At 55.1% G+C, this 115,343-nt stretch carries 94 protein-coding genes (1 of these 94 running past the window's edge); 43 read left to right on the top strand and 51 right to left on the bottom strand.

Going from position 1 to position 115,343, the window contains the following annotated elements; translation table 11 throughout:
• Nucleotides 1–265, top strand: the 3' portion of a protein-coding gene (locus EKH79_RS03670) for a response regulator (RefSeq protein ID WP_126672451.1). 368 nt of this gene lie to the left of the window's left edge; the window shows 265 of its 633 coding nt (coding positions 369–633); its start codon lies beyond the left edge, outside the window; the stop codon is at nt 263–265.
• An 81-nt stretch (nt 266–346) separates the two neighbouring features.
• On the opposite strand, the gene EKH79_RS03665 is transcribed toward EKH79_RS03670, so the two are convergent.
• Nucleotides 347–1,210, bottom strand: a complete 864-nt coding sequence (locus EKH79_RS03665; RefSeq protein WP_126672450.1) for a CPBP family intramembrane glutamic endopeptidase — start codon at nt 1,208–1,210, stop codon at nt 347–349.
• Between the two features lie 553 nt (nt 1,211–1,763).
• On the opposite strand from EKH79_RS03665, the gene EKH79_RS03660 reads away from it, so the two are divergent.
• From EKH79_RS03660 to EKH79_RS03640, 5 genes are all read left to right on the top strand, one after another.
• Nucleotides 1,764–2,759: an OprO/OprP family phosphate-selective porin gene (locus EKH79_RS03660; protein ID WP_158621188.1), complete on the top strand. Its 996-nt coding sequence runs from the start codon at nt 1,764–1,766 to the stop codon at nt 2,757–2,759.
• A gap of 130 nt (nt 2,760–2,889) precedes the next feature.
• Entirely contained in the window at nt 2,890–4,503 is a 1,614-nt protein-coding gene (locus EKH79_RS03655) for a serine hydrolase (protein ID WP_126672448.1), read from the top strand.
• Nucleotides 4,504–4,523: 20 nt separating this feature from the next.
• A complete protein-coding gene (tetH, locus tag EKH79_RS03650; protein ID WP_126672447.1) occupies nt 4,524–5,324 on the top strand; it encodes a thiosulfate dehydrogenase in 801 nt (266 codons plus the stop codon).
• Between the two features lie 49 nt (nt 5,325–5,373).
• Nucleotides 5,374–6,021 (top strand): ester cyclase, encoded by a 648-nt coding sequence (locus tag EKH79_RS03645; protein WP_199754123.1) that lies wholly within the window; start codon nt 5,374–5,376, stop codon nt 6,019–6,021.
• Between the two features lie 69 nt (nt 6,022–6,090).
• Nucleotides 6,091–6,675 (top strand): NADPH-dependent FMN reductase, encoded by a 585-nt coding sequence (locus EKH79_RS03640; RefSeq protein ID WP_126672446.1) that lies wholly within the window; start codon nt 6,091–6,093, stop codon nt 6,673–6,675.
• 191 nt (nt 6,676–6,866) lie between these two features.
• Here the strand turns inward: EKH79_RS03640 and EKH79_RS03635 are convergent, their stop codons facing one another.
• The 4 genes from EKH79_RS03635 to EKH79_RS03620 form a co-directional block, all read right to left on the bottom strand.
• Nucleotides 6,867–7,076: a hypothetical protein gene (locus EKH79_RS03635; protein ID WP_126672445.1), complete on the bottom strand. Its 210-nt coding sequence runs from the start codon at nt 7,074–7,076 to the stop codon at nt 6,867–6,869.
• 125 nt (nt 7,077–7,201) lie between these two features.
• Nucleotides 7,202–7,504 (bottom strand): hypothetical protein, encoded by a 303-nt coding sequence (locus tag EKH79_RS03630; protein WP_126672444.1) that lies wholly within the window; start codon nt 7,502–7,504, stop codon nt 7,202–7,204.
• Nucleotides 7,505–7,714: 210 nt separating this feature from the next.
• Entirely contained in the window at nt 7,715–10,624 is a 2,910-nt protein-coding gene (locus EKH79_RS03625) for a sensor histidine kinase (protein ID WP_158621187.1), read from the bottom strand.
• A gap of 628 nt (nt 10,625–11,252) precedes the next feature.
• A complete protein-coding gene (locus EKH79_RS03620; protein WP_126672442.1) occupies nt 11,253–12,104 on the bottom strand; it encodes a helix-turn-helix transcriptional regulator in 852 nt (283 codons plus the stop codon).
• A gap of 116 nt (nt 12,105–12,220) precedes the next feature.
• Between EKH79_RS03620 and EKH79_RS03615 the strand changes: the two genes are divergently transcribed.
• From EKH79_RS03615 to EKH79_RS03605, 3 genes are read left to right on the top strand one after another with little or no spacing between them, the layout of a single operon-like run.
• On the top strand, nt 12,221–13,411 hold the full coding sequence (locus EKH79_RS03615) for an efflux RND transporter periplasmic adaptor subunit (protein WP_126673037.1): 1,191 nt from the start codon (nt 12,221–12,223) through the stop codon (nt 13,409–13,411).
• Between the two features lie 14 nt (nt 13,412–13,425).
• Nucleotides 13,426–16,617 carry an efflux RND transporter permease subunit gene (locus EKH79_RS03610; RefSeq protein WP_126672441.1) on the top strand — a complete coding sequence of 1,064 codons (3,192 nt, stop codon included), beginning with the start codon at nt 13,426–13,428 and terminating at the stop codon, nt 16,615–16,617.
• Nucleotides 16,610–18,061 carry an efflux transporter outer membrane subunit gene (locus tag EKH79_RS03605; protein WP_126672440.1) on the top strand — a complete coding sequence of 484 codons (1,452 nt, stop codon included), beginning with the start codon at nt 16,610–16,612 and terminating at the stop codon, nt 18,059–18,061. The genes EKH79_RS03610 and EKH79_RS03605 overlap by 8 nt, the downstream gene beginning before the upstream one ends.
• Nucleotides 18,062–18,108: 47 nt before the next feature.
• Here EKH79_RS03605 and EKH79_RS03600 read toward each other — a convergent pair whose 3' ends face one another.
• From EKH79_RS03600 to EKH79_RS03590, 3 genes are all read right to left on the bottom strand, one after another.
• Nucleotides 18,109–18,402, bottom strand: coding sequence for a hypothetical protein (locus EKH79_RS03600; protein WP_126672439.1), 294 nt, complete (start codon nt 18,400–18,402; stop codon nt 18,109–18,111).
• A 272-nt stretch (nt 18,403–18,674) separates the two neighbouring features.
• Nucleotides 18,675–19,001: a hypothetical protein gene (locus EKH79_RS03595; RefSeq protein ID WP_126672438.1), complete on the bottom strand. Its 327-nt coding sequence runs from the start codon at nt 18,999–19,001 to the stop codon at nt 18,675–18,677.
• A 44-nt stretch (nt 19,002–19,045) separates the two neighbouring features.
• Entirely contained in the window at nt 19,046–19,579 is a 534-nt protein-coding gene (locus EKH79_RS03590; protein ID WP_126672437.1) for a DUF2726 domain-containing protein, read from the bottom strand.
• 118 nt (nt 19,580–19,697) lie between these two features.
• Between EKH79_RS03590 and EKH79_RS03585 the strand changes: the two genes are divergently transcribed.
• From EKH79_RS03585 to EKH79_RS03570, 4 genes are all read left to right on the top strand, one after another.
• The gene (locus EKH79_RS03585) at nt 19,698–19,925 is read left to right on the top strand and encodes a hypothetical protein (RefSeq protein ID WP_126672436.1); all 228 of its coding nucleotides are present in this window, start codon (nt 19,698–19,700) and stop codon (nt 19,923–19,925) included.
• A 434-nt stretch (nt 19,926–20,359) separates the two neighbouring features.
• Nucleotides 20,360–21,298 (top strand): tyrosine-type recombinase/integrase, encoded by a 939-nt coding sequence (locus EKH79_RS03580; protein ID WP_233590168.1) that lies wholly within the window; start codon nt 20,360–20,362, stop codon nt 21,296–21,298.
• A gap of 190 nt (nt 21,299–21,488) precedes the next feature.
• Nucleotides 21,489–21,920 (top strand): hypothetical protein, encoded by a 432-nt coding sequence (locus EKH79_RS03575; RefSeq protein ID WP_126672434.1) that lies wholly within the window; start codon nt 21,489–21,491, stop codon nt 21,918–21,920.
• A complete protein-coding gene (locus EKH79_RS03570; protein WP_126672433.1) occupies nt 21,917–22,519 on the top strand; it encodes a Cap15 family cyclic dinucleotide receptor domain-containing protein in 603 nt (200 codons plus the stop codon). The genes EKH79_RS03575 and EKH79_RS03570 overlap by 4 nt, the downstream gene beginning before the upstream one ends.
• Here EKH79_RS03570 and EKH79_RS03565 read toward each other — a convergent pair.
• From EKH79_RS03565 to EKH79_RS03540, 6 genes are all read right to left on the bottom strand, one after another.
• The gene (locus EKH79_RS03565; RefSeq protein WP_126672432.1) at nt 22,516–23,919 is read right to left on the bottom strand and encodes a CBASS cGAMP synthase; all 1,404 of its coding nucleotides are present in this window, start codon (nt 23,917–23,919) and stop codon (nt 22,516–22,518) included. The two genes, EKH79_RS03570 and EKH79_RS03565, sit on opposite strands and share 4 nt — an antisense overlap.
• A gap of 1 nt (nt 23,920) precedes the next feature.
• On the bottom strand, nt 23,921–24,913 hold the full coding sequence (locus EKH79_RS03560; RefSeq protein ID WP_126672431.1) for a CBASS cGAMP-activated phospholipase: 993 nt from the start codon (nt 24,911–24,913) through the stop codon (nt 23,921–23,923).
• Between the two features lie 190 nt (nt 24,914–25,103).
• Nucleotides 25,104–25,568, bottom strand: a complete 465-nt coding sequence (locus EKH79_RS03555; protein WP_267900442.1) for a Mov34/MPN/PAD-1 family protein — start codon at nt 25,566–25,568, stop codon at nt 25,104–25,106.
• Between the two features lie 39 nt (nt 25,569–25,607).
• Nucleotides 25,608–27,326 (bottom strand): HesA/MoeB/ThiF family protein, encoded by a 1,719-nt coding sequence (locus EKH79_RS03550; RefSeq protein ID WP_126672429.1) that lies wholly within the window; start codon nt 27,324–27,326, stop codon nt 25,608–25,610.
• Nucleotides 27,327–27,329: 3 nt separating this feature from the next.
• Nucleotides 27,330–28,490, bottom strand: a complete 1,161-nt coding sequence (locus EKH79_RS03545; RefSeq protein WP_126672428.1) for a CBASS cGAMP synthase — start codon at nt 28,488–28,490, stop codon at nt 27,330–27,332.
• A complete protein-coding gene (locus EKH79_RS03540; RefSeq protein WP_199754121.1) occupies nt 28,483–29,520 on the bottom strand; it encodes a CBASS cGAMP-activated phospholipase in 1,038 nt (345 codons plus the stop codon). The genes EKH79_RS03545 and EKH79_RS03540 overlap by 8 nt, the downstream gene beginning before the upstream one ends.
• Nucleotides 29,521–29,776: 256 nt before the next feature.
• Between EKH79_RS03540 and EKH79_RS03535 the strand changes: the two genes are divergently transcribed.
• From EKH79_RS03535 to EKH79_RS03505, 7 genes are all read left to right on the top strand, one after another.
• A complete protein-coding gene (locus tag EKH79_RS03535; protein ID WP_126672427.1) occupies nt 29,777–30,352 on the top strand; it encodes a hypothetical protein in 576 nt (191 codons plus the stop codon).
• A gap of 501 nt (nt 30,353–30,853) precedes the next feature.
• Nucleotides 30,854–32,161, top strand: a complete 1,308-nt coding sequence (gene drt2, locus EKH79_RS03530; protein WP_126672426.1) for an antiviral reverse transcriptase Drt2 — start codon at nt 30,854–30,856, stop codon at nt 32,159–32,161.
• A 531-nt stretch (nt 32,162–32,692) separates the two neighbouring features.
• The gene (locus EKH79_RS03525; RefSeq protein ID WP_126672425.1) at nt 32,693–33,907 is read left to right on the top strand and encodes a hypothetical protein; all 1,215 of its coding nucleotides are present in this window, start codon (nt 32,693–32,695) and stop codon (nt 33,905–33,907) included.
• The gene (locus EKH79_RS03520) at nt 33,898–35,010 is read left to right on the top strand and encodes a hypothetical protein (protein ID WP_233590167.1); all 1,113 of its coding nucleotides are present in this window, start codon (nt 33,898–33,900) and stop codon (nt 35,008–35,010) included. Before EKH79_RS03525 ends, EKH79_RS03520 begins: the two co-directional genes overlap by 10 nt.
• A gap of 47 nt (nt 35,011–35,057) precedes the next feature.
• On the top strand, nt 35,058–35,726 hold the full coding sequence (locus EKH79_RS03515; protein ID WP_126672423.1) for a hypothetical protein: 669 nt from the start codon (nt 35,058–35,060) through the stop codon (nt 35,724–35,726).
• A 10-nt stretch (nt 35,727–35,736) separates the two neighbouring features.
• Nucleotides 35,737–37,362 carry a CsgG/HfaB family protein gene (locus EKH79_RS03510; protein ID WP_158621185.1) on the top strand — a complete coding sequence of 542 codons (1,626 nt, stop codon included), beginning with the start codon at nt 35,737–35,739 and terminating at the stop codon, nt 37,360–37,362.
• A gap of 147 nt (nt 37,363–37,509) precedes the next feature.
• The gene (locus EKH79_RS03505) at nt 37,510–38,562 is read left to right on the top strand and encodes a hypothetical protein (protein WP_126672421.1); all 1,053 of its coding nucleotides are present in this window, start codon (nt 37,510–37,512) and stop codon (nt 38,560–38,562) included.
• 553 nt (nt 38,563–39,115) lie between these two features.
• Here the strand turns inward: EKH79_RS03505 and EKH79_RS03500 are convergent.
• From EKH79_RS03500 to EKH79_RS03475, 7 genes are all read right to left on the bottom strand, one after another.
• Nucleotides 39,116–40,105 carry an HNH endonuclease gene (locus EKH79_RS03500; protein WP_126672420.1) on the bottom strand — a complete coding sequence of 330 codons (990 nt, stop codon included), beginning with the start codon at nt 40,103–40,105 and terminating at the stop codon, nt 39,116–39,118.
• Between the two features lie 50 nt (nt 40,106–40,155).
• Nucleotides 40,156–40,977: a hypothetical protein gene (locus EKH79_RS03495; protein ID WP_126672419.1), complete on the bottom strand. Its 822-nt coding sequence runs from the start codon at nt 40,975–40,977 to the stop codon at nt 40,156–40,158.
• 1,083 nt (nt 40,978–42,060) lie between these two features.
• Complete coding sequence (locus EKH79_RS03490; RefSeq protein WP_126672418.1) at nt 42,061–43,575, bottom strand: hypothetical protein; 1,515 nt, start codon at nt 43,573–43,575, stop codon at nt 42,061–42,063.
• Nucleotides 43,565–43,735 carry a hypothetical protein gene (locus tag EKH79_RS18840; protein WP_158621184.1) on the bottom strand — a complete coding sequence of 57 codons (171 nt, stop codon included), beginning with the start codon at nt 43,733–43,735 and terminating at the stop codon, nt 43,565–43,567. Before EKH79_RS18840 ends, EKH79_RS03490 begins: the two co-directional genes overlap by 11 nt.
• A gap of 876 nt (nt 43,736–44,611) precedes the next feature.
• Entirely contained in the window at nt 44,612–45,088 is a 477-nt protein-coding gene (locus EKH79_RS03485) for a hypothetical protein (RefSeq protein WP_126672417.1), read from the bottom strand.
• Nucleotides 45,089–45,118: 30 nt separating this feature from the next.
• Nucleotides 45,119–45,547: a hypothetical protein gene (locus tag EKH79_RS18835; protein ID WP_126672416.1), complete on the bottom strand. Its 429-nt coding sequence runs from the start codon at nt 45,545–45,547 to the stop codon at nt 45,119–45,121.
• Nucleotides 45,544–50,085: an RHS repeat-associated core domain-containing protein gene (locus tag EKH79_RS03475; protein ID WP_126672415.1), complete on the bottom strand. Its 4,542-nt coding sequence runs from the start codon at nt 50,083–50,085 to the stop codon at nt 45,544–45,546. Before EKH79_RS03475 ends, EKH79_RS18835 begins: the two co-directional genes overlap by 4 nt.
• Nucleotides 50,086–51,034: 949 nt before the next feature.
• Here EKH79_RS03475 and EKH79_RS03470 point away from each other — a divergent pair.
• On the top strand, nt 51,035–52,594 hold the full coding sequence (locus EKH79_RS03470) for a multicopper oxidase family protein (protein ID WP_199754119.1): 1,560 nt from the start codon (nt 51,035–51,037) through the stop codon (nt 52,592–52,594).
• A 225-nt stretch (nt 52,595–52,819) separates the two neighbouring features.
• Here the strand turns inward: EKH79_RS03470 and EKH79_RS03465 are convergent, their stop codons facing one another.
• The 3 genes from EKH79_RS03465 to EKH79_RS03455 form a co-directional block, all read right to left on the bottom strand.
• Nucleotides 52,820–54,052, bottom strand: coding sequence for a hypothetical protein (locus EKH79_RS03465; RefSeq protein WP_126672413.1), 1,233 nt, complete (start codon nt 54,050–54,052; stop codon nt 52,820–52,822).
• A gap of 2 nt (nt 54,053–54,054) precedes the next feature.
• A complete protein-coding gene (locus EKH79_RS03460) occupies nt 54,055–55,161 on the bottom strand; it encodes a nucleoid-associated protein (RefSeq protein WP_126672412.1) in 1,107 nt (368 codons plus the stop codon).
• Between the two features lie 121 nt (nt 55,162–55,282).
• Nucleotides 55,283–56,161, bottom strand: coding sequence for a DNA-binding protein (locus tag EKH79_RS03455; RefSeq protein ID WP_126672411.1), 879 nt, complete (start codon nt 56,159–56,161; stop codon nt 55,283–55,285).
• 108 nt (nt 56,162–56,269) lie between these two features.
• Between EKH79_RS03455 and EKH79_RS03450 the strand changes: the two genes are divergently transcribed.
• Nucleotides 56,270–57,358, top strand: a complete 1,089-nt coding sequence (locus EKH79_RS03450; RefSeq protein WP_126672410.1) for a site-specific integrase — start codon at nt 56,270–56,272, stop codon at nt 57,356–57,358.
• Between the two features lie 251 nt (nt 57,359–57,609).
• On the opposite strand, the gene EKH79_RS03445 is transcribed toward EKH79_RS03450, so the two are convergent.
• Both EKH79_RS03445 and EKH79_RS03440 read right to left on the bottom strand, forming a co-directional pair.
• Nucleotides 57,610–57,960 carry a hypothetical protein gene (locus tag EKH79_RS03445; protein ID WP_126672409.1) on the bottom strand — a complete coding sequence of 117 codons (351 nt, stop codon included), beginning with the start codon at nt 57,958–57,960 and terminating at the stop codon, nt 57,610–57,612.
• 42 nt (nt 57,961–58,002) lie between these two features.
• Nucleotides 58,003–58,791 (bottom strand): hypothetical protein, encoded by a 789-nt coding sequence (locus EKH79_RS03440; protein ID WP_126672408.1) that lies wholly within the window; start codon nt 58,789–58,791, stop codon nt 58,003–58,005.
• A gap of 109 nt (nt 58,792–58,900) precedes the next feature.
• Here EKH79_RS03440 and EKH79_RS03435 point away from each other — a divergent pair, with 109 nt between their 5' ends.
• Entirely contained in the window at nt 58,901–59,641 is a 741-nt protein-coding gene (locus EKH79_RS03435; RefSeq protein WP_126672407.1) for a hypothetical protein, read from the top strand.
• Nucleotides 59,642–59,904: 263 nt separating this feature from the next.
• On the opposite strand, the gene scpC is transcribed toward EKH79_RS03435, so the two are convergent.
• The 3 genes from scpC to EKH79_RS03420 form a co-directional block, all read right to left on the bottom strand.
• Nucleotides 59,905–61,416, bottom strand: a complete 1,512-nt coding sequence (gene scpC / locus EKH79_RS03430) for a succinyl-CoA:acetate CoA-transferase ScpC (protein WP_126672406.1) — start codon at nt 61,414–61,416, stop codon at nt 59,905–59,907.
• Nucleotides 61,417–62,019: 603 nt separating this feature from the next.
• A complete protein-coding gene (locus EKH79_RS03425; RefSeq protein WP_126672405.1) occupies nt 62,020–62,964 on the bottom strand; it encodes a 3-hydroxyacyl-CoA dehydrogenase NAD-binding domain-containing protein in 945 nt (314 codons plus the stop codon).
• Between the two features lie 327 nt (nt 62,965–63,291).
• The gene (locus EKH79_RS03420) at nt 63,292–64,722 is read right to left on the bottom strand and encodes a GGDEF domain-containing protein (RefSeq protein WP_158621183.1); all 1,431 of its coding nucleotides are present in this window, start codon (nt 64,720–64,722) and stop codon (nt 63,292–63,294) included.
• Between the two features lie 564 nt (nt 64,723–65,286).
• Here EKH79_RS03420 and EKH79_RS03415 point away from each other — a divergent pair.
• The 5 genes from EKH79_RS03415 to EKH79_RS19180 all read left to right on the top strand — a co-directional run bounded on the left by EKH79_RS03415 (nt 65,287) and on the right by EKH79_RS19180 (nt 70,815).
• Complete coding sequence (locus tag EKH79_RS03415; RefSeq protein ID WP_158621182.1) at nt 65,287–67,344, top strand: ankyrin repeat domain-containing protein; 2,058 nt, start codon at nt 65,287–65,289, stop codon at nt 67,342–67,344.
• 210 nt (nt 67,345–67,554) lie between these two features.
• Nucleotides 67,555–68,448 carry a S1 family peptidase gene (locus tag EKH79_RS03410; protein ID WP_126672402.1) on the top strand — a complete coding sequence of 298 codons (894 nt, stop codon included), beginning with the start codon at nt 67,555–67,557 and terminating at the stop codon, nt 68,446–68,448.
• Between the two features lie 188 nt (nt 68,449–68,636).
• The gene (locus tag EKH79_RS03405; protein ID WP_126672401.1) at nt 68,637–69,197 is read left to right on the top strand and encodes a hypothetical protein; all 561 of its coding nucleotides are present in this window, start codon (nt 68,637–68,639) and stop codon (nt 69,195–69,197) included.
• Between the two features lie 591 nt (nt 69,198–69,788).
• Nucleotides 69,789–70,328 carry a signal peptide-containing protein gene (locus tag EKH79_RS03395; protein ID WP_126672399.1) on the top strand — a complete coding sequence of 180 codons (540 nt, stop codon included), beginning with the start codon at nt 69,789–69,791 and terminating at the stop codon, nt 70,326–70,328.
• A 262-nt stretch (nt 70,329–70,590) separates the two neighbouring features.
• The gene (locus tag EKH79_RS19180; protein ID WP_126672398.1) at nt 70,591–70,815 is read left to right on the top strand and encodes a hypothetical protein; all 225 of its coding nucleotides are present in this window, start codon (nt 70,591–70,593) and stop codon (nt 70,813–70,815) included.
• A 132-nt stretch (nt 70,816–70,947) separates the two neighbouring features.
• On the opposite strand, the gene EKH79_RS03385 is transcribed toward EKH79_RS19180, so the two are convergent.
• Nucleotides 70,948–71,868, bottom strand: coding sequence for a LysR family transcriptional regulator (locus EKH79_RS03385; RefSeq protein WP_126672397.1), 921 nt, complete (start codon nt 71,866–71,868; stop codon nt 70,948–70,950).
• 168 nt (nt 71,869–72,036) lie between these two features.
• Between EKH79_RS03385 and EKH79_RS03380 the strand changes: the two genes are divergently transcribed.
• The 4 genes from EKH79_RS03380 to EKH79_RS03365 all read left to right on the top strand — a co-directional run bounded on the left by EKH79_RS03380 (nt 72,037) and on the right by EKH79_RS03365 (nt 75,654).
• Complete coding sequence (locus EKH79_RS03380) at nt 72,037–72,996, top strand: aldo/keto reductase (protein ID WP_199754117.1); 960 nt, start codon at nt 72,037–72,039, stop codon at nt 72,994–72,996.
• 56 nt (nt 72,997–73,052) lie between these two features.
• On the top strand, nt 73,053–73,703 hold the full coding sequence (locus EKH79_RS03375; protein WP_126672395.1) for an SRPBCC family protein: 651 nt from the start codon (nt 73,053–73,055) through the stop codon (nt 73,701–73,703).
• A gap of 151 nt (nt 73,704–73,854) precedes the next feature.
• Nucleotides 73,855–74,736 carry an NmrA family NAD(P)-binding protein gene (locus EKH79_RS03370; protein ID WP_325050571.1) on the top strand — a complete coding sequence of 294 codons (882 nt, stop codon included), beginning with the start codon at nt 73,855–73,857 and terminating at the stop codon, nt 74,734–74,736.
• A 198-nt stretch (nt 74,737–74,934) separates the two neighbouring features.
• Nucleotides 74,935–75,654 carry an SDR family oxidoreductase gene (locus EKH79_RS03365; protein WP_126672393.1) on the top strand — a complete coding sequence of 240 codons (720 nt, stop codon included), beginning with the start codon at nt 74,935–74,937 and terminating at the stop codon, nt 75,652–75,654.
• 596 nt (nt 75,655–76,250) lie between these two features.
• Here EKH79_RS03365 and EKH79_RS03360 read toward each other — a convergent pair.
• The 12 genes from EKH79_RS03360 to EKH79_RS03305 all read right to left on the bottom strand — a co-directional run bounded on the left by EKH79_RS03360 (nt 76,251) and on the right by EKH79_RS03305 (nt 88,314).
• On the bottom strand, nt 76,251–77,297 hold the full coding sequence (locus EKH79_RS03360) for a glycosyltransferase family 2 protein (RefSeq protein WP_126672392.1): 1,047 nt from the start codon (nt 77,295–77,297) through the stop codon (nt 76,251–76,253).
• Nucleotides 77,294–77,707 (bottom strand): GtrA family protein, encoded by a 414-nt coding sequence (locus EKH79_RS03355; protein ID WP_126672391.1) that lies wholly within the window; start codon nt 77,705–77,707, stop codon nt 77,294–77,296. Before EKH79_RS03355 ends, EKH79_RS03360 begins: the two co-directional genes overlap by 4 nt.
• The gene (locus EKH79_RS03350; protein ID WP_126672390.1) at nt 77,704–80,028 is read right to left on the bottom strand and encodes a hypothetical protein; all 2,325 of its coding nucleotides are present in this window, start codon (nt 80,026–80,028) and stop codon (nt 77,704–77,706) included. The genes EKH79_RS03355 and EKH79_RS03350 overlap by 4 nt, the downstream gene beginning before the upstream one ends.
• A gap of 106 nt (nt 80,029–80,134) precedes the next feature.
• The gene (locus EKH79_RS03345; RefSeq protein ID WP_126672389.1) at nt 80,135–80,314 is read right to left on the bottom strand and encodes a hypothetical protein; all 180 of its coding nucleotides are present in this window, start codon (nt 80,312–80,314) and stop codon (nt 80,135–80,137) included.
• Nucleotides 80,315–80,730: 416 nt separating this feature from the next.
• Nucleotides 80,731–81,141, bottom strand: coding sequence for an ArsR/SmtB family transcription factor (locus EKH79_RS19175; protein WP_126672388.1), 411 nt, complete (start codon nt 81,139–81,141; stop codon nt 80,731–80,733).
• A gap of 9 nt (nt 81,142–81,150) precedes the next feature.
• Nucleotides 81,151–81,525: an antitoxin Xre/MbcA/ParS toxin-binding domain-containing protein gene (locus tag EKH79_RS03335; protein ID WP_126672387.1), complete on the bottom strand. Its 375-nt coding sequence runs from the start codon at nt 81,523–81,525 to the stop codon at nt 81,151–81,153.
• A 508-nt stretch (nt 81,526–82,033) separates the two neighbouring features.
• Nucleotides 82,034–82,807, bottom strand: coding sequence for a cyclase family protein (locus EKH79_RS03330; protein WP_126672386.1), 774 nt, complete (start codon nt 82,805–82,807; stop codon nt 82,034–82,036).
• A 30-nt stretch (nt 82,808–82,837) separates the two neighbouring features.
• Nucleotides 82,838–84,157, bottom strand: a complete 1,320-nt coding sequence (fahA, locus tag EKH79_RS03325) for a fumarylacetoacetase (protein ID WP_126672385.1) — start codon at nt 84,155–84,157, stop codon at nt 82,838–82,840.
• A gap of 43 nt (nt 84,158–84,200) precedes the next feature.
• Nucleotides 84,201–85,424, bottom strand: coding sequence for an MFS transporter (locus tag EKH79_RS03320; RefSeq protein WP_158621181.1), 1,224 nt, complete (start codon nt 85,422–85,424; stop codon nt 84,201–84,203).
• A gap of 14 nt (nt 85,425–85,438) precedes the next feature.
• Complete coding sequence (locus EKH79_RS03315; protein ID WP_126672383.1) at nt 85,439–86,359, bottom strand: SphA family protein; 921 nt, start codon at nt 86,357–86,359, stop codon at nt 85,439–85,441.
• 186 nt (nt 86,360–86,545) lie between these two features.
• Complete coding sequence (locus EKH79_RS03310) at nt 86,546–87,178, bottom strand: NADPH-dependent FMN reductase (RefSeq protein WP_126672382.1); 633 nt, start codon at nt 87,176–87,178, stop codon at nt 86,546–86,548.
• Nucleotides 87,179–87,417: 239 nt separating this feature from the next.
• Complete coding sequence (locus EKH79_RS03305; RefSeq protein ID WP_126672381.1) at nt 87,418–88,314, bottom strand: LysR family transcriptional regulator; 897 nt, start codon at nt 88,312–88,314, stop codon at nt 87,418–87,420.
• Between the two features lie 132 nt (nt 88,315–88,446).
• Here EKH79_RS03305 and EKH79_RS03300 point away from each other — a divergent pair, with 132 nt between their 5' ends.
• Nucleotides 88,447–89,067 carry an efflux MFS transporter permease gene (locus EKH79_RS03300; RefSeq protein ID WP_126672380.1) on the top strand — a complete coding sequence of 207 codons (621 nt, stop codon included), beginning with the start codon at nt 88,447–88,449 and terminating at the stop codon, nt 89,065–89,067.
• A 198-nt stretch (nt 89,068–89,265) separates the two neighbouring features.
• On the opposite strand, the gene EKH79_RS03295 is transcribed toward EKH79_RS03300, so the two are convergent.
• On the bottom strand, nt 89,266–90,114 hold the full coding sequence (locus EKH79_RS03295; protein ID WP_126672379.1) for a LysR family transcriptional regulator: 849 nt from the start codon (nt 90,112–90,114) through the stop codon (nt 89,266–89,268).
• 206 nt (nt 90,115–90,320) lie between these two features.
• Between EKH79_RS03295 and EKH79_RS03290 the strand changes: the two genes are divergently transcribed.
• The 9 genes from EKH79_RS03290 (at nt 90,321) to mdcH (ending at nt 98,194) form a co-directional block, all read left to right on the top strand.
• Nucleotides 90,321–91,025, top strand: a complete 705-nt coding sequence (locus EKH79_RS03290; RefSeq protein WP_233590166.1) for an alpha/beta hydrolase — start codon at nt 90,321–90,323, stop codon at nt 91,023–91,025.
• A 129-nt stretch (nt 91,026–91,154) separates the two neighbouring features.
• A complete protein-coding gene (gene mdcA / locus EKH79_RS03285) occupies nt 91,155–92,801 on the top strand; it encodes a malonate decarboxylase subunit alpha (protein WP_126672377.1) in 1,647 nt (548 codons plus the stop codon).
• An 11-nt stretch (nt 92,802–92,812) separates the two neighbouring features.
• Complete coding sequence (gene mdcC / locus EKH79_RS03280; protein ID WP_126672376.1) at nt 92,813–93,130, top strand: malonate decarboxylase acyl carrier protein; 318 nt, start codon at nt 92,813–92,815, stop codon at nt 93,128–93,130.
• The gene (locus tag EKH79_RS03275) at nt 93,127–94,074 is read left to right on the top strand and encodes a biotin-independent malonate decarboxylase subunit beta (RefSeq protein ID WP_126672375.1); all 948 of its coding nucleotides are present in this window, start codon (nt 93,127–93,129) and stop codon (nt 94,072–94,074) included. The genes mdcC and EKH79_RS03275 overlap by 4 nt, the downstream gene beginning before the upstream one ends.
• Nucleotides 94,061–94,786 (top strand): biotin-independent malonate decarboxylase subunit gamma, encoded by a 726-nt coding sequence (gene mdcE / locus EKH79_RS03270; protein ID WP_126672374.1) that lies wholly within the window; start codon nt 94,061–94,063, stop codon nt 94,784–94,786. Before EKH79_RS03275 ends, mdcE begins: the two co-directional genes overlap by 14 nt.
• Nucleotides 94,761–95,435 carry a malonate decarboxylase holo-[acyl-carrier-protein] synthase gene (mdcG, locus tag EKH79_RS03265; RefSeq protein WP_126672373.1) on the top strand — a complete coding sequence of 225 codons (675 nt, stop codon included), beginning with the start codon at nt 94,761–94,763 and terminating at the stop codon, nt 95,433–95,435. The genes mdcE and mdcG overlap by 26 nt, the downstream gene beginning before the upstream one ends.
• The gene (gene mdcB / locus EKH79_RS03260; protein WP_126672372.1) at nt 95,432–96,316 is read left to right on the top strand and encodes a triphosphoribosyl-dephospho-CoA synthase MdcB; all 885 of its coding nucleotides are present in this window, start codon (nt 95,432–95,434) and stop codon (nt 96,314–96,316) included. The genes mdcG and mdcB overlap by 4 nt, the downstream gene beginning before the upstream one ends.
• On the top strand, nt 96,313–97,251 hold the full coding sequence (locus EKH79_RS03255) for an AEC family transporter (RefSeq protein WP_199754115.1): 939 nt from the start codon (nt 96,313–96,315) through the stop codon (nt 97,249–97,251). Before mdcB ends, EKH79_RS03255 begins: the two co-directional genes overlap by 4 nt.
• 13 nt (nt 97,252–97,264) lie before the next feature.
• Nucleotides 97,265–98,194: a malonate decarboxylase subunit epsilon gene (mdcH, locus tag EKH79_RS03250; protein WP_126672371.1), complete on the top strand. Its 930-nt coding sequence runs from the start codon at nt 97,265–97,267 to the stop codon at nt 98,192–98,194.
• A 133-nt stretch (nt 98,195–98,327) separates the two neighbouring features.
• On the opposite strand, the gene EKH79_RS03245 is transcribed toward mdcH, so the two are convergent.
• Entirely contained in the window at nt 98,328–99,230 is a 903-nt protein-coding gene (locus EKH79_RS03245; protein WP_126672370.1) for a LysR family transcriptional regulator, read from the bottom strand.
• A gap of 99 nt (nt 99,231–99,329) precedes the next feature.
• Between EKH79_RS03245 and EKH79_RS03240 the strand changes: the two genes are divergently transcribed.
• On the top strand, nt 99,330–100,754 hold the full coding sequence (locus EKH79_RS03240) for an aldehyde dehydrogenase family protein (RefSeq protein ID WP_126672369.1): 1,425 nt from the start codon (nt 99,330–99,332) through the stop codon (nt 100,752–100,754).
• A 452-nt stretch (nt 100,755–101,206) separates the two neighbouring features.
• Here the strand turns inward: EKH79_RS03240 and EKH79_RS03235 are convergent, their stop codons facing one another.
• The 7 genes from EKH79_RS03235 to EKH79_RS03205 all read right to left on the bottom strand — a co-directional run.
• Nucleotides 101,207–103,639: a S53 family peptidase gene (locus EKH79_RS03235; protein WP_126672368.1), complete on the bottom strand. Its 2,433-nt coding sequence runs from the start codon at nt 103,637–103,639 to the stop codon at nt 101,207–101,209.
• Nucleotides 103,640–103,687: 48 nt separating this feature from the next.
• Nucleotides 103,688–106,045 (bottom strand): S53 family peptidase, encoded by a 2,358-nt coding sequence (locus EKH79_RS03230; protein WP_233590165.1) that lies wholly within the window; start codon nt 106,043–106,045, stop codon nt 103,688–103,690.
• 1,652 nt (nt 106,046–107,697) lie between these two features.
• On the bottom strand, nt 107,698–109,308 hold the full coding sequence (locus EKH79_RS03225) for a tetratricopeptide repeat-containing sulfotransferase family protein (protein WP_126672366.1): 1,611 nt from the start codon (nt 109,306–109,308) through the stop codon (nt 107,698–107,700).
• Nucleotides 109,301–110,890 (bottom strand): tetratricopeptide repeat-containing sulfotransferase family protein, encoded by a 1,590-nt coding sequence (locus tag EKH79_RS03220; RefSeq protein ID WP_233590164.1) that lies wholly within the window; start codon nt 110,888–110,890, stop codon nt 109,301–109,303. Before EKH79_RS03220 ends, EKH79_RS03225 begins: the two co-directional genes overlap by 8 nt.
• A 55-nt stretch (nt 110,891–110,945) precedes the next feature.
• A complete protein-coding gene (locus tag EKH79_RS03215) occupies nt 110,946–112,307 on the bottom strand; it encodes an ABC transporter ATP-binding protein (RefSeq protein ID WP_126672365.1) in 1,362 nt (453 codons plus the stop codon).
• Complete coding sequence (wecB, locus tag EKH79_RS03210; RefSeq protein WP_233590163.1) at nt 112,304–113,536, bottom strand: non-hydrolyzing UDP-N-acetylglucosamine 2-epimerase; 1,233 nt, start codon at nt 113,534–113,536, stop codon at nt 112,304–112,306. The genes EKH79_RS03215 and wecB overlap by 4 nt, the downstream gene beginning before the upstream one ends.
• The coding region (locus EKH79_RS03205) for a glycosyltransferase (protein WP_126672364.1) at nt 113,529–115,343 on the bottom strand (1,815 nt) is incomplete at its 5' end. The genes EKH79_RS03205 and wecB, both read right to left, overlap by 8 nt.

Here is a 115,343-nt window from a genome sequence, read left to right as displayed (position 1 = left end):
TCTGCATGAGGGCAAGAAGGTGATCCCTCATGAAATCGCTGCTGAAATCGCCGGTCACGCGATCGACGAACGACTTACTTCGCGCGAAGTAATCGTGCTCAAGTATGTGGCAAATGGACATTCAAACCGGATCGTGGCCGACATGCTGTGCATCTCGGAGGCCACCGTCAAAGTGCACGTGAAGAACATCCTTGGAAAATTAGGCGCGGCGTCACGAACACAGGCCGTGCAGATTGCGCACAAGCGCGGAATTATCGAACGCTGAGCTTTTTGCGACGTTGGTAATCAAAAGCCCGAGCCTGTGAAGGCGAATAGTCGTCGCGCAAACGGCGTTTTAGGGCCCGAACTACGCGTGTGGACGCAGCCAACCCTTCTTACCGGCATAAAGCATGGCAACGATGGCGAGCGCAGCGATGAGGGACGCCAACAACGATCCATCTGGACCGTAAGCGCCACCTGTGAGATAGACCGGTTTGCTTAGATCCGGAACGCTGATTAAGACACCGTTGGTGGTGTTCACACCCAGCAGAGATTCTTCCCAAAAATCCCAAGCAATGTGCAAGCCGACGGACATCCAAAGACGTCCGGTCAACATGTATGGCAGCCCCAGGGTTAGACCCGCATTGAAGGCAACCTCGACCGCCTGGAAAGGTGTGGCATGGGTGAGATGCGCAATGCCAAATAGCGCGGAAGAAATAAGAAGGCCTGCGAGAGGGTTGAACATGCGCGCAAAGAGGCGCAATAACACCGCTCGAAATGCCAATTCCTCCAGCATGCCGGAGATATAGCTGTCGAAAACGAAGCTATCAAGAAAACCTTTTCCCTGCCCGAGACGCACGCTGTACAAGCCCAGCGACGTAAGCAATAAAAGCATCAACGAGAGGATGACAATGCCGATCACCGCACCCACGACGAGGTCGATCAAGGACGACGCTTGAAAGAATATTTCACTCGGTGCACGCCGCTCGCCTAGGCGCACGATCAGCGCATAGAGAAGAAAACCAAGAATAGGCATCACGATCGCCGTGACGTAACCTGCCGCTGAAGAAAGATGCAGCCATTGACCGGCGAATACGGAAGCAAACAGCAAACCGAACATAATCGCGTAAAGAATCGCCGCCCATATAAAACACCGAATGGCCAGCGTCTTTCCAGGTGATAGCAAGCCGGCATTTCCCAATTCAAAATTCCACAACGCACGGCTCGCCACGGCAAATCCTCACTCAACGCTTTTCATTACGCAGATTAAAGCCTTTCCATGGGCAGGTGAAATCATTTCGCCAGAGCGATCCTCGCAATTTCGGCTGAATCTTAGGGCATGGCGAGTGATGAAGATTCATCCCAAAGGAGTAGGCATGGATGGATAGCGAAAATGAGGCGCCGTTTCGCCGGGAAATCAAGTGTGCTAGGTAACTGCTGGGGCGCTTGGTTTGTCGAGTCATCGTTATATCTGCAGATGACAATCTTCTTGCTTTTCAACAAGAGCTGCGGCAATAGCTTGCGGACACTCTTATGGCGTTCCGATTCTCGGGATGATCTGCGCCGCCACGATGAGTGCCTTCAGGAAAAGCCGTCGTCCATTCGAGATATTCGGAGGCTTGGTAACACTCCTCGTTTTTTTCGCATCCATGAATTCCAGCGCGGATGAACCCAACGTTCTAAGCGAGCCGACACCGCAGTGGACCTTCGGTGATGGAGCAACGCTAGCGCCCATCTTGAGTTATGACCTCATTAGGACGAATTTCTCGGGTGAACACGGAAGGTTGGCCAACGCCGAGAAGGGGACGTTCAATCATGTGGGCTTGTACGTATCCAAGCCTGGCACCTATGAGATATCGATCTACTATTCGCTATTGAACAGGCAATGGCGCGATGCGTTTGTCAAAATGCAGACGTCGGCATATACGTCTTACGACTTTGGTTCGCTGCGTTTGGGTGAAGGGAAGATTCCCCTGGATTTCGAAAAGAACACCAGCTCGACGCAGACGTCGTTCATCGAGTACTCCACGGCGTCGCAAGCGGTCTTCGAAAGCTATCGCATCGGTGTTCAATGGTCGTGGCACCGCGAACATGCTCTGATCGATGCGGGCTACTACGGCGACAACCTGGAGGGCAGCAATCCAGGGCACACGTGGGCACTGCATGGAGCATGGGTTCCGATCAATTTGCCTGGCGATGTTCTGCATCTAGGGTTGGCGCGCTCGGTGGAATACCCGGAAGGTCGCACGGATGAATCAGGTGTTGCAGGGCCGGCAACTGCCTCTTTCAAGGCAGCGCCATCCGTCATGCTCGAGGACGTCAGCCTTGAGAGTTCCGGCACGCTCGAAAACGTCAAGAGTATCCAGCGAACAAGTCTGGAGGGTCTTTGGATCGATGGTCCCGTTTCCTGCCAGGCCGAATATCTTGGTGCACGAACAGCATTCAGCACGAGCAACCCGAATTACGACATTCATGGCCGCTACGCTTTTGCAAGCTGGGTACTCACCGGCGAATCACGCCGCTACGACGACGGCGTGGTGCAGAACGTCATTCCCGAGCACGCCTCAGGCGCAGTCGAACTGGTACTTCGTTACAGCTCCGTCAACCTCAACGACTGGCCGGTGCCGGGTGGATGGGAGCGCGATTGGACAGCGGGCGTGAACTGGTACTACGGCAGACATCTGCGGCTGCAGGCCAACTACACGCGTACCCAAGCGGACCGTCGACACCTGTTCCTTGATCCGGCGACATTCGAAATGCGCCTGGAACTTTTCATGTAGGTGCCATGACGGCGCGTGTCTTGGCACGCAAGAAGTCAAGAATGACCGTTCTCTCCAATACGTCTGCGTGGCCGTTCTCTAGGCTGGCATCCAAAAGTTTTTCGATGTCACGCCTTAAGGAGATGGGTCCATGCACACTCTTCGTATCAAGACGTTAGCGTTTGTCGGGTCATTGGTGCTGTTCACGTCATCGGCCATGTCACAGCAGGCCTACGTGCCGAAGCTTCCCATTGTGCGTGGTGATCCTGCCTTGCAGACGCACGGGGAGTTTATCGATGAGCTAGTGGCCGATTTCATGGCAGAACATCATTTGCCGGGTTTGACAATGGCGATCGTTCAAGCGCCCTATGTTCCGCGCTCTGCGGGTTATGGAAAGACGAATATCGATCTCGACGAACTGGCTTCCACCAAGACATTGTGGAACGTAGGCCCGATTACCCAGGCCTTTACGGCGGTGGCGATCATGCAGTTGAAAGAGCAGGGCAAGCTAAGCACGGCCGATCCGATCGGCAAATATGTCGACGGTCTGCCGTCGGCTTGGCAACGCGTCACGATCAAGCAGTTGATGCAGCACAGCTCCGGCATCCCGGACTATCGCGGCGCGATCGACAACAGCAAGCGTTACACGCCGCATGAGTTACTGGCGCTTGTTCAGAACAAGCCTCTTGAATTTCGCAGCGGAACCGATGTACGCCTGAGCGCGACGGACGCAACGTTGCTCGCACTCGCGATCGAGCGCGCAAGCGGGATGAGTTATCACGACTTCATCTGGAAGTACCAGATCGATGCCGAACAGCTGCCGAGCACCATGTTCGCCAGCGACATGCCGCAGCTGGCAAAGATCGATCGGCCGGCCTCGCACCCGAACGACAATCAGCATTCGAAGTTCAAGTCGGAAGTGCCGTTCATCAACCCAGTCGAACCCGCGACGGGTTATGTCGCTATGGGTGACAGGCTGACCGCGGTGGCTCCCGAGGCATCGGAAAACCTTTTCGGCTTTGGTGACGTGTGGTCATCGGCCGAAGACATCAGCAAGTGGGACATTGGTCTGGCAGGAACGACGCTGATCAAGAGCATGGAAGATCACGAGTTCGTCTATGCGCCGACCAAACTGGACAACGGAAAAGTTGTGCCGGCGATGATTGGATGGGAGTTCACGCATCATCCCGGTTTCATGGAGGTCAAGGGGAATTCGCCGGGCTTCAGCTCTTATCTGAGCCGTTTTACATCCGCTGATGAGCTTGTCTGCGTGACATTGCTGACGAACAAGGAAGGTGTCGATCTGACTGTCCTCGCGCGCGAAATCGCTGCCGCGTACAAGTCAGAGCTGGGTCCGGACATCGATCAGCATCACATCGTCGCGCAGGAAAGCAAGTTTGATACGGCGGAGACAGTCGCGCGAATCAAGGCGCTGTTGGTGCAAGAAAAGGTACCGCTGTTCTCCGTGGTCGACCATAGCGATAACGCAACGCGCGCCGGGCTACACCTTCGTCCTACCACCGTGCTTTCCTTCGGCAATCCAAAGGTCGGCACAAAACTAATGCTGCAGAACCAGGCTATTGGGCTAGATCTCCCTCTGCACCTGCTGGTTTGGCAGGACGAGCGTGGGCGCATCTGGATTGGCTATCCGCGACTGGACGAACTCGCTGATCGCTACGACATCAAGGATCCCGCCACTGTCGCCGCCATGACTGGCTTTATGGATCACTTGGTCACACAAGCCGCCAACGTCTACGCGTACTGAGATAAAAAGGAACCGATGCCATGTCAGAGACTTCCAATACCCTAAGCCGTCGCAGCGCACTCCGCTTTCTGGGTGTAGCAGCCGGTGCGATGGTGGCCCTGAAAGTTGCACCGGCCAGCGCGAGCAGCCTACTTGGCGATTCGCCAGACAGCGCGCTACCGAGTGGCGCTCAGACACTTGCTTCTTTGACGCAAAGGCTCGCTGCCGCGCCGCGACGTCGTGAATTCAAAAGCGTACCGTTTATGGTCAGCGAACCAGAGTATTGGGACCATGAAGCGGCCGCGGAAATTCTCAGCTATCGCGGGCGGCCGAGCCAAGCCTGGGAGAACAGCGATATCGCTGCCGCATGGCCAGGCTTGATGCGTGAATCGTTGAATGGGCAGGTTTTCGCTCACCACAATCCCGACTTCCTCTCGGTATCGGCGACTCATGGTTCTGCTCACCTCGCACTTTTTAATCAGGATATGTGGGACAAATATGACCTTGCCGGGAAAACTGGTGGCGTTGCAACGCGCAACATCTTCATCATCGAAAAGCGTGGCGTGTCTCCCAGCGATGATCATGAAAATGTCGCCGGCTTCTACGGTGCGATGAATAACAACATCATTTCGCTCCAACGACGCGGTGCGGTTTTTGTGGCCTGCCACGATTCGATTCATGCGATCGCACGAGGTCTGCAGGCGAAAGCCATGAAAGATCCAGACGTGATCGCGGCGGATCTGACGAATAACTTGATCCCTGGTGCTGTATTGGTGCCGAGCGTGGTCGCGTTTTTGGCCCAGCTACAACGCGCCGGGTTCACCTACGCAAAAGGTGCTTGACGTAGTTCCATTTTCAGCGACTTCAACGATCACGCCAAAGGAAATCATTATGTCGTCTGTCAACGTAACGCGCGTAGATAGCGCCTTTTTGAGCGAAGAAAAGCACGCGATGGCGAAGCGCATTTCTGTCAGGATCATGCGCGTCATGGCGATCGGTGTTTGCGTGGCGAGCGCAAGTGGCCTCGCCTTGGCTCAGCAGAACTCATGGCCTTCCACCAAGCTCAACGAACCCACACCGAATGTGCCCGGAATGCCGGCGATTCTCGCCAAGAATCTGGCGAACTTCGACGACCTGGATTTCCACGTCTACAGCGGACAGCAGTGGGAGAACCTGCATAAGAGCCATGGCAAGGACGTCATCGTGCATTATCCGGACGGTCATACCACCAAGGGCATTCCAGCTCACATCAAGGAGCTGAATTTCATGTGGACGTTCGCGCCGGATAACCGCATCACCGAGCATCCGATACGTTTCGGCACCGCCGACGGGCAATGGACGGCCATCATGGGTTTCCTGGATGGCACTTTTACCAAGCCCATGGTGCTGGGTAACGGCAAAGTCATCCAGCCGACAGGGAAGGCCTACCATCTCGCGATGGCCACGCTCGGCCACTGGAACAAGGAGGGCGTGATGGACGAGGAATATCTGTTCTGGGACAACGCCACGCTCATGCAGCAGATTGGCGCAAACCCTTAGGCGCCTTTTCAATCTCAGCGATGTCAATGTCGCCGTGGGCCCGTCAACCTAATTGAGATGGAGAAAGCAATGAGCCAGCCGTTCACTGTGGGTGTTTTAGTCGGAAGCCTGCGAAAGGATTCGGTGAACTTGAAACTGGCGAATGTGCTGGCCAGTTTGGGTCACGGGATGATGTTTGATTTCATCCCGATTGCCGATCTTCCTCTCTATAACCCCGATCTGGATGGCCCGGATGCACCGGTTGCGTGGGGCCAGTTTCGCGCGCGCATTCGTGCCGTGGATGCGGTGTTGTTCGTGACGCCCGAGTACAACCGTTCGATACCTGGTGGTTTGAAGAACGCGCTGGATGTTGGCTCACGGCCGATGGGCCGTAGTGTCTGGAACGGAAAACCTGCTGCGATCGCGACAGCATCCCCGGGTGGCATCGGCGGCTTCGGTGCAAATCACGTCCTGCGTCAATCGCTCGTATTTCTCAATATGCCCGCTATGCAACAGCCCGAAGCGTATATCGGCGGCGCCTTTGATTTGCTCGATGCGGAAGGGCGCCTCGTTAAGCGGGAAACGAAAAGTTTCCTGGAAAGCTTTATGCGTCACTTCGAAATTTGGATTGTACGCAACGTCAGCGACGATCTAAGGGTGCGTGCATTGTCATGATTCATGCGGTACAAACCGTATCGTCGACACCCTTTGATGGCATCGCACGCATTTTTCGGTTACGCCGGGCAGGGACTTCACGCTTATATTTTTTCTCGAGATTGGGACCAGTCGAAGGGCATGACAACGGATATTCCGACGGAATTGCTAGCAAGACAGCAATTTCCCAAACCCTTTTCCTCTGCGTGTGGTCACGACGACACAACTTCATCCCAAATAGTGTCTATATCGCCATCGGCGATAACGTCGTAAGCGGTCAGGCCGCGAAACGATCCCTGATGCTTGCACATCCATCGGGCGGCGTTGATACGGCTGCCCGTACGATATACAAGCATATCTGCAAGTAGCGGATGACATTTTTCCAGAGCACAGAATGCATCCAGCATCAGCTTGTCGCGCATGGCTATAAGCTTCGCGATATCTGGCGAAACGCTAGAGAAATCCATATCGGATTTTTCGTGCCTGCGCCGATCCAGTGTGCGCGAACGACTTGAATCCGTAGCGATTGCCGATTCAACGGGAGTTCTCATTGCTCGTGCCTCACACCGGATTGGATCGCGCGCAAAAACCGGACGACATCCGTGGCGCGCCCTTCGAGAACCAGTTGTTCCGCTGTCATGGAATCGAGCTCACGGATTTTTACGTGCTGGTACCAAAAAATCACCGCATTCGGATTCGGCTCGATTTCCTGCGCGGTGCGTAAAACGGACAACACCTCCGCGACAGCAATATTGATGGCAGCGCCTTGGCCCCCGTGAAAATGCAATGCTTGATTGCTGGTAGTCACCGATGATGCGGTCTTTCTGAGGAGCTGAATACGAAAGGCCATGACAAGTCACCTCTAGGGAAGCGAGGACGGCCTTTAAAAAATAGAGGTTTCACTTATTATTTTGCTTGTGTTTTTTCAGCAGATTTGACGTGTCTGACCACGCAGCGGCATTCATTCGCAGAGGCAGGTGACTTTCAGAGTCGCAAGCCATCAGCAACTGCAAGGCCTCAGCACTTCACGTGAAACGGCTGCCTCAGTGACCGAGAGTCGCTAGCGAAGCCACTGCCTGCCTGCATAGACAAAACGTGCAGAAATCCTGAGGGCGGCGCGTGTTCCTTTTCCGGACGGCGCCGTACCGATGGTGAATCGGCCACCGATTCGGCGCGCCCTTTCACGTATGCCCTGCAAACCCCAGTGCCCCGATTTCCCGCGGACCAACGCAGAAGGGTCCATACCCCGGCCATTGTCGACGACCGTGATGTTCAACTCGCGTCGGCCATAGTGCAGTTCGACATGCAAGTCGCTCGCTCCTGAGTGACGGAATGCGTTGGTGACCAGTTCGCCAACAATGGCATGGACGTCGCCGGCAGCCGTTGCGTTCAGAGATCGGGGCTTACCCTCCACATGCATTGAAAATGCTGTGGGGTAGACTTCGCTAAGACGATTTGCCAAGTGGGCGATATCGGTCGGTAGATCTTCCAGTGGCTCAGCCAGCGAACGCAGTTCACCGATCTTGTCACGACCTTCGTTCAACGCGTTCTCGGTAACGGAAAGCGCCTTGTCGAGTTTCTGCCTGGCGGTGTCCTCGGTCACGCTGCGCGCGGCGACCTCCACATGCATTAGCAGGCTTTGAAAGTTCTGCAGAATGGTGTCGTGGAAGTCCCGCGCCATGTTCTCTCGTTCGCGTGCGCGCGCGTCGAGTTGCGCATAGATGTGCCTTAGATGCATCAGATACAACAACGATAGTCCTGCGATAGCAAGTGCGAAGCACAGGACCTTGAACCACCAGGTCTGGTAGAACTCAGGCAGTATCTGAAAAGCAAGGACGGTGGGCTGCTGCGCCCAAACCCCGTCGGCATTGGATGCCTCGACCTGAAACAGGTAATGGCCATACCCCAGATTTGCGTAGTGGGCTTCGCGCCGATCGCTGGCCACCTGCCAGTCATCGTCGATACCTTTGAGGAGGTAGCGAAAATGCGACTCGGAAGGCGTCGAGAGCGTGGGAGCCGCGTACCCAATCGTAACGCTTCGGGTACCTTTTTCCAGCGCAGGAATCGATGCGCCCGAAAAACGCACGTCGTGATCATTGATTGATTCGATCGATACGTGCGGCGCTGCAGGGATGGGTGGCATGTGCAGTGCGTCGATCGAGGCCACACCTTGCCGCAATGAAACCCACAGACGACCATTGTCGGAAGCGACGAGATTTCTGGGGCTTTCCACGCCATCAGCTTGATCGAACAAGGTGTACGCGACGGCGTGATCCGCCACCGCCAAGGCCGACAGGACTTCCGCGCCAGTTACGCGGTACAGGCCACGGGGAGATGCTATCCAGACGTCGCCGTTAGTCAGCTGAATGACGTCGGTTGCGTTTTCAAAGCGCTCGCCATGCGTACCAACAAGTCGATGAAAATGCGCGCCGGTTTTGACCACGATACCGCCATCACCCGCGATCCAGAGGCCGGAGATACCTTGACGCAGTTTCGTGAGCGCACCTAGATCGAGTCCGCTTTGCGCTGTGTAGACGGTTGTTTTTCCCTGATCGATCGATTTCAACTTGCCTGAGGTGTAGGCAAGCCATGTCCGCGTGCCTTCGAACTGGATGCTCGTGGCCGCGTGTGGGTCGATGGTGGTCCAGATGTGACCGTCCCATCGGGTGATGCCGCTGAATCGCATCGAGACCCACAGCGAACCGTCGCTGGCCAACTGCATGTCCAGCCAGTATGGCCTCGGGTTTGCGGACGACGCTTTTTGTCCCGGTACGGGAGGAATAGGGACCTCGCTAACCCGGCCATTGATGTAGTGCTCGATACCTTTGTCGCCACTGAACCAGACGCTGCCATCCGGGCCGCTTGTAATGCAAGGTGCGAAACCGTCAATCTCTGGATGCACCGTGACTGTCTCGCCAATGTGGAGCGGTGGCGTGGCTGAAGAACTGACAACCCATAGCGCATGATCGCTGTCTTCAATTAGCGCTGGCCAATAGACAGGCAAGGGAAGCACCAGCGGTATAAAACGCGTGGCACGAAACTGCTCCAGCCCTTCGGGTGTGGCAATCCACACGTTGCCTTGGCTGTCGCTAAAGTCAGCCGTCACCTGAATATCAGAGTGACTGTCGGAAGCCTCGATGTTTTCCGTGACAAGTTGTTGCTGGCCAGATTGATTGTCTGTGTGCAGCCTCGCCAACTTGCCGTTGGTGGGTATCCAGAGTGCGCCAGTCCGATCGACGATCAGATCGGCGCTTACGCCACCACTCGGGTAGACAGCGGCGGTTGGCAGGTTGGCCATAGCCGCAATGCCGTTGTCCACGGTGTCGTGCTCAAAGCGCTGCGCGCCGGGGCGGAGTCGATACGCACCGCTTGCGGTGAATATCCAATAAGAACCATCCACCCCCGTGCCTGTCACCCATACGAATTTCGCATCGATGCCATCGGATGGGCCGACAGGACGCCAGGCGCCGTCGACGAGCCGATAGACTTTGGTTGCTGTCACAAGCCAAAGCGAACCATCGGCCATCTGCTTGAACGACATGACGGTACTTCCGCTCAAGCCGCGGTCCATTTGTTCCGCGATGCCGTTATGGACGCGCGTTACCGTCCCGTGCAAGCCGCCGATCCACAGATTTCCATCCTTGTCGCCGTACAGCGCTGTAATCACCTCGGGTGGAAGCTGGCCTTTCAGCATAGGCACAACGTTTAGACCGTCGAAACGAAACAGTCCGGTGGGGGCGCCGAGCCATAAATAGCCATCCTTGTCCTCGGTGATAGCGTAGATCGTTGACGGCAGACCATCCTTGACCGTGAACAAGGTGCGTTGCAGCTGTGGCAGCTGCAGAAATGCCGGTTTGGCAGGCACAGCACCCGCGTGCACCGCGGCAGCGGCAACCAGGCAGATCAGCAAGCACCAGCGTGCAAGATGACGGACGACAACACAGGCACGAATTGGAAGAAGACTTTTCATGCGGCCAAGTAGTCCTCGACGCGTCATTGCTGAAACTCAGAGAACAGAAGCATCGCGCAATGCAACGCAGCTGCCGCTCTTGAGCAAGGTGCCCCAGGTCGGACCAGGATTGTGATCGCCGGGGCAGAGTGATTAGCCCGTGTTACCGGGGGTATAGTGAAGATCGGCTTTGGAGACAAGAGCCAAGACTCGACTGGAAAAAACGGCGATCATCGATGCCATCCGATATGTGCATTGGACAGCGAGCTTCGACATGACTCGGATCGTCGAGCAGGACTGCCACATAGCGAGGAGAGTCTTGAGCTTCATTAGTTGTAATTGAGGCCAATTTACGTGGCTTGTCTGAAGTTCAAGATGCAGCGCTGCTGGAGTGGCACCACATCGCAAATTGCGCATAATGTATATTATGTCAAATATTGGAAAGAGCCTGAAAAAGGCTGGCTCTGGATGTGGGCCAGTTTTTCGTAATACCTGCCAGTTAACCGCAATCTTCCGGCCAGTTAATCGCAATAACTAGGCCAATTAAACGTAACTTTTCCGGGCCTTGTACGCTTGCCTCTCGCATACATTCCACGAGGTAATTCCGAAGGACTGAACCACTCGTGTTGCTGCGCGCCCCTCGACCGGTTCAATCAACCTTTTCGTAGGATGCCGGGACTTGCGATTCGATCAGCTGACGTACCTTGTCCGCATCTTCAGGTGTCACCGGGTTGTGGACCACCATACTGAGATCGGATCGTCCGTCCACCACAAAGGATGAAAATTCCATTGCGATCATTCCAACTTCAGGGTGCCTAAGCTGCTTGATGCCCTCTCCATAATGGCAAACATCGTGGTCACTCCACATCTTCGCGAATTCAGGGCTGTTGCGACTCATTTCATCGATGAGTGCCTCAACTTCTTTTGAGGCTCCCGCTCGCGCCGCATCGGCCCGGAACGCGGCCACGACAAATCGCGCGATGCTTTCCCAATGAAGTTGCCGCTCTCGAATATGGGGATTGCCAAACAGGAGGCGAAGTACATTTCGCTGCTCAACCGGAAGCGCAGCATAGTCGGCGAGCACCACCGTGGCAGCACGATTCCACGCAACGATGTCCCAGGTGCTCGTCTTTATGATCGCCGGGCTGAGTTCTAATGCGTCAAGTATGCGTTGTAGTCGAGGCGTAACACCTTCAGGTGCCTGGTAGCGAACTTTGGGTGGACGGCCAAGCGCGAGAAGAAAGACGTGTTCGCGCTCGACATCGGTCAGCATTAAAGCGTGTGCAATGCGATCGACTACATCGGCTGACGGCGCCCCGCCCCGCCCTTGCTCAAGCCACGTGTACCACGTGGCGCTTACGTTCGCGCGTTGAGCCACTTCTTCGCGTCGCAGACCGGGCGTTCGCCGGCGAGTCCCGACAAGACCAAAGGCTGCGGGATCGAGTTTGGTGCGACGGTCCTTGAGATAGGTGCCAAGCGAATTGTCAGTCGTGGTGGACATCATATAGAACCTATTAGTCATTATACCTGTGTAACGTCACTACTTTACCCGGATAACGTCGAGGCGGAGAGTAGCCTACTCCAATACAAACCTCGCAGGTAGTGCTCATGTTCACCATGCAGATATCTGGGACACGTAGGCGTCTCAGTAAGATTTCCTACGTGCTGGGCACCACGAGTGCTCTTGCCCTGTTACTCAGTGGATGCCGCGGCGGTGGCGCATCTACTACGGCAGCCGCGACGGCAGCGCCGGACGTCAGTGTGGCCACGGTGAAATCCACCCAAGTACACGAATGGGATGAATTTAATGGCAGGGTCTCCGCGATCGGCACAGTGGAAATTCGCCCTCGTGTGAGCGGTTACGTTCAACGCGTGGCCTATACGGAGGGCGATGAGGTCAAACAGGGCGATATCTTGTTCGTGATCGATCCACGTCCTTATCAAGACGCATTGGACAGCGCTACGGCGCAGCTCGCGCACGCCAAAGCGACTGCACAGCTTGCGCAGTTGCAGTACAAGCGTGCGCAAATTCTCATGCAGTCTGCGGCTATTTCCCATGAGGAGTTCGAGGCTCGCCGTGCCGACTACGATCAGGGCAGCGCCGACGTGCAAACAGCACTGGCTGCGGTGGCTACGGCCAAGCTCAATCTGAGCTTCACCGAAATACGCGCGCCCATCAGCGGCCGCACCAGCCGCGCCATGCTCACTGCAGGCAACCTCGCCCAAGCCGATCAGACGTTGCTCACCATGTTGGTGTCGCAGGATCCGGTATATGTGTATTTCGACTGCGATGAACAAAGTTTTTTGCGCTACAGCTCCCTGATGCGTCAACAAGGGCGAACAGCGCAAGGCAGCCCGGTGCGGGTGGGCTTGGCCAATGAAGCGGAGTATCCGCACCTGGGCACGGTCGACTTCCTGGACAATCAGGTCGATCCGACTACGGGCACGTTGCGCGCACGCGCCATTCTCCCCAATCCCACACATCAATTTACGCCGGGTCTGTTCGCGCGCGTAGAGCTGGATGACCGCGGACAGTACAAGGCGCTTTTGATCAGCGACCGGGCTGTGCTTACCGACCAGGATCGCAAATACGTCTACGTGCTCGGCCCGAATAACACGGCGATGCGCAAAGACGTGCAACTTGGCCGCATCGTAAACGGTTTACGCGTGGTGGAGTCGGGATTGGCCGAGGGTGACAAGGTCGTTGTCGACGGCACACAAAAAATCTTCTTCCCCGGTGCGTCGGTCCAACCACATGACGTCACTATGGATGCCGCCCTGTCGGATACACAGACGGCGATGAACTGACGAGGGCCTCACCCATGGACTTTTCAAAATTTTTCATTGAACGGCCGATCTTTGCGATCGTGCTGTCCATCATCATCTTTGCGGTCGGATTGATTGCCATTCCCATACTACCGGTCAGCGAATATCCGGAAGTGGTGCCCCCAAGCGTCATTGTGCACGCGACGTATCCTGGCGCTAACCCCAAAGAAATCGCCGACTCCGTAGCGGAACCGTTGGAAGAGGCAATTAACGGCGTCGAAGGCATCATGTATATGAAGTCGGTCGCTGGCTCCGATGGTAGCTTGCAGGTCGTCGTCACGTTCCTGCCCGGCGTGGATCCAGACACGGCTGCCGTACGCGTCCAGAACCGCGTCAGTCAGGCACTCTCGCGCTTACCGGATGCGGTGCGCCAGTATGGTGTGACCACTCAGAAACAGTCGCCCACGCCGCTGATGTACATGGGACTGTATTCGCCGGATAGTCGTTATGACACCCTGTATCTGCGCAATTACCTTACGCTGCACGTCAAGGATGAGCTGTCTCGCATCCCAGGCATCGGCGACGTAGAGCTATATGGTGCAGGCGATTACGCCATGCGTGTCTGGCTCGATCCGGACAAGCTTGCTTCGCGCGGACTGACCGCCGGTGACGCGATCAGTGCGATACGCGAACAGAACGTGGAAGTCTCGGCCGGTCAGCTCGGCGCCGAACCCTCGCCAAAAAACACGGATTATCTGATCTCCATCAATGTGCGCGGGCGCCTGCGTACGGAGCAGGAGTTTGCCAATATCGTGGTAAAAAATGGCGCGAACGGCCAGATTACGCGTCTGTCGGACGTCGCCCGTGTGGAACTCGGCGCAAGCGACTACACCTTACACGCCATGATCGACACCAAAAACACTGCGACAGTCGGCATCTTCCTCTCGCCAGGTGCTAACGCGATTGGCGTCGCCAACGCGGTGTACGCGAAAATGGACGAGCTGTCACGCAGTTTTCCGCCAGGCGTGGCTTATCGTGCCCAATGGGATCCAACCGTATTTGTGCGTGAGTCGATTCGCGCCGTCCAGCACACGCTGTTCGAGGCGGTGATTCTGGTCGTGGTGGTCGTGATCCTGTTTCTTCAGACGTGGCGCGCGTCAATCATCCCACTGGTTGCGGTACCAGTTTCCATCGTGGGTACCTTCGCCTGGTTGTGCTTGCTGGGTTACTCGATTAACACGTTGACCCTGTTCGGCCTGGTACTAGCGATCGGTATCGTGGTCGACGATGCCATCGTGGTGGTGGAGAACGTCGAGCGCAATATCGAACAGGGGCTAGATCCTCGTGCGGCAGCGCACCAGGCGATGAAAGAGGTGTCTGGACCGATCGTGGCGATCGCGCTGGTGCTGTGCGCGGTATTCGTGCCGATGGCCTTTCTCTCCGGCGTGACCGGACAGTTCTACAAGCAGTTCGCAGTGACCATTGCGATCTCCACCGTCATCTCGGCGGTCAACTCGTTGACATTGTCGCCTGCGTTGGCAGCGAAATTGCTGACGAGTCATCATGCGCCGAAAGACAGACTGGCGCTTTGGATCGAGCGCGCATTCGGCTGGTTGTTCGGTCCGTTTAACCGCTTCTTCCAGCGCAGCTCGGATCGCTACCACGGCACAGTCGCACATACGCTGAGTCGGCGCGGCGGAATCTTTGCCGTCTATGTGGGCTTATTGATCGCAACGGGCTTCTTGTTCCACATTGTACCGAGCGGATTCGTCCCCACCCAGGACAAGCTCTTTCTGTTCGCAGGTGCGAAATTGCCGCCGGGCGCATCGCTCGCCCGCACCGATGCGATCACGCATCAGATGGTCCAGATCGCGCATACGGTGGATGGTGTAGATACAGTAGTCGCCTATTCCGGCTTTAACGCACTGCAGTACGTCAACACACCCAATCTCACGGCGTCGTACATCATCCTCAAGCCGTTCGACGAGCGCCATCTCACGGCCGCGCAGATCAATACGGAAATTAACGCGAAGTTCGCGAGCATCAAGGGCGGCTTTGCCTACGCACTATTACCGCCGCCGATCCAAGGACTCGGCAGCGGCTCCGGCTATTCGCTGTACCTGGAAGATCGTGGAGGCCTGGGTTATGGCGCGCTGCAGGATGCCCTGAACAAGTTCCAAGCCGCGATCGCGAAAACGCCGGGTATGAGCTATCCGGTCAGCTCCTATCAAGCGAACATCCCACAGTTGGAGGTGAAGGTGGATCGCGTGCAGGCTAAGGCGCAAGGTGTAGCTCTCAGCGATCTTTTCGACACACTGCAAACCTACCTCGGTTCGGTCTACGTTAACGACTTCAACGTGTTTGGACGCGTCTACCGCGTCATGGCACAGGCCGACACCACCCATCGCCAGCGTGCTGAGGACATCACGCGATTGTATACACGTAATAATCGCAACGAGATGGTGCCGATCGGTTCGATGGTCACTGTCGTGCCCAGCTACGGCCCCGACCCGGTAATGCGCTACAACGGCTATCCGGCTGCGGACCTGATCGGTGACGCTGACCCGAAAGTCATGTCCTCCGGCCAGACGATTGCCAAACTGCAGGAGCTTGCCAACAAGGTACTCCCGCCCGGCATCACGCTTGAATGGACGGATCTGAGCTATCAGCAGGTTACGCAAAGCAACGCGGCAGTGATCGTGTTTCCACTCTCTGTCATGCTGGCGTTTCTAGTGTTGTCCGCGTTGTACGAAAGCTGGACGTTGCCGCTGGCGGTGATTCTGATCGTGCCAGTATGCATGTGTGCAGCGTTGCTCGGCGTGCGGCTCTCCGGCGGCGACAACAACGTTTTCGTGCAAGTTGGCCTGGTGGTATTAATGGGCCTAGCGTGCAAGAACGCGATCTTGATCGTCGAGTTCGCGCGTGAATTGGAAATGCAAGGCATGGGCACGGTGGAGGCAGCGCTGGAAGCATGCCGTCTGCGTCTGCGTCCCATCGTGATGACATCCGTGGCTTTCATTGCAGGCTCCGTGCCGCTGTTGTTAGGACATGGCGCAGGCAGCGAAGTGCGCGCGGCGACCGGAGTGACGGTGTTCTCCGGCATGCTCGGCGTCACGCTGTTTGGTCTGTTCCTCACCCCAGTGTTCTACGTCACCCTGCGCAAACTCGCGCCGGGCAATCCATCGTGGAAAGGCGAGCACAGCTCGTTCGAAGGCGATCTCGCCGTCCTGGAGAACGCTCATGACTAAACTGATCCGTCCCCTCGCTGCGGCCATCACACTGGCTTTGGCCGCGTGCGCCGTCGGTCCGAATTTTCATCAACCGAAGATGGCACTCCCCGCGCAGTATGCGCATCAGGCTGAGCCTGATTCATCCACCAGCGCGATGTTGCCGGATCCCGCCGATGCCGAGTTCTGGCAAAGCTTCGGGGATCCACAGTTGAGTGCGCTGGTAAGCCAAGCGCTAGACGCCAACAAGGATCTACGTGTATCGCTGGCGCACTATGACAGTGCCAATGCCTTACTGCGTGAGGCGAAGTTCGATTATGTCCCCACCATCACCGCGAGCGCGCTGGGTGGCCACGAGGAAGTAAGTCAGGCGCTCTCTTACGGTTATCCGCGTAGCTATCACGATTACAGTGTGGGTGCGAATGCGAGCTGGGAGCTCGATCTGTTCGGTCGCGTGCGCCGCAGTGTCGAAGCACAACGTGCGCAAACGGCAGCGAGCGCCGAAGATCTTGCAGCCTTGCAGGTGGCCATCGCGGGAGAAACCGCACGCACCTATATCCAGTTGCGTGGCTTGCAGGAGCGCTTGCGCATTACCCGTGAAAATCTGGCCAACCAAACGGAAACATTGCAATTGGTCGAGGCGAGTCTGGACGCAGGCCGCGGCACAACGTTCGACACGGCGAGAGCTCGTGCACAGTGCGAGACCACGGCATCACAGATCCCCTCTTTGGAGGCGCAGATTGCCGTGGCGGAACATCGTCTCGCCGTCTTGACCGGACGTCCGCCGGAGGCATTGATCGCGGAACTCGACCCAGCCAAGCCGTTGCCCGCCGTACCTATGCAAGTCGATCCCGGCACACCGGCCGATCTGCTGCGCAGACGACCCGATATCGCTGCAGCCGAAGCGCGCCTGCATGCCGCGACAGCACAAGTAGGCGTCGCGACCGCGGATCTGTTCCCGCGCGTTACCTTACTTGGAGCACTTGGCACGCAGGCGATTACGACCGGTGGTTTGTTTCAGAGTGGAAGCCAGACCAGTTTGGCGGCATTCGGTATCGATTGGTCCTTCCTTGATGTCGGCCGCGTGCGCGCTCGACTCGCCGCCAGCCGTGCCGATGCGGCGGGGATGCTTGCGCAATACCAACAGACCGTGTTGCTCGCGCTGGAAGATACGGAGAACGCGCTGGTACGGTACGCCAAGACACGTAATGAGGATGAGCAGCTCGAGCGCGCCGCACGCGATAGCGAGCAAGCGGCCGCGTTGGCGCGTACCCGTTACCGCGCGGGAGCAATCGATCTATACGAAGTGTTGGATGCCGAGCGTAACGTGCTCATTGCACAGGACGCGTTCGCCGATAGCCGTACGCGCAGTGCAACGGCTGCGGTGGCGTTGTATCAGTCATTGGCAGGTGGCTGGCCGCAGCATGACGTGGCGCAACACGTGGCAAGTACAACCAAAGAGTAAAGCCCGTCACGTCCTCTCCTTAAGGAGAGGACGCTGTATCGCGTGCATCAGACAAATTGAGAGAGGTTTGAGGTATGAATGAATTCTGGCAGCACCCACTTTTCAAAACGGGAACTAGAGATCCGGCTGATATGGTTGATCTGTGCGCCGGCGATGCGCAGGGCGCACAGTTTATTTTCAGAGTACGGCGAGAGACGCTGACCACTGACAAACTGAGTGGTTATCTGGTGTTTCCACGCCAGAGTCAGGTCAGTACTTTCAATGGTGGCGTCGTCGAGCTGAAAACCCTTTGTCTCGCGTTGACGTATGAACAAGTGATCCGCGACTCCAGGTTCGATCATCGGGTTTAAGTGCTGTCGCGCGACATACGTCAACAATGCAGTTCGATGTCATCGTGGATTTGGTAGGTTTGCGAATGCCAAAACATCGGCTTGAGGATCAACTTAGGGGCTGCCATCGCTTGACAAGCGGCTAAGTAATCCTCAAATGCTTCCGGACAATGGCGCAACAGTTGAACTGCGTCCGCAGGCCACTACCATTTTTCTTGAAGTAGCGACTAACCGCATCCGTTTTATTGGACTTCACTTCTGCAACGAGGGGCGCCTCGTAGTTCTTAGGAAAGGCTGTAGTAGTACTCCGAAAAGTAATATCCGCCGTATTCCCCCGTTTTTACCAGGCTCTCTCGTACATTATTCGGTACCCATGCTGCAAACGTCTCGCGTTCGCCCTGAAGGCTTTCGCGAGGCGGCAGCACAAACGTTTCAATGCTCGCATGCAAATAATCAGGAAGCTTCTCCTTGAGAATATCTTGCGCATAGGCGGCGTCTACTGCCACGGCCAACGCCAGACGATAACCTTTACTGGTCGCCGCATACACCACTTGTGCGATGTGTAACTCGACTTGGGTGACGCTATCGGCATCTTCTTGATCGTCGTCCATCACGTCGCTCCGTTTCGGTGACCTAAGGAACATGGGGGAGTCCGTCAGCTGATGGCGCCGCCATCTGCATCTGCGGGCAGGCATGGCGTGATGATGAGTGCATCAAATTGGTTGCGCAACGTTGAAATGTCGTACGACATCGCGGCAGAGACGGTCCACAGCGGTATATCGATGGTGCGACAGACCTGCGCGATAAATGCATCACGTTGTTGTGCACGTTTTGTCTGATGCGAGCGGTCGTTAAGTTCCACCACGCATATCACCGTTAAGTCGGTCGCACGGCAAATGACGTAGTCAAAATGTTTCGCCGCAATGCGGTTGAGCGCGGCCTGATGCAAGGGACGACGCAGCCCCGGTTTGACGTGGGCGATGTCGGCCACGCGGACTTTTCCAAACACGCGGTAGTTCGAACCCACGGCCGTGGTCAACCCGGCAAGAAAGCTTCGTTCCGCGGGCGAGAACAGCGCCTTCGCACGCACGTAGGGAAAATTAATCGTTCCCTTGCGCTGAAAGCGCGTGGTGAGGAGTAGCACCACCCCAAACAAGGCGATGGAAAAAACGATGAGGTAGCTGTGCATGGGAACGTGATACCCCGAGAAGTTGTTGTGTGATCGTCGTGCAACACGCGATGCGGAGGCGTGACCCGAATCGGGTCATACGATAATAATTAGTGAAGTCGTGAGGCAGGAGAAACGGGTGGAAGACCAACGACCCTACGAACTGGTCCCGTTGCAACGGCTATTACGCACGTTGGACGAGGAAACGCGCCTTGACCTAGAGGCCATGCCTCGATTTATTCGTTGGTTTGACCATGAGCGCCTGTCGAGCTTTGGCGGTTTGACCGCACGACAGTTGGTGCAGGACGGGCGCGAAAACGATGTGGCGCGTTATCTGGCCACCGTGCTCAAGGGGTTCATCGGATAACGCCTTCCCGTGATCCGTGACGTGCTGACCCGGGCCGGGCCACACTCGAGGGAGTGACCCGAATTGGGTCACTGGGTGACCCGGGGAGGGGAAGTCTCTATAGCCAGTTAATTGCCCTACTCTATCGGCCTATAATTTATCTATTACACTGAAAATAAAACATATTATTGTCATTTTAAGATAGCGAATAATGGCACTTATTTGCTATCTTAGGTTAACGGCGTCATCTTGGCGCCGCCGAGACGGCAGCGATGACCAATCCAATCACCCTCCCCCTACGCGTGGTCGACGCCTTGCAAGAGCTCGCGTCCGTGCCGGCGGTGTCGCCCGACATTCACGCGCCGCGCCCTGCGTTAGCCGCGTCGGTCGAAGCGGTACTCGAACGACTCGGCACCTGGTCCGCGGACTTTGCCGAAGGCAGCGCGCCAGCAACGGTGAAAGCCGTGCGCTCCGACTGGACGCAGTACTTGGCGTGGTGCGAAGCGAATAGGGCAACTCCCCTTCCCGCTTCCGTAGGACAACTGGAAGCGTTTCTTTCCTCGACGATCGACAAGGGACGCAAGCGTGCGACGGTTGACCGTTATCTCTACACGGTCGGTTTGGTGCACATAGCGGCGGGCTTACCGAGCCCGTCGAAGGATCCGGATTGGCCCGTGAAATGGAAGAAATTGATTCGCCGACTGAAGACCATGGGCGGCCATACGCGCAAACAAGCTGGCGAATTGGATATGGCCGGCATCGAAACCATCTTGGCCTCGCTCGGCGATACACCGCGTGATTTACGCGATGCTGCATTGCTATCGATCGCGTCCGACACCCTATGTCGCGAATCGGAATTGGTGGCCATTCGCGTGGAAGATCTGCATCACAACCGGAGGCGCAATACTTGGTCATTGCATGTGCCCTTCTCCAAGACAAACCAAGATGGCACTACACCTGACTATCGTTTTGTGAGCGCCCAAACGATTGAGCGCGTCCGTGCTTGGCAAGCAATTGCCAGTATCAAAGAAGGCGTGCTCTTTCGACCTCTTGGCGGTCGGCCTAAAGCGAATGAGGCGGGAGAAAACCATGCGTTATTGCCCCAGGAAGTGGCGCGGATTTTTCGGCGACGGGCGAAAGCTGCAGGTTTAGAACACGCAATGAAGATAAGTGGGCATTCGACACGCATTGGTTCGGCGAATGATTTAGCCGAACATGGTGCAACGGGAACGCAGATTCAGCTTGCTGGCGGATGGAAGACCGATCGCATGGTCATCTATTACACCCGACGATCTCAAGCAGGAACCAACGCAATGGCACAATTGCGTGAAGCGCGGTCAACACCCGATACCGAAGCGAATATTTCTGCGGTTGCAGATGGTGAGAGGGCCTAGCATAGATGGCTGTGTTGTCGCGATCATACAAAAAAGCTGGGATGATCATGCTTGTAGTTATGTCGATGATCGTACCTTGACGGGCTCGTTTTCTTCCCGCATGCGAAAGTTATACGCTTGGCAGAAAAACGATAAAACCGAACCTACCAGATGCCATTCTGATCTGAAGGAGCCTTCAAGAGGAGGAAGAATGCAGGGCTTGCGAGAGTTACTTTATAGTGTGCAGTCTAAAGCAGGCCCAGACTTTTCCGGTGTCGGAGTCTTGGTTTGCGATGAGCCCGAGAATATTCCGATCTATCCCCTTCGACCATTATCGGTACCTAGGGCGCATACAGCACTGGATGATTATCTCGCCGAGATCAGCACGCTCAGTAGCGAGTTTCACGATGGCTTTCATGTGATATCCACGCAAGGACAATTGCTGAAGGTCGCGCAATACTTTTCGCCGCCAATCGTTTCAAGCGCCACTATTGACTACAGAAGAAGGTTTGGAGGGCGTTACCTTGCCGCGTTATTTGGATCGGCACTCTCGCCGGTTAGTATGGCTGGCATTGCGAGTCATGGTTTTGGAATTGCCCTCTTTCGAGACGGTATTGAAGTCCATTTTGAGGACACCGCATGATCAGCCTCTTACCTATCACGCGTGTGATTAGTTGGATTGCGATGGCGTATGCCGTTGTCATCATCGTCGTGGGCATCGCTTCGTCGACACAAACACCGCTCGGTTGGCATACGGTGCATCAAGCCATCACATACGGCACGGTGCTATCGGCGCTTCTGGGGGCCTTAGCGTCATTCGGCTGGAAGCTTCTATGGAGATTCTTTCCCAGTCTCAATCAACGGCTCTTTCCGCTCCTAGATGGCGAGTGGAGTATGACGATTCACTGGCAACGGAACAATGAGAGTGGTGAGGTGAGCGCGAAAGCAATTATCAAGCAGACGCTCCTCGCTATTAGCATGGAGGTTTTAGCTGATGACTCGAATTCAGAGACGTTAATTGCCCAGCCTAAGCGAGATGCCGAGTCGGGTACACCCATTCTTTACTACGTCTATCGCGTCACACCGAAGCTAAGAAGAGGCGAAACTCAGTCACCATATTTGGGATCGGCTATCCTGAAGTTTTATCCCTTCGTGGATCACATCGAATTGAGTGGAAATTACTTCACAAGTGCCTCTACGGCAGGTCACTTTGAGCTGTCCCGGATATCGACGAGCACTTAGCGCCGACGTCGACCTGCCAATAGCCGATAGGCCGGTCGCGGCGGATGGCGATTTGGCATTTGCATACCAATGATGTTGACGGGCACGCGTGTGACCGAATGGATTGTATCCCCCTGGTAGACTTCGCAATCCATGAAATGTCGACCTAGATACGCGGCACGCTCGTTCCGTGATAAACCGCCCGTGTCGTATGCGCTATGTCCGAGATCGTTCTTGCGAAAGGCCTCATCGCCGACATTGCGCACTACCCACCTGACGCGCGCAAGTGGCGGCAAAACGCCGGGATTGGTAATGTGAAAATCCAGCGTTTCACCGAGACGAACGAATTCGACTTCACCTGTATAGCGTCGGGCAAAGTGCCCGTCCTTGCCGTGAATGTCGATGGCGATGACGGGTGTCGACACCATCAATCCCGTACCCGGCATGGCCTTGGCTAGACCCTCAACATCGGGCAATGGAAAAAGAAAGTCAAAAGCTTCGGCCCAAACTATTGCCGCATCGCCCTCTTCTTCGCATTCGCAAGCACGCGTAGCCGTACTGGCGAATGCGCGTAGCTTCGTCATGAAGGTACGGAACGCATTGTCGTCCAAACGATTGATATTCCGATCATGATCAGTTGCTACGGGGTTTTCTACACGCGGGTCGGCGCGCAGCCGTTCCTCGATAGCCACCACGATCTCCTGCAGCAGGTCATCGTCCTGCAGTTCGCGGTCACCGATATGCGCCACGAAGGCATCTACGCACAAGACAGTTAGAAACAACGAGCTCGGCCGCATTTTAGGCTGCTCGGCGAAAGTGAGCGAGGCCCAAGCCTTGACGTATCGCACGACGCGTCTCACCCGGGCTCGTTCTGGGCCGCCCAATCGTGCCTGGAACCACTTCAACATCTGCTCGGGATCGCTTTGCTCCCATCCCTTGTTCAAAGTAGCTAACTGAGTATTCTTTGTGGTGGTTTCAAAGTGATAAATCGGCACGTCAATGTGAAACTGCTGGTCGAACATGACTCGGGAGCACCGCTGTTTTGCTGGTTCCGAGATATCTTTGACTTCATCAACGTTATCGCGGTAGTCCATCAGCGAGGCTTGCAACAGCGTTCGCAATTGTACGTGCGTCCACTTCTCTCGGTCGAAGGCGTCCCATTCTACGTAGACCCCCAGGTCCACGTCGTATTCGTCTTTGGTATGGATGGGGCGAATCAACGTGTGCAATTTGTAAGAGCCCTGCAACCAAGTGGATACCTCACAACCCGTTCGTCGTGCGATATCTTGGCGCAGGTAAGACTCTAGATCGTCCTTCCTTTCACGCAGGTAGTTCATCTGATCGTCGCTCGGGCGTACGCGTTTGTTGAGCGAGTCCTGATCGGCAGTCGAACTAAAGAATAATGAGGAAGCGGCACCCATTTTACGATTCCTTGATGATCCATTGGCCCGGCGTGTGCGCAAGGAACTGTTTGATCGGCGCTGTTCCCATTACATCGCTTACATCTTTGGCGGCCCAACCCAAGAGTGCATCCCGTGCCGCGTAGCTTGCGTTATCCAAGTTGAGGTTTCGCATCACATCATCCATAGGTGTGTTGTCGATCCGAAGGTATTGATCGCCCAATCGATGCTGGACTAATTGATTAGAGAACTGCTGTTGGGCAGAGAGGATCGTGCGAAGCAATGGAAAGCCCGATGGCTTGAGCCAGTGAGCGACGCCCATATCACGCCGCCGCCCGTGGGGCATGGAGTATCTTGAAGAGAGCGTACCAATGCTTAGCATGCGCACACGATTGTCCGGTTTGCCAAAGAATTTCGACGCTTCGTGCAACGCCACCAAATCGGGTGCGTTGGCAAATAACCCGCCATCCGCAAAGAGCTGATTGTCGATTTCGGCAACAGGAAAATAAATCGGTGCAGCTGCAGTTGCCAACGCCACGTCGATAGCCGCATATTTATGGTCACGCACCCAGTCAGGATGATGGCGGGTCTTTAGGATTTGTTGCTTGCCGGTGGTTAGATTGAGCGTCGGGATGAGAAGAGCGTGCCGCGCATCGCTTAGCAACGCTTGATGATCAATCAGGCCAGCGATCACGTTTTTTAGTGGCTCCGTACGAAATCGGCTGGCGAAAAGTCCGGCTAACTTCGACTTGGGCGGAAAGATTGTCTGGCCATCCTCCTTGAAAGTCTCAACGACTCGGCGCATCGGCACCTCAAAGGCGATGGCTAACGCGATGATGCCGCCAATCGAAGTGCCCGCGATCAAATCAAAACACTGACCGATCGGTCGCCCTGTTTCTTCTTCCAGGCGCTCCAGAACATGCGCCGTATAAAGTCCACGATAACCACCACCGGACAGCGCAAGTATGTGGAAATCCGAGTCGTCGACACGATTCACATCATTATCGAGAGTCATGCGCTTGAACCCCTTTCATTTACCTGTCGAACAACACATGGCCAATGGCGAATGCGACCCTACCTGATTAAACACGCACCGAAGATGCGTCCGAAACGCAATAGTGTGAATTGCGGCCGAGCTCCTCTGAGTTCAAACTCCGGCCGCTTTCGTAGCGGCCCGTCATAGACTCAATGAGGATTGTGCACATTTAGGGTGCGGTGACGAGTTTGGGATCAACCTGGGCAATACCGTTGTGATCGCCACATCCGATCCACCAGTCCTCGTCGGTCCCTGCGATCACAAACAACATTACTTCATGGGTCACCGCTCGAATGGCCGCCCACGCGTGCTTATCTATCGAAGACGGATTCGGGTGCATCTCGGGATGCGTGTGCCATTCGCCAAGATAGTCGATCTTACGATCGGTGTTCTTCCACATTCGAAGAGCCTTCGCTGCATGCGAGGGGTCTTCGCGTTTAAAGGAGATGCGTGTAGCGTGGTCCCCACGTGCTGGAAAGCTAGCCGATACAACGTGTAAGTGGGGATCTCGGCGATAACCGAGTAACACGCCACCTTGTTCTGGAGCGATCTTGCTGCGTTGACGGTGTCGCGCAATGGCGCCCAACACCTCACCTTCAAGCAGGATTAATCCTCCTGTATTAACGGGGTTCACTAGTACGACGTCTTGGCCAATTGGCTTCGCGAAAACCACTTACCCCACCTTTGACGCTTGGATAGGCGAGCTACACACCGGGCAATGCGGTAATGGTTCTGGGTTCTGATTCTTGTTGTGGATGACATCCGCGTTCGGGCGTTCCAGGAAACGAAGACGCGGCGACACGTTGCCCTGCAACCAATCGGCGACCATTTCACTGGCCATCGCAGCAGCGTGCATGGGCGCCGAGACGGCGTAAGGCGTAACGGCCTGGCAACCCCGCATCACCCACTGCGGCTCATCCGTCTTGCCGATGCGAAAGCGTGGCTCGCGTTGGCTTTGCGGATCGTTCTTGCGCAAACAAGCGAAGCAGGCGCCTTTGCGTCCGGAGTCGACCCACAGTGCTTGCACAGCATCGCCCTGCCCGTAGATCCGCACGTATAAGACCGGACACGCCGACACTCCTGCCGTGAGGTGACGAACATTGATCGCTTCACTCAGCGCTTCTTCACCCGTGGCGTCGATCACTAGGTCATCGCGAAACAAAGCATCCACCTTCAGCACATCCCCTACCTCCTCTTCAACATTTGCGGTGGGATGCAAGCGTCGCAACTCAGCGACCAATTCGGTCGCCTTGAATTTGAACAGGGAGGGATAACCCAAGAGGTTCCGACTAACGTTGCCACCTTCCATCGTGTCGTGATCCACGATGCGAAGTCGCCCATGCTTTCCTTGGCCTGCGCCCATTTGAACAAGCGCTTTGGCGACATGACTGCCGATGGCTCCGCCACCGATCAGCGTAATGCGTTTGCCAAACAAATTCTTTTGCTCGAGCCCTAGGTTGCGGGCATAGACGAACTCTGGACTCCAATCCAAGACGGAAAGACGCGTCACGGTAATCTCCCGACTGTGCCGATGAAGCCGCTGTCGATAATTGGTCGCTTTGCGCATCCCCAAGATCCGCTGCGACCTGTCCCCCAGGTCGAAAGTGAGACCCAACCAGCCAGCTGGGCTTCGGATCATCAGGAAGAGGATAGGCATGTTCAGATATGCGCGGTCGTATCCCAAACGATCCTGCAGCGCTTGATACATGTTGGGATCCCACGCCTTCGCCCAGGTAAAAAGGTCATACACCGTTCTTGGAAATGCCTCACTCATAGGGGGCCATCGGTCGGTGTGAAACACCCATCCCGAATTGTTCCCACGATCACGAAGCGTGCGGCCCGTTGAGACTACGATTGAGCGGAGCTGATCAACGTCATCTCCAAACATCGCAAAGGGGAATTCGCCACCTTCCGCGAAGGTGACGTTCATGTGGGTGGTCTTGTCAGCAATCGAGCCCTTCACTACGGGGATTGGTGGCGGCTGCTGGCCGGCGTCCCAGTTCGCCAGATACTCGCGGATGAATTCTCCTTGGCGATAGGTGGAATCACGAGCTAACTCGTTCAATACTACGGTAGCCTGAGCGAGGCATTGCCCGACGGCCGCCACCGGATCGTGGCGGTTGAGCAGTACCGATCCGGGCGTGAAATAGCAAAGTCCATTCAATGCGCTCAAATGTGCCTGGACACCGTCCAGACACGCAGGGCGTTCGATCACCCGAATGTGTGGATAACGAATGAAGTCCCAGTCACTAATCGTGATCTCGACCGGGACATCCCCGAATAGACACATCAGGTTGCCCCGAAACCGCAGCGTCTCCCTGCGCCGGTTGACATAGGCCAAACCTCGCTCAACCAGGTATTGGGACACCGCGATTTGTGCCGGTGTCATCATTGCTCACCCCGCATAAGACGAATTGACCTTGGGTGCGATCACCTCGCGGGCTGGCGTCGCACGAATACGGTCAGCCGGATGGTCGTCTACGATGTCAGCTTCGCGATGTGGCAAGCGCGCACCGAAATGTCCACGCAGTGCCGCCAGCACGGCAAGCTTGTCCAAGCCTGGCTCAGTCATGGCCTGGCGTAAGGTTGTGGCCAGTTGCGTCAGACGCTGATGCGCATCCAGTCGACCCTTCGGGTCCATGCGATTGAAGTTGTGATCGGCATCAATACCCTCTTCGTGGTAATCGTGCAGTACAGCCTCGGCAATGGCATATGCGACGTCGGCCAAAGTGCGATCATCCCGGGCAGGCCATTTTGCAAAGTGGCGCGTCGCAGCGAGCATCAACAACACTGAACTCGGACCGTTCGTCTCCCATTGCATATCGCGCCATGCTTTTAGATAGCGCCAGCAGCGACGCAACTGATCACCCTGAGTATCGGCCTGATCGCGAAACCAACGCGCAATCGCTTCCGCGTCTGACCGTTCCCACGTTCCATCACGGGTGGCGACCATGAAGTCGTCAAAGTCGTCCCAGTCCTGCTCGGGTTCGAATTCATACGCTTCGGCGAGCAACTGTCGGTTCAACGCGCCATCCATGGCCTTTTGCATATCTGCGTATTCCACATGGCGATCATTGACCTGCAGAAATTTTTCTTTGGGGGCGGCGTACAGCGCAACATCGATGTGCGCGCCTTGCCCCACGTGCACGCGGATACATCGCGGCTTGTTTTTACCAGGGTGCCACCCTTCTTGTTCACAGAGCTCTTTCAACAGGCGTTCCACTAGGTCGAAGTAAGCGGACGCCGCCACGCGGGGAGTGGCGGCGTCCTCCCAGGCGTCGACGGGCAAATAAACACCGTAATCCCAATCCATCTCCTGGGTTGGTTGTGCAGGTTGAACGCATGCCCGATAAGCCCACGAACCCTGCGTTTTAAAACGCGGTGACACTTTTTGCGGTAAACCCAAGATATCCATAGACGCGGCTTCGATGCCACGCAGCAGATGATCGCGAATTTTATTCTTTGCTGCTCGTAATGCACTTTCTTGAGTGCTCGTGGGGACGATGGCGTCATAAAGGCCGCCACTACCGGCGAACAGGGCATGAAACTTACGCATAGGCTTGTTCTCCTCGCACCGCGCGGGCGCCGTAATGGAAGGTGTTCGTAGCAGCCGAATACGCCAACAACTTCCGAATGAGTGGTTCGTTCAACATCTTGCGAGCGCGATCATCGGCAAACCTGCGCAAAATGCGCCGCGCTTTCTCATTGGTGCAATCCAACTCCACCGATTTTTCCAACGTGCCATCAACATTATCGTCCGCGCGGAAATAACGCTCCTCTGTGAGGCGATGGCGCAACATGTAATCCGTCGTGGTCTCACTGGATGAGATGGCCAAACCGAAAAGCCGCTTGGGCATGTTCAATGGGTTGAGCGTTCCCCAATCGAACATGCCACCGCTTCCACTTTCGGCAGGCCCGGCGTTGACCTTTACCGACATCGTTCCGATCGAAAGTAGTCGCACCGCCGAAGCAGGCACGTCCATGAAGTGCTCCATTTCATGAAGGGCGAGCAATCCGGGCGAATTGGCGAAGAGCCCACCATCCACAAACTGCCTATCATCGACGACGTGACGTGGGAAATACCGAGGCGCTGCACTGGTGGCCAACGCGACATCGACCAGCCGCAGTTTGTAGTCATTCCGGAACGAAGGATCATGGGGCGTTTTAAAAACGGTGGGATTGCCGGTGCCGTAATTGATCGCAGGCACGATCACACGATGGACGCAGTCACCCAGCTTGCGCTTGCCGAAGATATCCTCGCTCGCCAGAAGATTCGCCAACCCCGTCGGCGAATACAGCGACTGGAAGATGCCGGACCACGAGCGACGCTTGAAGATGCTGTCGCCGTGTTCTTCGAACAGGCCGACCAACCGTGATGTAGGGATTTCGCAGGCAAGAGCCAGCGCGAGGATGCCGCCGATGGATGTGCCGCCCAGTAGGTCAAAATGGCGCGCGATGGGCTGACCGGCCGCCTCTTCTAGGGACGCCAGCAGTTTGGCGCTATACAACCCCCGGAAGCCGCCACCGGACAACGCAAGAATTTGGCCCTGGCAGGCCATAGATTCAGCCATATCAATACCCCACAAACGGTGAGCCCGGACCCCGGTCGCTGCCAGGTCCCTCGCCGGGCCTCAATCGGACGCATGTGGACGCGCGTCACATTTTTCAAGATCGAACCCAACACTTTGTGTGGTCCAGGCGTACTGACACCCATTAGTAGTGGTTTTGGATCGATTCAAACCGCTCCCGGAGGACAACTGTCTGAGCCAGCAGCCCTCAAGTTTCGCGCCGGCGGGTCGATAGCCTCTCGGCCAATCCCCTGGCCGCCCCTTGGAGAACCTCATGTGGAAATTGAAACTCGGTGCGATCAGCGTGATCGCAGCCGTGACCCTCGTGTGGACGGTCATGGACGTGTGGCACGGACTGTGGTGGCAGGCGCTCGCCACCGTGTCAGCCGGCACGATCGTGACCCTCAGGTCATTGCGTATCGGAGAAGGCGATGTCCCATGGGTCTATGTCGTGGCGATTGCTGCCTTTGGTTTGGGTGGGATGGGTCATTTCTTTTTTGAAAGTCCGCTCACCAATGGGAATCGTCAGCAGGCTCTGCTCTCCCTCACCGGTTCCTTCATGACCGTGTCGACGACCATGGGCCTACCTAAAGCGGCGCAGGACGAAGCGATGGCCGGGGTGATTGCCTGCTCCATGGAACCGAACAAGGATGCGTTGACCACGACGACGGATGCAATGAAGGCGGTTTATGAAACACCCGGAATGAGCATGGCAGACCGGGCCATCGGACCGCGGAACCCACCGTCACCGGAAGAATGCATCAACGCCTACCGGCAGACGCGCGCCATGCTCCCCTGGGCATTCCGTGAAGCCGAGAAAGACAATCCTTGGTTATTGGCGCAGTTGTAGGTAAACGCATTACGACAAAAGTAAGAAACAGGGTGGCGCGCGTGACGCGCCCACCCTTTGCGGGAAGAGATCAACGCGGACGGCGAGCAATGGGGGCGACGCGCCATCTTTTTCTTCGTGAACGTGTTCACCGAGGCGTCGCATGCGAAAGCGTTTTTAGATGGGACGCTCTATTGCAAATGCGCGCGCCGATCGGTGCGTTCAGGTAGGGTGATTGCCCTGTTCAGGGCACCCCTTGAAATGGACCAAAGCCATCCCCAATCAATACCCACCACACCAGGCGTGAGCGGTGTGGGCGCTCATTGCAATGTCAATCGGCGTCCGGGACTCCCGGCCACCGAACCACATTGTTCCGAGTAGCTGAGCAACGATGAGCTGGGCAGAGATGTCCACGCGAGTAATCCTCAGTGAGCAGTTTAATATCAGTGTGATTGCACCAGCGGCGATGGGGCGACGCCCTATCGAGAATCCTTCGGGATTCCGGAAGCTGAGGGGGGTAGCATGGGTAGCCGCATCCCTCTCCCTCAGCTAACTATGGGCAACGACCCACTACGCACTCGTCCCTACCTTCACTTCGATGAGCCGCCACGCCGAAGCGTGATCGCTGCGGCAGTCGCCGACCCTGCGCACGTAGCCAGGTGGGAATTCTTGCCCTTGATTACGCAGATCAAGGTAATTCGCAAGATCAAACGCCAAGGGACGGTATTCACGCCCAAGCCGAAACTTCGCCCCATCAGCTACGCGTCCCATCATGACGCGGCGTTATACGCTTATTACTCGGCAAAGCTGACCAAGCAATACGAGCAACGCTTGCATACGCTCGGCCTGAGTGAGGTAGTGACCGCATTTCGAACCGGTGACGGTCGATGCAACATTCATTTCGCACGCGAAGCATTTGAGTGGATCAAAACGCACCGCCCCTGCGTTGCACTCGCCTACGACATCAGCGGCTTCTTCGACAACCTCAATCATCGGATATTGCGAGACAAGTGGGCCGACATCATCAAGGAGCGATCGCTGCCCGCGGATCATTACGCGATTTACCGATCACTCACCCGCTATTCCGCCGTCCAGCAGACCACGCTTTTTGCGACGTTTGGAATCAGCATTCATTCCCCAAAAGCCTCAGGCCGCACCCGCGTGTGCACCCCCAATGCGTTCCGGACGCGTATTGCCGATGCGGGTCACATCGAGGTGCACCAGCTGGATAAAGGCATTCCCCAAGGGACGCCCATAAGTGCAACGCTTTCCAACATCTACATGCTGGACTTTGACCGCAAGGTCGCGGAACAGATTGCGGCCTGGGGTGGACTTTATCGTCGATACTGCGATGACGTTCTCTGCATCGTTCCACCGGAACACGCGGTTGAGGCTAAGGCGTTCATTGAAGCGCTCGTGACGTCCATCAAATTGGAAGTGCAACCGGAGAAGCTCGAGGAATGCGCCTTTGGCGCTCCCGGAACAACCACCAAGCCAGCGTTGCAATACCTCGGGCTGACCTACGACGGACGCAAAGTGCGTCTTCGAAGCGGAGGAGTCGCCAGGTTCTACAACCGAATTCGAAAAGGTGTGCGACAAGCGAAGCGTGCGAGAGCAAAGGCAGCCCGTGTAAAAGGTGTATCTCTTTCATCAGTGGCCATCAAGCGCGGCAAACTCAATCGTTCTTATTTATACGCTGGTCCACGAAACTACGTCTCTTATGCGACGCGCGCTGCGCGGCTTACAAAAAGCGACGCCATCCAACAGCAAATTGCACGGCGCACGCGTGCGCTCGACGACGCCATCAAAGGCCCCGAGGCGGACGAATAGCTGACCGTTGATGCGCCTCATGAATGTTCTGCTCTGTTTCAAACAACCTTTAGCCCTTCGCCTCGCGATACACGTTACGCACAGGCAGTGATCGGTAGCGGCACCTTGAAGCCACGCAAACCTCAACACCTGTCGAAAGAACATTCGAACACCAGTGAGAAGCTTGACGCGAAGCACGATCCGATGACCAAACGCGTCACATTTCCGGCATCTCCCGCCGGGGGCCAGCACAGTCAAAACGCATCTGACGGCCGCTCCCGACTTAGCCATGCTCACGTCGACCCTCTGCGGTAGGTATCTGTCTAAGCGAGCAAATTTCGCTCAGACCTAAACTCGCAACAATTGCCGATGGCCGCACTGCGTGAACACCACGCTTTAGCGGCACGCTTCCTGCTTCGTGGAACCCCGCCAGTGCGTTGGAAGCTTTACGCACCGACAGGGACGGATTTCGCGGCATCAGATGCCCGCGGAACCGAGGGCTTATTGAAGTTGCGCCGATCCGCGCATGGAAACTAGCAAGGAGCAAGTGGAATGCTTCCAGCACTTTGGCGTCGCGACCGAGCCGCGCTATTTCTCCGCCGATTAATGAGCGGAACGGCCTTCCTAGGCTGTTTATTGTTGGCTCTGCCCAGCATGGCCACGTCTCCGGACAGCAAGGTCTACTTTGCTGGGGTCGCGTATACGAGCAACGCCGCCGCCATCGGCCAAGCTTTTCCGCACGTTTCGACCGCACTGGCCAGCGGCGGTGATGCGGCACTTAACCAGCGCGTTCGAACGTTCCTCCAAAGTCAAACGCTTCCTGAAACGATTGCCTTTGATTCACTGGGTTCCATCAAGGACGCCGCCAATTCCACAGCATTGGCGCTTGGCGTGGATCGTGAAACCACCTCGGTCGAACACATCGGCAGCGTCTACAAGTTGCGCATCGAAGTGTCGGCCCAAGCGCTCTTCTTTGACTTCAAAGAGAAGCAAGTGCTCGGCGGCTTTCCTTTCATCATCGATTTCATCGACGTAAGCCCGACCCTGCCGAGCGATGAACAAATACAAGCTGCGTATCACAACCTTCTCTTTGGTGCGCCGGGGCAACACGATTTGGCCAGTGAGTTTGCCAAAACACTGGCCCGTGCTTCCGTACCGTTGGCGTCGAACAAACATCTTCGAGTGACTTCTTCCACCTTGGGGCCGAAAGCGCTTGATTACCTGCACCAATACGCACCTCAAGTTGACGCCTCCACACTTCCCCAAGAAGTCGCCGAAGCATTTGGTACCTACTTGGGCACCAACCAACACCTTTCAGTGCTGCCCTACAGCAGCAATCAAGCACTGGGCTCCTCGATGGCCGCGCGGTTCATCGAAGGAGAAGTCTACGATTTAAAGATCCCCGAAGCCGATTACGACATTCACTTGAACGTCGCGGGCTTCAAGAAAATTGCCCAGTCTCAGACCAGTGTCGATGCTCTGTTCCTCTATGGAGCGTTTGTTGACATCAGCGTCCTCGAACCGCTGTCGGGCAACGTCTATTTCTCGCAACGCGTCAAGCAGGGCGAGTCCAAGACGGTGCCTATCACGCAGACCTCCGTGGACGACTGGCCGGCAACGCACGACACCCTGCTTAGCCTTTTTGACAATTTCACGCGCTCACTTTCTGACTCCAACAACCCATGGTTGAAGTCAGGCTTGTCAGACGACAAGCAAGCCCGTGATCAGTTTTCATCTCTAGGGGAGTTAATCCAATCATGTCGATGAAGCCGTGGCTTATCGGCGCGCTGGCTTTCAGCGTTGCCGCGCTGGTCGTTCCTGTGCACGCGCAAACTGTTTCCGAAAAGGGGATGGCCAACGTGGAGTATACGGGCTGGTCGTTGGGCGCCCCCGAGCGCCAAAACGCCTTGAGGAAAGCCGAAGCCAATGCCTTGGAGCGCTATATCGCCGATAGCAATGCGGCGAAGTCTCGTATCTTTGAAGCACAGCGCGATCGCATTACTGCCCATATCGATGATTACATCCTGGGCACCACCGTCCTGACCGAAAACCAAGACAAACAAGCCAAGACGTATAGTGTCGTGATCCGTGCCGACATCAACAGCACGCGACTGATGAATGACCTTGGCACTGGCTCGGCTTCCGCATCCGATATCGCTGCTTCGGGCCGTGGAACCATGACGTTCCTATTCCTGGCACGTAACCAGTCCAGTGTGCAGAGCTTCGACGACAAGGTCTACAAGCGTACAGACGTCGACAACAGCATGTCGCGCTCTACCAATGAAGGCGAGTCCGTCCAGGCCCACGACGTCAGCACTACCGACAGCATGCAGCAGCACACGAGCGATGCGACCACTACCGGTGGCAGCGTGACCCGTAAGGCCGACAAGGTGGATTGGAGCGTCACTAACGCCGGCGAGGTTGACACTGCCATGACAGGTGTCTTCTCGGACGCTGGCTACGACGTGGTTGAAGCGGATCAAGTTGAAGGTGCAAGCGGTGGCCTCGTCAACATCGCCAACATTCGCGATGCATACAGCCATGGCAACGACCTGCCCTCCACGGTGATGTACAACACCACGCAAGGCGTGCAGCGGGCAGGCATCGGTTACTTCGCTCTGGGCACGTTAGACGTCGGCATGCCCGATCGCGACCCCGTCAGCGGCAACATGCGCGTCTTTGTCACCGTCACCGGCAAGGTGTTCAACGTTCAAGGACGCTTCGCGCGCACGCTCGCCTCGATTGGGCCGGTGCAATACGCCGGGTTGGGTCCGGATGCATCCGTTGCCCGCACCAACGCGCTCAAAGAAGCCGCCAGCCAAGCCGCCCATCAGATGGTGGATGAGCTGAGCAACAAAGGCATCCATTGATTCCACGCAAGGTTGCGTAAACCAATCACTATCACAGGGGACACATCATGAAATCATCCAAACTTTTTCTCGCCGCGAGCATCACTGTCGGTCTTTTTGCAGCCACCTCCGCAAGCGCACAGTTTCATCTTCCGACGTCGCTGAGCAGCACCTCTTCCGGTTCATCGACCGACGCACTGGCCGCACAAGATGCGCTCGTCAAATCTTTCGTGGCATCGCAGAGCGAAGTGCTGGCCGCTCAATCACTCTTGGCCCAGGCCTATGGCCTGAAGGATCAAGCCAAACTGTGCGATGACCAGCAAAAAGCACTGCAGAGCACGAGCCTCGATACGGAGACACTTGAAAAGACCGTGGACATCTCCAGCAAAGCTAACGATGAGATCACCGCGCAGCAGGCCAAACAGGCCACGCTGACGGCCGAAGAAAAAGAGTATTACGCGCAAAGCCTGCCCCACTTTGCCAAAGGTGTGCTCGGCACGCATGACGTCATCGTCCAGGCGGAGAAGTTCACTACGACTGCAAAGGGGTCGATGAGTGGCTTGTCGGGCCTGACCAGCGGTATGACCAAGTTGAAGGCCGGCGCTTTTGTCGCGAAGTCGACGCCCTCCTATTCCAAGAACTTGTTTGACGTATTCCGCAAAACGATGACCATCAGCCAGAACAACGGCGTCAAGGTGCCCTCCGATGCGACCCAGGCACTGGGCGGGCTCGAATAAGGCTAGCGCGATGACCCCCTCTTATAGGTTGAAACTCATCTACGGTGGCCTTTTGGCCACCGTGTCATTGGCCGCTTGCCAGCAGCATGCGGCTCCCTCCACCACTGCGGCTGCGACGCCATCCGTGGCGGCAAGCCAAGCCGTTGCGCAGACGCCCAAACCGATCCGCACTAATCCAGACTTTGGCGGCGTGACCACACAGCATGTCGAAGTGACTGCGACAGGCCCTACCCTGGAAGCGGCAGTCGACAACGCCATTCGGATGGCCATTGAAGAGGTCAACGGTAAGCAAGTCAGTGGGGGCACCGCCCAATTTGCGACGGGTGTAAGCGCTTCATCCGGCGGTCAAAGCGCGGATGTCTCTTCATCGGCCTATGCCAATTGGGTCGCCAGTGCGACCTCGGGTGCTGTCTCGCATTTCCAGTTGCTGTCGCAGAAACAAGTCAACACACCGACCAGCACGGACGAAGAAAGCCTCAAAGCCAACCAGGGGGCAAGCTGGAATAAGGGCAATGTGGATGCCTCTGCTAGCGCTAATGCATCAGGAGGCGATGCGTCGGCGAATGTAGCCGAGGGCGTTAAAGGTTCCTGGGATCAACACCAAGGCGCGGCGCAGGTGGACTATCAAGGGAAGCACACCGAATATGCCTCGCAATGGGAAGTTCGCATTGGTGCCGATGTCGCCACCTACCGTGAAGCTGCGAGCGCCAAATTGACCCGCGTGGTCGTGGCCCAACCGCAAGTCCAAGGCGCCACGTTCCAGGTTGGCGATAACACCATCCCGGCCGACTCCATTGCGTCGGACATTCAATCCAAGATTGCCGAAGCACTGACCCAGACCCATCGTTTTACGGTCCTGGATCGCACGGCGGATGCGCAGATTAATCAAGAAATCGGCCTCATCCAGTCGGGTAACGCAACGCCCTCCGATACCGCAAGGCTGGGTCAGCAATTAGCGACCGATTTGATCGTCATTCCGACCATCAATCGGTTTGAATATGTGCGGCACGAGCAAGCTTTGCGTATGGCAAATCGCACGCTGGTGAGTTATTCCGGCGGCGGCGAGGTGTCGTTCCGCGTGGTCAATGCTGCAACGGGTCAATTGGTCATGTCGCAGTCGTTCAACTATGCCTTTCCTTCCACAGAACCCACGACCATGGGCGTCTCGGTGGATGGCAACAAGCTAGCCTCTGACATGATGGACGCAATGGACCGCAGCATCATCACGTCAATTTTGCAAAGCACGTACCCACTTTCGGTATTGCAGCTTCAGGGCCGCAACGTCGTCATCAACCAGGGCGGTGATGCAGTTCAAGAAGGCGCTACCTATCAGGCAGTCAACCTTGGTAAGCCGATCGTTGATCCGCAGTCGGGTCAATCGCTAGGTCCCATGGAAACACCATGCTGCAGTGTGCAGATCGATCGCGTAACCCCCAACCTCTCGTATGGACATATCGTGGAAGACAATGTTCATATGGACGCATCCTTCACTCCTGGAAGCATGGAGCTCCGTAAACAGATCGCCATGAATACACCCTCTAGCACAACGGCATCAGCGCGATCTGAGCAACACGCAAAACCTCACGCAACTGCTAAATCAAAGGAAACACCATCCACCAATGATTCCAATTGGTAGTTTAAGCGGGTCATACCCCTCCATTTGGCCCACGGTACTAGTGAGAGCGGGCTAACTTTGTCATCCATCCTGTAAGGCTTCGTCGGCGCGGTATTGTCCGGCGAGCCTCATGCCGGTGATGTCGCCTAAGGGGGAAAAATAACCGGCATGCTAAATCTGCTTAGGAGATCGATCCGGATGGAGTCACAACAAAATCATGCCGTGGATGTGTCCGATGTTTCTCATGGCGCCGCCGCATATAGGTCTGTTACGTATTGTACCGGCGGTCTAATCTCGTTCCCGTTAGATGGCGGTAAATTTGGCCTGGCTCCTGTCTGGAACGACGGTAAAGTTGAACATACAGTTCTTCCATCCAACCATGCCTTGGCTGAAGCGACAAAAAACCTTGGCGTTCAAACAGTCGGCACCAATCAGATCATTGATGATGGCATTGCATCCACGGAAATCTGGCGTCCTCGTGATAGCCTGATGACCAATGGACTCAGCGGTGCCGATACGTGGGCAGCTATTTCGACTGGAGCGCATTTAGACAAGAACGATACCTATGCGGATGCCGCAAGGTATGTCTCTGTGTCGATGCAAGCTGCGGGTGTGCGTCTGCGTGACGTGGCTAAGTGTCATCATGCTCAGTTGATCGAGGCCTTGCTGCGCAAGAAGGAGGTCACGGTCGGTTTTAAAAACGTGCCGCTGTTGGATTTGTACGTAGCCTTCCACTCTCTGGCATCCGAGCTGTGCAGTGCTCGAGATCATCTGGTTCGCATTGCAGCGCTGCACGTAGGTGCTAAAGAATCCCTAGACGATATGATTCGCCTGGAAGCGTGGCTAAAGAAGGAAGCCAACCAACACCACGCTGCAGAGCCGCTCACGAAATTATTAACGTCAGCCTGGGGCACAAAAGAATTGCCCCAATGGCTACGCAAGCTCAGTGATGTTCGCAATCAGATGGTGCACCGTCAGCCGTTGGCGGCCAACCCTGCGGCAGCTATGTTGCGACTAAGAGAGGCGACGGCTCCTTTGGTAGGAACTATTAAGACGATTCGACTGGCTCCCGCGCCGCATGACGAGAAGTATCTCTCACTTACGCCCGACCCATTTGAAACGTTGCTCGGATATTCCGAACGTGTGCAGCAACTGGTCATCGAAGCGAGCAAGCTGGCTCATTACAGGCCGACTTTGATGGCTTTTAAAAGCACGGCATGAGCGGACCGACTGGGAGCAGGCACTTGTCCAATATACGTGTTAGAGGGCCGTGACTAGGTATCGAGCGCCACGCGTACTTCCTCACCATGGAGATAAGCCGGTGGTCACCAGGGGCTCCCGACCGGGTTTATTTGATCCTGCGTGATGCACTTTGATCAGGCTGAGGTGCTATTGCTAACTCAATGCATTCAATTCCGTGCGGTCGCATCTTGTTGTCTAACGCTTGAGTTAATGCGGCGCCGTCGGCGTCCGCTTTATGAGTAGCTAGGTGTGTGCACGCTAGCACAACGTGTACCACGGCACCGATGAGCTGCCACCCGGGTGTCCGCGAGCCGGACAAACGTCCGTGCCACGAATGACATAGTGTGGAATAGAGGAACTCCCCGCTGAGTGGCCGCGCGCCGGGCAAAGCTCATTGCCACGTATTTGGTAATGCGGCACCGATGAGCTTCCCTCAACATGCCCACGAGCCGGGCAGACATCTGTGCCACGGATTGAATAATGTGGAACGGACGAACTTCCTCCGGGATGTCCACGTGCTGGGCAGAGTTCATTAGCCATTGTTGCTTTCTCCAACGTCGCCCTTGGTCGATTGCATATCTTCCACATGGTCATAGCGCATGACAATTTTCATCTTTTCGTCGCGCACTTCTGTAGTCGTGGAGAGATCGATGGGTGTCGTTCTGGGATGTCCATACGTATTGCGATCCAGCGGCGTGCTAGTGGGAAAAAGGGGCATCGTAATGTTCAACCCTTGCAGATGGGCGTCGTGATCACGTGAGGTTAGCGGTATCTGATAGGCCTGGTTTGCAAACGATAGAACCAAAAACATGTATGGAAAAGGTGCCTCTTCCTTCGCCCGCCGTAGCAGACTCGCCTGTACTTGATCGTTTGGCAACGGTCCGGGATGCATGGTTTGATAAATCGTGCTCCCTCCAATTGTTCGGACGCTGTGATCGGGATTCTTTATCCACTGCATGAGGTCGTCGAAGTTCGCAAGTTCGGGCGCGGGCATCATGGTTAGTCCGATCCGGACGAATGCTTTCATGACAGCAGCCGGGGTGTAGGGGTCACGTGGCAAATCGAATGTAATTGCTTTCTTTTCCTCATCCACCGTATGCGGCATATGGTCTTGATGCGCGGAGATCGCTAGACCTCCCTTTGCTCCTCCCTCTATCCGCCAGCCTGATTGCCCCTTCCCGACTAACTTGGGAATGCCGTTTTGACCGTGAACACGCAACATCGTGCGGGCCGGCTTCGTCCAGTTGCCAAGATCGTTTTCAATTCCACCACCAAATATCTCGTTGCATGTGTCGCACTCGTAGTAGCTGATCAGACCTCTATTGCCTAAAGACTGAGGGACGACGTGTGCCTTCTTGCTGAAAGAAACCTCAGGTTTCATCTTGCTGCAAAACCGACAAACACGTACGTCTTTTTCACCCAGACGTTCACTGTAACCTTTCCTCATCCACCAGAATCCTATTTGTTCATAAGTGTTCTGATAGAAGGCCAGACTTTGAAGCTCTTCTGCGGAAAAATTCATCGTGGAATCTCGCTGTGGAAGTTGGGTTTATACCGCAGCCCCGTGGGTGGCTATCGCGAAGAGCCCGCCGCAGGAGTAGCAAGCCCGTCAGATTTATTCTGGGCCATGATTGCCAAGGGATTACCAGGAGGAGATGACTCCACCCACGTGATTGCCGACAACGGAACAGTGCTCGCGTAGCCGCTTCCCCATAGTGCACAGAACTGTGGGCCACAACCGATCTCTCTTTGCTCGGAGAGATCGCCGTTGGGCAGCTTCACAGTAACTACTGGCGCGTTCTTGAAGTTGTTGTCGGCCGCAATTCTTGCCTCATGTGCTCCCAACCGAAAAAAGGGCACCGTCAACAGAGCAAACGCGAGTGTCAATCCAAAGATCAGCTCGTAGACGAAACAAAAGATTAGAAAAATCACTAGGAGCCTTAAAAACACCGCGGCGAGCGGTCTCCGTCGTTGACTCTCCACATGTCCCGTGGGTTCGACTTTCTGCTTAGCGCGTTTGTTTCCTAACCGTTCGAAAAAGTATGCAAACGCTGACCAGATCAGTCCCCCGCTTGCCATCAGAAAAATCAACCAGAGCCAATGGACCCTAAGCATTTTGCCGACGGCGTTTGCGAGCAACCCCACCGTGTCACCCCATGCCTCTATACCATCGATCAGCATGCCGGACGTGTCCAAGGGAAACATCCCCTGGTCGAGATGGAGGTAGTCATACCAACCATCGTGATAAGCGCGACCGATAAAATAAGTCACCGGTGTCATCATCGCGAAGAAGAGCGTCACCGCGGTAAATATCTGAACAGTCCGTTGAAGGCGCGTTGACGGAATTAGCATTGGCGGCTGATGGGTAAGTTGATGCGATCCCGTGTGCGACATCAGAGGCTCCTTGGCGTTGGCGCAACGCATTCCGTCGGTCGGTGGCGTCGCCTGTCGTCTTCGAGTTCTATCGACGCCTTCCAGGCAACCTTGAATTGGGCTGGAGCGGCGATATCGAAAGGCTTACCCTTTTTTCATGGAGGGTTCTCCCGTTCGGTCTCAAAAAGTGAGACCACTAATTCTTATCGTGTGAGCGACCGTCTCCACCACGGATGGTCGGGGACGGTGATCCGGTGTGCGCCATGGGGTTTGTATGTCCAACGTTGACAAAATTTGCCTGCGGCTTCTGGCCCGGTGCTTGGTCCCAGGAATCATCGCAATCCCAATTGCGATGGGGCTTTCCGGATTTTCCGATGCTTTCCCTCGACTTGGGGCATCGTCTTCGTCCGTGGATATTCCTTGGCTCGTCGCGTTGGTGATCGTTTTGGCGAGCATGGGAATTTTCGCCTTCCAAGCCGTGCGAATCTGGCGGTGGACGTCGACTGCTCCTCGCGCGCCTTCGTGAAGGCCCTACGGGTACTATCGTCGATGCCTGGGATACCTTTCTAACCACGTTAAACTGTCGTTGTGAGTCGGACTGGCTGTGCGTCGAATTAGCGTTGGACGCTTGCACTGGAATTCCAATTCACTACCACGACCACGCAGTTCCTCGCACGACAGCGATAAGCACTAACCAAACGCACCAGATCACGCGGACTTTGCTGTTCGATTACCGAGTTCAGCACAAGCATGCGAATATCCTCTAGTGATGAATGGCATCAGCCGGGGTGAAGCCCGGCTGATGATTTTCACCGCCGATCTCGGCCAATCATTTTCAAAGATGAGATCAGGAACGTCAGCTAAGAAATCGACGTTGCTCGCCCCTTGTTCGGGTACGACCTACCATGCAGACCAGATCTAGGTTGTGTCACCCGAATGGTTTTGCAATGTGAAAAGTCTCGGAGTAATGAGCCGCCGCTCAAGCGCCCACGCACCTTTTCGAGCACAAACGCGTTGCCGAACCAGCGGCGGACGCTTCCCAATGCTCAGTGAATAAGAACGACGGCCCAATCGGACAAGCGCCCACAGCTTCATATTGACGGACTAACGGATATGCACTCCTGTTGAGTCAAACTCAGCGCTTTCGTTCCCCTTTGGCAAAAAAGAGTGCCAATGCTGCACGCGTTGAGAAAAAACATTCAAATGATGATCGCCCAAAAGTGCTAAAGATTGCTTTCGCAATGCCAGCGGTTCAGCACATACATCCAGATCTGGAGGGCACCCGGCCGTTTCCTCGGGATCCTTTGCTAGTTGCCTTAATTGAACAGCGGCACGGTGGTAATACGCCAGGATATAAGGCCTTGAACGCCACGCCTCCGTAGAGAGTGGAATCTGGAGTAGTAAGAGCGTAACGCAGCCGCACGCTGGCACCCAGCGTCGAATGGAGTTGCGCTCTAACTTTGGCCGATCTTTTCGCTGACAAACTCCAGCCATCATCATTAAAAGCGCGAACAAATTGAGTTGATATCGAAGAACGTATCGGCCCTGTTCTAGGTAATGGTCACCATAGGTGGTTACGCGAAAAACGAGAATGCCGCCGAGCCACCCGTAATAGAGAAGCATGAGACAGACGGAGATGAATATTGGCAAGTTGTAAGGGGCTCTCGCCGCCTTCCACCAAAACCATCCGTGTGCGGCCACTAGAGCCAGAGCAATGGTCACTTCCATTCCCGTCCACGATGCATCAACCAGCATCTTGAAATGACTGGACATCACCATGGATTGCACCAACGGTGTCGCAAACCATGACCATACGTCGCCCGCATGCAAATGATCGACCAATAAACCTAAATAATGAGGCAGTGGAAACTTCGGTATGCCACGGACCAATGGGGCAAACATATAACACGTTCGTATCACGACCATGGATAAAACCACGACTAGAAGTAGTGTCCAGACACCCCGGTCGCGCCGTCGATGGTCAACGAGCAGCAGTATCCCCAACGCCATCAGTCCCGCGACCACCGTAATCACTGCACTATCGTCATCGACAGCACCTAGCCAGAGTGTTACTCCTCCCAAAAGCACATAGCGCTTGTGGTTTAAGGCGTGCCAGAGAACCCCCCAGAAGACAAGTATCGGGACTAAGGTTAAATACTCCATCGTTACCAACGACCACGTCCATATTTCCGTTGCATTCAACGAAAAAATGACCGCGCAGATAGATGCCCAAGCAAGTTCGTTGTAAGCATGTGTTGGCCCGGCACCCGATTTCGGCATCAAGAAAAAGCGAATCATCAACGCACATAGTGCAGCCGCAAGCACCCCCACGATGGCCTCGAGCGAGAAATCTAAGTCAAAATAGCGTAGCTCAGCCCACAAAATTGCCTTAAACATGGGCTGCGCATGATCGAGGCCTCTTCGCCTAACAAAAAAATCAGCAAAAGTCAGCGTCCCATTGAGTGCTTTACGAACAAACACGTCGAGAAAGTACCAGGCATCCGAGCTGATCACCGGGTTTGTCGTGCGCAAGACAAAATAGAGTGCATTGGTAAACGATAGGACGAATACAGCCCATGCAAATAGGCGGACAATCTGGCGCCTCTTATCAGCGAGCACGGATACCCTTGTGGCATCGGGCGAACGGGGTGCGATGCCGATCGATGTCGCTGTCGGGCACCGCCGCCAAGCGGACGAGCATGGACTGCTTGTCCGCACTCAGCGGTGTGTTGGCTTCGAGAGTGAAGGCAGTCGTTTTTTCAGCAGTCTGGTTACTCATTTGGTCGTGCCCTTACGGAGTCGGCGACGTACCACTTAGGGAGCCCACAATGCATACAGACCTTTGAAGCAGAGTTCACTGCCAAAAAATTTGGCTTGTAAAATTTTTTCCCACATCGAGGACAGCGGAACGATGACGCAATCGCATTGAGTCCAATGAGTGCAATAAATAGACAAAGTCCGAAGATCTTTTCGGCACCACGAAATTCAGGGAACGACAATACAAACAGGATCAATATGCCGGCAATGAAAACACTCCAAAAAGCATTTTCGATAAACCGTAACCTGCGCCACACATCCGCGTACTTTTGCGACTCTCGTCTTGAATTAGTCATTTTTTAAGTTGATTAAAAGGCAGTCCAACACACAACTCTTCCCGGAACCGCCGAGTTCAGAGACCGACGCTTTGAGTTGTCATTGCCGCGTATTATTGATGAGTCCTCACGTACGGAAACATAAGTGTAGGATGCTCAAAAAAAAGATAAATAAACATTCCCATGCCAATGACGCCAAGCGCGTAAAGAACACGGGCAATGTATATTCCGTTTCGTACACCGCGTCCATAATCCAAATGAGGCAAGCTCGTGTCGAAAATCATCCTTACGACCTGGTTGATCGAGTTAGGAATCCACCAATGTAGCGAGCCGTCGGAAGTCCGAAAGTGCCTAGGATCAGCCTTTGAAAGCCGCAATGCAACGAACCAAATTATGATGACGATCCCCATAAGAAATGCACCGAAAAAGTTCAACAAAGTATACGTAAGCATTTCGGCATCCCCTTTCTCATTGCATTGCTTGTTATGAAATCGATCAGCGTGTGAAATGCGAATCCACAATAGCAATTCTCACCACAACTTATTGTTCGAATTCGCGCGACCCTAGATTCCCCCATCGGGTGCAAAGCTGTTGAAGGCGGACATCATTTGCCCCAATGTCGGCGACACGGTCGTTGCCGTGTTGGTTGCACCTGAGTAAATACCGCCACCCACGGCAAATCCGCCTTTCGTTCCTCTCATCGCGCCAAGGTTGAGATTGCCGCAATCATCGGGACTACCAAAAGCACCCAATCCTCCTAGCACGCCGACATCAGCTTCCCAGTAGGGCGCTGAATCCAATCCAGTTGAGGGGGCGGCAGTGTCGGCAAATTCAAAGTTACCGCCCGCGCCCACAAAATATCCTCCAGCAGCAGGAGCACCCAAATTTCCCTGGGCCTGTAAATATACAGACGAATTCCACCAATCGAAATTGACGCCAAGGTTAAGACTCACGCCACCGCCGGTTCCGGGAACGTTGAGCGTACCACCCAGTCCGAGAACAGCCTGGACGGCTAGCCCATAAGGATCGATATAGAGCAACGGGTTGCCTCTCACATAGGCATAAAGCCTCTAGGTGCTATCCCGTACTTTTTTTAAAATGAGAAAGCGGGTAATCAACGCGGAGACGATGCCCAAAAGGGGAGTAAAAAACACAATTAGCGTAAATAGCAATGATGCAACGACCTCAAACACGGCCGAAGCATGGAATAGATCTAGCCCGTGCCTGTTTGCCAATATAGTTACAAAATATGCAAAGATTCCCGCTAGCACGCCACTTATACTGCCCTTGAATAAAACAACCTTTAATACAGTTGTGGCGTATGGACGAACGAAGAACCCGACTATTAACAGAGCGACATAAAACGTTGGAACGAATACGTGTACTCGATCAAACTGGTAAAATCTATCCGTAAAGCGCAACGGGGAAAACTGCGCAATCGCTAGTAATGTCATGCAAACAACGCCATATCTAATTGCTGAACTGAGCGACTGATTCATGGCACCTGCTTCGTCGTTACCCCAGGAAGGTCAGATAGCGCGGTTCCCAGACCGCCTGGTCGATAGTAGTGAGGTAGATTACTAAACGGCCCTATGCCTCGTATTGCATTTGATACATGATCCGCGCAAAAGCCCGGAAAAGCGCCACCTTCAGCCTCAGCATTGGCGTCAATTGCTGCCTCCTCTTGAGGGGTAGTGTTAAAAGTGTAAGTCGTGACATTGCTCCCCGTGCCGCGTTGAAACGCTAAATAACTTCCGAGATTGGCATCATCACCTGTGAATAGATCGCCCGATCCTCGCACATCTTGCCCGGGTGTAACTCCCGGATATGCCCCAGCGGGATCATAGATAAATGGTCCATTTTCGAAGCCGTGATCAGTATAGAGAGCCGCGTGCGTTCCAATGCCGCCGTCATAAGTGACAATGATCGTCGTAGCCAAACCGAAGGGGTCGATATGACTCAACGGATCGCTCCCAGCATAGGCATAAGTGCTCGCTTGACCACCGAACATGCCAAGCGGATCGCTTTCGATGTATCGCCCTGTTGATGAGTCATAGTCGCGATGCCCGTTGTAATTCAGGCCCGTTTCTTGATCAAAGTATTGCCCCGGGAACCGCGCGTTATAGGTGTAGCCCGTAGTAGTGGGTGCCACCTCATTCCAAGGATTGCCCTGATAAGGGTTCTGCCATTCGGTCGTGCCGCTGCTATTTGTAATCGCACGAGGTGTACCAAGCTGATCCGCCGTCACGTAGGCAATCGTGCTCGTTTGGCCCGCGGTATCAACGTTCGCGACCGGGATGTTGCCCATCCAGATGTAGTCCCGGTTCGTCGTTCCGTACTCACCCAGCAGCTGACTGGATGTGTTGTAGTCGTAGCGTTCGGTCGCGGTGCCGGTGACCTTCTGGATACGTTCCCCGACAGCATCGTAGGTGTAGTTCGCAATCGTGCTGCCACCCAACTGAGCCACTGTCATGCGATTGCGGTCGCTGTACCCGAAACCGTAGGTGCTGCCCGCTTGTGTCATTCCCGTCGTGTTGCCATCGGCATCGGCAGTAAATGCACTATTCCCCACGGCATTAAGCTGATGCGTGCCCGCGTTGTACGTGTACGTACCCGCGTCCAAGCCAAAGCCCGTCTTCGTCAGTCGATCACCTGTTTGGTTATAGGTGACGCTTTCGAGAACTGAACCGTTTGCCTCGGTGACACTCAGCAATCGATACAATGAATCGTAGACATAGGTCTCCGTGGCGGGGTTTGCACCCGACGCATTGCCGATGGCCGTGATGTCGCCCATCGCATCGCGTGCAACGTGCAAGTTGAACGCCGGACTCGTTAAATCAGTGAGCTGATAGTTGGCATCATAACTACGCGTCACCGTCTGACCATTCCCCAACACGTAGCCACTGATGGGACCAAACGGCATCCACGTGACACTGCTGACCACCGTGGTTGGGCTGGTCGCTCCACTGGGCGTTACCTGCACACTCTCGAACAAGCCGTTGGAGTTGTAGGTGTACTGCGTCAGCGTGCCATCGGCGTTCGTCACACTACTCAACCGATCGGCCAACGTGTAGCCGTACGTTGTCGTATCAGTATAGCTCGATGCCGCCCGCCTTAGAGTACCGATATTGCCGTGACCGCCGTAGCAGAAGATCGTAGTCAGTCCGTTCTCCACGATGCGTGTGAGGCGATCTGTCGGACGCGAGCTACTGCAACCGGTGACCGAGTCGGCCTCATCGTAGTAGTAGGTGACGTTCTGCGTGCTATCAGGATAGCTGATGCCGATAAGGCGATTATCCGCATCGTAAGTCGACGTGCTGGTGATGCCTTTCGCATCGGTGTGCGTGAGGCGATTGCCGGCGGCATCATACGTGTCGCTACTGGCGCCCGTATCGGGACTTTGCAGGCTGGTTCGATCATTCAGCCCATCATAAATATAGCTGGTACTGAGGCCGCTGGGATCGGTCACGGCGGTCAAACGATCTAGAGCATCCCGGCCGTAGGCTGTCGTCGTGTTGGTCGTCGATGGGTCGCTGCCGTTGTAGTTCTGAATCGTACTAATGAGTCGATCGAGGGCATCGAAGCCCTGGTGATGCTGGAACCCTCGCGCATCCACGCTATGCACAAGATTGCCATTGCCGTCGTAACTATCACTGTAAGTCGCGCTGAAAACGGTGTTGTTGAGACCATCCATAACGGTGGTCAACTGACTCAGCACATTGTAGTTTCGCGATACGCTGTGGACGACCGTGCCTGCTGCGTTGAAGTACTGCTCTTTGGTTCGATTGCCCGCAGCATCCAGTGTGTACTGAATGTGTTTGCCCAGGGCATCGGTAATGGCGGTCAGACGATGGGCGGCGTCATAGGTGAATGTGACCACAACACCATCAGGATCGGTGATACCAGCCACAGCACCGTACGGCGTATAGCTCAGTGTCGTAATCGCGTCAGAGCTATTCGGGGTATTGGCGGGCGTTACTCGTATCGTCCGACTAGCCAACCAGCCGCGTGGAGTATAGGCCAAGTTCGTATAGACACCGTTACTGTCTTGCATGGTGATGACGCGACCGTCGGCGTCATAACTGAGGTATGTCGTAGTGTGACCCAGTGGATCAGTCACTTGGTAAAGGTCGCCCGGCTGATAGCACGCGGCGCCCGGCGTGCCGCAGCTCACGGCGCTGGCGCTGGTGTAATAGCTGTAGGTGGTGGTCTGCGTGAGATCGGTGCGCGGGCCAGTCACCGATTGCAACAGCCCCACCAACGGACAGTTACCGCCCACCATCGTGCAATACACATAGGTCCAACGCCGCACGCCCGAAGGGGCGCTGCCCGTGTTGGAACACACGTAGCCACTATCGGCACTGTTCGTCGGATCGATGAGGCAGTGCGCCAGTGTTTGGCCTGCAGCGTTGTAAAACCACCCTTCGCTACGAACGATGATGTTGTTGGCATTGGATACGGTGCGGGTTAGCGGCACGCGCAGGGCCGTGTTCCAGGTCATGGTCGTGGTACGTTGCTGGGGCGAGCCGGCACCATCAACGAAGGTCTGCAGCAAGTTATGGCTGGTATCCCACGTGTAGGTCAGGTTGCGGGGTGTACTGCCATCGCCAAGCACATTCGTCTCGCTCGCGATATAGCCATTGGCGTTATAGGTGTAGGTGGCTGTATTGACCGAGGTCGCGCAACCCAAACACGGGGTCTGTACCTGCGTGTGGCGGAATCCATTGACGAGGAACTGGCTCGTGTAGGTACGCACCGCGCCTAACGCATCCGTCGTTGTACTGGTGTTGGAGTTGCCACCCACCGTCAACTGGATGCTATTGACGCCACCCGCTAACGATGTTGAAGCGCCACTTTGGTACCCGGTGTATGTGTAGCTCGCATAGGTGGTATTCGTTTCGTCGACCACGCTATCGAGCAGGTAGTACGTGTATGGGGAAACGGAAGTGGCGGTGTAGGCATACGTTTTAACGCGGCTGTCGGGGTAGGTCACCGAATGCAAATTGCCATTGGTATCGTAGGCATAGATGTAAGCGCCACCGGCTGAGTCAGTGACTTTAGTCACCTGGTTTTGCGCGTTATATGCGAACTGAAGACTGCGTCCGCTTGGATCGGTGACGCTCGCTAGCTGCCCCGCCGTGTTGTACCCAAAGGTTTGTGTTAGGCCCGCGCGATTGGTTAGCGTTTGCAAATGCCCCGTCGCATCGTACTGCTCAGTGTTAAGATCGCCATCGATCAGCGTCCAGCCGGTTGCGTTACCCGAGCCGTCGGTTTGTTCCGTCAACTGATCATTAACGTCCGCATCTGGCGTCCACACCCCATTTGTCAAAATAAATGTCAGCACTTGCCCATCGCCACGCAAAGCTTCCAGGCTGGTGACGGGTTGCTCGTTATCGAAGACCAGCCGGGAACCGTAGTTGAAGCTCCAGCCGATGCCGAACGGGTAAACGTAACTAGCTATCCCAATCCCGGGTGTCGCATCGCCTACGGGATAGACGACATTTTCGATTGCACTGCGCTTTGCAATCTCCGATGCCTCACTGATCACGGGGCGAGCGTTCGTCACGGACGCACCCAAGGGGGTGCTTACGGTGCTCATGTACAGCATAGAAGCGGTTGAGGAGTTGTAGCTGCGCGTCAATCGCAACGGGAACGCGCCGCCGCCTTGTTGGTCATCTTCCTCGATGTAGATATTGCCGGTCGCATTATCGATCGGATCGCCGGATGTACCTTGAGGGTATGTACAGTCACAGCCCGGATTTTTGGGGTTACCCAGGTTCTTGCCGGCGGAGGCCGCGTTACAGAATTCGTCCCCGTCGTCATCGTTGGCACCCGCATCCGCTGGGTCGCACGGCGGCTCGGCCTGCGCATGGACGACAGTCGGTAGCGCCGTCAACGTTGCTACACCCAACCAAGTGACGGGCACCGCCATCACCGAGCCGAACGCCAACAGGAAAGAGAGGATCAACGAGCCCAACGACCAAGTTGCCCGGGCGGGCCGCGCCAGAAAGTCGGTGCCCATCACTACGCTACGCATCACTCGCCCCTTCCCTGCGTTGAATGGTTTCGTCCCTGCGAGATCGCACGGACGATCACGTCAAACCAGACTGCCTGTAGTTACCGCTCGCGTCGAATCAGTAAGCATGTGGCGCACGGCTGCGGTATACGAACAGCAGACATATCGCAAGCAACCTCATGCGTTGCCTATGCCGAAAGCGTGTTGGGTCGGACATGTTGTGCGACTTCTAACTGCCGCCGTCCCAACAGAAGAAAGGTCGGCACAAGGCACCCGCCGTAAATATCCGACAAGACCCATTTGCTTCCCCTGTTACACACGACAATCAGCTCGACAGCCATCGGCTCATGAACGATTCGCGATAACTGCTTCGGCAAACCAATCTTTGACGACGAATGATTTAATTAGACGGGCCAAATCAGATAAGTCAATGATGAAATTACATCATGATGTAAATACGTCAGCTCAGTTGAGTTCAAAGGCGCACCGTTGATGAAATTCAATCAATCTTTTCCGTATTCAGTCCTGAAAACGATCGTGCTGTCTCAGAGAGAATCGAGCGGATTCGTTAACGACATGTCAGCTTTTAAATTCCGATGTGGAAGACTTAGACAGAGTCGAGCTTATCGAGAGATGCCCTCCTGGCTTTGAGCGTCGAAATCACAGTGAATGCATGAGATGCTGTTGTAGATATTTCTAAGGTCGGAGCTCAAGAGGCATGACGTCAAGGGTGGATGGGGCGTTGCGTAAGACTATTCAGTGGTTGGGGATCGTTCGATATGTGCTGACTGTGCTGGTAGCATGCGCGCCAGCCATCGCATTGGAAGCGTTAGCGGCAACCGCGACGCAAGAAGTAACATCGCCCCTATCGCAAGCAGTACTTCATGAAAACTGCCCACGCCCGCTTCCAGGAGGAAGCGTCCCGGAAGCAAAGGATCTACGCAGCGAACACGGCATCCTGCAAGTTGACATGACGATTCGCAATGACCGCTCGCGTGATGGTTTCTTGCGTTTTTGCTACGTGCTTGCCGATGGCACGCAGGCGCCGACCTTGCGCTTGCATCCCGGAGATTTTCTGGTGTTACACATCAAGAACGAGCTAACTTCGCTCGATTCTGGTGCGATACCTCTCAACCACAATCACATGCACGCTTCGTCCTTGACGGATCCCTGCAACAGTAACGTGATGTCACTCACGTCCACCAATGTGCACTTTCATGGTCTTACGATTCAGCCGATCTGCCATCAGGATGATGTGCTGAAAACGGTGATTCAAACCGGCTCCCCCTCCTTTGAATACAGGTTTCGCATACCCCTAAATCAACCGCCTGGCCTGTATTGGTATCACCCACATATCCACGGATTCAGCACTCCGCAAGTGGTGGGCGGTGCTTCCGGAGCACTCATCATCGAAGGTATCGAACGCGCAAACCCATCTGTGGCCGGTTTGCCGGAACGCGTGCTGGTTATCCGCGATCAGGATCTGTTGAAACCGAATGCATCACCCGCAAAAGGCGATCCCGTCCTTCTTTTCAAAAGAAAAGATACCGATGGCGATGCCGCCAACAACGGCACGGGTTTTGGAACTCCGGCCAAGGATCTGTCGATCAACTATGTACCGATTCCGTATCCGGATTACCTTCGCCCCTCGATCAGTATAAAGCCTCGAGAGCACCAACTTTGGCGCGTGGTGAATGCCAGCTCTGTGACTTACCTCAATTTATGGATGTTTGTCGGCGACGATCCCCAGTTGCTTGGCATCATTGCGGTGGACGGTATACCGCGCGTCGATCGCGATCCCACCAAACATGCTATCGATTGGCGAACACATATCGTCTTGGCGCCTGGGTCGCGCGCAGAATTCGTCGTTATAGGACCTCCGCCAGGTGTCAAAGGGGCCCTGATAACACGAACCGTCGACACGGGTCCGAGCGGTGAAAACGATCCCAATCGTCCACTCGCCTGGCTTGTCGCCGATAACGATGCTTCCGAACCATCGTCGCGTCTATCGGCCTCGCCCGTGCCGTTGTCACCGTCCACATTGCCCTGGCTGGGCGACGTCACGCCAGTGCGCACACGCAAACTGTACTTTTCAGAGAAAAGTACTGACCCGAAAAACCCGGGAAACGCCACGGAGTTCTATCTCACCGTGGACGGACAAACACCTTCACGTTTCGATCCTACATCCAACATCCCCAATATCGTCGCTCAACAAGGAACCGTCGAAGATTGGATTATCGAGAATCGCTCGGATGAGCTACATGCTTTCCACATCCACCAAGTTCATTTCTTGCTCATGGACGCGTCCGGTGTACCTGTAGCAGACCGCTATCTGCGCGATACGATTACCGTGCCGTATTTCAAACCCGGCATGTCGCACTATCCGAGCGTACGCTTGCGCATGGATTTTCGTGACCCGAATGCCGTGGGTACTTTCGTCTATCACTGCCATCTATTCGAGCATGAAGACGGCGGCATGATGGGGACGATTCGTGTCACTCCGGCACACAAAGATGTTGATGTGCCCTGAAATTTGAGTCGTTTGCGTCAACCCGAGATATCAATTGTCAACCATCACGATTTGATTTAGACGTCTAGAAAAGAAAATGAGCAATCGTGCCGCCAGGCCTGGAATGGTGTCGGTAAAGGCGCCCACCTACCCGGCTTCATGCGTGCGCCTCATAGGGGCGATGGATAACGCGCGACGATGGGCCGTCGAGGGTGCACTTTGCTGTGCTTGAATCTGTGGCGTTCTCTACGTCAAAAGGTTCAATGCAAGTTCCTGGATAAATTTTTGTGTGGCCGCGCTATATCGGTAAGCCACAAATGACGTGCCGACAAAGACAGGTAGCCACGCGAGAGCTCGCACTAGCGTCAAAGCGCGATTCGAAAGCTGATATTGGTCGGAAAAACCCTTTATTGCCTCGTCTAGAATATTTCCAAGCTCCAAGGAAAACGTGCCCCGTTTGCTCTTCAAGGGTTCGAAAACGACTCGGAATCCGTGATCAATGCGTTTCAATTGAAGTACTTGATTTGCCACCACGAAGGAAAAAATGACGGCGATGACGAGCGATCCTAATACCAAAAGCTCGCTTTCAATCAAGGTTGAAGCATGATAGATGCCGATCACAGCTGCGAATGACAAAGGGAGGCCGAGTATTTTTGCGGCGCTGTCACCCATGATAGATTGTATTTTGCTGACAAACTCAAGTTCCGAGGCGGCGATCTGCTTGCGCACCTTGTCGAAAGAGAAATTGCTGATATAGCAATCGACATCGTATTGGTATTTGGCGAGAACTTGGGGCCATTCGGAGATCAAATACGTAAAGGCCTCATTGCCGGCTGGAGCGTTCTGCAACACATCGGCGATTGCTAGCCGAAACAGCGACCGACGCTCGTCAATGTGCAAGGCTTCGTTGGCCTGATCTGACACCAGCAATCGAAGAACGGCTAGCTCTGGAGTTGGTAGCTCCAGTGTCACATTCGAAATCCGCGTTTGGAGCTCAAAAGTGCGTGGCGGCGAGCGCTCCTCGGCCGGAATCACAAAGATAAGTGTCTTGGCATCAAGGTGGGTCGATGAAAGTGACTGTGTTAGACGGCCTAAGAGCTGGACCAACTCGACTAATGTGCGGAGGCGCAAGAGGATGGCGGGTGGTGACGCCTCGCCATCCATATAATTGTTATCAAGAAGATAAAAGTTCTTAGGGAAAATACCTTGACTTGGACTCGTGGTGAGATCGGCCAATTGAGACACGTTGTCGTAAAAGCGAGCGTGCTCATTGGCTGCTAATTTCCAGCGAAAGGACACTTCCCCTTGCGCGTCACGCTCCGGGTTTTCCTCGAACCGTCCAAATTGCTCACCCAGTTGCTCACACGTCGCAAGCACCGCGTCTAATGCGGAGGAACTTGGACCTTCGTACGCAAACGTCGATCCGTTTAGGGGAGGCCTGTTGGATTCCCGGTACAGTTGCACCACGTCCGTAAGCATAACTATTCCTCCGCGAGCTGACCGCGGTCGCGCAGCGTATCTTCGATCTTGCGGACGGTCTCCGGTGGGAGCCTTGTAAGGGTCAATGTATGCCGGGCACGATCGTAGACGATTTCACTATCGGCGATGCCCAGGGCGCCGCTTTCGAAATTCAAATTCCACTGATCAGCCTTTGCGGCAATACGAATATAACTCTTAAGCGTCGTCTTGCTAACGGGAAATTCGTTCGGGATTTGCATTTCCTCGCTATTGAGGAAGAGTTTTAGTCCCTCGAGAAGTTCGTATTGGTCTACCGCAACAACGCGCTGAACCACGCGTATCACGTGATCCAACTCCACGATGGCGTGATCCGGTAGAGACTGCAGGTAATCGATGACAGCCTGACGGGCTTCCGATGCCTTATTAGCAATGGCCGCCTGACCTTTGACGTAATTCTTGACCGCCTTGATCAACGAAGACGTCGCACGCCCCGAAGAAACGCCACGCTCACACCCAAGGGCCTGGATAAAGTAACCCGCTACATCTTCTTTACCCTTGCGGTTGACGAAACAGAGATACGTTTTCTCCTCATCCGCCGCGATTGGTGCCCCTCCTTGTTGCGCTAGAAATTCGGCATAGCGATTCAAATTGATACGCGCGGCCTGGTGGAGTTTGGATAGATCCACCTCGTTGACTTCCGTCGGTTCGAAGTCGGCTCCAAGGGTGATACCGCCCCGCTCCTTGATCATGGCAATCAAGAGATAGGTTGCTGCCTGCTGAGCGTAGCAAGCAAAGAAAATGTAGCCACCGGTTGCAAAGTTTTCTTCCGATGCCTGTCCCGCCAATTCCGTCATTGCGGTATGGGCCACTTGAAGGAACGCCTCTTCCGTGACATGGTCCGCGAGCTCTGCCGTCGCACCGGGGAAAAGCCCCTCGCGGCGACGATCACCAAACTGGCCCCAAGAGACGGCGTTTTCGTCGCGTCCCATCAGGTTAGCCAGCTGTGTCGCTAGCTTGAGGACCGGCGCCTTGCCGACGTCCAGCGGTCGACCGCGCAGTTGCACCTCGGCTTCGCGAACGGTTCGCTCTTTCTTTAATGCGTGAATTATGGCGAATTTAAGCTGATCCATAGTTGCCCCCTGTATACCTTTCCCTTGTCGCACCGCACGCGACAGCGCATCTAGTCGCTATCCCGATTGCGTCTCCTACCTGCAGCATAGCGGGCTGCGCCCGTCATCGTGAATGGAACACTCACGGCTTGCGCCGACGGGACCGGGTGCCCGTGGATTTGACCGCTCTCTTGGTTACCGTATGTGTGGTGCGCTTTGCGGGCTCTCGACTTTCGCGCCATTGTGCGACGGTCGCTTCCAGTGCAGCGACATGCCCTGCGTGGTGCGCCGCGGTCTGTTCGGCGGTCCTTGCCACCTTTCGGAGTTCCTCGTGCTTGGCTGTGAGTTGCGCGACTTGCTTGCCGTGTTCGCGGCGCTCCCGTTCCAGCCTCTGCTGGAGGGCTTTGTTTTCCTGTCGTGCCTGATCGATCTGCTGATGGGTTCGATCCTCCACGGTGCGTACGTGGTCCTGCTGGGTGGCAAGTTCAACGCGTAACGTCTGGAGTTCTGCGTGTTGCGTGTCAAGTTGTCCCTGCAAGCGATCGCGTTGTTGCAACAGGTCGGTGCGCTGGGCTTCCAGTTGATCGACCAGTATCTGGCGTTCACGCAATTGTGTGTCGGCCTGGGCCCGCTGTACGGTGGATTCGGCAACGTTCGCTTGCGCTTCGGCCAGCGCGATCTCCCAGAGTTTTCGTTCCTGGGTCAACGACGTTTGGGCAGCAAAAAGCGCATTCTGATCTTCCGCCAGGGCTTCTCGTGCGAGCGTTGCCGCATGTGTCACGGCAATGCGCCACACTTCGACAAACGCCTGCCCTACTTCCGTCGGTACATCGGGCAGCGTCATGGCCTCCTGCAGCCGTTGCGCCAAGGTGCCGCGCCACACCTCCAGCATGCGTGTGACGGTATTGGGTGAGCCGGTCCCGAGCGCTTCGCGGATCTTCTCCACCGTCGGCTTCTCGCCCGCGGCGACCAAAGCATCCGCTGCCGCATTGACCTGCTCTTGAGTGATGCCCTTGGGCATGGGGATGTCTCCTCGATTTCGAAACGACCGTCTTGGCACCGTACCCACGATAAGGGATAGTTATCGTGGGTACGCGATCCATAGTGTTATAAATACTACATACAACATATGAAAAAGAACGATCTTCTGCCAGTGCCGACCGCCCTCCCCACGGTGTCGGCGGACACGCTGACGGCCAGTGCCGCCCAGGCCGTGCGCGACATTCTCGACGAGGCGGCGTCGGCCAATACGGTGCGCAGCTACACCAGCGCGCTGCGCTATTGGGCCGCTTGGTACCACGGCCGTTTCGGTCAGCCCTTAGCGCTGCCGGTGCCCGACGCCGCCGTGGTGCAATTCGTGGTCGATCACCTCGTTCGCCGCAGCAAAACCGGTTCGACTTGGGAATTGCCCGCGGCGCTCGATGGTCATCTGGTGGCGGCCGGTTTCAAGCAACGTCCCGGCGCGCTGAAGCTCAGCACCATCGTCCATCGGGTGGCGGTGCTGTCCGCGGTGCATCGCCTGAAGAAAGCCACCAATCCCTGCGAAAGCGTCACCGTGCGGCACCTCTTGAGTCGCGCCCGCCGCGCCGCCGCCAAGCGCGGGGAACGCCCCGCCAAGAAAACGGCCATCACCCGCAACGCGTTCGACGCGCTGGTCGCCACCTGCGACGACTCGCTGCAGGGCGTACGCGATCGCGCCCTGCTCTACTTTGCGTTCGCCAGTGGCGGGCGCCGACGCAGCGAAGTCGCGGAAGCGAACCTATCGGATCTGAAGCAGGTCGGCCCTCACGACTATGTCTATCGGCTCGAGCGCAGCAAGACCGAGCAAGCCGGTGCCACGGCGACCTCAACCCCCGACAAGCCCGTCGTCGGCGTGGCCGGCGAGGCACTCGCGACGTGGTTGGCACGCAGTGGGCTCGTCGAGGGCGCGCTCTTTCGACGGCTATGGAAAAACCGGATGGGACCGCCGCTCTCGCCGGCCGCCGTCGCGAGTGTGGTGCAAAAACGCGCGCGGTTGGCTGGCCTCGACGGCCATTTTGCGGGCCATAGTCTGCGCTCGGGCTTCGTCACCGAAGGGGGGCGGCAAGGCGTCGCGCTGGCTGCGCTCATGGCCATGACGAATCACCGCAGCGTCGCCAGTGTGATCGGCTACTTTCAGGCCGGCGGTGTGGCCGATAATCCCGCGGCACGTTTGCTCGATGCGCCAGTACGAAAATGAGCATGCCTTGTATCGTAAAAATCGAGATCGGAGGCGTCGCATGATGCGGACGAGTCCGCGTGGAAAGCTATCGAACACCGTGCGTCCGAGGAGGATAAGGCGCCACGCTGCCTGGTACGGCAAAATCTCAATCCGATCGTGATGATGTTATGCAACCGAATGCATACCATCGCGCGCCATCGCCTTACTCACACGTATGACCGGGCTGCTTTAGCGATTCCGATGTTTTTGGCGAGCTCAGACGCATTAATTCACTTCAGCCCATCGATATAGCGTTCACCGGCTTGCTGAAGGGAATCACTGGGATGCCTTACACAATAGTGGCTGACGAATTTGATAATTTCAGGTGCCGTCGTCGTGCGTAAACTCGGATTCGCAGCGCTCGCCCCGCTGACAAATCCCGTTTCCCAAGACGCATATCTAAAAAAGACATTCTCAGACCACGGCTTTTTCATTTGCTCGGGATCAGTAACCAACTTCGTCCAAGTTGCGCACTGAACCTGCGCATCACCGTATTCCCTAGTATGCGGATCCGCGGCTTTTGTGCCCGCCGTGATGCCTGCCATAACCAACAACGTGCCTAAAAGAAAATCCATGCGCATAGCCATTTCCCAGTTCGCCTACGCGCTCAAGGCCTATGAGCGTTACGTCCAAAACGCATCTCCTTCTTCCGGACCATCACGCAAACCAACGATACCTAGGTAGAGCAATATCGGAATCGTCTTTCGATAAGCGGCGCCCTGAAGGTCGATAGCGATCCAGCCCAGGCTCAATCCCCATACTATTGGACCGAGCCACTCCGCCCAGACCGGGAATTTTGTAATCAGCTTCGCGATAAATGCCTTTGCTGCGTCTCTTCCCAGGTGCACCGCCGCAGCTGAAATAGCGAGACCTATGACTATCTCTTTTGTGATTTCAGGTCCAAGCACGGTAAGCAGCAGTGGAATAATAAGGACCTTGTTACCCTTTAGCTTGTCGAAGAACTCCTTTTGTTGCTTCTTTCCAACGCAGGCCCTTTCGAACAATTCGCGCTGCTGTTCTGCAGAAAGTTCAAAGAAAGTTCTTTCTGCAGTGGCTCGAACCAAACGTTCCAGCCTAGATTCAACGGAACCAAAGTATTTCTGCTTGACCTTAAGTTTGACACTCACATCTTCAATCATTTCATAGATGCTGACGCCGGGAGGATCGTCGTTAACCATTAGCTTGCGTGAGGCATATGCAATCTCGGATGATCCAAGATAACGAATTTCCCGCTCAATGATTTTCAGAAAGCGGGAACGATCTTCCAGACTTTGCGTTTGACTGGATAATGCAAAACTATGCTTAAGTTCGGAATCGCTCGACAGATTGATGTAGCTCGCGATCTGTTCGAGAATGACCTTCAAGTCCTCGGCGTCGCATTTTTCCAGCAATGGCTGCATCTCGTACGGCACGCGAGCTCCTCATTTTAAAATCCGAGAGCGATTCATCGGGCTATAAATTATAGTGTCGAAACAATACACCTGTCGCAACTCTGAGCGAATCCAGTCGGGATAAAATTTCATGGTGCACTCCGAACCTCAATGTCTCGACTACTTCTCCGGTGGCGTCCCTCCCCTCTTAATAATCGACGGAATTTTGGATGATTTGAGTCAAACAATTGATAGAGAGTCGGCTGGCATCAGCCGAATTAACGAGCTTTGCCTTATCGGCTTGGTTTCGTACTCAGAGGCGTTTTTTAAAGATCAGTTTGCAGCGATCCTCAACATCGAACCAACTCTCGTCAGCGGACTTATGAAGGCCGGATATGACGCGCTGATTGATCCCGTCGCACTGCTAGCGTATCAGGACTATTGGGGTAGTAAGCTTGGATTTTTGATAGCGGAAAAGCATGACTTTGGCACTTGGAAAAAAGTGAATGGTCTCTTTAACGCAACGCTTGGCATTTCACCATTCTCAAAGGATGATGCGAAAAAGTTCGACTCGTTATTGAGGGATCGCAATCTGCTTGTACACCATGGGGGCGTTTTTACGACCAAATATTTGGAACAAAAAAAGATCCCCGACCAAAATGGGAACGCTCACACGCCATTCTGGGGCTCCCTGGTCGTCACTGCGAGCTACCTGGATGAACAGCTCGCATTCGTTAGAGAACTCACAGCTAAAACCGCTACACAAGCGTGTAAGCGACTGAAGCAGATTGATGAAGTGAAGGTTTCTAAATCCGAACAGAAAAATCACGCGATTGATGCTTTTATGTGGAAAATGAGCGAAGAGTCTTTTGACGAAACAATTGACGACTAACCTCTTAGCCCTTTATGCGTAGCCGAGTTCCAGTCAATCGCTGAGCTCTTCTATCTTGCATAACACCCAACGCCCTACTGATCCAAAACACGCTGATAAACACCAATCGCCAACACACCCCGGCGAAGATCGATCCTGGCACGTCACCGATGCCGGGAGCTGAATCGAACCGCTTTGCGCAGCTTTGCAGGCGATTGACCAGAATCTGGAAACGCCTTCCCTTGCCTGCTGAACAATGCTCGGATTCTCGCCATCTCGGGACGCTACACGACCATACGGCCACGTGTGAGGTACCGTTGATGCCACGCCAACGCCTCACTAAGTACATGCGGCGTGTGCTTGCCCCCACTTTGATGGCATGCGCGCAAGAAATAATCTTGAAGTAAGGGCCGGTAGCTCGGGTGCGCGCAATTGTCGATGATGAGCCTTGCCCGCTGTTTAGGCGACAGGCCGCGAAGGTCCGCCAAGCCCTGCTCTGTCACGATAATGGATACATCGTGTTCGGTATGGTCGGTGTGGCTGACCATCGGGGTTATACAGGAAATTGCGCCATCTTTGGCTGTGCTAGGTGTAACGAAACACGACAAAAAGCCACTCCGTGCGAAGTCACCTGACCCACCGATGCCGTTGATGATGGAGGTTCCGGCAACGTGCGTCGAATTGATGTTGCCGTAAATGTCAGCCTCGACCATGCCGTTTATCGCAATACACCCAAGCCGTCGAATTAACTCGGCATGATTGGAGATCTCTTGCGGTCTGAGAACAATGCGCCTTCGGTAATGCTCAAGATTCCCCACAAATTGCTGGATGCCCTCCGGACTGAGTGAGAGTGCCGTCGCAGAGGCCGCTAAAATGGTATTCGTACGGATCAAGTCCAGCATGCCGTCCTGAATCACTTCAGTGAAAGCCGTCAAGCCCTCAAAGCCACCATCACGCAATCCAAGCAGCACGGCATTGGCAATGTTGCCCACGCCAGACTGTAACGGCAACAAGTGCTCTCCAAGTCGCCCCTGACGAATTTCATGGCGAAAGAACTCCACCAAGTGCCCTGCGATCCGCCTGGACGTCTCATCCGTCGGCGCAAACCGACCCAGTCGATCGGGCGCCCGCGTTTCGACGACCCCCATGATCTTCGAAGGATCCAGTCGCAAATAGGGCTCGCCAATGCGATCTCCTGGTTTGACCAAGGGAATCGGCTTGCGATGCGGGGGAAGCGCTGTACCGTAATAGATATCGTGCATGCCATCGAGCCCATCTGGCTGCTCGGCATTTACCTCGACAATCACCTTATCGGCCAGGTCGAGCCATGTCTTGTTATTGCCCACCGACGTTGAAGGAATGAGTCGACCATCGTCTAAGACGGCCGACACCTCGATCACCGCCATGTCGATCTTTCCCAAAAAGCCAAACCAGGCATATTGAGCCACTTGGCCCAAATGAATGTCCATGTATTCAATCTTGCCCTGATTAATTCGCGCCCGTAGCTCGGGATCCGATTGATACGGCAACCGAAAATCGATACCCCCGGCTTTGGCCAATTCGCCATCGAGCTCAGGCGCCGTGGACGCCCCGGTCAATAAGCGAAGCTTAAAGTCACTACCGCGGGCATGCGCCTGTTCCATGCGGGAAGCCAAGGCCGCTGGAACTTCCTTGGGATAGCCGGCTCCCGTAAATCCGCTCATGCCCACGGTCATGCCCGGCATAATCTGGGCGGCAGCCTGATCGGCTGGCATAAGCTTGGAACGAAAATGCGGATGACGAATACGGTCAGTCATTTTTTGCTCTTAGTCATGAGTACGTCGATTTTCTCAAGCGAGGCATGCGAACGCTTTCTTGGCTGCTCGGGTTCTCGCGAAGTTGCCGCTCACGTGTTTTGTTATGGAGCGACGCGCTTCAGTCGTGCAGCTCGATAGAGGGAAGGGAGGGATGTGGTCGTGTCCGGGTGATGCACCACCCACAGGCACCGGGGCGCGCCCTGTTGATCATGCGTTAGGAAGTCAGCCGAGCGCTTTTTAAAACGCATCAACTGCATAGCGTTCCGTTGGCGATGGCGTCGGCGAACGTCCCACCACTGGCTGAAAAAGCCTACTCCAGGCGCTGCCAGTGATTTATGAAGTTCTTAGTGCGGATTTATTCGAAATCATGATGGGCCCACGACCCACTAACCGGAAGCATGCGAAGCAGTCGAGACTGCTCGGTTTCTGCGTGCATCGACCGTCGAGCAGTCCGCCTTATACGAAGAAGATTCGTGAGCGAGGCGCATCAGTTGGCAGTTCGATCATCCAGTTCATCGTGCGACTCCGACGAACGGATAGCACCGCTCAACTCACTGCGTGAGTGCAGACACAATGCCAATCGCCAATGAGCTGCGCGGCTGCTTATGGAAGCGGCGCGGCGGCAGCCTTTAGGGCAAGAAGCTGGATGAGCACATTGTCACGAGCATCCGTTACGGCATCGAGATTGCGTCCATCGAGTTCCTCCTGGATGCCATCAACGACGTCGCTGCGAATAGCTGGCGTGAATGACAGATCGCCCAAATCACGCCACCAACTTTCAATCGGCGGACCGAGATGATCAATGGCGTATCCAATGCCCCCTGCCCCACCGGACAAATGCAAATTCATAAACGGACCAAGAAGCGCCCAGCGCAATCCAGGGCCCTGAGCGATAGCAGTATCGATATCAGCAACACTTGCTATGCCCTGATCGACTAGATAGAACGCTTCGCGCCATAAAGCCGCCTGCAGCCGATTGGCGATGTGGCCTTTGATTTCGCGACGGATATGGATCGGTTTCTTACCCACCATCGCGTAGAAGCTAAGCGTTTGCTCAATGACCTTCGGACTCGTGAGATTGCCCCCCACTACCTCGACAAGAGGAATGAGGTGCGGCGGATTAAAAGGATGACCTACGACGATGCGATCCGGCCCTTTTGCGGCATTCTGAATTTCAGAAATCAAAATGCCTGAGGAGGACGTCGCGATGATAACGTCGGGGCCCACGTGTTCGGTGATACCGGCCAAAAGTTGACGTTTAATAGTCACACGCTCGGGGCCGTTTTCTTGGACAAAATCCACCCCATGCAGCGCCGTCGCTAGGTCCTTGGAGAAACTCAGACGATCGAGCGATGCACCATTGGCTAGGCCAATGCGAGTCAAAGGCACCCAGAATTGAGGTATCAGCGTGCGAAGCTTTTCTTCCGCATCCGGAGCCGGATCAAACGCGGAGACATCAAAACCCTGTGCAAGATAGTAAGCCGCCCAACTTGCGCCGATGACGCCAGTGCCTACGATGCCGATCTTCTTTATGGTTTTGTTGTTCATTGGCGGTACCCTCAATGAGATGGCGTTAACGCATGGAGTTGCGCGCATCCAGACCAAGCTCGCTGTCTTTTGTGTGGGCTGTCGGCCTACACGCAATCGAAGCTGGCAATCAATTCTCGGATGTCGCTAAGGCGCCAACGCAAGGCAGGAAACTCTTGGGTCCGAACGACGGAATGTTCAGTCGTTCATTGCGGGGCTCCGGCACGGATCGACAATACGCACCACGATAGGCATACGAGCGGCGCTCGCCTAGAGTGCGAAAGACGAAATAGTTATTCGTTAGGAGCGAGCAATTAAAAGTCCTCCGATCCACTACCCCGGGCTTGCCTAGGCATATTGGTTCCGGCCTTCTGACTTCGCGTGATAAAGATTCGAGTCGGCTCTGTGCATTAATTCCTCGTTGGAAATTCCGAAGTTTTCCAAAGTGGTTACGCCGATGCTAACAGTGACGCGCCTATCCAGGCCTTTGTCATGAGAGAGGTCGGCGTCGACAATGACTTTGTTCATTCGCCGCGCGACAGTGTATGCCCCCGCAATCGGCGTCCTTGGCAACAGCACCACAAATTCTTCGCCACCATACCGTCCAATAAAATCAGATGGCCTGCGCAGCGCTCCCGCCAGCAATCTTGCAACGGTACGCAAGCACTCATCGCCTCGGACATGACCATACAGGTCGTTATATTCCTTAAACAGATCGATATCGATCATCAGCAGGCTGACAGGTTCTCCCTCGCGTTTCGCGACGGACACCTCGCGATCCAATAGTTCGTCAAACGCCCGCCGGTTGGGAATACCGGTAAGCGCATCAGTGACGACTAAGTTTTGCAGCTCCCTTTGTAGAGAAATCAGAGATCTCTCATTAGCCATTTGTGCACTTTGCGTAATGACGTTCCGTACGCCATAGCCAATAACCGTAATGCATACCCCTATAGCCCCAAGCGTGGGGTGGTCCCTCCAAATGCTGATGCTAACCGCTAATAGACCAAGACCGCGAAAGAGTGGACTGATGCCTTCCGATATGTGAACGATCGACTGCTTTGGTTTATACCGCGCCATCCAATTTGGGGGAGGACGCAGGCCCAATAGGCCAAAGACAAAGAATGAAGGTAATAGCAGGAGCTCAAGGAAGCGATTGTCGTACGCGAGCAGCAATCGATTGCGAAGCGCAGCTAATAGAGTGCTTGTAAGTAGAAAGGAAAACAGAACAAAAAAGAAATGGCGCCGACTAGAGCTCTCGGATCCCAAAAGCCTTACCCCCGCAATTAGTGTCATGTAGATACCAATGACGTCGAACATGCGAATGATAAAAACGACATCGTTGGTGTTGGCGCTTCCTTCACTGCTTACCACTGAAAAGATTTGTACAAAAAACAACAGGCCCAAAAATGCGCCCATCAACATGTCAATATAGGTTGTGATGCGCAAAGTTCGTCGTCTAAAGGTCGTTGCGCATGAGAGGACAATCATTACTGAGTAGATACCGCCGAAAAATAAAGAAGCGCCTGGCACGAGGTTGTAATTGCCATTAATCGCCTGCGCAAGGGCGGCCATGTTGGAGAAACTAACGAACGCAAGTGCGATGGCCGTAAGCACCCATCGAAAGGAGTTTGGAAATGTCGAATGACGGCAGCGCCAAACGGCGGTAGTGAGTGTTAGCCACTGAACGAGCAGTATGATGATGTAGCTGACACACATGGTTCCCTGGGCGTCGTTTGCTATCGCCAAGGCATGGGCGATAAATAGAAGCGCGTATAGCACTAGGACTGCACGATACGTGCGAGGGGATGTCCCCTCCACTAGGCCTGCTTCCCGTATTTCCGCCATTCAAGTGTCTCGCTCGGGGCATGGTGCGTTGCCTTAACATGCAACGATTGGGATATGAAGGCAAGTTCCCAAGGAAGCCGGAAAACGTATCCCACATGTTCAATGTCTTGAACAATATTTGCGGCGCTGTTTTATACGCCGACTGCACTTCGTTTTTCCCGTGGCAATACCTTGGGGTGATTTAAAGAATTGTGACGTTGAAGTATTTCATCCCTAAATAATGTCCGCTTTCGACCCAAAGCGGGCACGGATGAAAATCTCGCAACATCACTGCCGATAGCCGACACTAAATTGCCATGCTATTGGCAGCTCCCGTCCCCGCGCTTGTGCCAACATGCTTTCTGCATTGGAGGCACTTCTTAGGGGACGGATATGGGCAGAAAATGTTCAATGATTCTTACATTGCGACTGCTGGCATGTGCCAGTGTTCTGATCCTTGCGGCATGTGGGACCGCGCCAACCGCGCCGGTCCCTTGCGCCTCGACGCCTGCGCGATGCGTGGCGATCGGCGATAACAAGAGCGGCTACGACGACCCTTATCGCGTTTTCATCCGCATCCAGTCTGACCTCAATCGGGTCGCCGCGGGCCAACCACGACGCACCGTTCCTGACGGTGCCAGCCGCGATCCTATAGAAAGCATCGTGGACGCGTATGCGGCCTACCTGCGACACGACGAAACGCGTATGAATGAGGCGCTTGCCATCGCCGTGGGTAGCGCACAACAAAAAATGCAGGACATGCCGCAGTGGCAGGCGCCGATGTACGAGAAATACAACGCACGCCTTGCTGATGCCGTCCGTGCGAGCCAACCCTTGCCACATCTGCTGGCAGCGATCCGCGTCGTGGACACCGCGCTTTACTTCGAGGCCGGTGGTTTGAGTCCTGAGCAACGGGATGACCAACTAGGGATGCACAGCAGCACCCCCCAGCCGCAGGCTGGCCTATGGCTACGCCTGCCATGCCGCAGCTTGCATGGCCACGAAAAAGATTTTGCGGCCAACGCGGATGCGTTAAAAAGCTTATCTGGTCCCCTGTTGGATTGCCCAAGTGACGACCAGGCCATCATGTCACTGGCCGGCATTGCGGGCACGCCCCAGTTGTTGAAGCCACACCAGATGCCAAACTGCCTAAATGGCGTCGCACGCGATGGCACGTGCGGTGCGGCCATCGCGCCATCCAAACCATCGCCACCGAACCCGCGCGAAGTGGCTATCGCCAGCATGGCCATGCATCCCGATGCGGCCGATCCCGTGCTGAAACAGGCCGCCGAAAAGGATCTGCGCGGCGAACTGGACTATGCGTTGTTCCTGCATGCCTTCCGCCCGCACACGCCGGCGCGCGATGCACAGATCCAACATCTACTCGACGACATACAGGGCAAGTCGTACGTGCATCAAAAGCCGACTGGTGAATTCCCGATCACCGCTTATGACGGTAGTGACGATTCGCTGGTACCACGAATCATCCTCGCATCGATGGGTGAGGATCGGAGCGTGTTCCAGTACGCCATTCCGTGCGATGTACTACAGGCAAGACACGCGCTGGTAGCGGCCACACAGGCGCGCTATGGCAGCAACATGGACAACTTTCTGCCGCGTTCTGGTTGCGACGAAGCCGGTGACCCTGATGGCTACCCAGCGGAAGCGGTGGCCACGTTCAGAGAAGATGCGGCCAATGCCGACGGTCATTTCATCGACAACTTTGGTGGGAGCATGGTTTATGGCTTCGAAAAGGAGCAGGCCTTCACCGAGACGGCGATGAAGGTCGATCCGGCGTCCTTCCTGTTGCCAGTCGTCGCAAATGTCCAGAACTATCCATATCAGAACTGGGGCTACCTAGGGCTCAATAACTACCGCACCAGCTTGCGTCTCATAGCCGAATTTGAAACAGCCCGACGAAAACTGGCTGACTACTACGTCACGATGCACATGTCTCATGAGCAAGGCATGCAAGCGGCACGCAATGGACTTTTTTCGTTAGTGTTCGGAGGTGATTGCGGCCAGTCGATGCCGGATACCTCGCCGCGCGTATTGCTTCTCGAACATGCGCCATTGCTGGCGATACAAGAGGCATTAGACAAGCACGACAACGACGACGAACTCCTGGCAGGTTGCACGCGGTTCGGCGGTATTGACCCGTTGCTGCTGATTGCCGCCGGCAGTTATCCCGAGGCGCTTGATCTACTGCTCGCCCACGGTTCGACAGTGAATGACGTCAACCCCATCGGTAAGACGGCATTGATGGAGGCGGCGCAGTTCAATCAGGCGCAGAGCGTGCAATTCTTGCTTCAGCATGATGCCAACCCCAATGCCACGACGTGGCAGGCCAACGACGATGCGCTGCTGCACCATGATGCACGCACTGCGCTGATGTATGCCGCTGCCAATGCTTCGTTAGCTACGATCAAGCTGCTGCTAGTTAGTGGCGCCGATCCGTACCAGACCGATAGCAAGGGCTTCCGAGCCATCGACTATCTGCTTGGCTATGGCCCAACACCACCCAATCCGGTGTTGAGTCACTCTGATCGCGCCAAGGCACAGGAATGGTTGTATTGACCTCGCGGAAACGTAAGCTTGCGCTTCTGGCCCCTGGTCGGTCTTATCGCCGAATTGTTTGGCGAGCTTAAAGCGTCCGCTTCCGATCTAAGCAGACACTAACTGGTTATACGAACGCAACTTGATTTGCGGATTGTTGATAGTCAAAGTTAGTACGAAGTATCTGCGTTCGTCCGTGGACAGACGGCAAATTTCGAAAGGAATCTTGGCATGAAATTATACTTTTATCTAAAGAAGATGCGGCGCCTAAAACGGGGAATCTTTTTTTTCCTGGCGGCTCTAGCGACTACCGTGCCAACTCATGCCGTAGTCACTCGACATGATGTCCCAGATGCAAGTTACGTCGTCGCAACAAACGCCTTTCCTGCGCTGGTTGACTTACCAGGCGGGGGACAAGGAGTGCTCATCGCAAGGCAATGGGTTGTGACAGCTGGGCATACGACGTTGGATATGCCAGAACATGGCAACTACGTGGTGATTAACGGCAAGCGGAGAGCTGTTTCCCGGGTCGTCCGCTATCCTGATTACCTGAACTTTTCGGCCAAATGGACGACGCTTTTCCGTGGAGTGAAGTCCACGGATGCCACATCGTGGATGGCGAAATACGTCTCGGTTCGCGCACTCATGCACGATATAGCGCTCTTGCAGCTAGCGAGCCCTGTTGAAGACGTAACCCCCATTCCTTTGTACCGGCACTCGGACGAGCATGGAAAGATCGCAAAAATCTATGGAAGGGGAGTTACTGGAAACGACTTGAAAGGCGCTGATCCGAACGCGACCTCTGACGGAAAGTTGCGCAGAGCATACAACCGTATTGTCCGATCGGATAACCAGCTATTGGTTTATAGATTTGACTGCGGCGCGGATGCGTTGCCTTTGGAGGGGGTGATCGGCGATGGAGATAGCGGAGGTCCCGTTCTTGTCGAGGATGCTGGGATTTGGAAATTGGCTGGTATCGCGCATGGTTTGGATGCACAAAAGATGGATTATTTCACGATGCACGCAGGTGCGTACCGCCAAGGAGTTTGTGGCCAGGATTTTTCCAATGCGCGTATTTCCTATTTTGCGCATTGGATTGACAGTGTCGTTGGTGGTACGCAGTAGATGTTCCAGAAAGGATTGCCTGGGGCAAATCTGACAACATGCAGTGAGAGAGTTCGCCATCTCCGCTTTCGAACCGAAGCGGAGATTTGTGAGAGTGACTAAGGTTGGGGATTGGATGGACTAATAAGACACTGTTCCTAGTGTCCGGCTTGCGAGCTACTTTTTTACAATATTACTCAGGGGGCGGTATGAAGATTCGCGCTTGTAGCATGGTAATCGCCGTGACTTTGACGGTCGTCTCGTTAGCCAGCTTCGCCCAGTCATCAAGCTATATCAATAATCGAACCAAGCAAAAGGGTCTGATCGATGAGACCAATGATCCCTCCGCACCGCCCTTACCTTTCAAATCAGCGCAGGGCGGCTTGACCCTGCTTGCTGCCTCCAATAGCCCGTTTAAAGCAGATGACAGCCTTGCGTCACAAGGGCTCATCCAATACGACGGCAGAAAGGCAAAGGGTGGCCCGTATTACTTCATGGCATTTGTTAAGGGGAGTCCGTATTTTCCATCGGTGGTGCGCCGTAGATTAGTGGTCGCTACTGATGCATCCGGAATGCATTTTGAAATGCGTAGTTCGATCTTTTGCGGCGCAAACGCCGCGCAATGCGAACGGCTGCGTATGGTTTTAAATCAGGAAGACATTAAGTGCGGTTCTGCCGTAGCAGGATGCCCGGGCTATACCAGTGCATCACCTGCGAAGAGCGAAGTTGCAGACCCATCGACACCTCCTCCCCCGCCACCGGGTGGCTGATTTTCTCCATCGTTGGGGATGGAAGGGCCCAGGGAAAAGAGTCCGCTTTCGACCCAAAGCGAACATGCTACGGTCGCCTCGCATGACAAGGAGGTAGGCAATGCGGAAGGCGTTTTCGCTAATCATCATCACCGTGCTTATTGCGGCCTGTTCGGACCGTCCTCTGAGAGGGGCTGCCGCCCCCTCGCCAGATGGAAAAACTTATCTGGCCGTCGTTGATGACAACGGAGGAGCCTGTGGCCCGCTAAAGGTCGACGGGAAGGTCTGGAGCCACAGAATGGGAGAGGAAGTTCCCGTTGAGCCAGGAAAACACACAATCGAATGCGGTGCGGTAATTACGTTCGAGATCCCTCGCGGAACTATTTTCAAGTTCGACTATTGGGGACCATGATCTCAGCGGATGTCCGCTTTCAACCCAAAGCAGACCTTCCAGCGCAGCAATCGATGTCCGGGTTTGCGCCGGATTGTTAGCCGGACTTCGGACAAGTAAAGTTCCCATAGGTCAAGGCTTTAGGGGCTGCGTTCAGCAAGTGCGTGCAGATGTATAACCGGACGTGCACGTCCGTCTATTCGGTAGTTAGGCCAATATAAATGCTCAAGCTCGCCACTTTTATCGCATTCATCTTACTGGCTGTTCTCACTGCTGGCATATTCGGCGCGCTTCACGACCAGATCAGCTATACCGTTTCACACGAGTACTTCACCAAGTTCAAATTTTTCCAGTTTCATTTGTTGGACCCAGATGTACCGGAAAGAGTACGTGCAGCAATTGTCGGATTCCGAGCATCTTGGTGGATGGGAATCCCACTTGGCTTGCTTGCCGGCGTCGCTGGCTTCATTCACCCGAATGCCGCACAGATGCTGCGAGCACTACTCTTATCGCTTGTTGTCATTTCCGCATTCACGCTCATCTTTGCTCTGGCTGGGCTGACATACGGTTACTTCCAGACAGATAGCTTGAACTTGGGCAACTATCGGGGTTGGTTCATACCGCCTAACCTCGTGCACCCACGTAACTTCATTTGCGTTGGTTACATGCACAACTCGGCGTACCTTGGAGGCTTGTTGGCTATTCCTGTCGCATGGATTTTTCACGGTTACTATCGGCGCTTGGCCGCAAGAGTGGCCTAACAAGTCGTTTAAGGCGGACGCCTCCGGCGCCGCTTAACTCAGGCGTTGAATGTCCGCTTTCGACCCAAAGCGGACATTGCGGGCCGGGAGCGATCTCGTACGACGCGTCCTAAATCGAACAGATAATGCACATCATTTTTGCCTTACATGATGTGCACGCTTGTCATGAAAGATAGGAGACTCTCATAAGAACATTGCCTTTCATAACATTCATCGTTATGAGCGCGCTATCGGGATAGCGGACAGACACATGGAGGACTAGATGGGTGTTTCAAAAGGACCGGAGTTTGCGAGGCGTGACATTTACATTGACTACGCCTATCTGCGTGTCATGTTCCGGTGGGACCACGTAGCCGGGAAAATATATGTCCGGCACTATGGCCACGTCGAGACCGCTACTCCGGTGCCTCACGATAACGGATTGTTCACGGAAGCCACTTTGTATGGACTGGAGATTTCGCAGGCCGAATACCTTGCAGGCAAGTAACTCGCGGACTACTCATCAATGTCCGCTTCCGACCCAAAGCGGACATTATTGGGCATTCGGATAATCCCGCTGAACGTCCATCGAGGCTCGTTTGGAATGGAAAAGCCAGGCCGGTTCGTGCAATTGACTTTACTAAACCGTGCGGCTATCGCTCAGCGCTTCTCTTATCCACGCTGTGAACGTATCCATTGTCGCCAGGATTCGGGTAGGTAGATGGCGATCACGCGGGTAGAGAATCGATACCTCGGGAGCATGCGTTTCCCAGGCGGTGAGCACACGTTCTAGCTTACCGTCCAGCAATGCCGGTGCAGCAATGAAGGACAAGCTCTGCACAATGCCCACGCCCGCTATCGCGAGCTGAAGGCGTGCATCTGCGTCACTCACGGATGCAACGCTCGGTGGATGCAACTCACAACGCTTACCATCGGATTCAAATTCCCATTCCAACTGTGCTCCGGGCTGAGGAAGGAGGAAGTCAATCAATCGATGCTTTGATAGATCCTCGGGATTTTGTGGGCGTCCCATCTGACGCAGATAGGCAGGCGATGCCACGGTGACGCGTCGTGGGCGCCCTAATGGCCGCAGGACCAGATCTTGATCTTCAAGACCACCGATGCGCACCGCGAAATCGATGCTGTCACGCACGAAGTCGCTGCGCTGGTCGCTCATAACCAATTCGAGGTGAATGCCTGGATGCTGCGAATACCATTGCGGCAATCGTGGAATGAGGATCGATCGCGCCACCGAAATATTCGCACTCACTCTGACCTTACCCGTCAGTGCTTCACGTGAATCGGTTAGCGAGGCTTCAATTTCGTCCAGATCGTTCAGCACACGCCGACAGACTTCGTAATAGCGCGTTCCGGCTTCAGTTGGCGCGACTGCTCGTGTCGTGCGAGCCAATAGCCGTACACCCAGGGTTTCCTCCAGCCGCGCCACCCGTTCCGTTGCATTCGATGAAGACATATGAAGGGCTCGTGCGGCGCGGCCGAATGAACCTGTTTCAACGATCCGGACAAACAGGCGCATGGCTGCCAGTTGATCGACACGCATTCAATTGTTCGCTTTTAACGAATAAGTATTTCGTATTTTACGCTCTAGGCGAGCCGCCGTCGAATATCTATCGTGTGCACCATCGTCGATCTGCACCGGAGCCAAGCCATGAACTACTGCACATTTGGCCGTTCTGGCCTAAGAGTTTCCCGTTTCGCCCTTGGCGCCATGACTTTTGGAGCGGGTAGCGGCATTTGGGAATCGATTGCGGGCCTGAATCGTGAACAGGCCACCCGCCTGGTCGGGCTGGCGCTAGACCACGGGGTGAATTTGATCGACACCGCCGATGCCTACTCGCAAGGACAGTCCGAGCTGGTGGTTGGACAAGTGCTCGCGGATCTCGGTGTCGATGAAACACGCATGCTCGTTGCGACCAAAGTGCGCTTGCGGACCGGTCCCGGGCCAAACCAGGTTGGCCTTGGGCGCTCGCATATTCTGCGTACGATAGAGACAAGCCTCAAGCGCCTCGGCCGCGATCACATCGATCTGATGCAGCTTCATGATCGTGATGCACTGACACCGCTGGACGAGACGTTACGCGCACTCGACGACCTGGTCTCTCAAGGCAAAGTTCGCCACATCGGCGTTTGCAACTTCAGCGCTGCCGAACTTGAGCGTGCTCACGCTATCGCTTCGCACGCACACTGGGCGCAGATCACCAGCAATCAAGTGCATTACTCACTCGCGGCCCGCGATATCGAACACGACATTGCCGCCGTGGCGCAGCAGAACAATGTGGCATTGATGGTTTGGAGTCCACTGTCCGGTGGCTATCTCAGCGGAAAGTACACCGCCCAGGATGGCCAAGCCGCAAAGGGGCGTCGCACGAACCTCAACTTTCCACCGATCGATCCACAGAAAGTAGATCCCATCGTGTACGAATTGCGCGCTATCGCCGAAGCGATGGAAACGACACCTGCGCAAGTTGCACTAGCTTGGTTACTGGGACGCGACGAAGTCGCAACTGTGATTGTCGGTGCCAGTTCCGAATCACAGCTACTGGCCAATTTGCAGGCGGAGGAACGTGTGCTGTCGATGGAGCACCGTCAACGTCTGAACGATGTGTCCAAACCCATCGTGCCCTACCCGCACTGGATGCAGCGCTTCCACGATAAGGATCGTGCTTGATATTCGGGAAGCCGGTCGACCATGAATATGCCCAGCCCATCCACACGGAGAGCCCCATGAGCGCACAGAACAGTGTTCGCAATACAACCCAACTCTTTGGTTTCGCAGCTGTGCTTTTTGCAGTTTCTTATTGGAGTGGCATAACCCGCGCGCAGACCGTCCAGGCTCCGCAGGCCGGCTCAGCGGCATCCACCAAAATCGCTGGCACTATGAAGGATGACCTCAAAAATCGTTCGCACGATATTCATTGGCCAAATGGATTCGATCCTGAAAAGGCTGATTTGTTCTCGCACAACGAGCTTGTCATCCATGCATCGTGTGAACGAGTGTGGAAACATATTATTGACGCAGACAAATGGCCGCAGTGGTACCCCAATTCGAAGGATGTCCGAATCATCGGTATCAGTCCCGTTCTTGTACAAGGTACGGTTTTTCGCTGGACGACGTTTGGGCTGCCACTGGAAAGTAAGGTCAACGAGTACGTCCCATATTCTCGGATCGGTTGGTACGGCTATACGCCAGGCACCAGGCCCACGTTCTACCACACTTGGTATCTGACGCCTGCTGGTAACGCTTGCGATGTTGTTATGGATGAAGTTGGAAAGGGTGCTGCTGCGGCCCACTTGCGTGAGACCGATGAGAGCTTGATGCATCGTGGCCATGATCTTTGGCTGGCCACGCTGAAGTGGGTTTCTGAGGGACCTTGAGCCTTGCACGCGTTTTATCAAACAAGCAGCACCCCATAGCAGCAATGGTCGTGGCCGGCTTCCTCCTAAATACGCGCTGGCTTGACACGCACTCCTCCGAGGATCGCTCCTCTCGCCGCGCCGCTGTGCGCATCGGCATCACGCGCAAGAAATGAATAGGAATGATTCTATGTATGTCATTACAGGAATCACTGGTCGAGTCGGTGGCCATGTTGCTCGTGCGTTGCGGAGCGGAAAACTGCCAGTTCGCGGAGTTATGCGTGATCAGGCCAAAGCTTCCGCTTGGGTCGCGCGCGGTTGTGAGGTCGCCATAGCGGAAACAACCGACACAGCAGCACTGATCAAAGCATTTAAAGGGGCCGAAGGTGTATTCGTCATGCTCCCATCGGTGCGCGATCCACAACCTGGTTTTGCAGAAGCGCTCCCCATGGTGGCCGCGTTGCGTACAGCGCTCGATGCTACACGCCCGGAGAGAATCGTTTGCCTATCGACGATTGGCGTGCAGGTGAAGCAACCCAATCTTCTCAACAAGCTTCGTATTCTGGAAGAAGCACTTAATACGTTGTCGATTCCGATCGCTTTTCTTCGTGCAGCCTGGTTTATGGAAAACGCAAGATCGGACATAGCCTCAGCGCGAGATCGTGGCGTGATCGCCAGCTTTCTGCAGCCGCTCGATAAACCTGTTCCCATGGTCGCGACGTCCGACGTCGGCCGTGTCGCCGCTGAATTGATGCAGGAGCGATGGCGCGGTCGGCGTATCGTAGATTTGGAAGGCCCTCGTCGTGTTACTCCGCATGATCTCGCTGCAACGTTTGCAAAGTTGTTCGCTCGACCGGTTCGTGCAGAGCCCGTTCCACGTGAGACGTGGGAGGGGCGCTTTATTGCGCAAGGGATGAAGAATCCCACGCCGCGAATACAGATGCTCGATGGGTTCAACGAAGGCTGGATTGAGTTCGAGGATGGTGAGGCCGGCGCACGCAAAGGTGGGGTATCGCTTGAAGCTTCACTCAAATCACTGATCGAGAGGCTGTGAGTGTTCCTATTTGACACGAAGTGGACACCACCATTGGCGCTGGCACACAGAAATTCGCCACATCTGTAAAACACGATTTCGACACCCTCACGTACATCACATGAAAATGAACCGATCGTGATTATTGAAGGTTTCGGGGTCCGGCAGCACTCGCCGTACCCCCGCGCATCACCCATAAACGCAGTTTCGGAGAAAGACATGTCGCTCAAAAACAAACGAATCGTTGTGCTTGGTGGATCAGCAGGCATCGGTCTTGCCACGGCGATGGCCGCGGCCAACGAGGGGGCACTCGTTGTCATCGCGTCCAGCAGTCAAGCGCGTATCACCGAGGCGAAAAAGAAATTACCTCCGAGTGCAGAAGGACATACGGTCAACTTATTGGATGAGGGCAGCATCAAATCATTCTTTGAAAAGATTGGAGAATACGACCATCTGGTGTACACCGCAGGCAATGCCCTGCTAGTGGTCGACCAGAAAGATTTGAGCTTGGAAGAAGCACAGGACTTTTTTGGGCTCCGCTACTGGGGCGCCTTCTTGGCAACGAAGTACGGCGCAGGTCAAATCCGCGAGGGCGGCTCTATTGTCCTTACCTCAGGGATGGCGGCACGCCGCCCTCGTAGCGGGATGACAATAGTGTCGAGCGTGTGTGGTGCAGCCGAAGCCCTCACGCGAGCGCTTTCAGTAGAACTTGCGCCGATCCGAGTGAACGCGGTTTGCCCAGGAGTCATCAAGACGGAACTTTGGAATAGTTTCCCGGAAGCTGCTCGCGAGGCGACATTCAAACGCGCGGAACAGAACCTGCTCGTAAAACATGTCGGTGAAGCTCATGAAGTCGCTGAAGTTTACCTTTATCTGATGCGAGCAGGATTTACGACAGGTCAGGTCGTAGTATCCGACGGCGGCGCATCGGTGAGCTGATAAGGCCATCCTCAAGATAGGGCGATTGTTAGGCAGACACGATGTTTGGTCGCTGACGCGGCGAAAATTCGAGTATGGAATGGTTGTCACTTGCTGAACATTGACCCGACGAGTATGCCGAGGGAGCCCCCTCTCCCTCGGCATGGGGGTCTTATGGTGGCAGGGCTGCCGCCTACCGAGAAAAGTCGATGATCAGCCTGTCAATATCGCTAGTCAGGCGAAGTTCGTTAATGGCCTATCCCGGAACGCCACCGGACTGAACCTCTCGTACCACAGCCACTCGGGCTTCAAAGCATCGAGGCCTCATCCTGAAGACAGATTTGAGCGCCGGGTTGTCTGAGCGAAACGCTTCATCCATTAACGGATATTCATGTGTTTTGTTTCTTGAACATCTCTCCTGCTCGCTCCAGGATAGCCCAGGACACCCTTCTTTAAAAAGTTTATTTGCCGCGGACTGGAAACGGAAAGCAGACTTAAGCCTATCGCGATAACACGACAATACTCCTGAATCGCTATCGTGCTCGGTTAAAGTCCACATTGAAACACTTTGTGGCACGATCTGTTGGTTGGACCGAAACCGCCATCACAGGCTAGACCTACCGATGTCGCATAAACCGTTCGTTGGCTTCCGACTCGACAGAAACATTCTCTAATGGTGATCCCTGGGATTGTTCACTTTCCAAGTATGGATGAACCGGCCTGTGAGGTTCTGCACCAATATCGGCGCTCAACCATGACAAGACAAGTTGCACACCCAGTATTAGTGGTAGGGCCGCCAGCATCACGGTACCCGCAGTAGCTGGCGGCCCAACCGTCGCTGATATCCACCAGTGTCGAAAGCCAAACAGCAGACCAAACGCCACGAGCGCACAGCCGAGGCACAGTTCTATAGAGGCGAGCGAAAAACTGCGTACAAAATAGCTATACACCACGCGTCGTCCCAGGTTGCGCAGGTTTCCACGTAGAAAAGGTCCGATGATTCGTAACGGCCTCAGGCTCGAGGGTTCACCCGAATATCGGGCCGGCATCGGCATTTCCACAATCACGGCCCGCAACTGATTGAGGTGATAAAGCATGTCCGACTCGAAGAAATAGCGTGGAGCGATGCCATCGAAATCCAATTCGGCCAACAGCGATCGATGGATTGCAGTAAATCCATTGGTTGGATCAAAAAGCTGCCAGTAGCCCGACGAAAGCTTCGTTAGAAACGATAGACCTGCGTTGCCCACGAGGCGAAGAGGCGGCATCCCTGCTGTATCGGAAAGGCGGTAAAAGCGATTGCCCTTCGCATAGTCTGCATGTCCTGACAGCAACGGGGCCGCCAAACGGCTAATTGAGGCCGGATCCATTTGCCCATCACCATCGAGTTTGACCACCACTTTGGCGGGTAGATTACGTGCCATCGCATATCCGGTCATGACAGCTCCTCCAACGCCACGATTTTTCGCATGACGCAACACTGTCACCCGTGGGTCCGAGCAATGCTTTTCTACGACGTCGCCGCTGCGTTCAGGGCATGCATCATCGACAACAATGATCCATCCAACTTCGGGTCCGATACGGTTGATCAGGGCAAGAAGTTGCGCGCTAACGCGATAGCAGGGAATGACCACGGCGATGGGCGACTGCGAATGTTCATTCATGGCATGCGGTAGACCCAGCGTCGAGATATCCAAAAACTGACTACAGCCAACGTTGCCTCGATCAACAACTTAGCGAGCCATGAGCCATGCAAACTCGAGTGAATAGTGATCGTGCTGACTAAACCGGTGCTTAGCGCAGTCATAAACAACCACAAAATCAAATAGCGCGCGAGACGCCGCGCGCTGAGATGCGCCGAGAAAGTCCAGCGACCGTTCGCCACGAATCCCATCAACGCACCGACGAAGCGCGCCGTTACATTCGCCATGGGTGTGTTCAAACCCCATGCCGTCAGCACTACGAATACCATCCAATCGGTAACAACCAGAGAGAGGCCGATGAGCAGGAAGGTCATGCCCTGACGAGCCCATAGCGTATTGCCCGCAACCGAACGCGACAGAGTTGCTTTCATGGCGTTACCCAACCTAACAAGCGACGCTGCCAGTGCCAGGCCAAGTCGCGCTCGGCCGTCAGATCACTGCGTAAGCTCACCGTTGCCTTATCCACCTGCAAAGGAATAGCAACCAGCCGTGACTGTGTCGCCGTTATGGTGAAACCGACTACCTTCGCGGAAACGGCCTCTTCGAACGATGAATGGGCAGCGCCTAGCAGCCCGCACGAGATATTCTCGGAACGCGTCTTATGGACACTGTCCTCTTGCGTCACGTCCCAACGGATCTCGATGGGCGTTGTCCCTGTTTTGCATCTAACGTTCAGATCAGCGCTCACGAGCGTGGCGCCTGGAGGGGCCGAGGAAGTATCAAACGTTACCGCAACAGTCTCAGGTGACGCCCGTGACTCGACACCCATCTGGTACCAATGCAGAGCCCACAGGTCAAAATCACCCACCGTCGAAACACGGACTCCTCGCGCCTGCGACAGCGCCGTCTTAAGCGCAGACGTATAATCGTCCTGATGGACAACGATGAGGTTGGCGCCGGTCCGATCGAACACACGCGCCCATTGCACACCATCGGTACGAACGTCGGCATTCCACGCCATTTGCACCAGTTCATTGTCGTACCAGCTGGTTACAAAGGCCGTCCCTGCTAGCTCTGCGGCATATGGATACCGACGATCCACGAGCAACGTCCGTGCCGAGGCGCCATAACCTTCGCGAATGATCGCGGCGATTCGGCGTGTCGGCGCATAAGAATTGAGGACTTTTAGCTCCCCATGCGCCCATAAATCTTTCAATACGCCCCCATAAAGTTGCCAACTGCCATTGGCAACGAACGCGAGGTTACTCAGGACTAGCAGCGCCACGGCAGTAAGTACTGCACGATTCTCGTGTTGCCGGAGGTCAATCGAAGGAATGCCGCAGAACATAGCCGGCAAGAGCAACGCCATAGCTGGCTGTACGTATCGTACATATTGAATCTGAGTCAAAGGCAATACGAAAGCAGTGCTAGCCACCAAGGCCAGTGGCCGTACGCGTGGCATTGTGATCGCGATGAGCAGGCTGCCGCCTAGAGCGAGTGGCACAAAGCCCAGCGATCCATCTGCTCCTTCGAAATAATGCGAGGTATGAAAGATCAGGTCCCAAAGAAACCAAACATGAAGACCTGTTTCATAGGTGGTATCTCGAAAATTAATGGGAAGGTAATACTGCGAATGGAAATAGCCATTGAACAATGGCAGCACGGGGTTGCCTGCCAGTACGTATCCATAGCTATAGCTCGATCCAGCGACGACGATCGCCGCCGCCATCGCGATAGGAACGGTTCGCCAGGGTATGTGTGCTTGCCATCGCCAAAGCAGCCAAAGCCCAAGCGGCCCCGCGATCAAGACGTTACTTGCTTTCAGGCCGAGCAGTAGCCCGCCGAGTAGCCCTGCCATCATCAGAGACCGGCGATCCGGCACCAGGTCACGCTGTATCAGCCATGCGAGAGCCACGGCTACAGCGGCCGTAGGACCTTCGGTTTGCATGCCAGTGAGCGTGTCTGCCGTTAGCGGCACACTTGCGTAAAGAGCAAGCATCAGCCAACGCGCAGAGGGACTCAGTTGAAGGGTCTCACCTAAATTCCACAGCATTCCGAGCGTGAGAGTCAGCCACATGCTGTCCACTGCTCCGCGCGCCTCGGTCTTCGCAACGAGTTGCGCGATGCCCTGGATTACGTCGCCTGCCCACGGTGCTACCGCCCACAATTGCGACCCCGCATCCATGCGGTAATAGCCCAGTGTTTGCAGCTGATAAGGCAGCCCGAGGTGATAGGCCAGATCATCAAAATGAATGGTCGGCGTCCAAGCACAGGTCGAAACCATACCTATTGCCATCACGGCCAACGCTGCCGAGCCCGGTGCAACGTCTATCGCTTGCACCCATGATGCAGGCCATGACTGCATCGTCGCCGCGATTGCGTGCCAGCGGACAACGCAGATGCCGATCAGGATTGATAGATACGCCGAATGCGTATGAATCGGGAGAGGTAGCGTCCACCCTACCAGCCCCGTTATAACCGACAGGCCCACGAGTAATGCAAAAGGCGCGGGGCGCATCGAGGTGTGAGGGACCACCAAACTACCGATACCAATGGCGGAGGAACCGATTAACAGACTTGAAATCAGCGGTGCGATGCCCGCATAGCATACGAGTGCAACGATCCACGACACTGCCAACCCAGTAGCGAGCCGACATCTAAGTAGACGTCGAAGAGCGTAGGCAAAGGCCAGCGCGACCAACGCCAGCTCCACAAGGAATTCATCTGCGGAATAAGGAATCTTCAGCCACATCCTCGACCATAAAACCCCGCACACAACCAATACGACACCGGCCCAGAAAAACCCCGTGGATGCCACACGGTAATGAGCCGGCGCTATCTGCAATGACATAGGTTCGTTACTGACCAGAATTAGCGCTGCCCAATGCCGCACCTTTACGAATCGCTCGAAGACACGCCGTGGCGTCGTTTGCATTGGGGGCAACATCGGTACCCGACCGCTGCGCACGCACGATACTGGGCGTTGCAACGACGGCGACGGTGGCGGCTAAGCCGAGTTTCCAGAAGGCACGTTTCATCTAATTTGAACCCCTGGGAGACGTGTTAATTACCCTGCCCGATCACCGACGCTTGCCGGTAAAGATGCCGCTAACGCTTGCGGCCATAGCTTCCTCCAGAGCTTAAGCGTGCCGTCAGCATCGTCTCCGATTGAAATATATTCAATCGAAACACCTGACGTTTTTCACTCATGATCTAAATACGTCACGAACCCGTGGTGCGATGCATTGAAGGAGTGATGGGCACATCAGCTTCGATGCCACGATCCGGCGTCCGCGCATTCAATTACTGAGAAATGCGCCTAGAGCCACGGGCCCGTTGATGTAGAACACGCGGCATGCACCGATTAGCGTCAAACTCGGCCCCGAGTCCCCGATACGGACCGTCGCTGAACGCCTTCTATCGAGGAGGTCAATCGTCGCGCAGGTCGACTCGCCTAGGTCTTAATTGCGCTCGCGTGTATTGCTCCATTGCCCGTGGAAGGAAGGAGCATAGGATTCAGATCACTCTGACTATGGCTAAGCGCCGCGCTTGCAGGCCCATCTCTTCCAAGCCCGAAAGCCAATTGAAGCTGGAGCCACTCATCGATAATCACGAGACGGAGCGGCATGGCGCGTAGTACATGCTTTTTCCCAACTAGTCGGCGTGAGACCAACCCTGCGCTCTCAAGCATTTTTACGTGCTTTGACGCCGCGGGGAAAGTCACCTTATGGAGAGATGCAAGCTCGGTGATGTTGCGTCCCTGAACAGCCAGGCTGAGTAGCATCGCACGACGTGTCGGGTCGGCCAGGACATGGAAAAGACAATCTAGCGGCGACCGTTCCTTGCGCGCAGGCGAATTATTCATGAGTTATTGTCATGCATATTGAATAACCGAAATCATCCGGACAATGCGCTGGATCTCGTCCCATACCATCTCATCGTCGCCCTCTACAATGACGTCATAGGCAGTGCGCCCTCCGAATACTTTCTGGTGGGAGCACAGCCACCTGGCTGCTTTTCTTGAATCGCCAAAATGTTGCAACAGCAACGCTGCGGGAGTGACGTAGCGCTTCTCAAAAACGCTGAATGCGTCCGTGATGATCTGTTCGCGTGCGGCCTGGAGTCTTTCCAGCTCCTTAGAAACTTGTGCGAGATAGGTATGATCTGTGCGAACCTTATTTCCGCTCTTTACCCCAATAATCTGGGCGGTATATTTGAGATTGTCTTTCCGAACTGGCGCGGCTTTCATTGCCTCGCTCCTACTTGAATGAAAATTAGGGAGGTGATGGCCTCCCTTCTGTGGGAATCGAAGAGGTCCGCTCCAGGCTGACTGGTAGCAACCGAGCGGGATACAACTAACCTAGTGCCTTGCACCAAACGATGAGAGATACGGCCTTCTCGAGTAATTCTCATGTCGCTGATCACTTTTCTAAATGCAGTATGCAACTCGATGTAGATATTCGCCGTTGGCACCAATTGAGTAGTGCGTCCTGTTTCCATCAAGAAGCTTCGGCCAAGAGCAGAACACTAGATGTAACTGATCGATACATGATGCATTTAATGGAGAGATTCCAAAACATGACGCACGCTTCCGTCAAGCGCCCAATGCTCTTTCCATCATTCGATTTAACCATAATTGATTCAATACATATCAAACTTCTTCATGCCGTAATTTGTCGACCGCATAGGGGCATCTGACGATTTTTGATCAGCACAATCCAGTCATAGCGTGGATTGAACCCCTGCATATTGGGACGTCAGTCGGGAAGAAGGGCTACCGCTCTCGTCCAGCCCGCGCTTGCGGCCCGGATTTTTGCCGGAAAGCAAATGACGATGAAACCATTCGCCGGTAGTTGTTCGAGATTGTGCAGTTTCTCAATCTGACAATAGCCAACATCGCGTCCGGCTTTGTGCCCTTCCCAAATCAGGCTCGCATCATCGGTTTCCGCAAAACGTTTGGCCGTATGACTGAAAGGTGCATCCCAACTCCACCCATCAGTGCCCACGACTCGCACGCCTTTGTAGGCAAGGTGGAGTGTCGCATCGCGCCCCATGCCGCAGCCGCTGTGAACATAATCCGGGTGACCATACCGCTCGCCTGCCCGTGTATTGATCAAAACGATCTCAAGGGGCTTAAGTATGTGACCGATGCGTGCAAGTTCGGCATCAATTTCAGCGGGTGTCACAACATGACCATCAGGGAGGTGGCGAAAGTCGAGCTTTACGCCAGGCTGCATGAACCACTCAAGCGGTACCTCATCAATGGCGATAGCACGCTTTCCATGATCCATGGTGGGGTGGTAATGCCATGGCGCGTCAATGTGCGTGCCATTATGAGTGGATAAGGTAATCGTTTCGACGGCCCAACCCAGTCCTTCCGGCAACCGATCCTCAGTCATGCCAGGAAACGATGCCACTACATCCTTAGCCGATTCCTTGTGTGTCGTATACGTTATCGATGGGCGTAAGAAGGGTGGATCGGAAATCGTTTCATTGTCGAGTGTGATGGAAATATCGATCAGTTTGCTCATACTTCTTTCTCCGTGTTCGAGAGATCCGACTTAGCCTTCAATGCGACCGCGGACCTCACCAAACCCAATGGACACAAAGCCCTTACGATGGCACTTACCCGTGAAGACGACTTCGTCGCCGTTTTCAAGAAACCCTCGCTGCTCTCCGTTTGGTAGGTGCACGGGCTTCATGCCGCCGAAGGTCAGTTCCAACATGCTGCTGAGCTGATCCACTGTTGGACCGGAAATTGTGCCAGTGCCTATTAGATCTCCAGCCTCCAAGTTGCAGCCGCCAACCGTGTGGTGCGCGAGCATTTGCGCGGGCGTCCAATAGAGATGACGCGCGTTCGACTGCAATATTTCCACCGAAGTTTCGTTTTCTCGATGCATCTTCGCCGTTTGCAGTCCCACCGACAGGGCGATGTCGATACCACCGATACGCTGATCTGCTGTATCTAACAGATAATTCAGCGGTGCCGGATCATCATTACCACGCGACATGGCAGGTACGCGAAACGGCAGTAACGCATCGGCAAGAACGACCCATGGAGAGACCATCGTTCCAAAGTTCTTACTTAAGAACGGACCGAGCGGAAACATCTCCCAACGCTGTATGTCGCGTGCGGACCAATCGTTGAGCAGGCAATAACCGATGATGTGGCGATGAGCTTCTCCGATCTCTATTGGTTCGCCTAGAGCATTGCCGGCACCGACGTAGAATCCCATCTCCAGCTCGAAGTCCAATCGCTCACTTGCACCGAAGTTCGGTTTTCCTCCTGGAGTGGAAGGTGGTTGTTGCCCAAGCGGTCGGCGAACCATTCCACCGCTAGCACGAACGGACGAAGCGCGCCCGTGATAGCCAATTGGCACCCACTTATAGTTGGCAGGAAGCGGATCTTCCGGAATCAGCAGTGCACCCGCGGTACGTGCGTGATAAATGCCGGCGTAAAAGTCGGTGTAATTGCCAACATGCACAGGTAGATGCATCGTGCATTTGCTCCGATCATGCAAAAGCACTTCGCGGGCTGCCTGTGCGTGTTCTCGCAACGCTCCGCGACGATCCAGCAACGCACTGACTTGCCAACGCAGCTCTCTGAGAGGCCTATGACCCAGTGCGAAGAGTTCATTTAGCAGGCAACTTTTGGCGGCTTCAGCGGCCTTCGCGGCGTCACCAGTCAGCCAACCTCTCGCATGCGCGACGCTAATATCGAAGATAGAATCGCCGATCGCCATTCCCGCGCGGAGTTGACCGCTTCGCCCGCTAAAAATCCCAATTGGCAAATTTTGGATAGGAAAATCACTATCCGGATCATTTGCGCTTTCGACCCAGCTTCTACGGTTTGGGTCATGTGTATCATCAAGATGGATCATGACTGCGATTCCTACAATATCCCTGTATGAGAGAAGTCTTCTTTCAGACAATCTTTGCGGCTTTGAGCGAGTCAGTCTCGGCCGCCTTGTCTTCGGGCCGCTCGGCAAAAAAGCAGCACGACATCGTTGCTATCGATATGAACGCAGCGAAGATCCATGCACTGGGATAACCCCAGGTCGCGGCGATTTTCCCGAACAGTGACGGTACGAGTACGCCACCGATAGCTGCGATGGTAAGCATCAGGCCACAAGCAGTTGGCACATCGGAGAGATGAAGGCTGTGTCGATAAAGTCCCGGTACCGCGATCCATCCTACGAAGCCAAGAATGGCGGTCGAACCGATGATTGCGGCGGCAACATACAAGCCTGACATCCCCAAGAACGGGATCATCAACAGCGCCGCGCTCTCGATCAACCAAGCACCGATAAGCGTCGGTAAGATGCCGAACAATTTATCCGCCAGCCAACCACCAACGAAAGAGCCCGGAATACCACTGACTAGCAAGATAACGCCAATGCCACCCGCTTCGACCGGACTAAGTCCGAGATGTTGCTGAGCGTAGGTCGGAAGCAATTCCGCTGCGGTGAAATAGCCACCGTAACCGCCCAGGAAACTGAGGCCAAGGATCCACAGATCACGATTTCCGAAAACACGCTTTAATGATGCGCGATCAAGGTGGCTGCCTTGAATGGACCTCGCATTTACGCCGGGAGGTTTCGGGAACGCTATCAGCATCGCTATAAAGGTTACCGCTCCAATCGCAGCACCGATCAGCAGTGCGTTTCGCCAACCAAAGTGCACGACCACGCCATCCCACGCATAAAGACCCAACGCGGCACCCACCGTGAATGCCACTCCAGTAATCAACCCATTCGCCGTTACCAACTCATGATCACGAAACCAGGCTGTGGTCAGGCCAATAGCACTTCCGATATAGACAGATCCGCCAACGCCGCAAATGAAACGTGCCACGAGCATCGCCAAATACGAATCAGCGTTCGACGAAAGAATCTCGCCAAACGTTTCCACTGCGATGCCGAAGAGCATGGCGAAACGCATACCAAACGCCTCAGCCAGCATGCCCCCTGGAATATGGGCTAATCCATAGCCTGCAATGAAGACACCCACGATCGTCCCAAGCTGAGGAAGCGTGAGATGAAGCTCCGCAATTAGGTGCCCAAATGTCGGCACGATGTTGAACCAGTTCAGAGTGAACTGCAGGAACGAGAAAAAGATGATCGTCAGCGCGAGCCATCGGTTATTCATGTTCTGTCCTCCCATTAGATTCTGAATGAGACCGTGGCGAGGGCGAACGATACGTTGACGTCGTTACGCGTTCGAACGTTCTGCAAATAACGCAGGGTCACTTTAGCTTTGCCGAAATCGTAGGCGACCAACGGACCGACAAGCACGTGCTCGAAGCGATTACCATCACCGACGACTGCACCGTACTGACGGTCATCAGTAAACTGACGGGAGTAATTACCAATCGCACCGAAAGTCCAATTGCCGACCGTCTTGGTGGCTGTCAGATCCATGTAATAGGCATTTCCAGATAGATAATCGGTTGCTGGATTGCGCTTGTTGATATCGACAATGTTGTTGATGGTGAAGTCCCAACCGTTGTGCAAATAGCTAACGGCCCACATTGGTTCGAACGTCCAATAGTCGTTCGCGTAGCTCGTCTGTAACGCCTTACCTCCCAGATAGTGGTAGTCGCCACCCGGTATGTAGACGGACAAACTCGTCGACGTGAAAAACCCGTTACCGAGATTCCACGACAAGATCATCGGGGTAATGATCGGATTGAAGAAGCCCGTTGATCTCGATCGATAACCACCCAACGAGGTAGTGTCTACGTTGTGTTGGTTGTAGAAAAAGATCACATTGGCGGCGTATTCCGCACCCAGAAGATGCCAACCAGGCACCCAAACAAACAGCGATGTATTCGTGTAATTGCGCAGCTTTAGCGGAACGCCTTTGCCTTGGCCGTCTTTTAGTGAATTACCGTTCGTGGTGTAGAACGTATCGGAATAGTAAAAGCCCGGTGGAGGCAATGCGCCAATAGGAACGCCGGTCGTCGCACCAGGTAGATAAGGACTGGCATTTTCATTTGCGGTCGCGCAGCGCGACCACGCGAACGAGGCCGCCAGCGTAATGGCGAACATCGAAATATTGATTTTTCGGGATGATGCTCGCATAGACACCTCAACTCTAGGCTGTGATTAAGCGCCGAACGTGTGAGCGCTCGGGTTGGCATCGATTCGATTGACGTTACGTCTGATAAGGCTTGGTGAGGCACAAGGCGTTGAAGCGCCTCCGCTAATCACCGCGCACAACATTTGAGTCAGCGCGAAGGCGCTACGTGCGCCGTAAGAAGCTGATGGCTAGTCGATGGCGCCCCTGTCTGCGGCACGTACTCGCCGATCGTTATCTCGCTCCGGCAGTGAAGCGCATCTTTGTTTTTCCTGGTATGCAAAGATCTCTTGTACAAAGCGAGCCAGAGCATCGCGAATCGCGACGGCCACGTCGGCGTTGGTGATGACACCTTCGGCAACGATGTCGTCAATATGGCGGAGCGCAAGGTGGTGTTGTGGCCCGATTTCAGTCGAAAAACTCGAGAGCATGCGACTGAGTTGCATCTGGGCATCGACACCTCCGTCATCGCCCGTTGAAAATGAGCAAATAAACACAGGCTTTCGCAGGAGACAGCTCCGCTCCAACCGTTGCGAAAGCCACCGCACAGCATTTCTCAACGTATTGGGTAGTCCATTGTTTTCTTGAGGTGTGACGATAAGGACCGCATCGCTATCCCGGATCGACGCGCGTACCTCACACATGTCTGAGGAACTGGCGACCTTATCCAAATACGGTATGTAGTATGGAAAGTTCTCAATATCCATGATCGACATATCCGCGTCTGGTGGGAGTAGTCCACCTAGGGTTCGCAATAAAGCGCCAGACCATGCCTCATCGCCGAGGGAGTCGGTGATCCCCACTAAATTTAGAGTGACATTCATGGATTACTCCTACCTGCAACGGATTACTGAATCGGTGGTGATCCGTTGAAGCACCTCATCGCATTTGGTTGATACGTTCGCGTAGCCACGGCGGACTACGGACGCATCATGCGCAGGTGAATCGGAGAGCAGAAGATAGACAAGCTGGAAGGCATGCTTCCGATTTACGAAACATTGGTTAGCACCAATGCAGAATCGCTACGCATCAAGCGAGTGCGATTTCAATACATACATCTGGCTTAGGGAGAGCCACTAATACGTTCAACAAGGAAATCGATGAATACCCGAACACGGGGGGGCAGATGAGCACGCGTCGGATAGGCGATGTAGAGGTTGATCTCATCACATGAGTAAGGCTTAAGCAGCTCAATGAGCCTTCCCTCCGCCAGATCCTCTTCGATATCCCATAGCGCCCGCGTGGCGACACCGCAGCCAGCCAATGCCCAACCGCGCACAACTTCGGTGTTGTCACAACACAGCGAGCCATGAACTTGGATCTCGCGCTCTTTGCCATCCTCCTGGAAGGGCCACCGATCGTAGACATGGCGTCCAAACATCAGCAGGATGCACTCGTGCGACAGGAGATCATCCGGCTTCTCAGGTGTGCCGTGCGCGGCGAGATACTCCGGCGAAGCGCATATCACCCCGCGGCTTGCCAGCAATAAACGCACGACCATGCTTCCATCTGTGGGTTTATTCCAGAGCACGCCTATATCCAAATCGCTTCCCAGCACATCGATGGGTGAGTCGGTCAGCGCTAATTCGACGGATACCCGTGGGTATTTTCGCGTGAAGTCGGCAATCAAAGGGCCAAAGCGGCGGCGGCCGATCTCCATGGGGGCACCAACACGAATGTGCCCCTGCGGGATCGCAATACTGGCGCTTACTTGCGATGTCAGGTCATCCAAGTCGTTCAGGATGGCGATTCCACGCTCGTACAAAAGGCTCCCCTCCTCCGTGAGCTTGAAGTGCCTTGTCCCGCGGTCGATAAGGCGAACGCCCAATCGCTCTTCCATTGCCATAAGGCGCCGACTCATGGAGGGCAATGAGCTATGCAACCGTCGAGCCGCTTCAGACAGGCTACCCGCCGCGACGATGCGGACAAATAAACGGAGGTCACTGAGTTCGTCAGTCATGGCCAGCCTTCCACTTTCGTAAAGGATACATTCCTTCGCTGCCGTCTACCGACATTTCGGGCGCGTTTCCATACTTTGGGGGCATCTGGCGCTGATATTCGCGCGATCACCACATCCGAAAGGAATGCCGACATGACTACCACTGCAGCCGCGATCCGGACGGAGAAAAGCTCACGCAGTCGCAATATTGAGCAATTCAACGAGGAGTCCAAGCAAGTCCCTAGCATTCGTAAGCGTGCGATTCTGGGCCTACTCGGAGCTATATTGGTGATCGGCCCTGTCATCGGCGGTTATTGCAGCGACAATTTCAGGCCGCAGTCAATCATTTGCGTCGAAGTGCTATCCGCAAGCGCTATGTTTGCGATGTGGCGGTACTCGTCCGAAGGCGCGCCGCTCTCATTCGATCTGTTTCGCCGTGGTGACGGGGCTGGCATGGCGACCCTCCCTATCGTCCTCTGCGCGCTCGAAACGTTGCTTGAAGAAGGCGAAACGGACGGCTGGCTCGGTTCAACCTTCATTCTGCGCTTGAGCATCGTGGCCGTGGAAATCGTCGCCATAATCGCCTTTGTGATGGTAACACTCGTTCGTAAACAACAACTGATGCATCTTCGGCTCTTAGTACGACGAAATTTTTGCCTTGGGACGCTCACGAATATCTTCTTCGGATTATCCATGTACGGATGGGTTTACATCATCCCGCTCGTTATCGCGGTCGTATCCATGGTCACGGCACGCAGCAGATCAGTAGCGTAATGATCTGGATCGGCTTGCCTCGGCTGTTCTGCCTTCGGTTGACACCGAAGGATATGACTTACATCGATCCATGCAAGCTTGTACTGATCGGCTATTTGCCGTGCGTCGTCCGGCGTGTCGATCTGCGACTAAATCTTGCGCGAAGCCATCGATGGAAATTTCGGCGTCCGTATCATGGTTTGCATAGCGATGGCGAACTCAGGGCTGCTTTGCCGTGTCCGCAATAATGAGTTCTAGCGCTGCGGCCGCTTCAGAAACGGAAGGCTGTCGATCAATGACGTATTCCAAGACACCCAGATCAGGTAAGTCTCCGGCGAGAGGTATAAGGCCCTCAGGGATGACGTAGCCCGCAAAAGCACTAATACCTAATCCCGCCGATACCGCAGCCTGGATCACTACGATGCTGCTACTTACAACTGCTACGCGGTACGGACGGCCTGCAGCTTTTAGCGTTTCGAAAATACGCGTGCGTGTGACGCTTGGTTCAGGATGAACGACAAGTGGAAGAATGGATTCATTCCCCATCAACGACGAGTTGGGACTACCACACCAATAGAGCCGTTCACGACTCACTACGTAACCACGCTGGCTGCCGCTTAAGCGCTTTGCGAACACAAGATCATGCTTATTTTCGTCAAGTTCTCGAAACAAATCGCCACTCAAACCCGTGCTTATGACTAGCTCCACGTCAGGGTTACGCTGGACGAAGCTGGCTAAACCCTGCGCTAACCGAGAGGAGGCAAAATCTTCCGGAAGCCCTAAGCGCACAGTCCCATTCAGCGGTGGTCCGCAAACGGTCGTCATGGCTTCGTCCATAAGTTTCAAAATCTGCAACGCGTAACGATGCAATGCCTCGCCATGACGGGATAGCCGCACATTGCGCGTATCGCGCTCAAACAGCGGAACCCCTACTAAATCTTCGAGCCTGCGAATGTGCTGACTGACCGTAGACTGCGAAAGAGATATGCGCTCGGAGGCAACCGTGAAGTTTGCCGTATCAGCCACGATGACAAAGCTGCGGAGAAGTTCGGTGGGCAACGGTCGCATCGTAAATTCCTCTAAATCACCGCTAATAACTTCATAAATCGACAGAGAACCATGGATTAGGCTCTCTCTACCGAGCGCGCAGCATAGCGCATCGCGCCGACCCGACCTGCCCCTCAAGGACTACTCAGATGAAAAGCAAATTAATCAAGCGCTCACTGTTATCAATCGCACTCCTCGCGGGAGTGATTGGGGCACAGGCTTTCGCGATGACGGCATCACCCGTTCACAACATTGTGCTGGTTCACGGTGCCTGGGTTAATGGCAGCGGGTGGAAGCCGGTTTATGACATCCTGGTCAAAGACGGCTACCACGTTTCCATTGCCGAACACCCGCTCACGTCCTTCAGCGACGACGTGACGGCCGTAAAGCGAATCGTCGACATGCAGAACGGCCCAACCATCCTCGTCGGTCATAGCTACGGCGGGGCGATCATTACAGATGTTGGCAATGATCCGAAGGTGGTTGGACTGGTCTATATCGCCGCGCATGCGCTCGATCAGGGCGAAACCGAAGTAGCCAACGGCAAGCGCTTCCCGAACGCAACCAGCAAAACCATGGACGTGAAGAAGACCGCAGATGGCTTTCTGTATCTGGAGCCGTCCCGTTATCCGGCCGACTTCGCCGCGGATCTGCCATTAAAACAGGCCGAGTTCGAAGCGAATGCGCAAGAGTTGACGGCTGCATCGGTATTCAACGTACCGGCCGGTCAACCTGCATGGAAGACCAAGCCCAGCTGGTACGCCGTGGCGATGGACGATCGCATCATCAATCCGGATCTGGAGCGGATGTACGCCAAGCGTGCGCACAGCACCACGATCGAGGTGCCCGGTGCCAGCCACTCCGTGTACGAATCGCATCCGAAAGAAGTCGCAGCGTTGATCGAAGAAGCCGCCACGCATGCGGTGCCGTAAATAACGGTGTCGCGCTGGTGACGGCGGATGCAAATAGCGACGAGCTGAACGGCGCCATTCCACTGTCGATCTGAAATGTTATCGCTTCCCGTTGGAGGCGACGTGATTCGAATAAGCGGAGAAATTCCGATGACTACCTGGGACAACGCGCAACGTCTGCGCGAATCGAGAAAACGTGCAGGAGCACTCTATGCGCGAGGCAAGCGCGTCGAGAAGAAGGACGCCACAGCGTTGCTGGAGGCCGTCATTCAGCCCGGCGATCGCGTCTGCCTGGAAGGCGATAACCAAAAGCAGGCCGATCTTTTGGCAGTAGCGCTAGCTGCGGTAAATAAAGAGAAAATCCATGACTTGCACATGGTGCAATCGGGGGTTGTGCTTCCCGAACATCTGGATCTCTTCGAGCTGGGTATCGCGAAGCGTCTGGATTATGCCTATTCAGGACCGCAATCCCAGCGCATTGCCAAACTGCTCTTCGGCGGCAAGATCGAGCTTGGTGCAGTACACACGTATTTGGAACTGTTCGCGCGCTATTACGTCGATCTCACTCCGCAAGTGGCGCTGATTGCCGCCGTCAGCGCCGACCGCGAAGGCAATCTCTATACCGGTCCGAACACCGAAGACACACCCGCCATCGTCGAAGCCACGGCCTTCAAGGACGGCATCGTCATCGCGCAAGTGAATGAGATTGTCGACAAACTTCCGCGCGTCGATATCCCCGGTGACTGGGTGGACTTTGTTATCGAGAGCGGCAAACCGTTTTATGTGGAACCGTTGTTTACCCGCGATCCTGGCGCCATTACCGAAACACAGATTCTCACCGCGATGCTGGCCATCAAGGGCATTTACGCGCCTTACGGTGTGCAGCGCCTCAATCACGGCATCGGCTTCAACACCGCCGCGATCGAGTTGTTGTTGCCGACCTACGCCGAGCGCCTCGGGCTGAAAGGAAAAATAGCGAGCCATTGGGCGCTCAATCCACATCCCACATTGATCCCCGCGATCGAATCGGGCTGGGTGAAGCAGGTCCACAGTTTTGGTTCGGAAGTCGGCATGGACGACTACATACGTGCTCGTCCGGACGTCTTTTTCACCGGGCCCGATGGGTCGTTGCGTTCCAATCGCGCGTTCTCGCAAGTCGCGGGCCTGTATGCGTGCGACATGTTTATCGGTTCCACGCTGCAGATCGATTTGCAGGGCAACTCATCGACGGTCACCGCCGATCGCGTGGCGGGCTTTGGCGGTGCACCGAACATGGGCAGCGATGCACGCGGCCGGCGTCATCCCAGCCAGCCTTGGTTGCAGGCGGGCAAGGAAGCCGATCCCGATAGTCCGGCAGCTTTGCGTCGAGGACGCAAGCTGGTCGTGCAAATCGGTGAAACATTCGGCGACAAGAATGTACCGCTATTCGTGGAACACCTCGACGCGCTCAAACTCGCGACAAAACTCGATCTCGATCTTGCGCCAGTGATGGTCTATGGCGATGACGTGACCCACATCGTGACCGAAGAAGGCATTGCCAATCTGCTGCTATGTCGAAACAACGATGAGCGTGAACACGCCATCCGCGGCGTCGCCGGTTATACCAACGTAGGGCGGGGGCGCGACAAGAAACTGGTGCAGCAATTGAGAGAACGCGGCGTGATTCGACGTCCGGAAGATCTTGGCATCGATCCGCTAGATGCCGATAGGCGTTTGTTGGCCGCACGTTCGATCAAGGACCTGGTTCGCTGGTCCGGCGATTTGTACGCACCGCCTTCCAAATTCCGTAATTGGTGAGGAGACACGTCATGGAAACATTGAACTATAGAGCGAATGCGCCGCAGCGTGCGAAGGGCTCAAAGCGCCAGGTCATCGTCGGCGTCGTGGCCTCCGGCAACTTGGAAGTGCTGGCAGAACGCGTACTTCCAGATAGCGAGTGCGAGGTAGACATCCGCACTGCTGCCGAAGGCTTTGGTGAGGTCTGGCAGGCGGTGGTTGCCGACTTTGTTGAACGCCGTTCCCCTGGCGGCCTGAAGTTTTCCATCAATGACGGCGGCGCTCGACCCGACACGGTCGCGTTGCGATTGGCGCAAGCCGTCAGCGCTATCGAAGGAGAGCGCACATGATTATTATCGCCTCGGACAAAGCACTGCCCCCTAACAACACGTCTGCATCAACCGATAGCTGGTACGAGTCATCGGCCAGACAGCGAGTGGAAAATCTTCTCGACGCAAATAGTTTCAACGAATTCATCGGTCCGGAATTGCGTGAGACAAGTCCGCATCTGCCACTGTTCGACCTACCGGAACAATTCGACGACGGAATGATTGTTGGTTATGGTCGACTTGATGGAATCCCCGTTCTCGTTGCCGCACAAGAGGGCCGTTTCATGGGTGGCGCGTTTGGGGAGATACACGGCGCCAAGCTGACTGGATTGCTGCGCGCCGCTCGGGACATCGCTTGGTTACCGGTGCTTATCTTGTTCGATACCGGTGGCGTTCGCCTGCAGGAAGCCAACGCGGGCGAATTGGCGATTGCCGAAATCATGCGGGCCTTGATCGAGGCGCGTTTTGCAGGCATTCCGGTCGTGGGATTAGTGGGTGGCCGTGCGGGATGCTACGGCGGTGGCGGCCTGATAGCCGGTTGTTGTTCGGCGCTGGCGGTATCGGAACAGGGACGCATCAGCGTCTCCGGCCCAGAAGTGATCGAAACGAATCGCGGTCTGGAAGAGTTCGACTCCAAGGATCGCGCACTCGTGTGGCGCACCATGGGAGGCAAACATCGGCGCCTAATTGGTGGTGCGGAAGTATTCGCGGACGACACCGTTGCAAGTTTTCGTGATGCGGCCCGATTTCTCATCAAGCATGCGCCGAGTATGAGTCTCGAAATGCTGGAGGCGGAGCAATTTCGGCTCACTCAGCGCATTGAGCAATTTGGCACGTGCGCGGATGCCGCCGACATTTGGCGATCACTGGGGGCGACTAAACCGCAAAGCATTCCTGCGTTGCCCCATCCGGATTTCGTCGCTCTCGCTAATGACCTTCAGGAGCCTCATTATGTTGCTCGATAAAATACTTGAATCCCTTTTCCCAAGCGGGCACACCGTCCTTGTGGCGTGTGGTTTGATCTTCGGGCGCGGCGCGCTCGCGGATGGTGATTCGATTGCCGTCATCGGTGTCGATGGCCGAATCCCGATTGGCGTAGACGAAGCCGCACTGCTTTCCGGTCATGTACTGGACGTCATCAAGTCAGGCGGCAACGAGCCAATCCTGATCTTGATCGACAGCGACAGTCAGCGCATGAGCAAGCGCGACGAGCTGCTTGGCCTCAACGAGTTTCTGGCGCATCTGGCGAAGTGCCTGATTCTCGCGAACAAGCTTGGCCATCGCACCATTGGATTGCTTTACGGTCACACCGCCGCAGGTGCTTTCATTGCCACGGCGCTGGCGACACAGACTTTGCTCGCGCTTCCTGGTGCTGAGCCGGCAGTGATGGATCTGCCATCGATGTCGCGCGTGACCAAGCTATCCATCGAAGTACTGCAGGAAAAGGCCAAATCCACGCCCGTTTTTGCGCCGGGTCTGGACAACCTGGCGCAGACCGGTGCGGTAGCGATCACGCTGGACCCCGATCGTTCGCTCGCCCATCAATTGACGAGTGTGCTGTCGCAGCCGGTCGAGCGCGAAGACTCACGCGACAAACTTGGCAAGGAACGCAACGGTCGTCCGAAAGCTGCAGACATCGCCAAGCGTGTCTATGAACTTGCCCGCGCCTCCGTCTAACCAGAAGCTGCAACGGCATCAGCTGGTGCGCGTGCTTCCCGCGGCATGGGATGCATGGCTCGCGTCGCGGGATGACCTGGCCAATGAGCCCTTGCTCAGCGACTGGGTACGTCGCGGTTGGCCACTCATCGTGCGGCGACCCTCACCGGGCGACAGTACAGGGTTACCGCTGGGCTTGCCGCTTCCGCCTTCGGCGGGCAAACGCCGCATCGCGATACAGATGCGGGCCGAAAACATCGTTGCGTCGGAACCATTGCCTACCTTGGCTGATTGTTTCGATACAGCGCCGTCCGCCTGGCAGCCGTGCATGCGGCAATTGCTGGCGCTCGCCAAGAAGGACGGTGTGCAGGCGCGCGTGTTCGGCAGTCTGGCGTGGCAGCGGTTGACTGGCCTGGAGTACCTGAGTCCGCGCTCCGACCTCGACATCATTTGGACACTTCCAAGTCTCGATGTCATCCACATGTTTCTCGCCGATCTCGCTGAGATCGAATCGCACGCTCCGATGCGGCTGGACGGTGAATTGGTACGCACCGACGGCGCAGGCGTGAACTGGCGTGAATTGCATGCCGCTGCCTCAGAGTTGGTACTCAAGACGGCCACTGACGTGATTCTGTGTCCGCGTGAATCTTTTATGGGAACTTCGTCATGAATTCGCGCGCCTCCGCAATACCGAATGTTTCGGTCGACAACAGTCCGCGTGTTCGTTCTTTTCAGGAGCGTATCGCAGCACTGGCCGAACGCTGCCTACGATTGGAAATCGAAACGTGGCCCAAGCCTGGCCTCGTGAGTCATATCGATACAGGAAGCCACACCGACATGGATGCGGATATGTTTCGGCGAAGCGCATCCGTCCTTCGACCTTATTTTGCAGAAATGGTCGGCGCGGGCATGCGTGACGAGTCAATGTCGATACTGCGCAAGATCGGCTTGCGTGCTGAACGTGCCATGCTCCATGCAACTGGTGGCGTGAATACACATCGCGGCGCGATCTTCGGCATGGGATTGCTTTGCGCTGCTGTCGGCTTGCGCGAAGGCGGTCACGCCGATTCGCAAACGCCGTTAGGCCTCAACGTAAGCCGTCGATGGGGTAAGGAGATCCTTGCTGGACCACGACTTCCCGATAGTCACGGCGAAATGGCCGGATCGCGCTATGGCGCGGGAGGCGCGCGGCAAGAAGCAGCTCAAGGATTTCCCTGTGTCTATCAGATCGGGCTGCCTGCGTTGCACGACGCGGCTCGCTTGGCACCGGGCAATCCTGAAGCGGTACGCGTTCAGGCATGTTTTGCACTGATCGCTGTCCTCGAAGACACCAACCTTTTGCATCGTGGCGGCTTGGATGGCCTGCGCTTTGCACAACAAGCAGCACAAGACTTTCTCGACCAAGGCGGTGTCGGACATACGGATTGGCTTGGCCGTGCCGAAGCCATCCATCAGGCGTTTATCGAACGTCGACTCAGTCCGGGCGGTGCAGCGGATCTTCTTGCCATGAGCCTCTTCGTCATGGAGCTGGAAGAGGAAGTCGTGCTGTGATCAACATCATTCTGATGGCACTCGCGCCGATTTTCTTTGTACTTCTGCTCGGCTATTTTGCCGGCAAGTATCACGTTGTCGATAACACCCATGTCGGCTCGCTCAATACAGTCGTCATGAGCTATGCGATCCCTGCGTCGCTGTTTGTGGCCACTGCCGTGACACCCGCGCAGGCCATGCTCGCGCAATGGCCGGTATTGGTCATCCTTGGGAGCGCGATGATGTTGCTCTATCCGCTCTGGTACCTTTTGCAACGACGTGCGCTACGAAGATCGGCAAGTGAGGCCGCATTGCAGGCATTGACAGTGTCCTTGCCCAATTACGCGGCGGCAGGTTTGTCTGTCGCGATAGCGTTGCTCGGTCCTGGCCACGTGGTACCGGTGGCCGTGGCGATTGCGGCCGGATCGTTGCTTCCATCGCCTGTAACGCTCGCATTGCTTGAACTATCTGTAGTCAAGCAAAATGGTAGTGCTCTGATGCGGGGTGCACGTGCCATGGGGCGCGCGCTTATTAAACCAATAGTGCTGGCGCCGGTTATCGGCACGCTCTTTTCGTTATTGAGCGTGACACTCTCGCCAATAGCCATCGCCTCATTTCGACAGATTGGTCAAGCCGCCGGCGGATTGGCACTATTTGTCACTGGGCTGATTTTATCGGCACAGCACTTTCGCTTGAGTTGGAATGTAGCGTTGGCAACTATTGTCGCCAATATCTTCCAGCCGTTACTGGCCTTTCTGATTGCCCATCTGCTGGGCGCTCCGACTGCCGCTATGAAGGTAAGTGTAATGATGGCGGCGCTGCCATCGGGCTTCTTCGGCATTCTGTTTGGATCCGGCTATGGTCAGGCCTCGGAAGAGTCCGGCTCCACGGTGATTGCTAGCACTGTGGTATCTATGTTTACCCTCGCATTGGCAATCGCCTGGCTCTACGGATAACGGAAGATACGTCGTGACGCTCGCTATTCTTTGCTCCGGGCAAGGCAGCCAACACGCCGACATGTTCGATCTGACGGGTGATGCCCCGCAAGCTGCTGCGCTCTTTGCGCATGCCTCGGAATTACTGTGCCAGGATCCACGTTCGTTGGTAAAGCGCGCCGAACGCGAAGTTCTTCATGCCAATCGGACTGCACAGTTGCTGTGCACGCTACAAGCGCTGTCTGCCGCCGCACTACTCGATGATGCGCTTCCGAAGCGACGTTGCGTAGCAGGTTATAGCGTGGGCGAGGTAGCGGCATGGGGTGTCGCGGGTTTGATAGGTGCAAGAGAAACACTCGATCTTGTCGCCGTGCGTGCCAGTGCGATGGATGCGGCGAGTCACGGCGACGAAAGCATGCTGTTCATTCGAGGATTGGGGAAGGCGAGCATCGAGCAACTGTGCGCAGGCCGCGAAGCAGCCATCGCGATCTGCAATCCGGCCGACGCGTGGGTGTTGGGTGGTCGACGTGCAGCGCTGGAAACCATCGCGAAAGAGGCGCGTCGCCTCGGCGCTGCGCGAGTTGTACCCGTTCCTGTAAAGGTACCTTCGCATACCTACTTGCTAGCAGGCGCATCTGTCGCCTTCGGTCATGATTTGGCGGACATCCGTCTTCGAGCTTCGCCAACGGTGGGTACTCGCCTATTCAGCGGCATCGATGGCGATGCCGTACTGGACGCGAAGAACGATGTGAACAAGTTGGCCTTGCAGATATCCCAACCCATCCAATGGGCACGATGCCTGGATGCTTGCGTCGAAGCCGGTGCCATCGCCTTTCTGGAACTCGGTCCCGGTCGCGCGCTCGCAGAAATAGCCGCCGGTGCGTATCCCCATATCCCTGCACGCAGCATCGACGACTTTCGTTCCGTGCAGGGTGCGCTCGATTGGCTGTCGAGGATTGCTTAAACGAGCACGATCACGGCTAAGGCGAGTTCGCCGGCCAACACTTCGCCACATCACCATCAATGTTTTGAGGGGATTGGCCTTAGGCGAAAATCGTTTCGCGATGGTAGCGTCGTTCGGCGCGAAGCGCGCTTAGTTACGTACGCTTGTTACGCACTTCTTCAATGAAAGAGACCAGAGCGCGCAATCCGGCAGGTTGATAGCGATGCCGCGAGTAATAGAGGCACAGTCCTGCCGATGAGGGAGTGAAGCCATCCAGTACTCGGTGAAGCTTGCCCTCGCGGATGCTCTCGCTGACCCACCATTCGGCCATGTAGGCCAAACCCGCCCCAGCCAGTACAGCCTCGAGCATTAAGCCAGCATCATCAAGCGTGACTTGGCCTGGCACATCAAGCGTAATGATTCGGCCATCCTGCTCGAATTCCCAGCGATACATGCTGCCGCTTGGCATTCGCGCACGAATGCAGGTGTGGTCAAGGAGATCCTGTGGTGTCTCGGGCAACGCCCTGCCCTCGAAATACGCTGGCGATCCGACCACGGTAAACCCCTCAATGGATTGAATGGGTATCGCAATCATGTCCCCCGGCACCGTATCACCCGGCCTTATGCCGGCATCGAAGCCCTCGGCCACGATATCGATGAGACGATCCTCGGTGACTAGATCCACGTGCATCTCGGGATAAAGGCGTACAAACTGCAAAATAATCGGAGATAGAACGCGCCGCGCCGCGCCCACGGAACTGTTGATTCGCAACGTTCCAGCGGGCTTATCACGATGACTGTTAACCGTCTCCATCGCATGATGGATCGCCCCTACAGCTGGTTCGATTTCCGCTAGAAATTGCTCGCCTGCTGGCGTCAATGAGACGCTGCGTGTCGTTCGATTGAACAGCCGAACACCCAATCGGTCTTCGAGCCCCGCGATCGTCTGGCTGAGAACCGTTGGAGAGAGGCCCACATCGGCGGACGCCGCGCGGAAGCTCCGTCGCCGTGCGACGGCTATTGCTGCTTCTAGTTCTACGATGCCGACCTTTCGCATTATCCATATTCCTGCATCGACTCGTGATCTATCGTGCGGATTATCATAGACATTCGCAAGACCTATTCTGGTTGCCATCGCAACGGTAGGTAATCAGACATGCAAGAAATCACTCAAATCTATATCGATGGCCGGTTCGTCGAGCCTCACGGAACCGAGCTATTTGATCTGCACAACCCCACGACCGGAGAGGTATTCGGCCGCGTTAGGCTGGGGGATGCGCATGATACGAAAGCCGCCATCGCTGCCGCAAAGCGTGCATTTCCGGCGTGGTCACGGAGCACGAAAGCGGAACGCATTGCCCTTCTACGCCGCCTTCATGAAGCAATGGAAGCTAGGAAGCAAGTGTTGCGGGACGCAATCATTCTTGAATACGGCGCACCGGCTTCCCGAGCGACCTGGATGGCAGCTCACGCATCCAACAGCTTCATGGACGCTGCGCGTGCGTTGGAGAGTTTCGATCTGACGCAACGCATTGGCAACGCGGACGTGATCATGGAAGCCATCGGCGTGGTGGGGCTGATCACCCCATGGAATAGCAATGCTGGCTTTATCTGCAACAAGCTTGCTTATGCGCTAGCCGCTGGATGCACCGCGGTCATCAAGCCTAGCGAGATGAGCGCAACTCAGACGCAGATAGTCCTTGAAGCGCTGCATGATGCAGGTGTACAGCCCGGCCTGTTCAACCTGGTCAATGGACGAGGCGACGTGGTGGGCGCAGAAATCACCGCAAGTCCAGACGTATCGAAAATCTCTTTTACTGGTTCCACAGCCGTGGGCAAGTCAATCCTTCGCGCGGCTGCCGACACGCTCAAGCGTGTGACCTTGGAACTTGGCGGCAAGTCACCGACGATAATCCTTGACGACGCCGACTTCGCTACTGCGATTCCCTTGGCGCTCGAGGCCGGTTTCGCGAACAGCGGCCAGGCTTGTGTTGCAGGTACTCGCATCCTCGTTCCGGGTTCGCGACTTGCTGACGCGATTGCAGCGATACAGGTTAGCTTCGGAAAAATTAAGGCGGGCAACCCGAGCGATGCCACTACAACCATTGGGCCGATGGTAAGCCAGACACAGTATGAGCGAGTCCAAGGCTACATTCGACTTGGGATTGAGTCAGGCGCCACCCTTGTGGCGGGCGGTCAAGGCCATCCTGAAGGACTGGGCGGCTACTTCGTGAAGCCGACCGTTTTCGCGCATGTCACCAATGACATGACGATTGCCAGAGAAGAGGTTTTTGGCCCTGTGCTGTGTTTGCTGACTTATGAGGACGAAGCAGAAGCCATCGCGATTGCCAATGACACGCCCTACGGGTTGCAAGCCTATGTCATCTCGTCCAACCCGGATCGCGCGAAGGTGGTAGCGAACCAGATCGTGGCTGGACGTGTCGTCATCAATGGCGCACCGCACGACCCGTCGGTCCCTTTCGGCGGATTCAAGCAATCAGGCATCGGCCGCGAATATGGCGTATTCGGACTACAGGCCTATGTTGAGCCCAAGGCCGTCCTGGGCACGGCTGCGGCATGAAAGAGAGCCATTTAAACGCCCCATTTCGGACTGACTAACCGAGCACGCGCTTCTGTAAAGCCCAAATCGGCGCTTTCGTTTTCCTTCGGCAGAAAGGAGTTCCAATGCTGCACATGTTGAAAAAAAGCTCATATGCGGGCCGTTCAAAAGTGCCTAAGATTGCTTTCGCAATATGAGTGGTTCAGCGCATACATCTAGCTCTGGGGGATCCAGCTGTTTTCTCGGAATCCTTGCCAGTTGCCTTAATTGAACGGCGGCAAGGTGGCAATACGACGGGGTGTAGGGTCTAGAGCGCAATGCCTCCGTAGAGAGCGAAATTTGGAGCACTCCCCTTCTCGTCTCTTTTCTATACAGAGACGGTGAAGTGCACCTTGCTTTAGGGACCCGGGCGGCACGCTGCCGCCGGGTCGCTAGCTCAAGTGTTGTCTTACCTTTTTAAATGTGGAGTCTCATCAGGGTGCGGGTGGTGCCGGCGGCGCATGGACGTATGCTCTCCAGGCAATGAGGAGATTGGTCGTGTTCACCGAGCCCAAACCAGCCGCAAAGCTCCATCCTGGTTGAGCCCCAAACGCCTTGTTGCTTACACCATAAGTGGAAGGAGCGGCATCCGTAGTGGTCAACCCGACTTGTCCTGGACCAAGATCACCAAAGGTATCGACCAACGATCCATAGAAATAGCAATTAGGGGTCGTCGCTGGAGCAATACCTGGGTTTACTGACTCATCGATTTGAACGCAATTAGTGGAAATAGAACCCCGCGTCACGTTATGAAACACGCAACCACTTGTGCCATTGGGGCCGTTGTCTGCATTGCACGCAGCCAAACTAGCAGGAGATGAACCGCTGGCATTGCCGTATTCTTCGGCCGCCAGTGTATAGAGCGTTGGTGCCGCATTGCCTTGATCAGCGGGCAAACCGCGCGCCGCGATGCCCTGATCGATAAGAGCCTGGATTCCGGCAAACATCGGCGTGCTCAACGCAGTGCCTGATTCCAGATCCACCGGACCTGACCAGCCCGGGGTGCAGGGATAACTGGAGTTACAGGCAATGAAGTAGGTATAGCCCCCATAAGAACCAGCAAAAAGCGCAACATCGGGAACGTCACGCCACTGGTCCGTTGGCGCGTTATATACCTGACTCTGCCATGCCGGCTTCGCATCGACCGAAGACGGAGCCCCACTTCCGGCGGTGGATGTCGTGTAAAGACCATCAGGGTCATATGCCAAGTAGTAATCCTGGCAGAAGGCGACAGCGCTGTTATACCCAAGAGCCTTCGCAGCCACACCATTGCCGCAAGACTCATTCCACGCAATCTCCGGCACATAAGACAGCGCCGACCCACCTACCACGCTGGGAGTTGCCGCGAAGTATTTGCTGGTCGTCCCGTCCAACACATCGCCCAGGTCCGTACCACCAACGGCAGTAACATGAGGAGAGGTCGCTATCGCGTTAGCGTCTATAGCGCTGACTCCATTGATGGTTGGTTGCTCCTGACCAGCCCCACTAGGGTCGTACCCGAAGCCTGCATTGGAACCACCGTCCCCCGCAGCCGTGAATACAGAGATACCTTCTGCATCTGCCTGTGCCCACATCAAATCGATAGCTGTCTTGCTAGTGCTATCCGTGCCAAAAGTTCCAACGTTATTAGTATATTCCTGCAACTCACCGCCAGTTGCGCTGGCACTGATGATATCGGGTCGATTGGTGCCATTGATTATGTTTGTCGCAGCAATGAACACGCCACCAAAGAAATTACTTGTCAACTGATTGCCGTTGGCGTCGTAGTCCCCGCAACTAGCAACCTCGATGTTCGCACCCGGTGCAATCGCGGTTGCCCATTCCGCACCCACCACCACCGACTCGGACTCTCCCCATACGGCAACAGGGACATCGACACAGTTGTTCGAGCCGTTCACGGGTGCTGGATTGATGAGATTGAATGTTCCTCCATACTGGCCCAAATTGAATGTGCTTACGAAATTGGCCCAATCGGAGGGCAACATATCGCCATTCGCGACAATCGCAATAGTGATGCCCTTGCCTGTCACACCGTTATTGCGGATTGTCCGTATCCCATACATAGTGACGAGGTCATTCGGCGCGAGACCACGCGTACCACCATCGACATTGAAGCCAACGGCTTGGCTGATACGCTTCGCCGAGGCTGTCGTAGCCTCAGCAACATCTTTGGTGATAAGACTTTTTTTCGTCTCATTCCATTGCCCAACCTGCGATTTCGGATGCAATGCAGCCACGTGCATGTCATTCAAACCCATAACACCTGTGACAACAGGCTCTAGCGCCGCTGGGATGCTGACATCATCCGCATTTGCCAGGTGCTTGATGTTACCAATCGTATAGATGTTTTCCCGCGTGTGAAACGCACTATTCACCTGTCCCGCCGTACCGCTGAAGTCAATCTCAGTCTTGTTGGGGTACACATTATTGACGGTGAAGCCTTGCGCGGTTAGCCAGGAAGTTACGGCCGCGATATCGCTGTCGACGACCCCGAATGATTCTCCAAACTGTTGCGGCGTCAGCCATTGATGGAATTGCGCTGAATTCGGATCATGCTGGCTCGCAATCAGCGCCTCCATGTTTGCAGTGCGCGCCGCACTGGGCCTTAGCACCAACTGTAAGTGATTCATCTCGACCGAATTGGCCAGAGGAACAATCGAAGATGCTTGAGAAATCAATCCTGGATGCGATTTTGGAATGGTGACTAGGGTACTGTTGGTAACGGACTGCGTTACTCGCGGCGCTTCAGCGGCACTACGGCCTAAAATAGCCGTACTACTGACCATTGGCTGCGCCAATAGTATGCTGGGTTCGCTGGCCAACGCTGCAGCGATAGCCGCACTGAGAACAAAATGCTTCGCTTTCATGATGAAGCCCCACAGAAGTTGATTGAAAATTGATGGCGCGTGCCAGGACTATGGTGCGACGGTCGCCGCGGGTGCATGGACAAACGCGCGCCATGCGATCAGCAAGTTCGTAGCGTTCACGGAGCCAAGCCCGGACGTAAAACTCCAGCCTGGTTGCGCACCGAAGGCCTTGTTAGACGGTCCATAAGTCGTCGGCGATGCATCAGATGTCGTCAACCCCAGTACGGTGTACGGACTTTCAGCCCCCTGTCCGTATATGTAACAGTTGGGCAATGCAACAAGCGGACTTATAAATTCCTCGCACTGCGTGGAGTTGGAGCCACGGGTGACGTTGTGGAATACACAACTGCTGGTTCCAGCCGCTCCGTTGTTGGCATTGCATGTAGACAAGCTGGCTGGCGGCGTCCCAATCGCCCCACCATATTCTTCAGCTGCCAGCGCATAAAGCGTGGGTGCCGCATTGCCTTGATCTGCTGGCAAACCGCGCGCCGCGATACCCTGGTCGACCAACGCCTGGATGCCCGCAAACATAGGGGCGGATAACGACGTGCCCTCTACCAACTCCACTGGCGTACTCCAGTCCGGCGTACAGGGATAATTGGCAGTACATAGAATGACGGATGTGTAGCCTCCATAAGATCCAGCGAACAGCGACACATCGGGAAGATCGCGCGACTGATCATTCGCGGCATTGTATATTTGACGTTGCCATGCAGGCTTTGCGTCTACAGAAGATGGGCCGCCACTGCCCGCTTCGGACGTTTGGTAGTTCCCCCTAGGATCGTGCTTCATCAAATCCAGGCAAAAGGCGACGGCGCTGCTGTAGCCCAGGGACGTCGCCGCGACACCGTTTCCACAAGATGTATTCCAGGGGATTTCCGGCACGTAGGACAATGCCGATCCGCCTACCACGCTCGGCGTGGGTGCAAAGTATTGGCTTGTTGTGCCATCGAGAATGTCCGCGAGATCGGTCCCACCCACTCCAGTATCATGCGGTGATGTAGCAAAGGCATTTGCGTCAACCGCCGCATTTCCTTGCCCGGTGCTATAGATAATCCCTCCGTTGAAACTCGGGTTGGAACCGGAGTCTCCGGTGGAAACAAACACCGAAATTCCTTCAGCATCGGCTTGTGCCCACATCAGATCTATCGCCGTTTTACTTGAGCTGTCCACGAAGAACTCGCCAAAACCATAGCTAGCGCTGATGATGTCTGGTCGTGTGTTGGCGTTGATCAGGTTCGTAGCCGCAATAAATACGCCCCCAAAAAAGTTGGTGCTCGAAGGGCCCGACTGGTCTGCGTTGTAATCAGAACACGAAGCAACTTCGATGTTCGCACCTGGTGCGATGGCGGTCGCCCACTCTGCATCTAAAATGGTTTCATCGGACTCACCGAAAGTCGCCACCGAAGGATCGTTACAGTTGTTGGCCCCGCTCGATGGCGCAGGATTAATCAGGTTGAACGTACCACCATACTGAGCAAGGTTAAATTGACTGACAAAGTTACTCCAGTCTGTCGGCACCATGTCGCCGCTTTCAACAACCGCAATGGTGATGCCTTTGCCGACCACGCCGTTGTTGCGAATTGTCCTGATACCGTACATTGTGACCATATCGTTAGGTACCAAGCCACGCATGCCGTTAGTGAATGGCATAGCTTGTCCGATCGACTTCGAACCGACCATCGAATTCGTGGAAGTGTTTGAGACAAATCCATTCTCTGATTTACTCCACTTTGCAACCTGTGATTTCGACTTTGTATGCAGCGCCGTGGGGTGGACGTCACTGAGCCCCATCACACCTTCAATCACTGGACGCAATGCTGTCGGGACGCTGATATCGCCGGCATTCGCCAGATGCTTTTCACTTCCGATTGTGTAGATATTTTCCCGCGTATGGAACGCTTGACTCACCTGTGCTGCAGTACCGGTGAAATCAATTTGCGCTTTGTTCGGATAGACGTAATTGACTACGAAGCCCTGGGCTGTTAACCAAGACGTCACAGCCGCGATATCGCTATCGACGACACCAAAGGAATCACCAAACTGCTGCGGCGTCAGCCATTGATGGAACTGGGCGGACGTGGGATTGTGCTGATTTGAGATCAGCGACTCCATTGCCGCCGTACGAGAGGCACTAGGTTTGAGCACCAGTTGCAGGTGATTCATGGTGGCCGTGTCGGCCAATGGCGCGCTCGATGTTGCCTGCGCGACGAAGGCTGGGTGGGTCTTCTGGATCGTCACTACGTTGGCATTGGTGATGGTCTGTGTGACGCGAGGCGCTTCCGGTGTGCTAACACTTAAAGGCGTCACATTACGAGTAACCACCGATTGCGCCAGTAGCGCACCCGGCGCATTGGCCAGTACCGCAGAAATCGCTGCACTGAGGATGAAATACCTTTGTCTCATGGATGAAATCCCCATCATGTACTTTGCTTAAAATCTGATGGCGCACCGCCCGGCTGACTTTTGGCAGGCACGTCGCGTGTTGATATCACTTCGCTTTTCTCACACCGTCATCACACCCCTCGCGTCTATCCTTCCTACAAATCATCTTTCGTGGCATTTCCACGCTAAATCCTGTCCATAGGCAGCCATCGCCGTTCCGGTCAAGAAACGGCGAAAATACGGCAATGATTTCTTTTGCTCAAAGATGATGGCTTCGCAAATCCCGACCCCCGTCGAGATACATGACCGCCTGCGCTAACCATATGAGACCTTTGAGCCCCGACTGAGTATCAGCCTGGTAAATAGACCCATCAATAGAAAAGTGTGATTAGCTTCACTCTTGATTTACATACGTCACTTAACCAGTCGACAGGGCGCCGAGACGCTTCACAACGTCATGGATCGCGATTTGAGCAGGGGCCATGAGAGGCGTTTTGAGTATTTATCTCTTGCGATCCTTTGTTGGAACGCGTCTATCGCGGCACATCAGTCACGCTAAAACCTTTGAAAATCGCTCCACAGGTTTTCCACGATCCAAATTTCCTATTCACTTAAGAAACAAGTGCCGATCGTTCCACGTAAAAGCAACGCGCGGATAAATGGTAGTGAGTCGCTGAATCCTGCTTCTTCGTCGGCGTTGGACTACTGGTGGCGACGTCGTTCAAGCTGATGGGCCAACTCAAATTAGATGCCTTTGGTTGCCCCCAATGTTGCCCCCTTCCATACCCCACGTAAAATCTGTCTCCTTTTGCACAAACATCCATGCCATCGAGCCATATGCATGTCATGGCGAAGACGAAGACCCGACGCAATTTCCGTGGCGTATATTCAATGAATCTTTCCAAGCGTCGCCTTAATTAAACAAATAGCTATGAAGATATACGTCTGAAGAAAAGAGCCACCATTCCTGGTCAACACGGGCAAAAAAAAGCCACCGCGAAGGTGGCTTGCCAGATGGTTTCTGAGAGTGCGTGCCCTGGGGAGCACCATCTTTGGCGTCTTAGTATCGCGCGAAAACCATTACTGCGCATGGATAATAAGTCATATCAATCTGAATAGACGGCTAAAGCAGCTTCCTCTAGAAGCCGTTACCCCATATGAATCGCGAACAATGCACCGAGCGGACCTCCCAGGAAGAAGTAGTTGGTCTAACTCCATTGGCCACGCACGGCAAACTTATCTGAAATAAGCATGACGTCTTCGATAGATTTGATTGGGTAAGTCCACACCCGAAGGTCGCATGCGTTCACGGTAAAACTTGCGAGCACAACGAACACAAACAGCGGTTAAATGTGGGCAATGCGATTGATCAAAAAAACGCTATTGCGATCTAGCATTGGGGCCGTATTCAAATACAAATAGGCCATCCAAAATCCACTCAGCACGAAGAACAACATCACACGTAACCGACCACATCCATCCTAGGAATTTACCTTGAAAGAATATGTTCGACGCATGTGACGAAAACACGGTTAGCGCCGCAACGCCATGGATGCCGTCGAGAACGGAGATGTTTCGTGGCATCGAGACGCAGGGCATGATCAACGCATAGCCTTCGTTAAAACCGCCTACCCAAGGCGCAACCCTACCGCGGGTTGGACGATCCCTTGAAATCAAATCTCAACGCCCGCCTCCGCTAGAAATGCGCGCACCTCACTCATTTGCATCGCGTACTTTTTCCACCTACCCGCCGCTGCCCGGTAAATGGGCTCCCTTACCTGCACGGAACTTGCTGTCGCCACCGACGCTGAATTGTGCTCGAAACGCAGACACGTTTCACTCCACGGCAACCCGCAATGCGCCACTATGGCTCGAGTCGTTGCCTCCACGTCTGTGACCAACGTTTCGTATTGCACTTCAAAGATGCGCCCGGGGAACGTTCGCTTCCAATGCGTCATGAGACGATCGAACGCGACGTAGTATTTCGCCGTATCGAGTAAATCCAACGCATAATCATGGAACTCGGCACCCGGTGAAAACAACTCACGAAAATTGCTCAGACAAGTGTCCATCGGATCTCGCCGCAAACAGATAATGCGTGCGTTAGGCAGTGCATGTGCAATGTGCCCGATATAGAGAAAATTGTGTGGCTTCTTGTCGATAAAATGTGGTTTGTTATCCGTTACGGGACGAGTGCTAGTTAGGTACTTCTCACCAAGCATCCGCCACGATATCGCCTTACTTGCAACAATCGTTTCCACCTGTAACCCTGGGCGACTGCCATAGCCGGCGAGCTGCTTCAGCACGATACCGAAATTCGATAGCTCGCCCATTGAATGCACCTGGGGATGGCTGGATAGAATGCGCTCGACTAGCGTAGTTCCTGTACGTGGCATCCCAACCACGAAGATGGGCTCCGCCGTTGGGCATCCCGCCAGATCAGAATGCCGCATCGGAAACGCGTCCATCAGCGCCGTAAAGATATCTTGATAATCACGGATGGCCTCAGTGCGCTCCCGCCGTGCTATCGCCTTACCTTGGGAAAGATGCTCGAACGCCAATGCGTACTCTTGCAAATCCTCGTATTCCTTACTCAAAGCCATGTGCAGATAGGTTGATGCCGTCGCGTTACTTTGAGTTTGTGACAACAGCGAAAGAAGCTGCTGCACATGATTTTTGGCGGGTGTTTGCCGCCTAAGCTTTGAGCGCTTGGCATACGCTCTCCAGTCCTGTGGATTCAGAGCTAAACAGGTTTCTAACGTCGCCTGCGCGCCATCGATATCGCCGGTGTAGACCTGCGCCATGGCGTAATCAAAATGAATTGCGGCGTTTTTGGGTGCGCGTTTGACCGCCTCACGCAAAGCGCACACCGCCCGTTCATGCACATTGCACCGCGTGTAAACCATCGCCAAGGTATGAAACGTCAAAGCATTGTCAGGTACTAGATTGAGCGCACGATTAGCTGCGCGCAGTGCGGAATTTGGCATATTGGCAGTGGACAACGCCCGCGCAAACTGTGTCGCGTAGGCGGCATTACTCGGGATTAGGTCGGTCGCTTTACGCAGACATATCAACGCCAATTGCCAGTGCTGTAACTCCAGCGCGGCGAGGCCCGCAATAAACCACGCGCTGTCATGAGCGGGTAATTGCCGCGTAACCTCCTGCGCCAACTCCCCTGCCCGCGTCCAATTACGCAGCTTGAAGGCAGCGACTGCTTGGGCATGTAGCGACTCAGTGCCCGATTGCGCGGTTGGAAAATTGGGTTTCGCGAACACCTCAGTCATTCCACACAACTCCTGCGTCATGCAGCAACGCGCACAGTTCTTCCAAGTATGGCGAATAGTTTTTCCAGCGCCCCATAGAACCGCGATGTAACGGCTCACGTACTTGTACCGAGCTCGCAGTGGTCACAGGTGCACTGTTTTCATGATGGTGAAGGCAACTGTCGCGCCAAGGTAGATCACAATATGCAAGCAAATTCCGCGTTGTGAATTCTTGCTCCGTCACCAAGTCTTCGTAGTTAAGTTCCAAAATACGGTCTGGAAAAAGGCGTTTCCAATACGCCATCAAACGATGAAATCGAACGTAGTAGTGGCCGGTCTTCATTAAATCGAGTGAGTAATCGTGGAACGGCGACCCTTGTACGAATAGCTCCCGAAAGTTACTCAGACACGTATCAAGCGGATGGCGGCGCAAACATATGATCTTTGCTCGCGGCAAAGCCTGTGCGATGAAGCCGATATAAAGAAAGTTGTGTGGCAGCTTGTCGACGAAACGCGGCTTTCCGTCAGTTTGGGGTCGGGTACTACTTAGGTAGCGCTCACCCAATTCCAAACGACGCAAAAACGCAGCCTGCGTGATCGTCTCACCATCCAGCAAATGTGGCGTCTGGGTGGAAGACAGCTGCTTGACCGCAAGCCCGAAGTTTGGCAATTCCCCGGCACCGTAGACATATGGATGATTGGACAAGATGCGCTCAACCAACGTGGTCCCCGTACGCGGCATACCCACCACGAAGATCGCCTCATCAGTGCGGCAGCCATCCATCTCCGAGTGCGGAGCGTCGAAAGCCACATGCAGTGCGTCGAACAGCGCATCATCATGCTGTTGCGAGTTGACATGCAATGGCGGAACGGAAGCCTTACCTTGCCGGTAATGCTCCCATGCGTGGGCATACTCGCCGATGTCCTCATACTCCTTTCCCAGTGCCATATGGGCATACACGTGAGCAGAAGTCCCTCTCGGCGTCTGATTGGCTAAGGTCTGGAGTCGCGTCAGATGATTGACCATCGTGGTCTGACGATGAAGCCGCGACAACATAAAATGAGCCAGCCCATGACCTGGATTGAGTGCGATGACCGTTTCCAATTCGCCTGCTGCTGCGTCGTTGTCGCCTGCGTACATCAAGGCGTTCGCGTAGTTGAACCGGAAAGATGCGTTGAGCGGCGCGCGCAGTGCCGCTTCGCGAAATGCTAAAGCAGCGCGCTCATGCGCATGGCAGCGGGTGTAAATCACGCCAAGCGTATCAAGCAGCAATGGATCGCTAAGTGTGAGGCTGGCAGCGCGATTCGCCATTCGTAGCGCTTCGCCACACGTATTCGTCAAGCTCAACACCTTGGCCCATTGCACCACATATTCCGCACACTCAGGCGCCAGCTGTATTGCTTGGCGAAGATGTGTCACCGCTTGTGACCAGTTCTGCTGCTCCATTGCCGCGACACCAGCGACATAACACGACGGCGAGTGCTCTGGCGTAAGGTCCAATTGACAGACGGCGAGATCGTAGGCCAACAGCCATAGCTGCTGCTGTAGCGCTATGACTGCACGTGCGTGCAGGTGAAATGGCTCTGACGTCGCCGCCATCATTGCCGCTCGCCTCGCACACGCTGCATTAGCGCAATTGGTGCTGGGCGATAAGAAATCATGACAACCCTGCGACTTTTTGAGCCGTGGATTCGACGTCGACGCGAGCACACAAATCGGCCACACCTTGTGCAGCACCAGTATCTCCCTGAACCACCAACATCAAAACGTCGGTACGACGATCCAGTGCTACGATCGTTTGCCCCTGAGCATCGAACTGTGAAATGCCAAAGGTCAGTAGGTATTGCTTCGGCAACAGATTCGCCTGAAACGCCCATCGCATTACCATCACGCTACCTGCATCGTACGTGAGGAGCTCACTGCGTTCGATGAACGAATTGGTGCTGTACACCAACTCGCCTTCCACCGTGCGCACCTTGATACCAAGAATTACCCGGCTGACGGACTTGACGCAAACGTATTTGACCAATATTTCTACTCGCTGCCCCGGGCTCACCATTGGTATGCCCGAACGACCAACCAGATAAGCATCAGCAACCAGAGCGTCACCATTGCCTACGCGAATTTCATCGCGGTTGTAGCCGCTGCGAATCGATAACACATCCTCGGCACCCAGCGCCAACAAACTGGTGGCAGCACGTTCTGGAGATTCCACACGCTCGGCCGCCAACACCTGTGTGGTGTCGTCATGCCTGATATGCGTGCCAAAGAGGCGTTTCATGTAGTGAGTCACAGCGCCACGCACGGGGCCGTCATAAGACTTTCTGCCCTCATCAATGACGATGCCACGATCACAGAGGCGCTCGACAATGTCGGTGGAATGGGTTACCAGCAATAAGGTGCTACCCGCTTCCTGCAATTCCTGAATGCGTCGATGGCATTTGCGCTGAAAATAGATATCGCCGACGGCCAGGGCTTCGTCGACCACTAAAACTTCTGGCTTAACTGCCACCGCAACGGCGAACGCTAAGCGTACGTACATACCACTTGAATACGTTTTAACCGGCTGATGAATGAAGTCGCCAATTTCAGCAAATGCCAAGATGGTATCTAATAGCTCCGCCACCTGCGCACGCGTCATGCCCAATAAACCCGCCTTGAAATAGACGTTTTCAAGGCCAGTAAATTCCGGGTTGAAACCTGCGCCAAGCTCTAGCAATCCTGCTACCCGCGCATTGACTTCCAACGCCCCGGTCGTTGGCGGTATCAACCCGCATAGGATCTGCAAGAGTGTGGATTTTCCAGCGCCGTTGCAACCTATGATGCCGATGGTCTCGCCAGGCCAGACCTCCAGGTTAATATCTTGCAGCGCCCAAAATTCCTTGGCGTAGCGATGCACACCAAACGCTTGAAGAAGACGATGATGAGGATGCGCGTAGCTTACATAGCGCTTGCCGATGCCGCTCGCACGAATCAGTGGACGATCTTCGCGTACTGCTGCATCGCTTGAGTGCATCATGCGATCACTTCGGCGGTCGTGCGTGTGGCATGCAATATCTCATTTCGGTCGCGCGGTGAGACGCTTGCCGGCTCAACGCACAACGCTTGACGCAACACTGCGACGATCCGCTCCGACGCATGCCCATCACCGTAGGGCGATACACCACGCGCAACCTCCTGATACGCGAAGGCATCTTCCAATAAGCGAGACGCTTCAGCCACGATACGCACCTCGTCAGTTCCTACTAAGCGCACGACGCCTTCGTCCACCGCTTCGGGACGCTCGGTTTCTGAGCGAAGCACCAAGACAGGTTTGCCCAGCGCGGGTGCTTCTTCTTGTACGCCGCCCGAATCGGTAAGAATTAAATACGCGCGTTTTTGTGCTTCGACAAATGCGGTGTAATCCAGCGGGCCACACAGATGAATGCGGGGGTGGCCACCCAACAAATCGTGTGCGACGGTCAGGATGTTCGGATTAGGATGTACGGGATAGAGAACTTCGGTATCCGGATACTTTTCCACCAGCATGCGAATCGCGCGACAGATAGCGCGAAACGGTTCCCCAAAGTTTTCACGGCGATGAGCGGTCACCAGGATCAACCGTTTGGAGGGATCCAATGGAAGTGCCAGCGGATGATCGTAGGCCGCCACTTGCAGGAGAGAATCGATCACGGTGTTGCCGGTGAGATGAATCTGCGCCTTATCGACCCCTTCATCCAGCAGATTCTGCCGTGAGCGCTCCGTCGGAACAAAATGCCAGCGCGCCAAGTGGCCTGCCATTCGCCGATTCATTTCTTCAGGAAAGGGGTTGTGCAAATCATGCGTCCGCAATCCCGCCTCTATGTGCCCGAACGCAATGCGACGATAAAAAGCAACGAGAGCGGCGGTCATCACCGTCGTCGTGTCGCCCTGCGCGAGCACCACATCGGGTGTCAGTCGAGCGAAGGTACGGTTCAATGCGCCGATCAATCGTTCGGTTAGCTGTGGCAGTGACTGATTCGCACGCATGACGTTCAGGTCCACGTCCGGGCGGATAGCGAAGAACCGCAACACCTGATCTAGCAGATCACGGTGCTGAGCGGTCGTCAGCACCGATACTCGTGCCCAGGGTTCGCGCTGCAGCGCCACGATCACTGGCGCCATTTTGATCCCTTCTGGGCGCGTTCCAACGATGCACAATACATGCTTACGGCTTGTCATGGTCTCCCCTTGAAAGGTTTTTGCAGAGGTGAGGCAACGCTTAGCCATAACGGTATTTGTGGGGGATCCATTCTCCCCATTTGGCTTCGTACAGCGCCTTGTTCTTCAGGAAAAGTGCTTGGCGAGTGTCTCGCTTGAGCTTGTTGAACGATGCCGATAGGTGATGATGGATGAACACGTCTTCCGCACAGGCAATCCCCCACCCCGCTCGCTCAACGCGGCGGCAATAATCGTCATCTTCAAAAAAACCTAGACCAAACGCTTCATCCAAGAGGCCGACTTGCTCGTACACCTCCCGACGCAGCATTACACAGAAGAATGCCGCAGTTCGCAGCTCTGTTCGCTTGCCTGCATGGCGCAAAGTGTATTCGGCGGCGACATGCACCATTTCTTCCATCGTGGCATAGTGAATATCGATGCGCGCTTCGTTTCCAATGTTATTGGTGACTGGCCCAATGACACCCAGTGTGTCGGAGCGATGCATATGTGCAAGCAATGTCGTAATCCAACCCGGCGTCACGTACGTATCGTTGTTAAGCAAAACGAGGTAATCACCTGATGCTGCCGCCAGCCCCTGGTTATTAGCAGCTGCAAAGCCTCGATTCTCCGCATTGAGTAACACGCGTCGCTGCGAGCCAGCTTGCTCCCACGTTGCAAGGTATGCGCGTGTGTCATCAGTGGAGGCATTGTCCACTACGATCGTTTCGAGGTTGGCGTAGTCGGTGTACAACTCCAAGCTACGGAGGCACGCCTTCGTGAAACCGCAGTTATTGTAAGTAACCACGATCACGCTTACTCGTGGCTGCGGCAGCGCATCCACGCCGCGCAGTAGCTCCTGTACGCGATGAGTCCAAGTTTGACTCATCGCAAACGCTTGCCTGTCGGCTTTCTGACTTGCCAAAGGGCGATGATGCAAAGCCTGCGCTACAGCATCCAAGAAGCCTGCATGATCGGAAGCGGTGCGCACCAAATTGCCAAACTGCTGCATCTCCGGCAATTCAACCGACACGACCTCCTTACCTGCGCTTAGATACTCATATACCTTGACTGGGTTAGTAGCCAAGGTCAGCGGTATTACCCTAAACGGTAGCAGACATACGTCGAAACCCGCCAAGTAGAACGGCAGGTTTGCATAAGGGACTTCGCCGACGAACTCCACGTTCTCCAGGTGCCCCAATCTTGCACGCGCTCCAGTGCTGTCCATGCCAACTAGCAAGATCAAGTGATCGTGGAAGCGTTGAGCTAGTTTTTCTAATAGATCCAGATCCATCCACTCGGCGATCGCTCCGAAATAGCCGATCACAGCGCGTCCGTGTTTGTCCTGAAACGCGACATCTGGTGCTGCGGAAAAGTGTTCGTACTGGCACGCATTGCGCACCATCCAACGCCGTGGGTTGTATTTGCCCGCCTCCTCGAACAACCAATCAGATGTGACCACAAGTAAATCGGCCGCACGCATCAAATCGTGCTCCCACGCGAGCACCTCAGCGCTATTGGTCAAGAAGCCGCCATGGTGGTCCATGCAGTCATAGATCAGTCGTTGGTTGGGTATAATCCTTGCTGTCTCCCGCCAATACGGGTGTTGCACCAATGACAGGGCGGCTCGCGTACGCGTCCACGCCAGTAGGCTCCCCACACTGGCGCGTAATTGTTGCAACGCGGGCTCGTCTGGCACACCGTAATAGATACCGGGCGCACCACTGAGGTGCAGTTGGACTCTAAACAAGCGTCCGTGCTCGTCTAATGGATCGACCCGAAAACCGGGCTCGGCGTGATCAACGAAATTGTTGGAGATATAAAACACCCGATGCCCGCATGCGGCCAGTTCCCGTGATAGATGCTGTGGCCGTTGCGT

The organism is Dyella dinghuensis (genome assembly GCF_003977615.1).
Taxonomy (GTDB): domain Bacteria; phylum Pseudomonadota; class Gammaproteobacteria; order Xanthomonadales; family Rhodanobacteraceae; genus Dyella_B; species Dyella_B dinghuensis.
Note: the sequence above shows the minus strand (reverse complement) of the source record. Positions and strands in the feature narration are given on the sequence as shown.

Coding starts and splice junctions, on each gene's coding strand:
- EKH79_RS03640 (WP_126672446.1), top strand. CDS start 6,091: ATGAGCCAGCCGTTCACTGTGGGTGTTTTAGTCGGAAGCCTGCGAAAG.
- drt2 (WP_126672426.1), top strand. CDS start 30,854: ATGGGTAGCCGCATCCCTCTCCCTCAGCTAACTATGGGCAACGACCCA.
- EKH79_RS03610 (WP_126672441.1), top strand. CDS start 13,426: ATGGACTTTTCAAAATTTTTCATTGAACGGCCGATCTTTGCGATCGTG.
- EKH79_RS03635 (WP_126672445.1), bottom strand. CDS start 7,076: ATGCGCGACAAGCTGATGCTGGATGCATTCTGTGCTCTGGAAAAATGT.
- EKH79_RS03240 (WP_126672369.1), top strand. CDS start 99,330: ATGCAAGAAATCACTCAAATCTATATCGATGGCCGGTTCGTCGAGCCT.
- EKH79_RS03335 (WP_126672387.1), bottom strand. CDS start 81,525: ATGAAAGCCGCGCCAGTTCGGAAAGACAATCTCAAATATACCGCCCAG.
- EKH79_RS03355 (WP_126672391.1), bottom strand. CDS start 77,707: ATGAAAGCAACTCTGTCGCGTTCGGTTGCGGGCAATACGCTATGGGCT.
- EKH79_RS03385 (WP_126672397.1), bottom strand. CDS start 71,868: ATGCGTGTCGATCAACTGGCAGCCATGCGCCTGTTTGTCCGGATCGTT.
- EKH79_RS03550 (WP_126672429.1), bottom strand. CDS start 27,326: ATGATGACACCGGCACAAATCGCGGTGTCCCAATACCTGGTTGAGCGA.
- EKH79_RS03370 (WP_325050571.1), top strand. CDS start 73,855: ATGAATAGGAATGATTCTATGTATGTCATTACAGGAATCACTGGTCGA.
- EKH79_RS03405 (WP_126672401.1), top strand. CDS start 68,637: ATGAAGATTCGCGCTTGTAGCATGGTAATCGCCGTGACTTTGACGGTC.
- EKH79_RS03455 (WP_126672411.1), bottom strand. CDS start 56,161: ATGCCCAAGGGCATCACTCAAGAGCAGGTCAATGCGGCAGCGGATGCT.
- EKH79_RS03300 (WP_126672380.1), top strand. CDS start 88,447: ATGACTACCACTGCAGCCGCGATCCGGACGGAGAAAAGCTCACGCAGT.
- EKH79_RS03560 (WP_126672431.1), bottom strand. CDS start 24,913: ATGACTCTCGATAATGATGTGAATCGTGTCGACGACTCGGATTTCCAC.
- mdcE (WP_126672374.1), top strand. CDS start 94,061: ATGTTGCTCGATAAAATACTTGAATCCCTTTTCCCAAGCGGGCACACC.
- scpC (WP_126672406.1), bottom strand. CDS start 61,416: ATGACTGACCGTATTCGTCATCCGCATTTTCGTTCCAAGCTTATGCCA.
- EKH79_RS03425 (WP_126672405.1), bottom strand. CDS start 62,964: ATGAACAACAAAACCATAAAGAAGATCGGCATCGTAGGCACTGGCGTC.
- EKH79_RS03505 (WP_126672421.1), top strand. CDS start 37,510: ATGCTAAATCTGCTTAGGAGATCGATCCGGATGGAGTCACAACAAAAT.
- EKH79_RS03295 (WP_126672379.1), bottom strand. CDS start 90,114: ATGCGACCGTTGCCCACCGAACTTCTCCGCAGCTTTGTCATCGTGGCT.
- EKH79_RS03565 (WP_126672432.1), bottom strand. CDS start 23,919: ATGGGTGCCGCTTCCTCATTATTCTTTAGTTCGACTGCCGATCAGGAC.
- EKH79_RS03630 (WP_126672444.1), bottom strand. CDS start 7,504: ATGGCCTTTCGTATTCAGCTCCTCAGAAAGACCGCATCATCGGTGACT.
- EKH79_RS19180 (WP_126672398.1), top strand. CDS start 70,591: ATGGGTGTTTCAAAAGGACCGGAGTTTGCGAGGCGTGACATTTACATT.
- EKH79_RS03465 (WP_126672413.1), bottom strand. CDS start 54,052: ATGCTTACGGACGTGGTGCAACTGTACCGGGAATCCAACAGGCCTCCC.
- EKH79_RS03655 (WP_126672448.1), top strand. CDS start 2,890: ATGCACACTCTTCGTATCAAGACGTTAGCGTTTGTCGGGTCATTGGTG.
- mdcB (WP_126672372.1), top strand. CDS start 95,432: ATGAATTCGCGCGCCTCCGCAATACCGAATGTTTCGGTCGACAACAGT.
- EKH79_RS03245 (WP_126672370.1), bottom strand. CDS start 99,230: ATGCGAAAGGTCGGCATCGTAGAACTAGAAGCAGCAATAGCCGTCGCA.
- EKH79_RS03535 (WP_126672427.1), top strand. CDS start 29,777: ATGTGGAAATTGAAACTCGGTGCGATCAGCGTGATCGCAGCCGTGACC.
- EKH79_RS03350 (WP_126672390.1), bottom strand. CDS start 80,028: ATGTGGCTGAAGATTCCTTATTCCGCAGATGAATTCCTTGTGGAGCTG.
- EKH79_RS03475 (WP_126672415.1), bottom strand. CDS start 50,085: ATGCGTAGCGTAGTGATGGGCACCGACTTTCTGGCGCGGCCCGCCCGG.
- EKH79_RS03470 (WP_199754119.1), top strand. CDS start 51,035: ATGACGATTCGCAATGACCGCTCGCGTGATGGTTTCTTGCGTTTTTGC.
- EKH79_RS03450 (WP_126672410.1), top strand. CDS start 56,270: ATGAAAAAGAACGATCTTCTGCCAGTGCCGACCGCCCTCCCCACGGTG.
- EKH79_RS03345 (WP_126672389.1), bottom strand. CDS start 80,314: ATGAAACGTGCCTTCTGGAAACTCGGCTTAGCCGCCACCGTCGCCGTC.
- EKH79_RS03515 (WP_126672423.1), top strand. CDS start 35,058: ATGAAATCATCCAAACTTTTTCTCGCCGCGAGCATCACTGTCGGTCTT.
- mdcA (WP_126672377.1), top strand. CDS start 91,155: ATGACTACCTGGGACAACGCGCAACGTCTGCGCGAATCGAGAAAACGT.
- EKH79_RS18840 (WP_158621184.1), bottom strand. CDS start 43,735: ATGAGTAACCAGACTGCTGAAAAAACGACTGCCTTCACTCTCGAAGCC.
- EKH79_RS03360 (WP_126672392.1), bottom strand. CDS start 77,297: ATGAATGAACATTCGCAGTCGCCCATCGCCGTGGTCATTCCCTGCTAT.
- EKH79_RS03525 (WP_126672425.1), top strand. CDS start 32,693: ATGCTTCCAGCACTTTGGCGTCGCGACCGAGCCGCGCTATTTCTCCGC.
- EKH79_RS03590 (WP_126672437.1), bottom strand. CDS start 19,579: ATGCACAGCTACCTCATCGTTTTTTCCATCGCCTTGTTTGGGGTGGTG.
- EKH79_RS03605 (WP_126672440.1), top strand. CDS start 16,610: ATGACTAAACTGATCCGTCCCCTCGCTGCGGCCATCACACTGGCTTTG.
- EKH79_RS03230 (WP_233590165.1), bottom strand. CDS start 106,045: ATGAGACAAAGGTATTTCATCCTCAGTGCAGCGATTTCTGCGGTACTG.
- EKH79_RS19175 (WP_126672388.1), bottom strand. CDS start 81,141: ATGAATAATTCGCCTGCGCGCAAGGAACGGTCGCCGCTAGATTGTCTT.
- EKH79_RS03575 (WP_126672434.1), top strand. CDS start 21,489: ATGCAGGGCTTGCGAGAGTTACTTTATAGTGTGCAGTCTAAAGCAGGC.
- EKH79_RS03600 (WP_126672439.1), bottom strand. CDS start 18,402: ATGATCGAACCTGGAGTCGCGGATCACTTGTTCATACGTCAACGCGAG.
- EKH79_RS03275 (WP_126672375.1), top strand. CDS start 93,127: ATGATTATTATCGCCTCGGACAAAGCACTGCCCCCTAACAACACGTCT.
- EKH79_RS03500 (WP_126672420.1), bottom strand. CDS start 40,105: ATGAATTTTTCCGCAGAAGAGCTTCAAAGTCTGGCCTTCTATCAGAAC.
- EKH79_RS03435 (WP_126672407.1), top strand. CDS start 58,901: ATGGTGCACTCCGAACCTCAATGTCTCGACTACTTCTCCGGTGGCGTC.
- EKH79_RS03620 (WP_126672442.1), bottom strand. CDS start 12,104: ATGTCCACCACGACTGACAATTCGCTTGGCACCTATCTCAAGGACCGT.
- EKH79_RS03215 (WP_126672365.1), bottom strand. CDS start 112,307: ATGATGCACTCAAGCGATGCAGCAGTACGCGAAGATCGTCCACTGATT.
- EKH79_RS03460 (WP_126672412.1), bottom strand. CDS start 55,161: ATGGATCAGCTTAAATTCGCCATAATTCACGCATTAAAGAAAGAGCGA.
- EKH79_RS03330 (WP_126672386.1), bottom strand. CDS start 82,807: ATGAGCAAACTGATCGATATTTCCATCACACTCGACAATGAAACGATT.
- EKH79_RS03395 (WP_126672399.1), top strand. CDS start 69,789: ATGCTCAAGCTCGCCACTTTTATCGCATTCATCTTACTGGCTGTTCTC.
- tetH (WP_126672447.1), top strand. CDS start 4,524: ATGTCAGAGACTTCCAATACCCTAAGCCGTCGCAGCGCACTCCGCTTT.
- EKH79_RS03645 (WP_199754123.1), top strand. CDS start 5,374: ATGTCGTCTGTCAACGTAACGCGCGTAGATAGCGCCTTTTTGAGCGAA.
- EKH79_RS03595 (WP_126672438.1), bottom strand. CDS start 19,001: ATGGACGACGATCAAGAAGATGCCGATAGCGTCACCCAAGTCGAGTTA.
- EKH79_RS03225 (WP_126672366.1), bottom strand. CDS start 109,308: ATGACTGAGGTGTTCGCGAAACCCAATTTTCCAACCGCGCAATCGGGC.
- EKH79_RS03320 (WP_158621181.1), bottom strand. CDS start 85,424: ATGAATAACCGATGGCTCGCGCTGACGATCATCTTTTTCTCGTTCCTG.
- EKH79_RS03305 (WP_126672381.1), bottom strand. CDS start 88,314: ATGACTGACGAACTCAGTGACCTCCGTTTATTTGTCCGCATCGTCGCG.
- EKH79_RS03235 (WP_126672368.1), bottom strand. CDS start 103,639: ATGAAAGCGAAGCATTTTGTTCTCAGTGCGGCTATCGCTGCAGCGTTG.
- EKH79_RS03315 (WP_126672383.1), bottom strand. CDS start 86,359: ATGCGAGCATCATCCCGAAAAATCAATATTTCGATGTTCGCCATTACG.
- EKH79_RS03290 (WP_233590166.1), top strand. CDS start 90,321: ATGACGGCATCACCCGTTCACAACATTGTGCTGGTTCACGGTGCCTGG.
- mdcG (WP_126672373.1), top strand. CDS start 94,761: ATGAACTTGCCCGCGCCTCCGTCTAACCAGAAGCTGCAACGGCATCAG.
- EKH79_RS03365 (WP_126672393.1), top strand. CDS start 74,935: ATGTCGCTCAAAAACAAACGAATCGTTGTGCTTGGTGGATCAGCAGGC.
- EKH79_RS03625 (WP_158621187.1), bottom strand. CDS start 10,624: ATGAAAAGTCTTCTTCCAATTCGTGCCTGTGTTGTCGTCCGTCATCTT.
- EKH79_RS03375 (WP_126672395.1), top strand. CDS start 73,053: ATGAGCGCACAGAACAGTGTTCGCAATACAACCCAACTCTTTGGTTTC.
- wecB (WP_233590163.1), bottom strand. CDS start 113,536: ATGGCTAAGCGTTGCCTCACCTCTGCAAAAACCTTTCAAGGGGAGACC.
- EKH79_RS18835 (WP_126672416.1), bottom strand. CDS start 45,547: ATGAATCAGTCGCTCAGTTCAGCAATTAGATATGGCGTTGTTTGCATG.
- EKH79_RS03520 (WP_233590167.1), top strand. CDS start 33,898: ATGTCGATGAAGCCGTGGCTTATCGGCGCGCTGGCTTTCAGCGTTGCC.
- EKH79_RS03615 (WP_126673037.1), top strand. CDS start 12,221: ATGCAGATATCTGGGACACGTAGGCGTCTCAGTAAGATTTCCTACGTG.
- EKH79_RS03510 (WP_158621185.1), top strand. CDS start 35,737: ATGACCCCCTCTTATAGGTTGAAACTCATCTACGGTGGCCTTTTGGCC.
- EKH79_RS03570 (WP_126672433.1), top strand. CDS start 21,917: ATGATCAGCCTCTTACCTATCACGCGTGTGATTAGTTGGATTGCGATG.
- EKH79_RS03495 (WP_126672419.1), bottom strand. CDS start 40,977: ATGTCGCACACGGGATCGCATCAACTTACCCATCAGCCGCCAATGCTA.
- EKH79_RS03310 (WP_126672382.1), bottom strand. CDS start 87,178: ATGAATGTCACTCTAAATTTAGTGGGGATCACCGACTCCCTCGGCGAT.
- mdcC (WP_126672376.1), top strand. CDS start 92,813: ATGGAAACATTGAACTATAGAGCGAATGCGCCGCAGCGTGCGAAGGGC.
- fahA (WP_126672385.1), bottom strand. CDS start 84,157: ATGATCCATCTTGATGATACACATGACCCAAACCGTAGAAGCTGGGTC.
- EKH79_RS03545 (WP_126672428.1), bottom strand. CDS start 28,490: ATGCGTAAGTTTCATGCCCTGTTCGCCGGTAGTGGCGGCCTTTATGAC.
- EKH79_RS03220 (WP_233590164.1), bottom strand. CDS start 110,890: ATGATGGCGGCGACGTCAGAGCCATTTCACCTGCACGCACGTGCAGTC.
- EKH79_RS03380 (WP_199754117.1), top strand. CDS start 72,037: ATGACTTTTGGAGCGGGTAGCGGCATTTGGGAATCGATTGCGGGCCTG.
- EKH79_RS03445 (WP_126672409.1), bottom strand. CDS start 57,960: ATGCGCATGGATTTTCTTTTAGGCACGTTGTTGGTTATGGCAGGCATC.
- EKH79_RS03410 (WP_126672402.1), top strand. CDS start 67,555: ATGAAATTATACTTTTATCTAAAGAAGATGCGGCGCCTAAAACGGGGA.